The organism is Streptomyces sp. NPDC086989, from assembly GCF_044745505.1.
In the GTDB taxonomy this organism is placed as follows: Bacteria; Actinomycetota; Actinomycetes; order Streptomycetales; family Streptomycetaceae; genus Streptomyces.
This window is the reverse complement of the sequence record NZ_JBIVAL010000006.1, coordinates 350,249-460,742: the sequence shown is the minus strand read 5'-3', so window position 1 is coordinate 460,742 and position 110,494 is coordinate 350,249. Positions and strand designations below refer to the sequence as shown.

Here is a 110,494-nt window from a genome sequence, read left to right as displayed (position 1 = left end):
TGCGCGTTCCTGAACGCGTACGGGGAGCTGGGCACCGGCCCCGCCGGGGTGCTGGACGTCGTACGCCGCCACAAGGCGGAGCTGCGGGGACTGCTGGCCGAGCTCACCGGCCCCGGGCGCGAGGAGCTGGCGGACCAGCTGCTGATCCTGGTCGAGGGCGCGACGGCGGTGGCCGCCCTGACCCCCGGCCCGGAACCGGCCCACCGCGCCCGACAGGCGGCATCAACCCTGCTCTCGGTCACGGACCGACCGAACTAGTCGCGCACCGGGGGCCGTTCGCTCTGGCGGCGCAGTCCCCAGCAACGTAGAGTGCTGCTTCATAATGAAGGAAGTACATAATTCCGGAAGCCTGGCCCGCGACAGCGACGGCTCCCTATACGACCACGGCGTGCGCGCCTCGATGCAGGCATTCGCCGCGGGTGGCGACACGCTCGCCCTGGAGGCGGCAGCGGCCGTCCGCTCGGCCTCACAGGCGGTCGACCGGCTGCGCTCCCAGGGCGCGGGCGGGCGCGGACTCAGCGCGGGGGCACTCGACGTCCTCGCGCGGCTGAGCACCGCCCCTGAGGAGGGGCTCAGCATCGGTGAACTGGCCCGCGCGGCCGGCGTGAGCTCCCGCAACGTCACGGGCCTCGTCGACACCCTGGAGCGCGACGGGCTGGCCCAGCGCGTCCAGGACCGGCACGACCGCCGCTCGGTCCGGGCCCGGATCACCCCGGCCGGCCACGACTGGCTGACGTCCTTCCGCAGACCGACCCAGCGCGCGATGTCCGCCGTGTTCCAGGGCTTCACCGAAGACGACCTCGCCCGGCTCCGGCACCTGTGCCTGCGCCTGGTCGAGAACCAGCAGCGCATCGAGCAGCACCTGGCCACGAACCGGCCCGACCAGCCCGACCGGCCCGCTTCCTGACCCGACGACACGGAGGACCGACCACATGACCACCGGCTCAACCACCCGGCACACGGTCAGGGCGTACCACGACGCCCGGTTCCGCGGCGATGTGCCGACGGCCGCCGCCCAGATCGGTGACGGCTTCACCTTCCGCAGCCCGTTCATCACCTCCGACAGCCCCACCGGCCACCTCGACGGCCTGGACGGGCTGCTCGGGATCGTGACCGGCGTCGATCTGATCAGCGAGCTGTACGGCGAGACCGAGGCCACGCTGGTCTACGACGTCCACACCACCCCGGCCGTCGGCATCACCCAGCGCACGGCGGAGCACTTCCGTCTCCGCGACGGCCGCATCACCGCGATCAGGCTCATCTTCGACTCGGCGCCCTGGCAGGCCATCATGACCGCTGCGGGGCCGACGGGAGGCTGATGACAGGCCCTAGCTGCCGCCGGCGGCGGTGCTGCGGGGGAAGGTGATCTCGACGCGGCGGTTCTTCTTGCGGCCTTCCTCGGTGCTGTTGTCGGCGATCGGGTAGTCCTCGCTGTACCCCCGGACGTCGTAGATGACGCCGGGGGCGGTGACGGTCTTGGCGAGCTCCGCCTGGACGGCGTCGGCGCGCTGCTTGGAGAGTTCCTGGCCGTGCTCGTAACTGCCCTGGTCGTCGGTGAACCCGAAGACCCGGACGCGGGTGGCCTTCTGGGAGTTGATCTCGTTGGCGATGGCCTGGATCCGGGCAGCGGCCTGGGCGTTGAAGACGGCGCTGTTCTCCGGGAAGAGGACCTCGGACTGCAGGGCCATCATCACGGACTGATTGGTCTCCTGCCGCCGCTGCTCACCACCGAGGTCTTCGACGACCTCGGCGATGTCGAGCACCTTGATCGGAGCCAGGGTCCCGCCCTGGGGGATCTTCAGCCCGGGCGCATTGGAGTCGATGGGCACGGGCGCGGCGGCGGAGGGCTCGGTGCCGGGGGGCAGGGACGGCTTGACGTCATCGGCGTGGGCGCTCGTCGCGCCGATGAACTGAGCCCCTGCGATGACGAGACCGGCGACGGCTGTCGCGGCGGAGACGCGGTGGCGTTTATTCATGGGGTCACCCGGAGATTTTGATGGTGGCCGTGGCGAAGGTGGGCAGGTTGAAGTCCACCTCCGTGGTGCCGGCGGGTGGAGCGGGGAATTGCGCGAAGAACGGGATGGTCGCGCCCCCCTTCACGCGGGACACGCCCGTGGTGCACAGACACCTGCCTTCGGTGTCACGCAGGACGTAGTACCGCTTCTTTCCGGCCTTGTCGACGAGCGTGGCACCGGCAACCGACTCGCCACCGGTGGTGAGTTCGCTGCCCCTCCAAGGTGCGGTACCCGTAAAGTCCTTATCCGCCGAGTTCTTGATCTGACCGCTGACAGTGAGGAAGCCGCCCGCGTCACGAGCGGCGGAATTTATCACCATGGTGATGCCGTTCTCTCCACTCACCGTTGCGAGCACCTGGGTCGGCTCCGGCGTCTGCCCTCCGTTGGGTGAAGGCGCGGACGCATTGCCACCGGACGGAGCCGCGGATGTCTTCTGAGGCGTGGTCGACTTGTCGTCGTCACCACCTCCGCAGCCGGTCAGCACGAGGGCCAAGGCCGCCGCAACCACCACGGCCGCTCCCCCACGGGCCTGCACCATGTGCCGCATGCTCATCTACGCCGTTTCCTTGTCTGTCGTTCGCTGTCAGTCGACCAGTTGCACGCTGAAGAGAGCCCTCGCCAGCTGCGACAGCGGGCCTGGTTTCGCGGGGTCCAACGTGAGGGTCTTCCCACTGCACACGAAGGTGACACTGCCCTCCCCAGGAGAGGGTGATGGGCTTGTTGTTGGTGCTGGTGTAGGCGTGGGGGCGGGGGTAGGAGCCGAACGGAGCGAACATCGCGGTTTGATCCGGGCCCTGGCCGTGGCCTTCCCCCGTACGTCCCCTGTCCCCGGTACGACCGAATTCCCGACCGTGCCGTTGGTGGTCACAGCAACCGTGAATTCGGGGAGTGCCGGTTCACACTCCGCAGTTGCGTCGTTCAAGGAGGCGAACTCGACCGCCTTCTCGCAGGCCCCTTCCCGCTTGAGGAGATCGCCGTCGACGACCTCCTCCCAGTCGGCGGGCTTGAGACTGAGCAGGTCGAGGCCCAGGAACACCCTGTCTCTGGCTTCACGCGCGGCTGCCAGGGCTGCCGCGTCGGCGGCACCCTGCGCATCGCTTCGGGTGGCGCCGGCCATGCCGACTACGAAGAACGCCAACGCCGCGAAGAGCAGCCCCGCCACCACAACGATGTAGATGGGGAAGGCCTGACCCCGGTCAGCAAGTCGATGGGTGATCACTTGCCCGCAGTGATGGAGGTGATCTGATCCTTGATCTTGGTCGTGATGTCCTGGCCGATGCCCGTGCCGACGATCGCGCCGATGATCACTACCACCACCAGGATGATGCCCAGGTATTCGAAGGCCGTCTGGCCTCGGTCGGGGGTGGTTCGGGTGGTGTAGCGGTTTCGCATCCTCGCCAGGGTGTTCTGCAACATGGAGGTCCCCTCCCGGGCCGGTGCCGCTGCTGGTTTGCGGACCGTACGGGAGTCACCGGTGATAACCAAGGGTCCCGGGGCCCAATTACGGACCCACTGCGCACTCCGTCTACCCATGGCCGGACACCCCCGGACGGGCCGTTCCCAGCCAGCGGGCTATCGCCTCGCTGCGGCTCGTGCTCTGGAGCTTCGCGAAGATGCGGTTGATGTGGTTCTTGACCGTCTTCTCGCTGATGAAGCAGGTGGCCGCGATCTGCTGGTTGCTCATCCCGGACGCGATCAGATCCATGATCTCCACCTCCCGCGAACTCAGGCCGAAGAGAACCGTGTTGTGCAGTCGCTCAGAAGAGCGTGCCACATTTCGTTGCGGTTGCGAAGAGGTGCGGAGGTCCGCGAGGAGGGCGCTCGCCGCCGTCGTCGTGAACTGGGCCCGGCCCTCGTGGACGTCGCGGACCGCGCGGAGCAGGTCCTCCGGCGTGAATTCGCCGTGGACCAGGTAGCCGCCCGCGCCCAGGAGCAGCGCCTCACGGACGACTTCCGCCTCCTGGCTGTACGTCAGCATCAGTACGGGCGCCAGCTGTACGAGGTGCGGCAGGGCCGAGATGCCGTCGACGCCCGGCATGCGCACGTCCAGCAGGATCACGTCGGGGGCGTGCCGTCGGGTCAGGCTCAGGGCCTCGCGGCCGTCCGCCGCCTGGGCCACGACCGCCATGTCCTGCGCCGTCGCCAGGAGCGACGCCAGGCCGGCCCGTACCACCGGGTTGTCGTCCGCGATCAGGACGCGCAGCGCGGTCACGGGCCGCCCTCCCCCGTGAGGGCCGCCAGCGGGAGGTCCAGGCGGACGAGGGTGCCCGGCCCGGCCGGGCGGGCTCCGAGGTGGAGGCGGGCGCCGATGGCCGTCGCGCGTTCCGTGATGCCGAGCAGCCCGAAGCGGCCGCTGCGGTGCAAGGCGTCCGGGGGGAGGCCCCGGCCGTCGTCCTCGATGCCGAGGGTGAGGTCGGTGCTGTCCACGGCCGCCCAGACCCTGACGCGGGTGGCTCCCGCGTGGCGGCGGGCGTTCTCCAGGGCCTCCGTGGCGACCGCGAGCAGGTGGTGCGCCACCGGGGCGGGGAGCAGCGGGAGCACCCCCGACGTGCGGAGTTCCGCACCCGCCGCCTCCGCGGCACGGCGCAGCTCGCCCAGGAGGGAGACCCCGGGGGCCCCGGCCTCGTTGCGCAGCCCGGTCAGGAGTGCGCGGGATTCCGCCGCCGCCCGGCGGGCCGCGCCGGACAGCAGGTCGGCCTGCCGGCGCAGGGCCGCCGGGTCGGTGGTGCGGGCGAGGGCGTCCGCCGTCAGGGCCAGGCCGTGCAGGGTCTTCGACACCGAGTCGTGCATCTCGCGGGCCAGGTGCTCCCGTTCGGCGCGCACCGCCTCGGCGACCGCCAGCCGGGCCCGGGTCTCGGTCAGGGCCTGGCTGGCCGAGCCGAAGCGGAAGAGGAGGTCCCGCAGCGAGGCTCCGGCCGCGCCCGCCAGGAGACACAGGCCGGGCAGGGCCACCCCGCCGGCGAGGGCGGCGACCGCGACCGCCGCCAGGGCCGCGTAGACCGCCGAGCCGCGCCATCCGTGGACCAGCCCGGCCAGCAGGGGCGAGCAGAGCACGGCGAAGCCGAGGGGTGACCGCGGGGTCGCCGTGACCAGCAGCAGCCCGCAGCAGGCGAGGTCGGGGGCCAGCAGCCAGCGGTGGCGCAGCAGCAGCGGCCCGAAGCGCTCCCAGTCGCGGAAGAGCACGTACGAGAGCATGAAGGTGAGCAGGATCGCGCCGGCCACGAGGTACGTGGGCCCGCCGCGGGCCGTGCGGCCCAGGGCGAGCGGCGCGCCCAGGCCGATCATCACCATCCGGAACGCGAAGACCCGGCGGCACAGGGCCTGGAGGGCGTTGGCCTGGAGGGTGAGGGAGGGGCCGGGCCCCTGGCCGCGTGGGGAGCGTCCCACCGGCGGGGCGGCGGCCCGGACGTGGAGGACGGCCATGGCTCATCCGCCTCCGAGCATCGCGCCGAAGTCGACGTCCGCGCCGTACACGAAGCCGCACACGAGCAGGATCAGCGTGCCCGGCAGCATGAACATCGTGACTGCGAACGTGGCCTTGGGGACGGCCCGGGCGGCTCGCCGCCGGGCGTTCTGGGCGTCGGTGCGGCGCATGTCCTCGGCGATCGCGATCAGCGTCTCGACGATCGGCGAGCCCAGCTCCTCGCCCTGCTGGAGCGCGGTCACGAACTGCGCGACCTGCTCGGAGTCGTTGCGCCGGCGCAGTTCGTCGAAGGCCTGGCGGCGGCTGACGCCCATGTCCATCTGCTGGAGGGTGATGCGGATCTCGTCGGACCAGGGTCCCTCGTACTTGGCGGCGACCCGCTCCAGCGCCTGCCGGAAGCCGAGCCCGGCGCTCACCACGACCGCCAGCACGTCGAGGAAGTCCGGCAGCGTCCGCTCGATGTGGTCGCGGCGGACCCTGATCGCCGACCACAGGCCGACCTCGATCCAGAAGAGGCCGAAGGCGACCATCAGCAGGGCGGGTACGAGCTGCCCGTTGATCAGCATCGAGAAGGCGCCGAGGGCTCCGAGGAATCCGTAGACCGCGCGGCGCGCCGCGTACCGGTCGATGGTCAGGCCGGCCGGGTTGCCCGCCATGTCGATCTGGCGGCGCTTGCGGGCGACCCGGTTCGGGCCCATGAGGCGCAGGACGAGCGGCGCCCATCGGATGCCGAGCCGGTCGACGGCCGAGCCGACGGCGGTCGTACGGGTGGCGCCGACCTCCAGGGCGAGCGCGAGGTCGCTCGGCAGTCTGGTGTCGGCGCGGTAGAGGCGGATGCCGTGGAAGACGCCGAGGACCGACACCCCCAGCAGCAGGGCCAGCAGCAGAGCGGTCATGTCCGTCGCCCCCTCACACGTCGATCTTCGAGAGGCGGCGGATCAGGACGAATCCCAGGGTGAAGAGCCCGATCGCCACCAGTACCGCCGTCTGGCCGATGAACGCGCCGGTCATCCGGTCCAGCGCGCCCGGCATCATCACGTTGACCAGCAGCAGCGAGCCCAGCCCGATGGCCGGTACGAGGTAGGCCGTCACGGTCACCTGGGACAGCTGGGTGCGGATCTCGCGCCGCGTCTCCTTGCGCTGCTCCAGCGTCACGGTCAGGTTGCGCAGGCTGCCGACGATCGCGCCGCCCGCCCGCGCGGACAGGACGAGGGTGGAGACGAGGACGACCAGTTCCCGGGACGGCAGCCGCTGCGCGATCTCGCCGAGCGACTCCTCGATGGAGTGGCCGACGGCGAGGCGGTCGGCGACGCGCGAGAGTTCCTCGCCCGCCGGTGCCTCCAGTTCCTCCGCCGCTATGGCGATGGCCGTGCGCAGGGCCAGTCCGGCCTGGGTGGCGTTGGCGAGGATGCGGGCGAGTTCGGGGAGCTGGTTGATGAAGCGCTCGGTGCGGCGGGCCCGCTGCCAGTTGAGGAAGGCGTCGGCCGCCCACAGGCCGATCAGGCCGGCCACCGGGCCGAAGAACGGCGCCAGGAAGCTGGCCGCGACGAGCCAGACGCCGGCCACCGACATCAGCATGTAGACGAAGAACTCGCCGGGGGTGAGGTCCAGGCCGGTGACGGCCAGCTTCACCTCGATCCGCTTGCCGAGCGCGGTCTTGCGCAGGCGCCGGTCCACGCCGGCGAAGCGGCGCCTGCGGCCCGTCGGCGGCGGTGCTCCGTCCGTGGCGAGGCGTTCGATGAGGGCGGCGCGCTGGGCGCGGCCGGCGGCGTAGGCGTGGGCGCCGGCGATCACGAGGACGCCGGCCAGCAGCGTGGCGCCGAGGGTGAGGAGGATCAATGGGTTCACAGGGCGGTCCGGGTGATGCGGGTGGCGAGCTGGTCGTCGGACAGGGCGACCCCGAAGGCCTGCGGGATCGGCTGGTTGTTCATGTAGAGGCGGTCCGCGATCCGGCGGGGCAGCGGGAAGTACTCGAAGCGGCCGTGGACCCGGCCGTCGGGGCCCATGGGCTGTGCGGCGAACCGGCAGACGGTGGTGATTCGGAAGGGTTCCCGGCCGTGCGAGTCGAGGATGGAGATCTCGGTGACGCGGCGCGAGCCGTCGCCGAAGCGGGTCAGCTGGACGACCACGTTGACCGCGCTGTTGATCTGGTCCTGGAGGGCTTCGAAGGGGACTTCCACCTCGGACATCGAGGCGAGGGTCTGCAGGCGCATCAGGGCGTCCTCGGCGCTGTTCGCGTGGACGGTGGCCAGGGAGCCGTCGTGGCCGGTCGACATCGCCTGGAGCATGTCGAGGGTCTCGCCGCCGCGGACCTCGCCGACGATGATGCGGTCGGGGCGCATGCGCAGGGAGTTGCGTACGAGGTCACGGATGGTGATCCGGCCCTTGCCCTCCACGTTCGCCGGGCGGGATTCGAGGCGGATGACGTGCGCCTGCTGGAGCTGGAGTTCCGCCGAGTCCTCGATGGTGATGATCCGCTCGCCCTCCGGGATCAGTCCGGAGAGGGCGTTGAGGAGGGTGGTCTTCCCGGTGCCGGTGGCGCCCGACACGATGACGTTCATCTTCGCCTGGACCAGCCCGGACAGCAGCAGGAGCATCTGCTCGTCCAGCGAGCCGAGGCCGATCATCTCGTGCAGGGTGAACGCGCGCGGGAAGCGCCGGATCGTGAGGGTGGCCCCGGTCAGGGACAGCGGCGGGATGATCACGTTGACGCGTTCGCCGCTGGGCAGGCGTGCGTCGACCATCGGATTGGCCTCGTCGACGCGGCGGTTGACGGTGGAGACGATGCGCTCGATGGTCTGCATCAGCTGGTCGTGCGAGGCGAAGCGCAGGGGCAGCTGCTCCACCCGGCCGGCGCGTTCGACGAAGATCTGGTCCGGGCCGTTGACCATGATCTCGGAGATCGAGGCGTCTTCGAGGAGCGGTTCGAGCACGCCGAGGCCGAGCGCCTCGTCCACGACCCGGCGGATCAGCTGCGCCCGCTCGACGGTGGACAGGACCGGCCCCTCGCGGCTGATGATGTGCCCGAGGACGCGCTCCAGCCGGGCCCGCCGCTCGGCGGGGGCGAGCGCCGACATCTCGGCGAGGTCGATCTCCTCCAGCAGTTTGGCCCGGTACGCGGAGACCAGCCGGCCGTCCTCGCGGGGACTGTGCCGGTCGTCGGGGGTGTTGACCCGGGAACGCAGGCTCATGGACGGGCTCCGCTCGGGTCGTCGTTGGGCATGACGGCTGTGGCCCTGGCGGCATCGATGGAGAGGCCGGGCACGATGGACTTGACCGGGATCGAGACCCTCGCGGTGACCGCGTCGGGACCCTTGGCGATCTCGACGCTCGGGTCGAGGCCGGAGCTGACGGCTGCCGTCCCCGCCGCCGCCCCGGCGCCCGGGTTGCGGGCCTCCACGCGTGCGGCGGTGCGGGCGGCGGTCTCGGCCTGCTGGTGGACGTAGCCGACCCAGCCGAGCTGGATCCCGCACAGCGCGACGAACAGCAGGACGGGGATGAACCCGATGTACTCCAGGGCCACTTGCCCCCGGTCCCGGAACTGATCCCGGACCCGGAACTGATGCCGGACCCGCTGCCGGGCGTCGGAGCGGATGCGCCGCCGGTGTCCCATGTCAGCCCGCCTCCTCTTCGGTCGCCGCGCCGCCCGTGCCCGTGATCTCGCCGAAGTTCAGGCCGGGGTAGAGGACGGGGATCTTGAGCGTGACCCTCGCCCTGTAGACGTCGCCGGACGCGCCGCACGACGCCGTCATGCCCCACGCTCCGCCGATGTGCCTGCCCGCGGCGCTCTCGCAGGCCGCGCCGCCGTGCACCGCCCCCGCCCGGGCCGCCTCGTCCGCCGCGTTGCCCGCCAGGGAGAACGCGTACCCGATCAGTACGCACTCCCACACCGCCGCCACGAGCAGCAGGATCAGCGGCACCATGCCGACGAACTCGACGGCCACCTGGCCGCGGTCACCCCGGGCCGCGCCCCGGACGGGTCTGCGCGCGGGCATCCGTCAGCCCTCCCGGCCGCGGCGCAGCCAGGGGCCGGCCGCGCGGGCGACCGCTCCGGGGGTCCGTACGGCGAGGGCCGCGCCCGGGGTCCCCGGGGCGGCGGCGCCGGGTTCCGCCGTGGCCGGGGGTGTCAGCAGGCCGAGTTCGCCGGCCAGCGTCCACAGGGCCTGCTTGACGCTGGAGCGGTTGTCCAGGTCCTGCAGCCGGCCCGCGTCGACCACCGCCTGGAGCTCCTTGAAGGCGGCCGGGACCGGGGTCCGGGTGGCCCGCGTCTTGGTGATCCTCTCGATGAGCGCGGGCTGGATCTCCGTGTGCTTGCTCCAGCGGTTGACCACCATGGCGGTGTCCTCCGCCTTGCGGACCTGGAGCCGTTCCCACATCCGGACCAGGCGCTTGGCGGCCCGGACGGAGACCACGTCGGGGGTGGTGACCAGGACGGCCACGTCCGCCGACTCCACCGCCGCCGCGTTCGCGCCGGTGACCTGGGTGCCGCAGTCGACGACGACGAGCTCGTACCGGCCGCGCAGGGCGGCGACGATGTGCCGGGCGGCGCGTTCGTCGACCTCCTCGCCGCGTTCGCCTTCGGCCGGGGCCAGCAGCAGGGCCAGTCCGGTCCGGTCGTCGTAGACGGCGTCCTGCAGCACCCGCGGCGAGATGTCCTGGATGCCGGCGAGGTCGGCGATCGAGCGGCGGAACTGCACGTCGAGGTACGAGCCGACGTCGCCGGCCTGGAGGTCCATGTCGACCAGGGCGGTACGCCGTCCCGAGGCGGCCGCGGCGAGCGCGAACTGCACGGCGGTGAAGGTGGTGCCGACACCGCCCTTGGCTCCGCTCACCGTGACCACCTTGCCGCCGGGGCCGCTGAACACGTCGGCTCCGCGGCCCAGGTGGCGGCGTACGCCCACGGACCACTGCGCGGCGGCCTGGACACGGGCGGCGAGTTCCTCGTACGCGAGCGGCAGCCCGATCAGACCGCGCGCCCCGGAGTCCATGGCGGCCGAGAACAGCGCCGGGCCGGCGTCCGAGGACAGCAGCACCACACCCACCGCCGGGAAGCGGAGCGCGACCTCGCGGATGAGGTCGAGGGCGGGCACCGGACCGATCCGCTCGTGGACGAGGACCACCTCGGGCAGTTCGTCGACGGACTCGGCGGCCAGCCGGCCCAGGGTGTCCAGCAGCGAGGTGGAGTCGGGGACCGGGGCGCCGGGCTCGGCCGCCGGGAGCTGGCTGAGGAGGGTGGAGATGGCGCGGGCGGCGTCCGGGTCGCCGGCCGCGGGGAGGATTCGGGTGGTCATCCGGGCCTCACTTGTCCCCGTCGAGGGTGTACGTGCGGTCGCCCGCTCCGGGCGCGGAGTCGGTGCCGGGGGCCACCAGCGCCAGGCGTACGTGCTCCGCGAAGGACTCGGCGTAGGCGACGCGCTGGGTGTCCTTGGTGTTCAGGGCGAAGGTGATCGGGACCGCCTCGGCGGGGCCCTTCCTGTCGCTGTCCTTGTCGAGTGCGGTGAGCTTGCCGACGTTCAGGACGCGGGCGTTCGCGACGATGATCACCGAGCGCGAGGGCTCGGTGTCCTTGGCGCCCTTGAAGGTGGCGATGATGTTGACCTTGGCGCCGGAGTAGATCTTCCCGGCCACTCCGGTCGCGGCGTCGATCATGATCGCGATCTCCTGCTCCCCGGGCTGGAGCTGCGGCTTGTCGACGAACATGCCCGCCTGGAGCAGCGATCCCTTGCGCAGGGCGGTGAGCGTGATCTTGTCCTTGAGCTGGCCGAGGTCGGTGACGGCGGTGTCGGACAGCCAGCGCCTGGGGATGGAGACCTCCTCGAACTGGCCCGGCGTGAGCGGGCTGTACGGGGCGATGTCGCCCTTGGCCCGGTAGGCGACGACCTCGGCCCCGACCTTGGAATTGACGTCGCCGATCACCACGAGGACCCCGCCGAACGCCGCGAGGGCGCACAGGACCGACAGGAGCAGCAGGATGACGCCGCGGCGCTGGCGTGAGTTCATGTGCCGTACTACCTCGCCGTTCTTCGATCGTTCGGGCGGTCAGTGTCTTGGTCCGGGGGCGCCGGAGAAGGCCGGGGGCGTCGTCCGGCCCCCGTTCCCGGCCGGCGGCGGTGCGGCCAGCGGCGCGGCGCAGAACCCGCACCGGTCGCCGATGAGTTCGAGGCCGCACCAGTGGCACTGCTCGCGCCGGACGGAGGCGACGAGCTGGTAGAGCACGGCGGGGTCGGGGATGGCGGCGGCGAACTCCACGAGCTTCGGCGTGGCCCACCAGACGGGCGAGTCGGCCGGGAGCGGGTTCTCCATCACGCCCTGGACCCGCCAGGCGGGGGCGAGTTCGGCCGCGACCCAGTCGGAGGCCAGCTGGCCGCGTGCGAAGGTGAGGTGGGTGGCGAACGCGGGCCCGGGCGGCAGTCCGGCACGTGCGCCGTGCGCGCCCGCGCCGTGCGAGCCCCCGCCATGGGCCCGGCCACCGTGCGCCCGGCCGCCGTGGCCGCCGCCGGAGCCGGTCAGTTTGACCAGGTGCGGGGTCGGGTGGGCCAGTACGGCGAACTGCGCGTTCGGCGACCACGAGCGGGCGTGCGCCTTGAGGCCGACGGGGACCCGGTCCAGTCTGGCGACGGAGCCCAGCAGGGCCCCGGCGTGGATGTAGTGGGACAGCAGCCGGGCGGCGGAGGCGATGAGCCCGGGGCTGAAGTCGCAGACGCTGAGCTGGCGCAGCTGACGTACCAGCAGGGCCGTGGCCAGCGGCGGCAGATCGATGTCGAGGAGGGCGATCCGGTCCGTCTCGAGGATGGCCCGCACCGTGTGCAGCCGCTGGACGGTCGTCGCCGGAAGCCAGGGCGGCACGACGGCCACGAGGTGGCCGTGGCGCTCCAGCAGGGCGCTCGTCTCGGCGACCGCTCCCGCCAGGTCGAGTTGTCCGGGCGGGTGCAGGACGACGGCCGGCGGCGTGTGCCGGTCAGGGGCCGGCAGCACCAGATCGGCGCTGGTGACGGCAATGGCGGTCGGCACGCGAATCCCCCTGTTCACCCCGTACGCCCCATACGTCGGCGCCGTCGTCGCGTACGCGCACCCTGCGCGACCGCAAACGATCGGTGCCCTTCCCCCGTGCTCCAGCACCATATCCGCGTCGTCCCTGGCAGGGCAGGGCCTTGGTGATTCCCGTCCTGCGGGCCCCTGTCACAGGTGGCGGGAAAACCGGACAACCGGGATCGGACGCCCAATCAATTCAAGCCACATTGCAAAGAGCCTTGACAGGGGGATTGGTCTGGACCAACTTGGGGCCAGCGCGCCGGCACCTGCCGACGGGGCTTCCCCCACCGCCCGGCCCCGGGCATTCGCCCGCGTGTTCCACCACCCCCTTTCACATCCCCTTCTCCCCCCACGGAGACCACGTGAACCACATACGCTCGCTCGCCCTGCTGGGCGCCGCCACCCTGACCGCAGGCGGGCTGACCGCCCTCGCGACCGGCACCGCGCAGGCCGCCGACGTCAACGTCGCCCGCAACGGAGGCTTCGAGTCCGGTCTCGCCGACTGGAGCTGCACCGCCGGCAGCGGGGCCGTCGTCTCCTCTCCCGTCCACGCCGGGGCCGCCGCCCTCAGGGCCACTCCGTCGGGACAGGACAACGCGCAGTGCAGTCAGACCGTCACGGTCAAGCCGAACTCGACGTACACGCTCAGCGAGCAGGTGCAGGGCTCGTACGTCTACCTCGGCGTGACGGGGACCGGCACGCAGGACACGTCCACCTGGACCCCGGGATCGGGCGGCGGCTGGCAGCAGCTGTCGACCACGTTCACGACGGGGGCGAACACCACCAAGGTCACGGTGTGGACGCACGGCTGGTACGGGCAGCCCGCGTACGTCGTCGACGACTTCAGCGTCTTCGGCCCGGACGGGGGCGGCGGCACGGACCCCGGCCCGTCCGTCCCCGGCGCCCCCGCCGGGACCGCCGTTTCCGGCCAGAGCGCGAACGGGCTCACCCTTTCGTGGAACGCGGTCGGCGGGGCCACCGGCTACTACGTCTACCAGGACGGCGTGCGCGTCAAGACCGTGACCGGCTCCCCCGCCCCGATCACCGGACTCGCCTCGGCCACCTCGTACTCCTTCCAGGTGAGCGCGTACAACGCGGCGGGCGAGGGGCCGAAGTCGGCGGCGGTGACCGGCACGACGACCGGCGGCGGGAACCCGGACCCGAACCCCTCGGTCCCCAGGCACGCGCTGACCGGCTACTGGCAGAACTTCAACAACGGCGCGACCGTCCAGAGGATCTCCGACGTCCCGTCCCAGTACGACATCATCGCCGTCTCGTTCGCCGACGCCACGGCCACGCCCGGGGCCATCACCTTCAACCTCGACTCGGCGGGTCTCGGCGGCTACACGGTGGCCCAGTTCAAGGCGGACGTCGCCGCCAGGAAGGCGGCCGGCAAGTCCGTGGTCCTCTCCATCGGCGGCGAGCGGGGCACCATCTCGGTGAACGACTCGGCCTCGGCGAACAACCTGGCGAACTCGGCGTACGCGCTGATGCAGGAGTACGGCTTCAGCGGGATCGACATCGACCTGGAGAACGGCCTCAACCCGACCTACATGACGCAGGCGCTGCGCTCGCTGTCCGCCAAGGCGGGGCCCTCGCTCGTGCTCACCATGGCGCCGCAGACCATCGACATGCAGTCCACGGCGGGCGGCTACTTCAAGACGGCGCTGAACGTCAAGGACATCCTGACCGTCGTCAACATGCAGTACTACAACAGCGGCTCGATGAACGGCTGTGACGGCAAGGTCTACGCGCAGGGCTCGGTGGACTTCCTCACCGCACTGGCCTGCATCCAGCTGGAGGGCGGCCTCGACCCCTCGCAGGTGGGCATCGGCGTGCCGGCCTCGCCGAGCGGCGCGGGCAGCGGGTACGTCTCCCCGACCGTCGTGAACAACGCGCTGGACTGCCTGGCCAGGGGCACGAACTGCGGGTCCTTCAAGCCTTCGAGGACCTACCCGGGGCTGCGCGGCGCGATGACCTGGTCGACCAACTGGGACGCCAAGGCGGGTGGCGCTTGGTCCAACGCGGTGGGTCCGAAGGTTCACAGCCTGCCCTAGGCGGTACGTGTGGGGGTGGCCGTCCCGAGATTTTGGCCGGTTTGCAGTTCTTGACCGGGACATGCCACAAGAGCACGCTGTGCGCGTCCGCACGGCTACCCCCACCCTCCACCCAGGAGAACGCATGCGGCTCCACACCCGACGCAGGGCCGCCGTCACGGCGGCCCTGCTCGCTCTCGCGCTCGGCGCACCCGCCTACGGCATGAGCGCGACGGCGGCCCCGCCACCGACCCCCTCGACCGCCACCCAGGACGAGGCGGTCACCCAGTACGAGATCAAGGGCCCGGCCACGGCGGCCGAGCGAACGGCCCTGCTCCGCACGGGCGTCTCGATCGACGAGGTCGACGCCCGCTCGGTCGTCGTCAGCGCCGACCCCATGCAGGCCCGGCAGCTGCGGGCGCTCGGCTACACGCTGACCGCCCTGCCCGGGCCACCGGACCGCTCGGAGCGGGGCGTCGCGGCGAACCCGATGGACTTCCCGTCCAAGGACTCGATGTACCACAACTACGCCGAGGCGAGCGCGGAGATCGACCAGCGCATCGCCCAGTACCCCTCGATCATGAGCAAGAAGGTGATCGGGAGGTCGTACCAGGGCCGGGACATCGTCGCGATCAAGATCAGCGACAACGTCGCGACCGACGAGAACGAGCCCGAGGTGCTCTTCACGCACCACCAGCACGCCCGCGAGCACCTGACCGTCGAGATGGCGCTGTACCTGATCAAGGAGTTCGGCTCCAAGTACGGCAGCGACGCGCGGATCACCGACATGGTCAACGCCCGCGAGATCTGGATCGTGCCGGACCTCAATCCGGACGGCGGCGAGTACGACATCGCCACCGGCTCCTACCGCTCCTGGCGCAAGAACAGGCAGCCGAACTCCGGCTCCTCGTACGTCGGCACCGACCTGAACCGCAACTGGGACTACAAGTGGGGCTGCTGCGGCGGCTCCAGCGGCAGCAAGAGCTCCGAGACCTACCGCGGCGCGGCCGGCGAGTCGGCCCCCGAGGTGAAGGTGGTCGCGGACTTCGTGCGCAGCCGGGTGGTCGGCGGCAAGCAGCAGATCACCGCCGCCATCGACTTCCACACGTACAGCGAGCTGGTGCTGTGGCCGTTCGGCTGGACGTACAACGACACCGCGCCGGGCATGACGGCCGACGACCTCGCCGTGTACAAGACCATCGGCACCAGCATGGCGCGCAGCAACGGCTACACCCCGGAGCAGTCGAGCGACCTGTACATCACGGACGGGACGATCGACGACTGGCTGTGGGGCAACCAGAAGGTCTTCGCCTACACCTTCGAGATGTACCCGTCCGACACGGGCGGCGGGGGCGGCTTCTACCCGCCGGACGAGGTGATCGACCGCGAGACGGCGCGCAACCGCGACGCCGTCCTGCAACTGCTGGAGAACGCGGACTGCATGTACCGCTCGATCGGGAAGCAGTCGCAGTACTGCGTGTGACGGCTGCCCGGACCGGGGGCGCCCCACCGCCAGGGGGGCGCCCCTTCCGGCGCCCCCCTGGCGGGCCGTCGGCTATCCGAGGACGGCGAGGGCGTCGATCTCGATGAGCAGGCCCGCGGGCAGCCCGACGTAGACCGTGGTGCGGGCGGCCGGGGCCTCCTTCAGGCCCTGCTCCTCGAAGTAGCCGTTGTAGAGGTCGTTCATCTCGGCGAAGTGCCCGGTGTCGGTGAGGTACACCCGGATCATCATCACGTCGTCCCAGCCCGCGCCGCCGGCCTCCAGGACGGAGCGCACGTTCTCCAGGGTCTGGAGGGTCTGCTCGCGCAGCGTCGGCCCGGCGGGGGTGGGCGCCCGCCCGTCCACGTGCGGGAGGAAGCCGACCTGGCCGGCGACCTGGAGGATGTTCCCCTTGCGCACGCCGTGCGAGAACCGCGCGGGCGGGGTGGTGTGGGTAACGGGCGTGATGGCGGTCTTGTCGGTCACGGGGTGTCGTCCTTGCGTACGGAGCCGCAGTACTCGCGGCTGATGGCGTCGGCGGTGCTCAGGACCACGGGCAGCAGTTCGAGCAGCCCCTCGGCGGTGACGACCACGCTCGTCGCGGAGACGGACAGCGCGGCGGCGACCCGCCCGTCCGGCCCGTGCACGGGCGCACCGAGGCAGTTGACGGACTCCTCGTGGCCGCCGAGGTCGGTGGCCCAGCCCTGCTCCCGTACGAGGTCCAGCTCGCGCAGGAAGGCCTGCGCGTCGGGGGTGGACCGCGCGGTGTAGCGGGGGTATTCGATGCGCTCGGCGAGGCTGCGGCGCTCGTCCTCGGGGAGGTCGGCGAGCAGCAGTTTCGCGACGGCGGCGACGGTGAGCGGGACGGGCCTGCCGATGCGGGAGTACATCCGGACCGGGTAGCGGCTCTCGACCTTGTCGATGTAGACGACCTCGTCGTCCTGGTGGAGGGCGAGGTGCACGGTGTGGCCGGTGAGCCGGTTGAGCTCCACGAGGTGCGGGTGGGCCACGGTGCGGACGTCCAGGCTCTCCACGGCCTCCGCGGCGAGCGCGAAGAGCTGGGCGCCGAGGCGGTAGCGGCCGTCGGGCTGGCGGTAGACGAACCCGTGTGCGTGGAGGGTGCGCAGGAGGCGCAGGGCGGTGCTCTTGTGGACGCCGAGCTCCGCGGCGACCTCGCCGAGGGCCGCCGGACCCCGCGCGAGCAGCGGCATGATCCGCAGGGCCCGCTCCACCGACTGACTCACGCCGTGTCCTCTCGGGCCGGTCTGCCGCGGTCCCCCGCGGCAGGGCGGACGTTGACCCGCCGTCACGCGGGATGTTAGACAGCTTGCAGCACCACGCGCAACGACCGTTGCAGCAGTCGCAACACCCTGCGCAAGACCCCGGGAGGCACCGCACATGCCCAGTGACCCCGTACAGGCCCTCGCGGCCGAACCGGTGGACCACCGCTTCAAGGGCCTCCCCCCGGACGCCGCCTCCCTCGGCCTCACCGTCGGCGCGCTGGCCGCCGAGCGCCGGGACCTGTACACCGGCGGGTTCACCACGCCGGTGCTGACCCTCGACGCCGAGGCGCTGGAACACAACCTCACCGCCCTCGGCGCGTACGCCGCCCGCCACGACCTGGCGTTCGCCCCGCACGGCAAGACCTGCATGGCGCCGCAGCTATTCCGCCGCCAGCTCGACCACGGCGCCTGGGGCATCACGGCCGCCGTCCCCCACCAGGTCCGCGTCTACCGCGCCTTCGGCATCGAGCGGATCTTCCTGGCCAACGAGCTCGTCGATCCGGCGGCGCTGCGCTGGGTGGCCGCCGAGCTCGCCGCCGACCCCGCCTTCCGCTTCGTCTGCTACGTCGACTCCGTGCGCGGCGTCCAGCTGATGGACCGGGCCCTGCAGGGGCAGTCCCAGGTCCTCGACGTCGTCGTCGAGCTCGGCGCCGGCGAGGGCGCCCGTACCGGTGCGCGGACCGACGAGGACTGCCGGGCCGTCGCCGACGCCGTGGCCGGGGCCGCCACCCTGCGCCTCGTCGGCCTCGCCGGGTACGAGGCCGAGGTTCCCGGAGCCGACCCGGACTCGGTCCACGCGTACCTGCGCCGGCTCACCGCGCTGGCCGTCGAGTTCGACAAGGCCGGGCGGTTCGCCGACGTCGACGAGATCGTGGTCAGCGCCGGCGGCTCCGCCTGGTTCGACGCCGTCGCCGACGTGTTCGCCGAGCTTCCGGAGCTGTCCCGGCCCGTCCTGCGGCTGCTGCGCTCCGGCGCGTACGTCTCCCACGACCACGGCTGGTACACGCGACTGACCCCCTTCAACCGGATCCCGGAGGAGGGCGGCCTGCGCCCCGCCTTCCGGCTCTGGACGCAGGTCGTCTCCCGGCCCTCTCCCACGCAGGCCTTCGTCAACGCCGGCAAGCGCGACGTCGCCTACGACCTGGGGCTGCCGGAGGCGGAGCTGGTCCGCGACGCCCTCACCGGCGCGGAGCGCCCGGCCGAGGGCGTCCGCGTGGTCAAACTGTCCGATCAGCACGCCTGGCTGGAGACGGACTCGGCCGAGGACGTGCAGGTCGGCGACTGGGTGGCGCTCGGCATGTCCCACCCGTGCACGATCTTCGAGAAGTGGCCGCTGATCCCGGTGGTGGAGGCGGACGGCACGGTCACCGACTACGTGCGCACCTTCTTCTAGCGGAGCCGCGCCGGTGGACCTGGTCATCCGCGGGGCCCGCGTCGTCGACGGCACGGGCGGGCCCTCGTACACCGCCGACGTCGGCGTGCACGAGGGCCGGATCGCCGAGATCGGCCGGATCCGCTCCGGCGGTCTGCGCACCCTCGACGCGCACGGCCTGGCCCTGGCCCCGGGTTTCGTCGACATGCACGCGCACAGCGACCTCGCCCTGCTCCGCGACCCGGACCACAGCGCCAAGGCCGCCCAGGGCGTGACCCTCGAAGTCCTCGGCCAGGACGGTCTGTCGTACGCGCCCGTCGACGACCGCACCCTCGCCGGGGTGCGGGCCGCCATCACCGGCTGGAACGGCGCGGGCGACGACGTCCGGTTCGACTGGCGGGACGTGGGCGGCTACCTGGACCGGCTCGACCGCGCCGGCATCGCCGTCAACGCCGCCTACCTCGTCCCCCAGGGCACCGTCCGCGCGTACGCCCTGGGCTGGGAGGACCGTCCCGCCACGCCCGCCGAGCTCGACCGGATGCGGGGCCTCGTCGCCGAGGGCCTCGCCGAGGGAGCCGTCGGTCTGTCCTCCGGGCTCACCTACACCCCCGGCATGTACGCGTCCGGGGCCGAACTGACCGAGCTGTGCCGGGTGGTGGCCGCGTACGGCGGCTACTACTGCCCCCACCACCGCTCGTACGGGCGCGGCGCGCTCGCCGCGTACGCCGAGATGATCGCGCTGACCCGGGAGGCGGGCTGCGCCCTGCACCTCGCGCACGCCACCATGAACTTCGCGGAGAACGAGGGCCGGGCGGGCGAGCTCCTGGCCCTCCTCGACGAGGCCCTCGCCGCCGGCGCCGACATCACGCTCGACTCCTATCCGTACACCCCCGGCTGCACGACCCTCGTCGCGCTCCTCCCGGGCTGGGCGAACGAGGGCGGCCCCGATGCGGTCCTCGCCCGCCTGCGCGACGACGCCGAGGCCGAGCGGATCCGGTACGCGCTGGAGGTGACGGGGTCGGACGGCTGCCACGGCGTCCCCGTCGACTGGACCACGATCGAGATCTCGGGGACTGCGGACCCCGCGCACGGGGCGTCCGTCGGCACGCGCGTGCGGGACTGGGAGGACGCGCGGCGGCTGCTGCTGGCGGACCGGCTCGGGCCGACCGTCCTCCAGCACGTCGGCCACGAGGAGAACGTCCGAACGGTCATGCGCCACCGGGCCCATACCGGGGGGTCCGACGGCATCCTCCAGGGCGCGAAACCGCATCCGCGGGCGTACGGGACGTTCCCGCACTACCTCGGGCACTACGTGCGCGAGCTCGGCGTGCTCTCGCTGGAGGAGTGCGTGGCCCATCTGGCCGGCCGCCCCGCGGCCCGGCTGAGACTGCCCGACCGGGGCGCGGTCCGCCCCGGGTACCGCGCCGACCTGGTCCTCTTCGACCCGGACACGGTCGCGGCCGGGTCGACGTTCGAGCACCCGCGCGCGCTGCCGGCCGGCATCCCGCACGTGCTGATCGACGGCCGGTTCGTGATGCGCGACGGGCGCAGGACGGACGTGCGGGCCGGCCGTTCGGTCCGCAGGACCCCCTACCGCGGCCGCTGACGTCCTGCGTGCGGCAGGCGTTGCCGGCGCGGGCCCAACGACCGCGGGGGACGGGCCCCTTCGAGGTGCCGGACCGTCCGCCTACGATGGGCGGCATGTTCGCCTTTGTCCCCGCCGCACTGCTTTTCCTCCTCTTCTGCGTGAGTGTGCGGGAGGACCGCCGGCGTTTCCGGAACGCGGTCCTCCTGGGCCTCACCCTCATATGCGCGTCGATCGGGGTGCTGCTGCGGATACCTGAGCTGCCGTCACCCCTGGACGCGCTCGCGGTCCTGGTGGTGCTCACCGTGCCGACCGTCGGCACCCTCGTCCTCGCGGGCTACCTGATCCGCAACGGTCTGACGATGGTCCGCAAGGAGGGCCGCAGGCCGACCAATCTGCTGTCCATGGCGGCGGGGCTGGGGATCCTGGCGCTGATCGCGCTGGTCCTCGGGGTGGCCGGGCGGGGCTCCCGGGTCGCGGACACGTTGGTGGCGGGTCTGGTCCTGCTCGTCGGCTACGTCTCCTTCCTCTTCCTCTGCTTCCTCGTCTACGCCTTCCTCTATGCGCGGATCACGGTGCGCGGCGACGTCGACTACGTGGTGGTGCTGGGCTCCGGTCTGATCTGCGGTGAGCGGGTGTCGCCGCTGCTGGCCTCCCGGCTGGAGAAGGGACGGCAGATCCACGCCGCCCAGGCGGCCCGCGGCGGCCGGGTGCCGCTGCTGCTGGTCTCGGGCGGCCAGGGGACGGACGAGAAGCTCTCGGAGGCGCGGGCGATGGCCGACTGGCTGATCGCGCGGGGCTTCCCGGAGGACGGGATACGGCTGGAGGACCGCTCCCGCACGACGAGGGAGAACCTGGCCTTCAGCCGCACGATCATGGCCGAGGCCGATCCCGGCTACCGCTGCGTGGTCGTCACCAACAACTTCCACGCCTTCCGGGCCGCGATGACCGCCCGCAGGGCCGGGGTCAACGGCCAGGTGCTGGGATCCCCCACCGCCACGTACTTCTGGCCGAGCGCCACCCTGCGCGAGTTCGTCGCGGTGTTCTGGGAGCACCGGACGGTCAACCTCGGCATCTGCGCGGCCATCGCCGCCCTGACCGCGGCGGCGGCCGTCGCCGCCATGTAGCCGACGTGCGTTCATGGCCGTGCCGCCGGAGGATGAGGGGATCGGGGGGCATTCCGAGGAGGTAACCGATGGACAGTGAATCGGACCAGCAGCCCAACCGGCCGGCCAAGCTGTACAGCGGCGGGGAGCGGCCGTACGACCCTGAGGACCTCGTGATGGTGCAGGGGATGGAGCCGACTCCGGAGCGGCTCGAGAAGGCGCGCCAGCTGATCGAGAAGGAGGGTCCGCAGGTCATCGAGCGCTACCTGCCCTAGCGGGGCGGTGGCGCGGGACGAAAGCTGCTGGCGGCCCCGGCCCGGGCATCCCCCGGCCGGGGCCACACGTGTGCCGCCCCTGCCTACGGGGCGCTGCCGGAGGCGGCCGCAGGAGCCTCGGCGGCCCCGGCGGCTTCGGCAGTCCCGGCGGCACCGGCGGCCGCGGCGGCTTCGCGGTGCACGCTCCACAGGACCGAGCCGAGCAGCAGCGCTCCCGGCAGGATCCCCGCGACCACGGCGACGGCCGCCCGGGGCGAGCCGAGGGCGCACAGCACCAGGCCCGCGGCGCCGCACGCCGACATCGCGGCGGCCAGCCGGTTCAGCGCGGGCATCCGCCAGACGGCCGCGAGCCCGAAGAAGTGCACTCCGACCACGAACGCGATCCACGCGACCACGGCGTCCGGAGCGTCCAGCGGCCCGTTGAGGACGAGGATCCCGGCCGCGCCGGCGATCACCTCGGCGCCCACCACGTACCCGTAGCGCCGGCCGAAGTACGACGGCGCCCCGGCGCCCTCGCGCGCGGCCGGCAGGGGCGCGGGGCTGCGGCGCACGCCGCGAAGCACGGCCAGGAAGGCGATCAGCGCCAGCGCCCGCAGGGGTACGGCGGCGGCTGTCGGCAGGGCGGCCGCGTTCACCTGGACGAAGGCGAGCCCGAATGTCGCGCCGATGATGCGGCCCGTCTTTTCCCTTGTCATGTCCATAGTTTCACCGATGATGATCATGGTGCACAACGCGGATACCCGCGGTACGGCGCGCCACTGCGGCCGACCGCATCCAGAATCGGAGAAGGATCGTTAAGCCGCGCGGGGGGTCTGATTCCGGAGGCACCGCCATGCAGACGATCACCATCGACTGGGACCACCCCACCGACCCGAAGCCCGGCCGCGAGCGGGACCACGTACAGGACTACGTGGCGACCGGCGGACTCGACGGCCACCTCTGGCACGGGGTCCCCACGCTCCTGCTCACCACATTCGACCGCGCCACGGGCCGGACCGCCCGGACCCCGCTGATCTACTCGACCGACGCGGACCGGCACATCGTGCTCGCGGCCGACTGGGGCGCCCCGGAGCACCCGGCCTGGTACCGGAACCTGACCGCCCACCCCGAGGTGCGCCTCCAGGTCGGCGGAGCCGTCTTCCAGGCCACGGCCCGCACGGCGTGCCCGGCGGAGCGGGACGTCTACTGGCCGGCGATGGCGGCCCTGTGGCCCCTCTTCGACGACTACCGCAGCGCAGCGGCCCCCCGCGAGATCCCCCTGGTGATCATCACCCGGTAGCGCCCGCCCCGCGCCAGCGGCCCCGCCCGCGCCCGGGCGGGGCCGCCCGGCCGGATTCGCCCGGCCGGATTCGCCCGGGCGGAGCGCTCAGGCGAAGTCGTAGACCGTCACGGCCACGTCCCGGGCACACAGGGCCCCGGTGACCAGCGGCTCGATGCGCGACCACTTGCCGCCGGCCAGGCCGCATCCGATGCGCGGCATGTGGACCGAGGCCCCCCGCTCGAGCGCGTGCCCCGCCAGGGCCGTGAGGCAGCGCTCCACGGCGTCGTAGCGGATCGGGGGGCCGCCGCTGCCCGTGCGTATGCCGCGCTGGCCGACCATGTTGGCCACCCAGACGTCCTCCCGCACCCGGACCAGCTGGACGGCGCCCAGGCCGAAGTCATTGCCGCTGCGGCGGCGGTGCCAGGCCCGGAACTCCTTCTCGGGCTCGGGCCAGCGCTTCGAGAGCGCCACCACGAAGCCCTTGCCCCATCCGCCGATGTCGTTGCACACATGCGCGATGATCTTCGGCCCCTTGGCCTGCGGGCTGGTCGCGTCCCCCGCGATGATCCTCAGCTGCTCCACGTCGTGCCCCCTCTCCCCACTCGCGACCCTACGGGCAGCCACTGACACAACGACGCCGCGGCCCGCACCCCGGGTGACCCCGCGGTGCCCTGAAGTGACCCCGAAGTGACGAGTGCAACACCGCCGCTCGCCCGCACCCCTGCACTCACCCATTCCGCAGGCCGGAGCGCCCGGTGGCCGCCGTTTCCAAGGGTGGACCCCACCAGCACCCTCCCATCGCGCGAAACAGGACATATCCCACCCCCTGTCCCTGCTCGCAATACCCCGGCGGACCGGCCGTCCGGCCCGTAAGCTCCCGTCATGCAGGTGATCCAGTCAACGAAACTCGCCAATGTCTGCTACGAGATCCGCGGCCCCGTCCTCGAAGAGGCGATGCGGCTCGAAGCAGCAGGTCATCGCATCCTCAAGCTGAACACCGGCAACCCCGCGGCCTTCGGCTTCGAGTGCCCGCCGGAGATCCTCGAGGACATGCTCCGCAACCTGGGCGACGCCCACGGGTACGGGGACGCGAAGGGGCTGCTCTCCGCGCGCCGCGCGGTCATGCAGCACTACCAGACCAAGGGCATCGAGCTGGACGTCGAGGACATCTACCTCGGCAACGGCGTCTCCGAGCTGATCCAGATGTCGATGCAGGCGCTGCTCGACGACGGCGACGAGGTCCTCGTCCCCGCGCCGGACTACCCGCTGTGGACCGCCTCCGTCTCACTGGCCGGCGGCACCGCCGTGCACTACCGCTGCGACGAGCAGTCCGACTGGATGCCGGACCTCGCCGACATCGAGCGCAAGGTCACCGACCGCACCCGCGCGATCGTGATCATCAACCCGAACAACCCGACCGGCGCCGTCTACGACGACGAGATGCTGCGCGGGCTCACCGACATCGCGCGCCGCCACAACCTGGTCGTCTGCTCCGACGAGATCTACGACCGGATCCTCTACGACGGAGCCACGCACACCAACACCGCCACGATCGCCCCGGACCTGCTGACCCTCACGTTCAACGGGCTGTCCAAGAACTACCGCGTCGCCGGCTACCGGGCCGGGTGGATGGCGGTCTGCGGCCCCAAGAAGCACGCCTCGTCGTACATCGAGGGCCTGACGATCCTGGCGAACATGCGACTGTGCGCGAACATGCCCTCGCAGCACGCCGTCGCGACGGCCCTCGGCGGCCGGCAGTCGATCAACGACCTGGTACTGCCGGGCGGGCGGCTGCTGGAGCAGCGCGACACGGCCTACGACCTGCTGACCCAGATCCCCGGCATCACCTGCGTGAAGCCCAAGGGCGCGCTGTACCTCTTCCCGAAGCTCGACCCGGCCGTCTACAAGATCAAGGACGACCGCCAGATGGTCCTCGACCTGCTGCGGGCCGAGAAGATCATGGTGGTCCACGGAACCGGCTTCAACTGGACCGAGCCCGACCACTTCCGCATCGTGACGCTGCCGAACGCCAAGGACCTGGCGGATGCGGTGACCCGGATCGGCACGTTCCTGGACGGGTACGGCCAGCACTAGGCCGACAGGGCCTAGGGCCCGCCCCCGCGTACCAGATACCGGACCGAGCACAACTTTAGAACCAATCCAATGTAGGATGGCCTCCTGACCAGACAGGAGGCCTCCTCATGTACGAGCCGATCCGCACCAAGTCGGTCGTCCACCGTGTGGGCGGCCACCACTGCGACCCGCAGGCCGGATACCCGCGGAGCAGCCGCGCCGAAGCGCTGGACACCCAGCTCGCCGGTCATCTCGCCGCCCTGCTCACCGTCACCGACGAGCTCGGCCTCGACGGCGCCGCCGCCCGGATCGCCGCCCAGGTGACGCGGCTGCGCGGCGCCGAGCCCGCCCGCGCACCGCACGCCGACGTCACCGGCGCCGCCGAACTCGCCGCCCTGCACCAGCGGGCCCACGACCTCGCCGGCCGCGCACTGGTCGTCGCCGCGTCCCGCGCCGACACCACCGTCGCGATCCTGGCCGCCGAGCGCATGGACGCCCACGCCGCCGCCCTGGCCCCGCAGCACCTGGCCGGCAGCCTCTGACCGGCCCCGGTCCGGGGCCGCGGAGGCTCCGGACCGGGCGCCATGACCCTGCGGCTACGGCGCCGCCGTGAACTCGGCGGCGGCGACCCCGCACCACGGCACCGTCGCGGCCGGCCACACCGGCCCGACCGCCTCGCCGCGCTCCGTCGCGCCCGGGGCCACCCCGGGGATCCTCACCAGCGCCTGGGCCGCCCGCTCGCCCGGCTCCGCATCGGCCTTCTCGCGGAACTCCACCGTGACGACGTACGCGCCGACCGCACCGGGCCGTCCCGCCACGTCCACCGCCGCGACCACCCGCCGGCTCCCGGCGTCGATCCGGCACCCGGTGACCCGTACGTCCTCCACCGCGGGCCGCGGCGGCGCCGCACCCGGCTCACCGCTGGCCCACACGTACAGGCCCAGCGGGGCGAACACCAGCAGGCCGGCCACGACCGTCAGGCCGACCACCCAGCCCTGCCACTTCAACGCGCTCACGCCCATGGGACGATCCTCCCGGCCTGCCGCCCCGCCTGCCAGCACCGGCCGATCCACACAGCATTTCGAAGTGGGACCGCCTGGACACCTGACGTTCATTCGACTTCGCTCGGAATGTGGGTTTCCGCGAGCACGCTTCCCCTGTGAGACGCATCCTGGGAATCGCCCTGGCGGTCCTCCTCCTCGGCGGCGTGGCAGCCGTCGCGCTCGCCGGAGGAGAGAAGACCCCCACCACGGCAACGAAGACCGTGAAAGGCGTCATCGGGTCCGAGAAGTCCGCATACTTCCGCGACCCCGACGTCGTCAAAGCCCTGGCCGACAAGGGCTACACCGTGAAGACCGAAACGTCCGGCTCCTGGGCAATGGACCAACTCGCGCTCAAGGAGTTCGACTTCGCCTTCCCCGGCAGCAGTGAACCCGCCCCGGCGATCGAGGCCGCGGCCGGCGTCAAGGGCGCCCAGACCACCAAGCCCTTCTTCTCCCCGCTCGTGGTCATCGCCCGCGTCAACGCCGCCGAGGTGCTCGCCGGCAACGGCCTCGCCAAGATGACCGGCAAGAACTCGGGAACCCTCCTCATGGGCCCCTATCTCAAGGCCGCCGACGAGAAGCGCACCTGGCAGCAGCTGTCCGGCTCGGCCGCCCACCCCGAGCTGAGCGGCACCGTGTTCATCAAGACCACCGATCCGGCGACCTCCAACTCCGGGGCCCTGTTCCTCGCCGCCACCTCGAACGTCGCCAACGGCGACGACGTGGTCTCCGACCAGGCCGGAATCGACCGCACCGCGCCGCTGATGCAGAAGCTGATCTCCGTCCAGGGCGCCCTGGAGCCGAGCACCGACGACCCGTTCCGCGCCTTCGTCTCCGGCAGCGGCGAACCGCTGATCCTGGCGTACGAGTCCCAGGTCGCCGCCCTGCTCCAGCAGAAGCAGACCCCGGGCGACATGGTGGTGCTCTACCCGGACACCACCGTCAACTCCCCGCACACCTTCGTGCCGATCAGCGAGAACGCCAAGGAACTCGGCACCCTCCTCGCCGGCGACCCGAAGCTGCGCGAGCTGGCCGTCCGCCACGGGTTCCGGCCCCAGAACGGCGTGCCCGAGTTCACCGCGGCCACCGCCGCGCACGCCGCGTACCTCAACCCGGAGCTGACCGGCATCCGCCAGGTCAGCGCACCGACCGTCAAGATCCTCATGGCGCTGGCCGAGCGCGCGAAGGGGTAGGGGGACCACCGGATGACTCTGACTCCACCCGAGGAGAGCCCGCTCGTCCTCACCGCTCCCGAACCCGTCGCCCCCGTCCGGCGGGAACAGGCCTCCGGCCTCGTCCCGCTCCAGGACGGCGTGCGCGAGGAGATGGCCCGCCGGGCCGGGGAGTACGTCGGCTCGCTCGCCGGGATCGACACCCGCTCCCCAGAGTTCGCGAGCCGCGTCGGCGAGATCTCCGCTCTCGGCTCCGCCGAGATCCGCAGTGCCGCCCAGCAGTCCAACCGGATGCTCGACCGGGCCGTACGGTCACTCGGCTCCGACGGCGCGGACGCCCAGGCCCGGGTCGCGGGCTCCCTGGTCGAACTGCGCCGCACCCTGGAGGACCTCGACCCGCGGGACACGCCCGCCAAGGGCGTCAGGGCTCTGCTGGCCAGGCTGCCCGGCGGCAACAGGTTCCGCGACCACGTGGCCCGGTACGCCTCCTCGCAGACCACCCTCGACAAGATCGTGGGCGCGCTGCGCGGCGGCCAGGACGAGCTGCGCCGCGACAACGCGGCCCTGCACACGGAACGGGCGCGCCTGTGGGAGACCATGGGCAGGCTCCAGGAGTACGCGGTCCTCACCGAGGCCCTCGACGGAGCCGTCGCGCAGCGCATCGCCGAGGCGGAGCACACGGACCCGCAGGCGGCTGACGTGATGCGCGCCGACCTCCTCTTCCCGGTCCGGAACAAGCACCAGGACCTGCTGACCCAGCTGGCGGTGTGCGCGCAGGGCTACCTGGCGATGGACGTGGTCCGCCGCAACAACGACGAGCTGATCAAGGGCGTCGACCGGGCCGCCACCACCACCGTCTCCGCCCTGCGGACCGCCGTGATGCTGGCCTCGGCCCTCGACAGCCAGCGCCGGGTGATCGAGCAGGTCAACGCCCTGAGGGGCACCACCGAGGAGTTGATCCGGGGCAACGCGGACATGCTGTCCACGCAGAGCGGCGAGATCCAGCGGATCGCGGCCGACCCGGCGGTGGGCGCGGAGACGCTGCGTTCGGCCTTCGCCCAGATCTACCAGACCCTGGACGCGATCGACACGTTCAAGGCGCAGGCCACCGAGAACATGGCCGCCACCGTCGAGTCCCTGACCGGCGAGCTCCGGACCGCGTCGGCGTACCTGGCCCGGACCCGCACCTCCGGTGTCCTGGAAGGCGGGGCCCGGTGAGCTTCCGCACCGCATCGGTGCGCAGACGGCTGGCCGCGGCCGTCGCGCTCACCGCGACGCTGCTCGGGGCCTCGGCCTGCACCTCGCAGGGGCCCGCGAAGCCGGCTCGGTCGCAGTACCAGGAGGGCAGGCTGCGGGTGCTGGCCTCCAGCGAACTGGCCGACATGGAGCCGGTGCTGAAGGCCGCGAAGGACGCCACCGGGGTCGGTGTCGAGCTCACCTGGTCCGGCACCCTGGACGCGGCCGAGCAGGTCGCCTCCGGCAAGGCCGACGGCAGGTACGACGCGATCTGGCTGTCCTCCAACGACTATCTCCGGCTGCGCCCCGAGGCCGCCGGCAAGCTCAGCAGCCAGACGCCGGTGATGTCCTCGCCGGTCGCGCTCGGGATACGGGCGGACGCGCTGGCCCGGCTCGGCTGGAACCCGCAGGAGGTCACCTGGTCCGCGGTGCACGAGGCCGTGGCCGCGGGGAGGCTGACGTACGGGATGACCGACCCGGTGCGCTCCAACTCCGGGTTCTCCGCGCTGATCTCGGTGGCCTCCGGGCTGTCGGGCGCGCAGGCGGCGCTGACCGACGCGGACGTGCAGACGGCCCGGCCCCGGCTGAAGGAGTTCTTCGCCGGGCAGAGGCTGACCTCGGGCTCCTCCGGCTGGCTGGCCACCGCGTACACCCGGCGCGGGGACGTGGACGCGCTCGTGAACTACGAGTCGGTGCTGCTGTCCATGAACCGGGACGCGAAGGCGGGCCTGACCGTGATCCGGCCGCGCGACGGCGTGGTCACCGCCCACTACCCGCTGACCCTGCTGACCTCGGCCCCGGCCGGGGCCCGCGAGTCGGGGCGGGCCCTGACCGACTACCTCAGCGGCGCCGCGGCCCAGAAGGCGATCACCGAGAAGACGTTCCGCCGGCCGGTCACGCCCGGGGTGCAGCCCGCCGCCGGGCTGGACGCGGACAAGCGGCGCGAGCTGCCGTTCCCCGGCACCCGGCAGGTCGCCGACGGGCTGCTGGCCTCGTACGAGAACGAGCTGCGCCGACCCTCGCGGACGGTGTACGTGCTGGACACCTCGGGCTCGATGGAGGAGGAGGACCGCATCGGGCGGCTGCGGTCGGCGCTCACCGAGCTGACGGGTACCGGCGATTCGGGGACCGGGCGGCGGTTCCGGGACCGCGAGGAGGTGACGCTCCTGCCGTTCGCCGACAAGGTGAAGAAGGTGCTGACGCACGTCGTCGAGCCGGGCAGTCCCGGGCCCGCGCTGGATGCGATCCGCGCCGATGTGAAATCGCTCCGGCCGCAGGGGGGTACGGCCGTGTACGGCAGCCTGAAGGCCGCGTACGAGCACCTGGGCCGGGGCAACGCGGACGCCTTCACCTCGATCGTGCTGATGACGGACGGGCACAGCGGCGACAAGGTGAAGGACTTCGACACCTTCTACGCCGGGTTGCCGCAGACGCAGAGGCACACACCGGTCTTCGCGGTGTTGTTCGGCGACTCGGACCGCAAGGAGCTCGGCCACATCACCGAACTGACCGGCGGGCGGCTCTTCGACGCCACCGACGGCAACGGTTCACTGGGCGGTGCCTTCGAGGAGATCCGTGGCTACCAGTAGGGGGGCCGGTACGCGCCTCCTGCGCTACCTGGAGTCGAAGAGGAACCTGGCGGGCAGCGCCTGCGGGGTCCTCGGGCTGGGCCTGACCGTCATGGGGGCCGCGGGCGCGTACTGGCCGCTCGTCGTGGCCGGGCTCTACGGCGTGGGCGCGCTGCTCGCCCCGCCGGAGCCACCGGAGCCGCCCCGGCCGGAGGGGCCCACCGAGCAGCTGGACGGTGTACGGGAGCGGTTCGGCCGGCTGCGGGAGTACGTGGCCGGGGTGGAGCTGCCCGATCCGGCCGCGGGGCGGCTGGCGGAGCTGATGGACCGGTACGGGGCGCTGCTGGAGCCGGGGTGGGTGGCCGATGTCCTGGCCGCCGGGCCGGAGTCGGTGCACGCGCTGTCGCGGGCGATCGAGCTGGACGTGCCGGAGTGCGTGGACACGTACAACCGGACCCGCTGGTGGACCCGGCTCACCCCGGGCGGGGAGTCACCGGAACGCCACCTGGAGCGGCAGCTGTCGCTGCTGCACGAGGAGGTGGAACGCCTGACGGCGGACCTCCAGGACAGGGAGGCCCGCCGTCAGCAGACGCACACGGCCTATCTCGAGGAGCGCGGACGCTCCTGAGGCGGCCGACGGCCGGGACAGTGGCCGGTCGGTCAGCGGTGGACGTGTGCTGCGATGGGAAAACCTCGGTCGGGGATTCCCACAGCGGTGGGAGCACCTTGGTCGGGGACTCCCACGTTCGAGTGCCCTGCGGTGGCAGGGCGGGCACGGCTCAGCCCAGGCGCTCGACGAGCGCGTGGTACTGGTCCCACAGCTCCTTGGGGGTGTGGTCGCCGTAGGTGTTCAGGTGCTCGGGGACCAGGGCGGCCTCCTCGCGCCAGACCTCCTTGTCGACGGTGAGGAGGAAGTCCAGGTCCTCGGCCGGGATGTCCAGGCCGTCGGTGTCCAGGGAGTCCACGGTCGGCAGGATGCCGATGGGGGTCTCGACGCCCTCGGCCGTGCCGTCGAGGCGCTCGACGATCCACTTCAGGACGCGGCTGTTCTCGCCGAACCCGGGCCACACGAACTTGCCCGCGTCGTTCTTGCGGAACCAGTTCACGTAGTAGATCTTCGGGAGCTTCGCGGCGTCCGCGGACGCCCCGACCTTGATCCAGTGGGCCATGTAGTCGCCCATGTTGTAACCGCAGAACGGCAGCATGGCGAACGGGTCGCGGCGCAGCTCGCCGACCTTGCCCTCGGCGGCGGCGGTCTTCTCGGAGGCGATGTTCGAACCGATGAAGACGCCGTGGTTCCAGTCGAAGGACTCGGTGACCAGCGGGACCGCGGAGGCGCGGCGGCCGCCGAAGAGGATCGCGGAGATCGGGACGCCCTTGGGGTCCTCCCACTCGGGGGCGATCGTCGGGCACTGGGAGGCCGGGACGGCGAAGCGGGCGTTGGGGTGGGCCGCCGGGCTGGCGGACTCCGGGGTCCAGGCGTTGCCCTTCCAGTCGATGAGGTGCGCGGGCGCCTCCTCGGTCATGCCCTCCCACCACACGTCGCCGCCGTCGGGCGTGAGCGCCACGTTGGTGAAGACGGTGTTCGCGTACATCGTCTTCATGGCGTTGGCGTTGGTGTGCTCGCCGGTGCCGGGCGCGACGCCGAAGAAGCCGGCCTCGGGGTTGATCGCGTACAGGCGACCGTCCTCGCCGAAGCGCATCCAGGCGATGTCGTCGCCGATCGTCTCGACCGTCCAGCCGGGGATCGTGGGCTCCAGCATGGCCAGGTTCGTCTTGCCGCAGGCGCTCGGGAACGCGGCGGCGACGTACTTCGCCTCACCCTGCGGCGGGGTGAGCTTGAGGATCAGCATGTGCTCGGCGAGCCAGCCCTCGTCGCGGGCCATGACGGACGCGATGCGCAGCGCGTAGCACTTCTTGCCGAGCAGGGCGTTGCCGCCGTAGCCCGAGCCGTAGGACCAGATCTCGCGGGTCTCCGGGAAGTGCGAGATGTACTTGGTGGTGTTGCACGGCCACGGCACGTCGGCCTGGCCCTCGGCGAGCGGAGCGCCGAGGGTGTGGACGGCCTTGACGAAGAACCCGTCGGAGCCGAGCTCGTCGAGGACGGGCCGGCCCATGCGGGTCATGGTGCGCATGGCGACCGCGACGTAGGCGGAGTCGGTGATCTCGACGCCGATCGCGGAGAGCTCGGAGCCGAGGGGACCCATGCAGAAGGGGACGACGTACATCGTCCGGCCCTTCATGGAGCCGCGGAAGATGCCCTTCTCTCCCGCGAAGAGCTCCTTCATCTCCGCCGGGGCCTTCCAGTGGTTGGTCGGGCCCGCGTCCTCCTCCTTCTCGGAGCAGATGAAGGTCCGGTCCTCGACGCGCGCGACGTCGGACGGGTCGGAGGCGGCGTAGTACGAGTTGGGGCGCTTGCCCTCGTCCAGCTTCTTGAACGTGCCCTTGGCGACGAGCTCCTCGCACAGGCGCTCGTACTCGGCCTCGGAGCCGTCACACCAGACGACCCGGTCGGGCTCGGTGATCGCTGCGATCTCGTCCACCCAGGAGATCAGTTCCTGGTGGGTCGTCGGGATGGAAGTGGGAGCCGCGTTGTCGCGCGCCACGATTGCTCCTTGTTGAGGGGTGTGTTTGGTGTTTGCCCCGTGGGGGCTGCGACCCGGACGCTTCGCGCTCCGCTCATCCGGTGCCGACCGCACTCATCTGATCATCCGGTGGATGTGCGCATATGTCCAGGGGGCCTCTCACGTGAGCATCGCCACTCCCGTCAATCTTCCGTAAAGCGCACTAACGGAAACCTACGCACCCGTAGGTAGCATGGCGGTCATGACTTCTGACGCCGCCGCCGTGCCGGTCGACGCCGTGCCGGTCGCAACTGAGGCACCCGAGGCACTTGCCGAGGCACCGGAAGCCAAGCCGCTGATGCGCGGCTGGCTGCACACGGGGATGTTCCCCGCAGTGATCGTCGCCGGCCTGGCGCTGCTGGCCTTCACCGAGTCGACCCGGGCCAGGGTCGCGTGCGGCGTGTACATCCTCACGGCCTGCCTGCTGTTCGGCGTCAGCGCGGTGTACCACCGCGGCACCTGGGGCCCCCGGGGCGAGGCGATCCTGCGGCGTCTCGACCACGCCAACATCTTTCTGATCATCGCGGGGACGTATACCCCGCTGACGGTGCTGCTGCTCCCGCCCTCCACCGGACGGACGCTCCTGTGGGCGGTGTGGACCGCGGCCGCGGCCGGCATCGCCTTCCGCGTCTTCTGGGTCGGCGCCCCGCGCTGGCTGTACACCCCCTGCTACATAGCGATGGGCTGGGCGGCGGTCTTCTTCCTGCCCGACTTCATGCGCACCGGCGGTGTCGCGGTCCTGGTCCTGGTGATCGTCGGCGGGCTCCTCTACAGCGCGGGCGGCGTCATCTACGGCATCAAGCGCCCGAACCCCTCCCCCCGCTTCTTCGGCTTCCACGAGGTCTTCCACTCCCTGACCCTGGCCGCGTTCGTGGCCCACTACGTCGGCATCTCCCTGGTGGCCTACCAGCACTGAATCCGCCCGTGTGAGGGGCCAGGCCGACCGGACGGGGTGGACCTGCAAGCTGCACGCGGCGGTTGCGGGCGGCGCGGGAGCGGCCCTCGTCGCGGGGGAACCGAGGCGGAGCCCCGTCGCGGTCGGCGGCGGGGCTCCGTGCGTGCGGGCGGTGAGGGTCAGGTGCAGGCGTAGCCGTCGCCGTCGGGGTCCAGGCGCAGGGGGTCGCTGCCGTTGACCCTCATGCGCTTCGGGTACTGGTGCGAGGCCAGCCAGTCGCAGCGAGCCTTGGTCGTCTCCCTCACCTCCGCCGGGAACCTCGTCGGGACGCACTGGTTGACCGTGCCGTAGTGCCGGTCGCAGCCGGCCACGGCCGGGGCGACGGGCACCGAGTCCCGCTTCGCGGGGTTCTGCTGCGGGGCCGCCTGCGGTGCGTCCGCGAACTCGTGGACGTGCGGGGAGGGGGCCTCCTGCGTGGCCGCGAGAGCCGACGGGCCACCCAGGTGCACCCAGGTCGCCAGGGACGGGACGCCGTTCGCGTCGACGCCGAAGAGCATGTACCAGCCGGGCGGTGCCAGGTTGGGGTTGCTGGTGACGTTGAGGTCGACGGTCGTGTTGTTGACCACGGACATCGGCAGGTCCACGAACCGCTGGTTCGGGTCCGAGGAGTGCGTGACCGCCGCCGGTCGGATCAGCTCCGCCTTGGCGATCGGCCGGTCGACGGTGATGCGCTGCGTGTCCCCGTACAGCCACTGCGTGTCGATCACCGAGGTGAGCTTCGGGCGGGCGCCCTTGAAGAGGTAGGGCGGGGTGTAGATCGACACGTTGTCGTTGTACGTGCCGTTGCCCGGGTTGTCGCCGACCGCCATGACCCGCCCGTCGGGCAGCAGGAACGCCGCCGAGTGGTAGGTCCGCGGGATCGGGTCGGCCGGCAGCCCGGCCCTGTACGTGTTGGTCGCCGGGTCGAAGAACGAGGCCTCGTACACCGGGTCGGCCCGGTCGTGCAGTCCGCCGCCGGTCTCCAGCACCTTGCCGTCAGGCAGCAGTACGGCCGACACGTACATCTTGCCCTCGGCCCCGGTCTGAGCCCGCCTGACGCCTCCCACGTCGACCAGGCCCTGCGGCAGGTCGGGGCCGGCGGTGTAGCCGGGGCTCGCCGCCTTCAGGTCGATCAGTTCGGTGAGCCGGTTCGCCGCCGGGTTGGACTCGTTGTTGCCGCCGCCGACGGTCAGGACCCGCTGGTCCTGCGCGGGCGGCAGCAGCACGCTCGCCGACTCGTCGCGCTCGTCCTTCTTGCGCAGTCCGGGCACGTCCGTGATCGTGTTCGCGTTGTAGTCGTAGATCGACGCGCCGCTGCCCTGGGTGCCGTTGCCGAAGGTGTGGCTGCCCGAGTAGAAGAGCCGCCCGTCCTGCATCAGGATCATCGACGGGTACAGGCCCCAGTAGGACCAGGTCTGGTTGACCTCGTTCAGCGGCAGCCACTTGCCCTGCGCCGCCGAGAACCTCTCCGCGGTCACGTTGCCCGTCGAGTCTTCCTTCAGCCCGCCGAAGGTGATCACGTCACCGTTGCCGAGGACCGTCGCCGACGGGTACCAGTGCCCGCCGTTCAGGTCGTTGGTCTTCGTGTACGTCTCGGTCGCCGGGTCGAAGACGTAACTGTCCCTCAGCCCCTGGTAGCCGGTCTTGCCGTCGGCGGACGGGTACCCCTTGTTCCCGCTCATCACGAGCACCCGGCCGTCCGACAGCTGCACGTGCCCCGAGCAGAACATGTCCACCGGCGTCGGGATCGTCTTGAACGACCCGTTCGCCGGGTCGTACACGGCCGAGGTGAACGTGCCGGCGTTGAACTGGGCGATGTCGTTGCCCGAGCCGGCGATCAGCAGCACCTTGCCTCCCCCAGCGCCTCCGGCCTGGGAGGTGCCCCCACGCAACACCACGGCGTGCATCGAACGCACCGGGTTCTTGGCCGGGATCACCTCCCACCTGCCCTTGGCGCACTCGTCGGGCGTGCCCGTGCAGCCCGGCTGCGGCGGGACCGCACCGACCTCCTCCAGCGCGTAGTCGTCAGAGGTGAGGGTGCCCACCCCGTAGACCGAGAGCCCCCACGTGATCTTGTCGGTGCCGGGCGGGACCGCGGGCGTACGGACCTGTGTGCGCGCCCATCCCGCGCTGACCGGCGGGTTCTGCAGGTCGGTCCAGTACTGCCAGCCCGCGGTCGCGTCGTGGCGGAACACGGTCACCGACACGTCCGGGGTGTTCGACTTGTACCAGGCCGACAGGTCGTACTGCTTGCCCGGGACGACCGTCGGTGCGCAGGCAGTGTTCTCGGTGACCAGGGCCTTGCGGTCGCCGCTGAGGCGGCGGGTGAGCGAGACCTTCATGGCCTTGCTGCCGCTGTGGGCGTCGGCGACGGTGGCGAAGGTGAAGTCGTTGTCGCCCCAGCCGGACTTCTCCCAGCAGGACGGCATGTCGTCGCCGGGGGCGCCCGCGGTCTCGAAACCGGCGTTGGTGAGCAGATTGGGCGGTCCGGCCGTGGCCTGCTGCGGTGCGGTGAACAGCAGGCCCGCGGTCATCGCCCCGACGGCGGCCACGGCGGCGCGCCGCCCGGCCCTCCGCCGGAAGTTCGCTGGCATGGACGGTTCCCTTCTGTGCGGTGCGGCTCAGCTCTTCGTGGTACGGGCGGTACGGGCGGGACGCGGCATGTAGACGAGGGCCTCGGTGGCCGCGAAGCGCAGGACGAAGGTGGTGACCAGGGCGAGTGCGGTGGCGGGCAGCACCTGCATGCCCAGCCGCCCGACGAACAGGGCAATCAACGGGATGCGCAGCAGCAGGTCGGCGTTGGCCAGCAGGGCGAACCGCCCGACCCGGTCCGCCCAGTGCCGGTGGCGGCGCCGGTCGCGGAAGAGCAGGGCTTCGACGAGGGCGAAGTTCCAGAGCACCCCGGCCTGGTTGGCGGCGATCTCGGCCGGCAGGTAGTGCACCCCGGTGTGCGTGAGCAGCCACAGCGCGAACAGGTTCGGGACGAAGCCGGAGAGCCCGATCAGTCCGAAGCCGATCATCCGGGCGGGCGGGGTCGAGGAGCGCAGGAGGGCGAGGTGGGCGAGGAAGCGCAGCCCCTCGCGGGCCCCGGACTTGGACGCTCCGCAGTGGCGGTCCTGGAAGACGAACGGCACCTCGGCGACCCGGTCGGGGCGGCAGCGCACCGCCAGTTCCAGCAGGATCTTGTAGCCGAGGGGGGCGAGGGCGTCGGTGGTGACGAGCGGGCGGCGGATGGCGAAGAAGCCGCTCATCGGGTCGCTGATCTGGCGCAGGGCGCGCGGGAAGAGCCCCTTGGCGAGCCAGGTCGCGGCGCGCGAGACGGCGATGCGGTGGCTCCCGGCGAGTCCGGCGGGGCTTGCGCCGGGCAGGTAGCGGGAGGCGACGACGAGTCCGGCGCCGGTGCGTTCGCCCGCGCCGACGAGCTCGGGCACCAGGTGGGGCGGGTGCTGGAGGTCGGCGTCCATGACGACGATCCAGTCGCCGTCCGCCCGTCTGACGCCCTCGACGACCGCGCCGCCGAGGCCGCCGTCCGCGCTCTCGCGGTGCAGGACGGCGACCGGGAAGGGCAGGTCGAGGGCGGCCTTCTCGATGACGGCCGGGGTGTCGTCCGTGGAGTCGTCCACGAACAGGACCTCGCAGGCCGGGCCGGTGGGGAGGGCGTCGGCGAGCCGGGCCAGCAACTCGCCGATGTTCCCCGCCTCGTTGAAGGTCGGGATGACGAGGGTGACGCTGCCCGCCGCCGGCCCCTCCTCCGCGATGGAGAGTTCCGGATCGCTGAGGGCGCGCGGGGTCCGCAGGTCCTCGCTCATGGCGGATCAGCTCCCACTCTGGCGGTCGGCGGAGCCGGTCCGGCGGATCTCGATGCGGTCCTCGCCGGAGCCGAAGACGGCCACCACGGCCGAATGCTCCAGCGCGGCCTTCACGTTGGGCAGGTCCACCGCGTCCCGGCGGACGGTGGGCGAGGAGACCACGTAGTCGATGGCCCGCCAGCCGCCCGGCAGCGTTCCGGTGACGGCGGGGTCGAGGTCGGCCTTGTAGAACCAGATCGCGCCGAGGCCCGGCTCGAAGCCGTGGTGGACGGCGTCCAGCCAGAGCGCGTCGTCGACCAGGACCCGGGTGCGGGCCGGGTCGGGGACCTCGCGGCCGAGCCAGGCGGCGGCCTGCCGGTACGGGGCGTTCGCGTCGGCCGTGAGCGCGGTGCGGTCGCCGTCGTACCAGCGGGGCAGGACGTACACCGCGGCGGCCGCGGCGAGCACGCCGACCAGCACCCGGCGCCCGTGGGTGAGGGGCCGGCGCTCCCCCGGCGCGCGGCGGCGGCTCAGCACGGCGTGCGTGACGCTCGCCGCGCCCCCGGCGAGGACCAGCGCGAGGAACGGCAGCGCCTGGATCACGTACATCGCGGGCAGGTAGCCGGAGGGCCTCATCGCGACGGCGGCGAGGAGGACGGCGGCGAGCGCCGGGCCGGCGAGCGCGCGGGCGGTGACCGACCACCTGAGGGTGGCGAGCAGCAGGAGCGCCCCGGCCAGCCCGCCGAGCGGCAGGACGGTGTCGTAGTACAGCCAGGACCGGAGCACGCCGTTCGAACCGGAGCCGGGGCTGAGGATGAAGCCCGAGCCCGGCCGGCTCATCTGGTAGGTGATGCCGTCGATCAGCGAGACGTGTCCGGCGCCGGGCAGCAGCTCGTTGTTGAGCAGCGCGTACAGGGGGTACGAGAGCCCGATGAGCAGGCAGGCGGTGATCGCGCCGGTGACGGCGAACTTGCGGGTGTCCCGGTGGCTGTGACGCCACATCGTCACCAGCAGCGCCGGGAGCACCACCAGCATCGTCTCTTTGGTCAGGACTGCGGTGGCGGCCGCGAGTCCCGACCCGAAGTGGTGCCACAGGTGGCGGCTGGGGGACGCGGCCAGGCAGAAGGCCAGCAGCATCCACATCACGGCGAGGTTGTCGAGGAAGATCTCCCGCTGGAGCACCACGGAGAGCGGGGAGAGCCCGAAGAGGGCCATCGCGAGCCCGGACGCCCAGCGCGGCAGCCACAGCCGGCGGGCGAGGACGTAGATCAGCACGGAGCTGACGGCGGAGACGGCGACCATCGACAGGCGCATCGGCGCGACGGTCATCCAGTCGGGTACGAACAGGGACGGCAGGTACGTGAGCCCGGCTATCTGTATCCAGCCCAGCGGCGGGTGGTCGTACCAGTACGTGTAGTGCGCGAGGCCGTCGCCCTGCTGGACGGCCCACGCCTGGGCGAGGTAGGTGCCCTCGTCGTCACTCAGGGTCGGGAACCGTGTGATGTTCCAGCCCTGGACGAGGACGATCGCGAGCAGGACGACCGCGCACAGCAGCAGGTCGGAGCGGGAGGAGCGCAGGCGCAGCAGGGGGTGGGCCGGGGCGGGCGGCCGCACCCCGAGTCCGCCGGGACGGGTCCGCTGCTGCGGGACCAGGGGTGCGGTGGCCGTGGCGGGGCCGGGCCGGGGATCAGTGGCCGTGGGCAGGGTGGCGGTCACTGGTGGCTGTCCTCTCGGATCGCGGTGGACGCGCCGGCGGTGGACACGCCGGCGGTGGCGCCGATCGGAGCGAGGTGGGCGCCGGTGTGGCTGGTCAGCTCCCACTCGTTGCGGCCGCGCTGCTCGCGCCAGACCGCGCGGATCGCCGCGCCCGCGAGCATCACCTGGTAGAACGGGCCGCCGACGACGAGCTTGAGGTAGTGCACGAGGCGGACGCGCAGGCCGTACTGGCGGCCGAAGTCGTGCAGGCCGACGATCTCGAAGACGAACGTCACCATCGCCGTGATCATCGGCAGGAAGGTGACGATCGCTATCCCGACGGGTACGTCGAGGAGGACCGCGACGGCGAAGTTGAGCGGGATGATCACCCCGGAGGCCGCCTGCATGAACGGCGTCATCAGCGTGTAGCGGGCCAGCCAGCGCTGGCCCCGGCCGGGCAGCTGCTGCCAGTCCTTCTTCCGGTAGACCTGGAGGAAGCCCTGGTTCCAGCGGGTGCGCTGTTTGAGCAGGCTCATCAGCGAGCCGGGCGTCTCCTCGCGGGTGACCATGTCGCAGTCGTAGGCGACGACCACCTTCTTGCCGACCGAGGACAGGCGTACGCCCAGGTCGCAGTCCTCGGCCAGGCAGTTCTGGTCCCAGCCGCCTGCCTCGCGGAGCACGTCGGTGCGGACGAAGACGGTGTTGCCGCCGAGCGGGATGAACCCCTTCTCGGCGTGCAGGTGCAGCCGCGAGCGGAACCAGAAGAAGTACTCCAGGCAGTTGCGCAGGCTGTACCAGCTGGAGTGGAAGTTGATGAGCTGGACCCCGCCCTGGACCACGTCGGCCGCGGTGGAGCGGAAGGCGTGGTCGACGTGGGAGAGCAGCTCGGGGTGGACCTGGTCCTCGGCGTCGAAGACCCCGACGATGTCGCCCCGGCAGTGCGGGAGGGCGGTGTTGAGGGCCTTCGGCTTGTTCTTGGTCTCGTTGTGGTCGACGACGACCCGTACGCGCTCGGGCGCCAGCGCGGCGGCGGCTGCGGCGACGGCGGCGGTCTCCGGATCGTCGTGCCCGACGATGACGATGATCTCGTAGTCGCCGTGGCCGGATTCGAGCAGCCGCTCGATCGTGTGCCGAAGGACCGCCTGCTCATGCCGGGCCGGCAGGAGGAGCGAGAAGGCCAGCCGGCCCTCGCCGTCGGGACGGTCGAACCGGGTGGAGGCGAGCGTCTCGGGCGTTCGCCACGCGTGCATCTGCCACCACAGGGTGAACGCGGCCATCCAGAACAGCGCGAACGAAATCAGAACGATGACGACAGAGGTGAGCAAAACGTCCCCCACAGACATGCCGCGACACCCGACGGCGCCCGGCAGACCCCCCAGGGGTCAAGGCGGGCCCCCCGGCCCGCCCGCCCCCGCTTCCCCCTCGGGCGCACCCCCCGGTGCGCCGACTCCGCGGGCTCCCCAGCTGATCCCGCAGGACATGAGACTAGGCAGCGAAAATGAAACTCAGGAGCCGCGCGGATAAAAACCGTGTTTCCGAACTGCCGGACACGCAACCGGAATTGACGGTACTCCGATCGATTCAGGGATGAACCACACCCAACTGGTCCGCAAGTTCGACCGGATCTGTCGTAGGCCGCGCGCAGACGAAATGTCGACACACATACGCCGTCGGAAGGTCGTGTACGAGTGTGCGCTCGGCCAGCAGGGGGAACTCTCCCCCGCTGCCGTCGGACGCCCGCGGCAGACCGACTGCCACGACCGCCCCGGGAGCCGTCCCCAGCAACGCCGTCCGGTGCAGTACGGCCAGCGCCGGATCCTCCGGATGACCCACCACGGCCACCTCGCGCGGACCGTCGGCCAACGCCTCGGCCACCGCGAGCCCGTGCCCGATGAAGCGCGGGACGCGCGGACCCAGCGCGTGCACCACCCCGAGCGCCCGCTCGGCCGCACTGCGGTGCGCCTGCGAACCGGTGTGGGCGGCATACGAGAGCAGCGCGCCGGCCGCGGCCGTCCAGCCGGAGGGGGCCGCGGTGTCCGTCGGGTCCTGGGGCCGCCTGATCAGCTGCTCGGCGTCGTGCGCGGTGTCGTAGAGGGAGCCGTCCTCGGCGGTGAACCGGTCCAGGACCAGGTCGACGAGGAACCCGGCGAACTCCAGCCAGACCCCCTCGCCGGTCACCGACGCCAGCGCGAGGAAGCCCTCGGCCACGTCGCCGTAGTCCTCCAGCACCCCGGCGTTGCCGCCGACCCGCCCGTCCTTGCTCGTCCTGGCCAGCCGGGCCCGCCCGGCGGCCGCGTCGAAGTGGACGCGGACCAGCAGGTCGGCGGCCTCGGTGGCCCGCTCGACCAGGTCCGGCCGGTCGAAGTACGCCCCGCACTCGGCCAGCGCCGCGATCGCCAGACCGTTCCACGCGGCGACGACCTTGTCGTCCCGGCCGGGCGCGGGCCGCGCGGCGCGCGCCGCGAACAGCCGCTCCCGGATGCCGGCGATCACGGCGGCGTCCACGACCGGCCCGTCCTGCGGCAGCTGGAGCACCGAGGTGCCGTGCTCGAAGGTGCCCTCGTCCGTCACCCCGAAGTACGCGGCGGCCAGCGCCCCGTCCGCCTCGCCGAGCACCTCGGCCAGCTGCGCGGGCGTCCAGGCGTAGAAGGCCCCCTCGACGTGCTTGCCGGTCAGCGGGTCCTCGCTGTCCGCGTCGAGCGCGGAGGCGAAACCGCCCTCGGCGGTGCGCAGCTCGCGCACCATGAAGTCGGCGGTCTCCAGCGCGACGCGTCGCGCGAGGTCCGAACCGGTGGTCCGCCACAGGTGGGCGTACACCCGGCACAGCAGCGCGTTGTCGTACAGCATCTTCTCGAAGTGCGGCACCACCCACTCCCGGTCCACGGAGTACCGGGCGAACCCGCCGCCGAGCTGGTCGTAGATCCCGCCGCGGGCCATGGCCTCGCAGGTGTCGGCGGCCATCTGCAGGGCACCCTCGGCGCCGGTGCGGGCGTGGTGGCGCAGCAGGAACTCCAGCACCATGGACGGCGGGAACTTCGGCGCGCCGCCGAACCCTCCGCGGACGGCGTCGTACTCGCGGGTCAGCCCGAGCAGCGCCTGCGCCAGCTCCTCGGGACCGGGCGCGCCGGCCTTCCCGTAGTCCAACTGCCGCCCGGTGAGGTCCCGTACGATCCGCTGCGCGACCTCGGCCACCTCCTCGGGCCGCCCCACCCAGGCGGTCCGCACCCCTTCGAGGACCTGCATGAAGGAGGGCATCCCGTGCCGGGGCTCGGGCGGGAAGTACGTCCCGAAGTAGAAGGGCTCGGCGTCGGCGGTGAGGAAGACGGTCATGGGCCATCCCCCCTGCCCGGTGGCGGCCTGCACGGCTTCCATGTAAACGGCGTCGACATCGGGCCGCTCCTCGCGGTCCACCTTGATGTTGACGAAGTGCTCGTTCATGTAGACGGCGGTGAGTTCGTCCTCGAAGGACTCGTGCGCCATGACATGGCACCAGTGACAAGAGCTATAGCCCACGCTGAGCAGGACCGGCACGCCCCGTTCCCTCGCCTCCTCGAACGCCTCGGGCGACCAGGGCCACCAGTCGACGGGGTTGTCTGCGTGCTGGAGCAGATAGGGCGAGGTCTCGTTCGCGAGGCGGTTCGGCATGAACCCATCCTCGCGCACCCGACCCGAACGCTGCCCGTGCGCCACAGGCAAACGGGGTTGCGGGGTACGCCTCGGCCGTCGTCGCGCGTGCCTACGCCGAGGACGTACCCGCTGCCGTCCGGGCTGCGGACCGGGCCCTCCAGTAGGCGGCGGCGTCCTGTCCGTTCTGCATCGCAGTGAACTCGCCGGTCCTCCGGGCGAGGGCTGCGGCAGGCGCTTCGCCCTCGATGTACGACTCCAGGGCGATGTTGAGCGCGCCACCGCTGAGGAACTCGGCGTACTCGCGCACGGACCCGACGATCGCGAAACCGGCGGGATTGCCGTGCACCAGAGCGTTGCGCACGCGGCTCCGTCGCCCCTCCAAGACGATGCCTTGAGCGGCGTACCGCTCGACCAGGGTCCGGTATCCCGCGTGATCGCTCACGCTGGAGATCATCCGGGTGATCCAGGCGCGCTCGTGCTCAATGCGGCAGAGCGAGAGCAGATCGGCGGAGCGGTCGGCGACGAACAGGATCCATGGGCGCGACGGACTGTTCGCGAACCACTCCCGGGTCAGCTCGTTGACCAGACCACTCCGGTTTCCTCCGCCGAGCAGGCACATCCCGACGGCTCGTCGCACATCCGCGAGCCACCGCGCATGTGGCCAGCGCGCGCCGAGCAGAGCGAACACCTCGGCCGGTGCGAGTGCCGCGTACGCCGCGACGTGTTGCACCACGCGGTCCGTGAGGGGGATGACGCTGCGGATGTCCGCTGCGGAAGGCTCGCGCATCGCCATGTCACGACTGAACGGATGGTCAGCGGTGGTCTGCACTTCGATCGCGGCGGCGAGGAACCGGGGCAGGTCTTCGCGGGCGAGCGCCGAAGCGAGGCGCGGACCGTGCTCTTCGATCGCCTTGGCGGTGACGCCCGCACCATAGTGGTCGTCAGGGAAACCCGTCTCGCGTCCGGGGAGCATGAAACTCTGCGAGCTTGGGCGACCGGAACACAGGAGCCCGTGTTGGACGAGGTACGGGCGGATCCCGCCTGCATTGTGGATGGCGACGTCGATGATCGTCTCGACGGTGCGGACGGCGCGGTCCACGGCCTCGGCTGCCGTGGTGGTACCGAGGTCGACTCGGACCAGGAAGTCCACGTCGGATTCCTCGTCGACCAGCTCCGCGACTTTGAAGAGGTCACCGTGGCGGACGAATTCCCAGAGCTCCGCTTTGTGCTCGAAGTCCTGCCTCCCTGGCTGGGCGTTGGGCACTGCCCAGTGGGCGTCCAGGAAGGACACCCGTCCGGCCGAGAGGTGCAGGAACGTCCGGCCCTGATACCCGAGCCACACTACGACCGGCTCGGCCACGGCACGCCTGCCGACGTACGTCCGGGCACTCGCGATGCGCTCCTGCAGCGGTACCTGCCTCTCACCAGCCCGAGGGTTGTCAGGATCCCGGCCGAACGCCATCACGGAGACAAGCCCCCTGAAGATCCCCTCCGCATTGAGGCCGCGCCTCCGCAACTGGTCGAAGAGCAGGTCGGCGATCGGGCGGTACTCCCGACCCGCCAGAGTGCGGTCCCGCGCCGTGGCCACCAGGTCGTCCCAGCTGACGCAGGCACCTTCGTCGGATTCGAGCGCGGCGAGCAGGTTCTTCCCGGCCGTTGCGAGATCGGTCCAGACCGCATCGGTGCGGGTGCCCGGCGACTGCTTCAAGACAGCTCCGGGACTGCTGACGAGCCGCGCGAAGGCGGCTTGGAAATCGGCGAGCGGTGTGGCGATGTGGGCCCGGAGCGCGGGACCGAGTGCCCGCAAGGACTCCTCCAGATCGCTGCGCAACGATGCACGGTTGGCCGAGTTCTTCCAGGCGTCGACGCCGCTGGCGAGCTCCAGCCATTCAAGGACCTCGTCCACGATCACGGTCAAAGGCAGAACGGTGCTTCCGCCGTGGCGCCGGTAGAGGGACGAGACGAGGGACTTCAACCAGTCCGGCGCGTCCGCGGGCCAATGATCGCTGACGTTGTAGTCGATCATCATGTCGCGGCCACCCCGCCTGCCGTCCTCGAGCCGAGAGGCCTGTCCCATCACTTCACCCTCAGAGTACGGGGAAAGCCCGGTCGGGCTTGCTTCGGAAAACTGTCGACCTCGCGCGATCCGGATCGCGGATGTACTGGCGGCGCCCGCGGATCGGTTCTTCAGCCCGCGGTGTAATAAAGGTTGTCGTACACTCTGGACATGAAGCCGACCCGAGCCGGGAGCACCGAGAACATCTCCGTGTCCATGCCCTCCGAGCTGGTCACTGAGCTCCGTACCCGAACAGGTCGTCGCGGCCTGTCCAGCTACATCACCGAAGCAGTCAGGCACCAGCTCGCCATGGACGGGCTCGCCGAGATCGTGGCGTCCCACGAGGACGTGCACGGCGAGCTCACAGAGCAAGAGATCGAAGCCGCTCGCCGCGAGCTGTTCGAGGACGAGAACGCCCAGGATCTCGATCGGGGCGCTGCGTGAAGGAGCAGCCGGCCCGTTCGCTGGTGCTCGACTCCGAGGCACTCTCTCTGCTCCTGCGCAACGACCGCAAGATGGCGGCGCGCATTGAGGCATCGCGGCAGGCCGGGGTGCCCGTCCTCGTGTCTGCCCTGACCATTGTCGAAGCCGTCTACGGGAAGACCGATCTGACGCGCTTGAAGTGGGTGCTGTCGAGGCTGCGGGTGGAATCGGTCAGCCAGGAGGACTCGCTGACCGCAGTGGCCCTGCTTCAGGACGCGGGCGGGCTGCACGGGCACAAGTACGCGATCGACGCCCTCGTCGCCGCGCTCGCGCTCCGCGCCCCGGCCCCCGTGATCGTCCTGACCTCCGACCGTGACGACTGGTCGAAGCTCTGCGGCAAGCGCGTCATCATCAGAGACGTGTAAGCACAATCGACTACTGGGTCTGTGCCTTCACTGGCACCAGTGACAAGAGCTATAGCCCACGCTGAGCAGGACCGGCACGCCCCGTTCCATCGCCTCCGCGAACGCCTCGGGCGACCAGGGCCACCAGTCGACGGGGTTGTCTGCGTGCTGGAGCAGATAGGGCGAGGTCTCGTTCGCGAGGCGGTTCGGGATGAACCCATCCTCGCGCACGGGGCCACAGGACCTGCCCGTGGCACAACGGGCCAGGCGGCCGAACGAGCCTGCGGGCGGGCCACCCGGCGGCCGTCTCAAGACCGCCGCCGGTCCGGCGATCAGCTGCGCGGAAGTGACCTGTGGCCGGTGAGGTCGGGAAGGCTGCCTGACCACCCGAAGTCGCGGTTGTAATCACGGCCCGCTGACCGAGCAGGAGATCGAAGCGGCTCGTCGCGAGCTGTTCGGGGACGAGAACGCCGGGGACGTCGAGCGGGGTGCTGCGTGAAGGAGCAGCCGGCCCGTTCTCTGGTGCTCGACTCCGAGGCACTGTCCCTGCTTCTGCGCAACGGCCGCAGGATGGCCGCTCGGATCGAGGCGTTCCGGCAGGCCGGAGTCCCCGTTCTCGTGTCCGTGCTGACCATCGTCGAAGCAGCACAGGGGGAGGCTCTGCGGCAGCCGCGTGATCGTCAGAGAGGTGTGAGGACCGCAGACCACTCGGTTCGCGGGTTCACCGGCACCGGTGACGACTGCGGCGTCGACGCCGTTCGTGGCCGCGGCCGACGCGCGCACGCTGTTGCCGGGACGGGCGTACATATATGCGCGGTTGCAGTCGAAGATGTCCCAACTCCCTCTGATCTAGCTCAGATTCGCTCGCGCTCGCGGCAGTCACGGCGGACACTTGGCGAACGTTGCCGGAGCTCTCTTGAGGGGGATGCCGATGCGGGACAGCCATCGCGGTGAGGCCGAGCGGCTGTTGGAGCGGGCCGTGGACGAGGAGGCCCAGCGGGCTGCCGGGGCGGGGCAACCGGTCGACAGGGCGGCGCTGCTGGCGCGCGGCCTGGAGGCACTGGACGCGCTCGCGGCGAGCGCCGCCGAGGAGTACGAGGCGTACGTGCGGGCCCTGGACGAGGCGACGGCCGGGGACGAGTCCCTCGGCGAGGCCTTCCGGCGCGGGAACGCGTCCGCGGCGCTGCTCGTGACGGCGGTCGCGGCGGCTGCCGCCTTCGGGGCCGACCTGTCCTTCGGCGTGTCGGCGGGTACGGCGCTGGCCGCCGGGGCCGTCACCGGTGTCGCCGGGGCGGCGGCCACGGTCGCCAAGGTGACCGCCTCGCACCTGCCGGCGGCGAACCGGCGGGCCGGGGTGCGCGGCCGTCCCGGCGGGCCGGAGCAGCTGAGGCTGCAGTGGCTGAATGCGCTGGAGGTGCGCGGGGTCCGCCCCTTCCTGGAACAGCAGCGCGCGGTGGCGGCCGCGGCCCGGGCGCCACGGGAGACTTCCCGGACGGCCGTCCCCCGGCTGCGCGGGACCGACCGCAGCGCGGAGGCCCGGCGGCGCAGCGTGCTGGAGCAGTCCTTCGCTCAACTCCCGCAGCCCGAGGCCTCCTTCACGGGCCGGCGGGCGGAGCTGACCCGGATCGCGCAGTGGGTGCAGGCGGCCCGGGCCAGTACGGAGACCCGCCCGGTGGTCGTGGTGCTGCACGGCGAGCCGGGCGTGGGCCGCACGGCCCTGGCGCTGCGGGCTGCGGACGCGCTGCGCGACCAGTTCCGCGGGGCCTGTGTGGTGGACCTGCGGGGCGGATCGCTCAGCGGGGAGGCTCCGCTGCCGATCCGGGAGGCGCTGCTGCACCTGCTGAACCGGCTGGGCGCCCCGCGCGAGCAACTGCTGTTCCGCGAGGGCTCCTCGGCGGAGCAGCAGGTCAGGCGCCTCGGGGAGCTGTACCACCAGCACCTCCAGGGGCTGCCGGTGACGGTGCTGCTGGACGACGCGGTGGATGCGGCGCAGGTCCGGATGCTGGTGCCGGAGCGGTCGGAGAGCCTGGTGCTGGTGACGGCGCGGGAGCCCCTGGAGCTGCCGGACCTGGCGGCCTGGGTGCACCAGCTGCCGGTGGAGCGGCTCCCGGAGGCGGAGGGCGCGGAGCTGGTGCGCGCCGGGGCCGAGGCGGCCGGCGGGTCCGGCGGGTCCCCGTACGGGGAGGAGGCCCTGCGGGGGCTGCTCGCGCTCGGCGGGGGGCTCCCGCTGGCCCTGCGCGTCCTGGCCCCGCTCGGCGCCGTCGACGCGGACTCTGCCGGGCCGGCCGCTCCCGGTGGCGCCGGGGCGCTGGAGGACGCCCTCGGCCTGGCCTACGTACGCCTGCCCGAGGAGCGGCGCCGGCTGCTGCGGCGGCTCACGCTGGCCGGCCGGGCCTCGCTCGGCCCGTCGGCGGCGGCGGCGCTGATCGACGCGGACCGGGTGGAGGCGGGGCGGTTACTGCGGGAGCTGGCGCGGGCGGGCCTGCTGGACCACGTCCGCGGGGAGCGGTACCGGATGCACGACGCGGTGCGCTCGTACGCGGCGGCGCGGCTCGCGGCGGACGAGGACCGGGCCGAGTCCTCGGCGGCGCACGGACGGCTGATCCGCAACTACGCGCAGCTCGCGGACGCGGTGATCCGGATGGTCGACGGGAAGATGTCGACGCGGGCCGACCACTTCGGCGGGCACGGCTTCCCCTCGCTGGACGCGGCGCTGCGCTGGCTGGACGACGAGTCGAGCTTCATCACGGCGGCGCTGCGGCACTCGGAGGACGTGGACCAGCAGGCGGTGCTCGACCTGCTGGGCGCGCTGTGCGACTTCTGCCTGCTGCGCGGCGACCTTTACCGGCTCGGTGAGATCAACGAGCTGACGCTGGCGGTGGAGGCCGCGCGCGGGGGCCGGCCCGGCCAGGGGCGGCTGGTCCGCTCCGTGCAGTGGCGTACGGGCATCGCGGCGCGCCAGCTCGGCGAGCTCGACAAGGCCCGGACCACGCTGACCTCGGTGGTGGACCAGTACCGGGAGGCCCAGCAGGACGCGGGCGCGGGCATGGCCCTGATCTCGCTCGGCATCACGCTGCACCACCAGGGGCAGCTCCCGGAGGCCGCGGCCCGCATCCGCGAGGCGCTGGTGCTCCAGGAGCCGGACAAGCTGGCCGGCGACCGGGCGTGGGGGCTGCACGCCCTGGCGGCGGTGGAGCGGGACCGGGCGCACCTGGCGGAGGCGATGCAGCTGCTGGAGCAGTCGCTGGCGCTGCACCGGGAGAGCGAGAGCGTGCACGGGGAGGCGTGGGCGCACTTCCAGCTGGGGCAGGTGTACCTGCGGCTCGGTGACGTGCCGCGGGCGGAGGCGGAGCTGAAGCTGGCCATGGACCTGTACGGGCGCACGCGCGACGAGCGCGGCCAGGCCTGGGCGCTGACGCAGCTGGGCAGGGCCCGGGTCGTGGACGGGGACCCGGGGCCGGCGGCGGAGCGGCTGCGCGAGGCGCTGGCCCGGCACCGGGAGCAGGAGGACGCGCGCGGGGAGGCGTGGACGCTGTACTACCTCGGGCAGGCGCTGGAGGAGGGCGGCGAGCGCGATCAGGCGGTCCGGGAACTGGAGCGGGCCCGGACGATGTTCTCGCGGATGCGGGACGTGTACGGGCTGGCGCACGCCCGGCACCATTCGGGACGGGTGACGCGCGACCAGCGGGCGGCGCAGACGGGGAACCTGAAGAACTCCGGGTTCGCGCGGCAGCTGCTGACGGACGCGCGGGCGGACTTCCGGCGGATCGGGCTGGCGCACGGGGAGGCGTGGACCTGCCTGGAGCTGGCGGTGGTGGACGGGGGCAACGGCAGGGTGTCGCAGGCGCTGGGCCTGTGCGAGGAGGCGGCCCGGCTGTTCATCTCGTACGGGGACCGGCGCGGGGAGGACTGGGCCCGCTTCCTGCGCTGCACGCTGCTGCCGTACGCGCTGCCGGGTGGCGCGGGCGTGGACGAGGCCCGGGCGGAGCTGGCCCGGCTGTCCGCGGCGCCGCATCCGATGCGCGACGGGCGGCTGGAGGACAGCCTGGACACGTACGCGGTGGTGCTGGGGCGCGGGGTGGACCCGGCGGAGGGCTGGCAGGCGTGGCGGCTCGCGCTGGTCCCGAACCTGCACTCCCGGGAGATCATGGGCGTCCCGATGCCACCGTCCTGGCCGGCCGCCTGACCCGCAGGCCCCGGCCCCGCCCGGCCCCCGCCCGGACCGCCCGGCCCCCGGACCGCCCGGCGCGGCAGACCCCGCCCGACCCGGCAGCCCCGACGGGCCGCCGCAGGCCCAAGTGGCGCGGGCGTCGGCTGGCACGGCCGGGCGTCGGCTGGCACGGCCGGGGGCCGCAGGCCCGGCTGGCACGGTCGGCGCCGCAGGCGCGGTCGACGCGGTCGGCGCGGCATGGCGGCCCTCCCCACGTTCCCCGCACGAGGCAGTCCGCCCGGCGCGGCGCAGCTCAGCCCGGCCGGCGCGGTCGGGCGTCGGGTGGCACGGTCAGGGGCCGGCTGGCGCGGCCGGGCGCCGCAGGATCAGCTGGCGCAGGCTGGCCCGACCGGCAGGGTCCGGCGCGGTAGGCCACCCCACACGGCAGTTCTGACGGGCACGGCCCGGCACGGTAGATCGCCCGGGCGCGCCCAGCGCCGCCCCACCGGCACGGCCCGCCGAGGTAGACCGCCCGGCGCAGCCCGACCGGCACCGTCCGGCGGTAGACCGCCCGGCGCAGCCCCACCGGCGCGGTTCGGCGCGGTAGACCGCCCCGCGCGGCCCGGCGCGGTGGGCCGCCCGGTAGCTGGCGTGGCGCGGTGCCGTCGGTCCGGCGCCGCGGGCTGCGCGGCGGGCCGCTCTCGGCCCCGTACCCCGGGCAGGGGAAGCGCGGCGCGGCGCGGAGCGGGACGGTCCGCCGCGGCGGCGTCGCGGCCGGGCTAGGGGGTGCGGTCCGGGGCGGAACCGGTGCCCGCCGCCGCCGGCTCCGGGGCCTCCTTGAAGTCGACCCGGCCCATGTGCCGGCTCATCGACTTCATCAGACCCCACACCGCCAGGGCGAGGGCCGCGAACACGATGAAGCCCAGGACTCCGGGCGTCACCTTGTTCTTGTCGAAGGTGTCACCCGCGAGCGGAAGGAGCTCGGTCAGTGCTGCGTGTGTAGCGCTCATGGCTACGCATTCTCCCGGATGCCCTCGAAGAGGTCGGACTCGGGGAGGGACGTGTCCACGAGCGACTTCGCGAGCTCGTACTCCTCCGTGGGCCAGACCTCCTTCTGGATCTCCATCGGTACGCGGAACCAGCCGCCGTCCGGGTCGATCTGCGTGGCGTGCGCGATGAGCGCCTTGTCACGGATCTCGAAGAAGTCGGCGCACGGCACGTGCGTGGTCAGCGTCCGCTCGCTCCGCTCGAACTCCTTCCAGCGCTCCAGCCACTCCCCGTACGGGGACTCCATGCCACGCGAGAGCAGCGCCTCGTGCAGGGCGACGGTGCGCGGCTTGTTGAAGCCCTGGTTGTAGTAGAGCTTCTGCGGCTGGTACGCCGGGCCGAACTCGGCCTCCGGGTACTTCTCGGTGTCGGCGGCCCCGTCGAACGCCACCATCGAGATCTTGTGGGTCATGATGTGGTCGGGGTGCGGGTAGCCGCCGTTCTCGTCGTACGTGGTGATGACCTGCGGCCGGAAGGCGCGGATCTTCTTCACCAGGCGGCCGGCCGCCTCGTCCACGTCCTCCAGGGCGAAGCAGCCCTCCGGCAGCGGGGGCAGCGGGTCGCCCTCCGGCAGGCCGGAGTCGACGTAGCCGAGCCACTCCTGCTCGATGCCGAGGATCTGGCGCGCCTCGTCCATCTCCTTGGCGCGGACCTCGTGGATGTTCTCCTCGATGTACTTGTCACCCTGGAGCTTGGGGTTGAGGATCGAGCCGCGCTCTCCCCCCGTGCAGGTCACCACCAGCACGGGAACCCCCTCGGACACGTACTTGGCCATGGTGGCCGCGCCCTTGCTCGACTCGTCGTCGGGGTGGGCATGGACGGCCATCAGTCGAAGCTGCTCGGTCAAGACAGGATCCTCTTTGAGTCGTCAGGGCGTACGCCTCCTATAGTGACCGAATCGGGGGGTGGAAAATTCCGGGGCTGCCCCCGGGATTGTGGACTCCGGCCCTCCGAAAGGAACGATCAATGAGCGCGGTGCGCGAGGGGCTCCCCGAGGGCCGGTACGGCCGGTCCGCGGACGAGCGTGCGGACCGGAAACTCAAGATCGTCGGGTCGGTGCTGGGCGTCGGCCTGCTGGGCCTGGTCGGCTGGATCGGCTGGGACTACGTGGCCGGTCAGACCGTCAGCGCCGAGGTGATCAAGTTCCAGGTGGTCTCGGCCTCCGAGGTGAAGGTGCACCTGGAGGTGCGCAAGGACGCCGGGGTCACCGGGGTGTGCACCCTGAGCTCCCAGAACGAGGACCACGCCGAGGTCGGCCGTGCCGACTTCACCTTCGCACAGAAGGGCACGCGCGTGGACGAGATGCTGTCGCTGAAGACCACCGGCCGCGCCACGATGATCGAACTGGTGGGCTGCCGGGCGGCGGGCACCACGCCCGCGCAAAACTGATCTCTTTCCTGCTCACCGGCCCAATGACACACTTCATACACATGGTGTCCTCCCCCTTTTCTTCCCGAATTGTTAGGCTCGTGGTTTCGCCCGCCGCTGGCGGCTTTGTAGTCCCCTGTACCGACGAGGAGCACCCGTGACCCAGACGAGCGAGAGCGTCACCTGGCTGACCCAGGCGGCGTACGACCAGCTGAAGGCCGAGCTGGACTACCTCTCTGGTCCCGCACGCACGGAGATCGCCACCAAGATCGCCGCCGCCCGCGAGGAGGGCGACCTGCGAGAGAACGGCGGTTACCACGCGGCCAAGGAGGAGCAGGGCAAGCAGGAGCTCCGCGTCCGCCAGCTGACGCAGCTCCTGGAGAACGCCAAGGTCGGCACCGCGCCCGCCTCCGACGGCGAGGTCGCGCCCGGCACGGTCGTCACGATCGCCTTCGACGGCGACGAGGACGACACGATGTCGTTCCTGCTCGCCTCGCGCGAGTACGCGTCCTCGGACTTCGAGACCTACTCCCCGCAGTCGCCGCTGGGCACCGGTGTGATGGGCAAGAAGATCGGCGAGGACGCCGAGTACGAGCTGCCGAACGGCAAGAAGGCCTCGGTCAGGATCCTCGACGTCAAGCCCTTCACCGGCTGACCACCCCGGTCCGCCAGGACATCGCGAAGGCCCCCGCCGGATCCCTCCGGCGGGGGCCTTCGCGTGCACGCGCACGCCGCCGCTAGACCGTCGCCGAGCGGTATTTACGGACGGAGAGGGTCCGGAAGACCACGACGATCAGCACGGACCACAGGAGCGACGCGAGCTCCGGATGCTGCATGGGCCAGGCCGCGGGGGCCTCGTACCCCGGCGGGAGGTTGCCGAACAGCTCACGGGCCGCCTGGACGGTGGCGCTGAAGGGGTTCCACTCCGCGAGGGTCCGCAGGAACGTCGGCATGTTGTCGGAGGGGACGAAGGCGTTCGAGATGAACGTCAGCGGGAAGAGCCAGATCAGCCCGCCCGAGGTGGCCGCCTCCGGGGTGCGCACCGACAGGCCGATCAGTGCGCCGATCCAGGAGAAGGCGTAGCCGAGCAGGAGCAGCAGGGCGAAGCCGGCGAGCACCTCGGCGGCGCTCGTGTGGGTGCGCCAGCCGACCAGCAGGGCGACCGCGGCCAGGATGACCAGGGTGAGGCTGGTCTGGACGAGGTCGGCGAGGGTGCGGCCGGTCAGGACCGCGCCGCGGGCCATCGGCAGTGAGCGGAAGCGGTCGATCAGGCCCTTGTGCATGTCGTCCGCGATGCCCGCGCCGGCGCCGGCCGTGGCGAAGGTGACGGTCTGGGCGAAGATGCCGGCCATCAGGAACTCGCGGTAGGCGGCGGGCGAGGTGTTGCCGTCGACGCTGATCGAGCCGCCGAAGACATAGCTGAAGAGCACGACGAACATGACCGGCTGGATGATCCCGAAAATAATCATTTCGGGGATCCGCGACATCCTGATCAGGTTCCGCTTGGCGATGACCAGCGAGTCGTTGACGCCCTGGACGACGCCGCCGCGCGGGCGGGGCGCCGCGAGCTGCGGGGTCGGGGAGGGGGTGGTCACTTCGCCGCCTCCTTCGACGCCGGCGCCGATCCGGATTCCGCTTGGGATTCCGCTTCCGATTCCGATGCCTGATCGGGTGCCTGAGCCGGCGCCTGGGCCTCGGCCGGCGCCTGAGCCTCGGCCGGCGCCTGGGCCTCGGCGGGTGCCTGGGCCCGGGCCGGCGCCTGGGCCTTGCGTCCGCGGCGGGGCTTGCCGGCCTCCGTGCCGGTCTCGCCGCGCTCCTCCTCGGCCAGGGCGGCCGCGTGGCCGGTGAGGGAGATGAACACGTCGTCGAGGGTCGGCCGGCGCAGGCCGATGTCGTCGATCTCGATGCCGCGCGAGTCGAGCTCGCGGATGACCTCGGCGAGCAGCTTGGCGCCTCCGGTGACCGGGACGGTCAGCTTGCGGATGTGCTCCTCGACGGTGGTCTCCCCCTTGCCGAAGCCCGCGAGCACGGCGCGGGCCCCGGCCATGTGGTCGCGCTCGTGGACCACGACCTCGACGCGCTCCCCGCCGGTCCGGGCCTTGAGCTCGTCGGAGGTACCGCGGGCGATGACCTTGCCGTGGTCGACCACGCAGATGTCGTGCGCGAGGTGATCGGCCTCCTCCAGGTACTGGGTGGTGAGCAGCAGGGTGGTGCCGCCGGCCACGAGTTCCTGGATGACGTCCCAGAGCTGCTGGCGGTTGCGCGGGTCGAGGCCGGTGGTCGGCTCGTCCATGAACATCACGGGCGGCCGGACGACGAGTGCGGCCGCGAGGTCCAGGCGCCGGCGCATGCCGCCCGAGTAGGTCTTCGCGGTGCGGTCGGCGGCGTCGGCGAGGTTGAACCGCTCCAGCAGTTCGCCGGCCCGGGCCTTCGCCGCCTTGCCGGACATCTGGTACAGCCGGCCGACCATCTGGAGGTTCTCGCGGCCGGTCAGGTATTCGTCGACGGCGGCGAACTGGCCGGACAGGCCGATCGCGCGGCGGACTTCGTTGGGGTGTCTGAGGACGTCGATCCCGGCGACGACGGCCTTGCCGCTGTCGGGCCGCAGGAGGGTGGTCAGGACGCGCACGGTCGTGGTCTTGCCTGCGCCGTTGGGGCCGAGGAGGCCCAGCACGGTGCCTTCGGGGACATCGAGGTCCACGCCGTCCAGTGCCCGTACCTCGCCGAAGGTCTTGACCAGGCCTTCGGCGTAGATGGCGCCTGGCATAGGGGTTCTCCCTGGGGGAAGCGGGCCGGCTGACCGGACTTTCCTAGGCAAAGCTTATGGGCGCCGGGCGGACGTCGCCCGGTCACCCGATCGGCCGAACGGGGCGGGCCGGGCCGGGGGCGGGGCGGACGGCCGCACCGCCCGGGCGCGCGTCAGCCCGCGCCGAGGTAGGTGACGTTCACGGTGAGCAGGCTCTCGCCCGACTTGAGGGTCGCCGCGGTCGATTGCTTCGTGCTGCCGATGAGCAGCACCCAGTCCGTCTTCTCGTAGCTCTGGGGGGCCGTCTCCCGCCAGCCGAGGTGCTGGAGCTGCTCGCCGAACCGCGGCAGGGCCCAGTCCGCCTGCTGCGTGCTCAGGACCGCGGTCCAGTCGACCAGGCTGGCGTTCTTCGTGCCCTTCGTGTCGCCCGAGCCCTTGCCCTTCTCGGGGTCCAGGCCCGCGGCGCGCAGCGACGATCTGACCTCCTCGTCCACGGCGTCCCGGCTCAGTGGGGCTCCGGTCGCCTTGGCCGTGGGCTTCGCGGAGGGTTTGGCGGGCTGCGACTGGGCGGAGCCGGCCTTGGGCGCCGACGAACCGGAGCCGTCGGCGGACGAGCAGCCCGCGAGGACCAGGGCCGCCGACGCGGCCAGAGTGATGACTGCCGCCGTCTGCGGCCTGACGCGAATGTGCACGGAGAGACTCCCACCCCATGTGAATGTGGCCGGGAGTCTCACACACCCGGCCGGTTTCCGCACACCCGTATCACCGTTTCCGCACACGTGGTCCTCCGGCGGAGGGGACGAACGTGGACGAGAGCTAACTCATCACCAGCTAACTCATCACCGTGTAACCGGCCGCGTGCAGCGACCGCGCGACCTCGGCGCAGTGCTCCGGTCCCTTCGTCTCCAGGCGCAGCTCCACCTCCACCTCCGTGAGCCCCAGCCGCGGGTCGGTCCGTACGTGGCTCACGTCCAGCACGTTCGCGTCCACTGCCGACAGCACCCCCAGGAGTCCGGCCAGCGCCCCCGGCCGGTCGGCCACGCGCAGCCGCAGCGAGAGGTAGCGGCCCGCCGCCGCCATGCCGTGCCGCAGGATCCGCTGGAGCAGCAGCGGGTCGACGTTGCCGCCGGACAGCACCGCCACCACCGGGCCGCCGCCCCCGTACAGCTCGGGCCGGCTCAGCAGGGCGGCCACGGGGCTGCACCCGGCCGGCTCGACGACCAGCTTGGCGCGCTCCAGGCAGAGCAGCAGGGCGCTGGAGAGGGCGTCCTCCGAGACGGTGCGGACGCCGTCGAGCAGCTCCGCGATGATGCGGAAGGGGACGTCGCCGGGCCGGCCCACCTTGATGCCGTCGGCCATCGTGGCCGGCTCGTCGATCGAGACGGGATGCCCGACCCGCAGCGAGGGCGGGTAGGCGGCGGCGCCCTCCGCCTGGACGCCGATCACCTTGACGTCGGGCCGCAGCGCCTTCACCGCGACCGCGATGCCCGCCGCGAGGCCGCCGCCTCCGATGCCGACGAGGATCGTCCTGACCTCCGGGCACTGCTCCAGGATCTCCAGGCCGACCGTGCCCTGGCCGGCGATGACGTCCCGGTGGTCGAACGGGTGGATGAACACCGCCCCGGTGCGGTCCGCGTAGTCCTGGGCCGCGGCCAGGGTCTCGTCGACGACCTGCCCGTACAGGCGGACCTCGGCCCCGTACTCCCGGGTCGCCGCCACCTTCGGCAGCGGCGCCCCGACCGGCATGAACACGGTCGAGCGGACGCCGAGGAGCGAGGAGGCCAGGGCGACGCCCTGCGCGTGGTTGCCGGCGCTGGCCGCGACTACGCCGGCGGCCCGCTGCTCGGGGCGCAGGCCGGAGATGCGCACGTAGGCGCCGCGGAGCTTGAAGGAGCCGGTCCGCTGGAGGTTCTCGCACTTGAAGTGCACCGGGGAGCCGGTGAGGGCGGAGAGGTGCCGGCTGTTCTCCATCGGCGTGACCCGGGCGACGCCCGAGAGCATCTTCTGGGCCCCCCGGACGTCGTCGAGGATGACCTGCGGGACGGGCACGGGCACGCGGTAGTTCATGCCGCCAGTCTCGCAGCCCTCGCGGACCGCGCCAGAGGGGCCCACAGGGGGCGAAATCCCGCCATCCGGGACGGCCCCGGGGACTCGCTCCGCACGGCCCGTATCAGTTCTCGTACGACGCGTACGGGGCGCCCGACGGCCGCGTACTCTGTCCCCCATCCTTGTCGGCCCCACGCGAAGAGAGCTCACGGCCATGCCTTCCACCCCGGCCAATTCCGACCTGCCCACGGCGGCCGAGGCGCCCGCCGAAGCCGGTCTCCTCGACTCGCTCCAGCACCAGGTGGCCGTCTTCGCCCGGCGTGCCGAGCAGACCCGCCTGGGCGGGGTCGGCCAGGCGCGCAACTCGATGGACCGCGCCGCGTACCTGCTGCTGAACCGGCTCGACCTGGAAGGCCCGATGGGCGTCAAGGCGCTCGCCTGCGGCATGGGCATCGACTCCTCGACCGTCACCCGCCAGGTCGCGCCGCTCGTCGACGGCGGCCTGGTCAAGCGGACCTCGCACCCGGAGGACGGGCGGGCCGTGGTCCTCGCGCTCTCCCCGAGCGGCCTCGCCCGGCTGGAGGAGGTCCGCTCCTCGCGGCGCGAGCTGATGGCCCGCGTGACCGACGGCTGGACCGAGGACGAACGCGTGTCCTTCACCTCGCTGCTGACCCGCTTCAACGGCTCGCTGTCGGAGCTCATGGGCGCCGCCTCCGAGGCCGGTCCCGCCTCCTGACGTCCCGGGTGAGCCGGGGCCGTCCGACCTCTTGACCGGGGCGGTCCCGCTGCCCGCACTATGAGGCCTGTGGACGACCACGGGCGGCGCGACTACGCGGAGTTCGAAGCCTTCGTCGCGGGCGCGGCGGGGCGGCTCCTGCACGTCGCCGTCCTGCTGACGGCCGAGCCGGAGGACGAGCCCGTCGCCGCCCGCCGGCTGCTCTCCGGCGCGCTGGCCCGTACGTACGCCGACTGGCGCCGGGTGCGCGGCGACGACCCGTACGACCACACCCGCCAGGAGCTGTGCGCCGCCTTCGCCCGCACCGGCCGGCACCACCACGGCGGTACGGGGCTCCTCGCACGGCTGGGCCCGCTGGAACGGCTCGTCCTGGTCCTGCGCGTGTACGAGGGCGTCGCGGAGGAGGTCACGGCCGCCCAGCTGGGCCTGCCGGTCGACCGGGTCCGGGCGCTGTGCACCAGGGCCGTGTCCGCGCTGCGCTCCCGGGAGGCCGCGTGAGCGCCGCCGACCGCAAGGAGGACCGGGTCAGGCGACTGCTGGAGGGCCCCCACCCGGTGGTCCCGGCCGGGCTCGCGGCGAGCGCCGCGGCCCGCGGGGGCCGGCTGCTGCGCCGCCGCCGGGCCCTGCGCCGCGTCGGCTGGACACTGCTGTGCGCGGCGGCGGTTGCCTTCGCGGTGTGGGCCTGGCTGGTCCGCCCGTGGGAGGTGCCGCCGAGCGGTGTCTCCCCGCCCCTGGAGGGCTGGTAGTCACCGCCCGGCGGCCGTTGCTCCCGTGCGTGGGCGCTGCTAGCCGAGGGCCTGGGTCAGGTCCGCGATCAGGTCGTCGGCGTTCTCGATGCCGACCGAGACGCGGATCAGGTCCGCCGGGACCTCCAGGGCCGAGCCGGCCACCGAGGCGTGGGTCATGCGGCCCGGGTGCTCGATGAGGGACTCGACGCCGCCGAGCGACTCGGCCAGCGTGAAGATCCGGGTGCGGGCGCAGACCGCGACGGCCTCCTCCTCGCCGCCGGTGACCTGGAAGGAGATCATGCCGCCGAAGTTGCGCATCTGCTTGGCGGCGACCTCGTGGCCCGGGTGCTCGGGCAGGCCCGGGTAGAGGACCTTGTGCACCTTGGGGTGGCGGGTCAGCATGTCGGCGACCTTCGTCGCGTTCTCCGCGTGCCGGTCCATGCGGACGGCCAGCGTCTTGATGCCGCGCAGCACGATCCACGAGTCGAAGGGGCCGGCCACGGCGCCCATCGCGTTCTGGTGGTAGGCCAGTTCCTCGCCCAGCGCCGCGTCGGCGGTCACCAGCGCGCCGCCGACGACGTCGGAGTGGCCGCCCATGTACTTGGTCAGCGAGTGCACGACCACGTCCGCGCCGAGCGCGAGGGGCTGCTGGAGGTAGGGGGAGGCAAAGGTGTTGTCCACGACCAGCTTGGCGCCGGCCGAACGCGCGATGTCGGCGACGACGGCGATGTCGGTGATGCCGAGCAGCGGGTTGGACGGGGTCTCGACCCAGATGACCTTCGTCTTCGGGGTCAGTGCGGCCCGGACCGACTCCGGGTCGGAGGTGTCGGCCACCGACCACTCCACGCCCCAGCGGGAGACGACCTTGGCGAAGAGGCGGAAGGTGCCGCCGTACGCGTCGTTCGGGATGACCACGTGGTCGCCCGGGGCGAGGAGCGTGCGCAGCAGGCAGTCCTCCGCGGCGAGCCCGGACGCGAAGGCGAGGCCGCGCCGGCCGCCCTCCAGCGCCGCGAGGTTCTCCTCCAGCGCGGTGCGGGTCGGGTTCGCGCTGCGGCTGTACTCGTAACCGCCGCGCAGTCCGCCGACGCCGTCCTGCTTGTACGTGGACACCTGGTAGATCGGGGGCACGACCGCGCCGGTCTGCGGGTCCGCCTTGTTGCCCGCGTGGATCGCGCGGGTCTCGAAGCTCTGGTGCTCGTGGCTGTCGTCGCTCATGGGCAGAGCCTAAGCCCCGGCCGCCGACGCGCCCACCGCACACCCGCCGGTCCGGCATTGGCCTTTGCGCGGGTGCGTCTGGTTCGCTGGGGGGCATGGAGATTCTGTGGTTCCTGCTCGCGATGGGCCTGCTCGTGGCCGCTTTCAGCCCGTACATACGGCGCCGGCGGGGCGGCGGCGTACGCCTGGTCGCGCCGGGCAGCCCCGACGCGGCCGACCCGGAGAACTACGGATTCGCCCGCCAGGAACACCTCGACCTCCGCGTCCCGGGCCCGGACCAGGACCTGATGGACGCCCTGGAGGCCGTGCAGCGCACCGGCCGGTGGCAGGCCGCGTCCCAGCTGCTGGCCGGCACCCCCAAGGAGGGCGAGCTGCGCTGGCAGCGCGTCCAGGCCTTCGGCGGGGCCGCGGCCCTGGAGCTGGTGGCCGAGCCCGGGGTCGGCGCGCGGTGGCTGAAGGCCTGGCGGCTGGAGGCCGAGAAGGACGCGGGCGGCGCGCAGGTGCACGCCGAACTGCTGGTGCAGCAGGCGTGGCGGCATTCGGGCGGCGTGGGCTCGACGGACCACCGGATCATCCTGGAGGAGGCCCGGGACGCGTGCCGCAAGTCGGCGCTGCTGGCGCCGCGCGACCCCGTCCCGTACATCACGGAGCTGGCGGTCGCTCGGGGGCTCGGGTACGCGGAGGCGGAGTTCGACGCGCTCTGGGCGAAGGTGATCGACGTGGCGCCGGCGCACATGGGCGCGCACCTGGCCGCGCTGCACTACTGGTGCGAGAAGTGGCACGGCTCGCGGGAGAAGGCGGACGCCTTCGCCCACGCGGCGGCGGCCCGCGCCCCGCAGGGCTCGCTGCTGGCCGCGCTGCCGCTGTTCGCGGTGTACGAGCACGTGCCGGAGGTCGTGCTGACGAACTTCTGGCAGGGCGCGGTGGTGACCCGGGCGGTGGAGGGCGCGCTGTACGCGGTGCACACCGCGCGCCCGGACGACCCGATGCTCGCGCACGTACGGCACATGCTGCTGTGGTGCCTGGTGCCGATGGAGCGCTGGGCGGAGGCCATGGAGCAGGTCCGCCACATCGACGGCTGCGTCGGCGCCCTGCCGTGGTCGGCCTCCCCGGACCCGGCGGCGCAGTACGCGGTGTACCGCGCGCTGGCGGTGGCGGGCTACGAGGCCAACGGCGGCTCCCCGGCAACGCTGCCGCACTGACCCGCCGGACCTGCGGGAACGGCGCCGGGAACGGACATAGGAGGACGCACCCGCGCACCCCGCCCCGAGGGCCGGAGCCGGGTGCACCCCTGCCGTCGTCAGACCCGTCCACCCCGCATAAGGTGCGCGTAAACATCGCACCGTCTCCCGGGGGGACCCGTCCTACATGGGCGCTTCACTGCGCGCGCTGCGCGCCCTCGTCCTGCTCGCAGGCTTCTACCTGCTCGGCTTCATCCTGCTGGCCGTGCTCGCCGCCGCCGACTGGGCCACCGTCACCTGGCTGCACGGCGGTGTCGCCGGCAAGATCCTCATCGTCTCGGTGGTCCTCGCCGTCCCGATCGTGCGCGGCATGTTCATGCTCCGCACACCCAAGGGCGACCCACTGCCCGGCGTCCCCGTCACGGAGCAGCAGGAACCCGTCCTGTGGCAGACGGTCCGCGACATCGCCGCCCAGGTCGGCACCCGCGCCCCCGACGAGATCCTGCTGATCGACGAGGTCAACGCGGCCGTCAGCGAGGACGCCCGGCTGCTCGGCCTGCTGCCCGGCACCCGCCGCCTCTACCTCGGCCTGCCCCTGATGACCGGCCTGGACGAGATGCAGCTGCGCGCCGTCCTCGCCCACGAGATGGGCCACTACGCCAACCTCGACACCCGCCTCACCCCGCTGATCGCCCGCGGCCGCGCCCAGCTGATCCGCACCATCGGGCACTTCCACGAACGCGCCGACAGCAAGGTCGCCAAGGAGCGCGCCCGGCAGGAGAAGGCCGCCGAGAAGCGGCTCGCGAAGGGCAAGAAGGCCAAGGAGGTCGACACCTCCGGCCAGGGCGCCATGTACCGGGCCATGGCGAAGATCTACACGGCGTACGGGCACTTCTACATGCGCGCCACCCTCGCCGGCAGCCGCCGCCAGGAACTCGCCGCCGACCTCGCCTCGGTCCGCGTCGCCGGCCGGGACTCGGCCGCCTCCGCGCTGCGCGAGCTCAACGCCCTCGGCCCCGCACACGGCTTCTACATGGACTCCTACGCCACCCTCGGCGTCGGCGCCGGCCTGCTACCGCTCCCCGGCCAGGTCTACGGCGGCCTGCGCCAGCTCCTCGACGCCCGTTCGGAGGAGCTGGAGGACCTGCGCCGGGAGCTGTCCACCGAGCCGGCGTCCCCGTACGACTCCCACCCCGCCCTCGCCGAACGCGTGGCCCGCATCGAGGCCCTGCCGGACGACGGCCGCGGCGGCCAGGCCGCCCGCCCCTCGCTGCAGCTGCTCGCCTCGCCCGAGGCCGCGCTGGCCGCGCTGGAGCAGGCGGTCCTGACCCCGCAGGCACTGGCCCTGACCCGGCTGGACTGGGCGGACCTCGTCCACGAGAGCATGACCCGGTACGTCGCCCAGGGCGCGCAGGAGTTCCACGAGGCCCTCGCCGCCGAAGGCGCGGGCCCCGGCCTCGGCCCCCTGCTCGACGCGATCGACGCGGACCCGGCCGTGCTCTGGCGGATCGGCGACCGCCTCCCGAAGTCCGACGAGGCCGCCGCCGCCACCGGCCGCACCGCCCGCGAGTTCGCCCGCCCGGTGCTGCGCCGTGCCGTGAACCAGCTCGCCGGCATCGAGCTGACCGGGCAGGGCCGGGCCCGCTGGGAGCTGTCCTGGAGCGACTCGGCCGCGCTCCGCTACCCCCACGAGGCGTTCGCCGAGGAACTGGCCGGCGCCCTGGACGCGGCCGTCGCCGACCGCCCCGACACCGAACCGCTGCGAAAGCTGGTGCTCGCCCCGTGACCGACAAGCTGATCTTCGTCCTCGTAGCGCTGGTCATCGGCGGTGCGTACCAGTACTTCACCGGCCGGACCGGGAGGAAGAAGGCCCCCGCCGCCCCCGCCCCGGCCGGCGCACCCGACCGCGAGGAGGCCGCCAAGGCCGAGAAGAAGGCCCGCGAGGCGGCCGCGGTCGTCGCGCTCGGCTTCGTCGCGGAGGAGGACCTCGACACCGAGAACGCACAGCCCGTACCGGCCGGGCGGACCGCCGCCACGGCCGCCGTCGCCGCCGGTGACTGGGAGGCGGGCGCCGCGTACGTGGCGGAGGCCGGCAGCGACTGGGAGGAGCGCTGGCAGCGCGTGCAGGCCCTCTCCGAGGTCGCCGCGCAGGACGACGCCTGGCTGCTGGCCTGGCAGGCGGCCCGCCCGGCGGATCCCACCGCGGCGCTGGTCGAGGCGGACACCGCGGTGCAGGTGGCCTGGAACGTCCGCGGCAGCCAGGCCGGCAGCCGGACCACCCAGGAACAGTTCCGGCTCTTCCACGAGCTGCTGCTCAAGGCGCGCACGGCGGCGCAGGAGGCCCAGCGCCTCGCCGACCCGGCCGACCCGGTCCCGTACGTGGTGGAGCTGCCCATCGGCTACGGCCTCGGCTACCCCCACGAGCAGTACGAGAAGCTCTGGTCGGAGGTGGTGGCGCGGGATCCGAAGCACCTGTCGGCGCACACCTCGGCCCAGCAGTACTGGTCGGCCAAGTGGCGCGGTTCGCACGAGCTGGCCATGGACTTCGCCCGCCGGGCGGCGGCCGGCGGCGCCCCGGGCGAGCTGCTGTCGCTGCTCCCGCTGATCGCGTTCGTGGAGCAGGAGAGCTGGGACGAGGACCTGCGCCCGGAGACGTTCTTCAGGGAGCCGGAGGTCGTCGCCGCCGTCGACGCCGCGCTCGCGGACCTGGCCGCGGCCGACCCGGCCGACCGGCGGGCGGTGCGCCTGCGGCACATCCTGGCGTGGCTGCTGTTCTGGCAGGAGCGGGACGCCGAGGCGGTGGAGCAGTTCCGCCTGATCGACGGGCACATCGGCGCCCTGCCCTGGATCTACGCGGGCTCCCCGCGGGGCCGGTACCTGCACGCCCGGAACTGGGCCGTCCGGGTCACCGAGCTGGAGTCCTGAGCGCCGCGCGGGCAGGACGCGAAAAATGACGCTCCGGTGACGTCACGGGCGGGGGCGGGCACGGGGGAATCCCGGCCCGCCCCCGCCCGTTACACGAGAACCACAAGGAGGGAATCCATGTTCTCGTACCGCCGCACCCCCGAGCTCCCCACCCGCGAGGAGGCCCTGGCCGGCCGCGCGGAGCCGCTCTTCGGCCTGCCCGAGAAGCACACCGTGCTCGGCAACCCGCTGGCCGGCCCCTACCCGGCGCACCTGGAGGTGGCCGACTTCGGCCTGGGCTGCTTCTGGGGCGCGGAGCGCAAGTTCTGGCAGACCCCGGGGGTGTGGACCACGCTGGCCGGCTACCAGGGCGGCTACACCGAGAACCCGACGTACGAAGAGGTCTGCTCGGGCCTGACCGGTCACACCGAGGTCGTCCGCGTGGTCTTCGACCCGGCGCAGGTCTCGTACGCCGAGCTCCTGAAGCTGTTCTGGGAGTCCCACGACCCCACCCAGGGGTTCCGCCAGGGCAACGACGTCGGCACCCAGTACCGCTCGGCGGTGTACACCCACTCCGAGGCCCAGCAGGCGCAGGCCGAGGCCTCCCGCTCGGCGTACCAGCAGGTCCTCACGTCCGCGGGCCACGGCGACATCACGACGGCGGTCCTCCCGGCCGCGGAACGCCCCTTCTGGCCGGCGGAGGCGTACCACCAGCAATACCTCGACAAGAACCCGGACGGATACTGCGGCATCGGCGGGACGGGCGTCTCCTGCCCGATCGGCGTGGCCAGGGCCGACGGCTGAGCCACCCCGGGCCCCGGCGCCGCCCCTCACCCCTGTGGGCGGCGGCGCCGGGGCCGTTCGCGGCGGGTCAGATCGTGGACGCGTCGATGACGAAGCGGTAGCGGACGTCGCTGGCGAGGACGCGTTCGTAGGCGTCGTTGATCTCGTCGGCGCGGATCAGCTCGATCTCCGAGCCCAGTCCGTGCTCGGCGCAGAAGTCCAGCATCTCCTGGGTCTCCGCGATCCCGCCGATCATCGAGCCGGCCAGCGTCCTGCGGCCGGTGATGACCGAGAAGAGGTTCACCTCGACCGGCTCCTCCGGGGCCCCGACGTTCACCAGTGCGCCGTCGACCTTCAGCAGGCCGAGGTACGCGTCCAGGCCCAGCGGGGCCGACACCGTCGAGATGACCAGGTCGAAGCTGCCCGCCAGCTTCTCGAACGTGCTCTCGTCGCTCGTGGCGTAGTAGTGCGAGGCGCCGAGCCGCAGGCCGTCCTCCTGCTTGCGCAGGGACTGCGAGAGGACGGTGACCTCGGCGCCGAGGGCGGCCGCGATCTTCACCCCCATGTGGCCGAGACCGCCGAGACCGACGATCGCGACCTTCTTGCCGGGGCCCGCCTGCCAGTGCCTGAGCGGCGAGTAGAGGGTGATCCCGGCGCACAGCAGCGGCGCGGCGACGTCGAGGGGCAGGCCCTCGGGGATGCGGACGGTGTAGCCCTCGTCGACGACGAGGTGCGTGGAGTAGCCGCCGTACGTGGGCTCGCCCTGCTTGTCGCGGGCGTTGTACGTGCCGGTCATGCCCTGGACGCAGTACTGCTCCTGCCCGCGCAGGCAGTACTCGCACGTGCGGCAGGAGTCGACGAAGCAGCCGACGCCGACGTGGTCGCCGACGGAGAACTTCGTGACGCCCGGCCCGACTTCGGCGACGACACCGGCGATCTCGTGCCCCGGGACCATGGGGTAGATGCCCTCGCCCCAGCCGTCGCGGACCTGGTGGATGTCGGAGTGGCAGATGCCGGAGTACTTGATCTCGATGAGGACGTCGTGCTCGCCGACGGGGCGGCGCGGGACGGTGGTGCGCTCCAGCGGCGCCTTGGCGGCGGGAGCTGCGTAGGCGGCGACCTGGGTGACGGACATGGGTGAAGGCTCCTCGAAACACTGCTGAAGATCCGCTGACGATCTGCGGTGCACTCCACGATGCCGTGCCGGGCGCGCGGCACCCAGACCACTGCTCTGCCTAGGACCGGCGGTCCTACCCCTGACGGGGTCAGGCACAGCGCCGTGCCGGGCCGCCCCGCCCGGCGATACTGGCGTCATGGACCAGCTCGATCAGCGTGCCGAACTCGGCGAGTTCCTGCGTTCCCGCCGTGCGCGGCTGCGCCCCGCGGACGTGGGCCTGCCGGACCACGGGCGCCACCGGCGCGTTCCCGGGCTGCGCCGCGAAGAGCTGGCGCAGCTGGCGGGTGTCTCGGTGGCGTACTACACGCGGCTCGAACAGGGGCACGGTCAGAACGTGTCGGCGGAGGTGCTCGACGCGATCGCGCGGGCGCTGCGTCTGGACGGTACGGAGACGGCCCACCTGACGCACCTGGCCAGCCCCCGGCTGCGCAGGAAGCGCCGGCAGCCCCACCGGCAGGAGCCGGTCCGCCCCGAGCTGCGGACGCTGCTGGACGCGATGGACGGGGTGCCGGCGTACCTGATGGGGCGGCGGCAGGACGTCATCGGGTGGAACCGGCTGGCCGCTGCGGTGTTCGGGGACTTCGGGGCGCTGCCGCCGCAGGAGCGGAACCTGGTGCGGATGGTGTTCCTGGACCCGGCGGCGGCCGAGCTCTACGACGAGTGGGACTGCCTGGCCTGCCGGGTCGTGAGCAGTCTGCGCATGTACGCGGGCGAGCACCCGGACGACGAGCAGCTGTCGGCGCTGGTCGGCGAACTGTCGGTGAAGAACGAGGAGTTCCGCCGGCTGTGGGCGGCGCACACGCTGGCGGACAACAAGACGCACGGGGTGAAGCGGCTGCGGCACCCGCTGGTCGGCGAACTGTCGCTGTCCTTCGAGACTCTGGTGCTGCCGGGCGACTCGGCGCAGGTCCTGGTCACCTACCACGCGGCGCCGGGTTCCCCGTCCGAGGACGCCCTGCGCATGCTGTCGTCCTGGTCGGCTCCCGCCGGGGAGGCGGGGGCCCGCAATGCGCCGCAGGGGCCGCGGGACCGGCAGGGCCCGCGCGACCCCGCCGCTACAGCGTGAGCTGGAAGTACCCCGTGCCGCGCTCCCGGCGGTAGCCGAGGGCCTCGTTCACCGCCAGCATCGGCGTGTTCTCGTCGGCCACGGTCGTGCCGACCGTGCGCAGGGACGGGTGGCGGGCGGCCGCCTCGGCGAGCATGCGGAGCTTCACCGCGCGGCCGAGCCCGCGGCCCCGGTGCGCGGGGACGACCACCGTGTCGTACTGGAGGGCGCGCGGGCCCTGCGGGTCCGGGAGGACCAGTTCCGTGTACGCCGCCACCTCGCCGCCGGGGGTGACCGCGGCGACCGTGGTCAGGTCGCCCCCGCGGTCCAGGACCAGTTGCTGCGCCGCGTGCAGGCGCTGCGCGGTCCAGGACTCGGTGCGCTCGTCGAGTTCGCCGGTCGGTGCGTCCTCCATCGCGGCGTGGGCGCGGGCCGCCGCCGGCGCCCAGGCGTCGGGTACGAGGCCGGGCCAGCACAGCATGTCGTAGCCCGCCGGGACTTCGGGCCGGGGCGGGGCGGCAGCCACTGCGTACCGGGCGGCTCGGACGTCCTGGACGTACCAGGCCATCGGCAGGACGTTCTCGAAGCCCAGGGAGCGGGCGAAGGCCTCGCCCGGGCCGCCGAGGTCCACGAGGGCGGAGACCGAGGTGCGGCCCTCGGAGAGCAGCTCCTCGCGGACCCCCTGCCACAGGGCCGTGCCGAGACCGCGCCGGCGCGCGTCGGGGCGTACCGCCAGCACGTCGAGGAAGGCGGTGTGGCGGTTGGCCTCGTCGGTGAACAGCAGGAGGCCCGCGACGCCTTCGTCCGCCGCCCACAGTGCGGCGCGGCCGCGGGCCGGTGCCACGCGCAGCCGTCCGAGGACCTCCGTCCGGGACGGGGGCGGCAGCTGCGGCAGGTCGACCGCGTGGGCGGCGGTCAGGACCGCGAGCCAGGCTTCCGCCTCGACGGCCGAAGGGGGCGTGGTCAGTGCGCGAATCGTCATGATCACGGACCCTAGCCGGGGTCCGCGCCCCGCACACGTGGGTTTCACGACGGATGGCGGGGAGCCCTCCAGGGGCTCCCCGCCATCCGTCGTGCCGTCGTCGGGCCTGGTCAGGAAGCCGTGCCGGCCTTCCAGTCCGCCCAGCTCATGTTCCAGCCGTTGAGGCCGTTGTCCGGCTTGATGGTCTTGTCCGGCGAGTTGACCACCGTGACGACGTCGCCGATGAGCGAGTTGTCGTAGAACCAGGCCGCGGGCTGGTTGGGGTCGTTGGCACCCTGGGCGTCGTTCAGACCGACGCAGCCGTGGCTGGTGTTCTCACTGCCGAAGATCGAGTCCGATCCCCAGTAGTTGCCGTGGATGAAGGTGCCCGACTGGGACAGCCGCATGGCGTGCGGCACGTCCTTGATGTCGTACTCGCCCTTGCCCTCGCTGTTCTTGAAGCCCACGGTGGAGCCGTCCATCCGGGTCTCCTTGAACTTCTCGGAGATCACCATCTGGCCGTTGTACGTCGGGTTCGCCGGGGAGCCCGCGGAGATCGGGATGGTCTTGAGGACCGCGCCGTCACGGGTGACGGTCATCTTCTTCGTCTTCGCGTCGACCGTGGAGACCTGGCTGCGGCCGATCTTGAAGGTGGCCGTCCGGTTCTGCACGCCCTGGACGCCGGGGGCGCCCTGCACGCCTTCGAGGGCGAGCTTCAGCGTGACGGTGGAGCCCGCCTGCCAGTACTGCTCGGGGCGGAAGTCCAGGCGCTGCGGGCTGAACCAGTGCCCGACGACCTCCTGGCCGCTGCTGGAGGTGACGCTGATCGCCGCCTGGACGGCCTTCATGTCCTTGATCGGCTTGTTGAAGGTGATCGAGACCGGCATGCCCACGCCGACGGTCTGGCCGTCGTCCGGTATGAACGAACCGACGAAGCTGTTCTCCGGGGAGACGGTGGTGAACGAGGTGTTCTCGTGCGCCTCCTTGCCGTTCGCGTCCTTGGCGGTCGCCGACAGCGCGTACTTCGTGGAGCGCTTCAGCGCGGCGTCCGGCTTCCAGCTCTTGCCGTCGGCGGCTATCTTGCCGGCCACGGCCGCGCCCTCGGAGGTCTTCAGCTCGACCGCGGTGAGCGTGCCGTCGCTGACGGCGACGTTCGTCGCGTCGTTCAGGCCGACGTTGGTCGCCCCGTCCTTCGGCGTGATCGTTATCTTGGCCTTGGAGGTGTCCTTGGCCGCGGCCGCGTCCACGTCCGACTGCGACTTGCTGCTCGAGTCCCCGCCGCCCTTGGGCTTGTCGTCGCCACCGCCGCACGCCGAGAGAACCAGCACGCCACCGAGCACGGCGGATATGGCCACCAGGGACCTTCTCCGACGCTTCCTGTCCGTCCTCACACGCCACTCCATCGTTGCCGAACCCCCGGGCTCCCCCCCGGCCCGCAGCCGGGTGGTGCCCCGATCGGGGCAGGGGGACATGCCCCCTGCCTCCCACCAGTCAACGCGTTGCGGGCCCGGATCGGTTCCACATTCCGTTTGAATGTGTGCAACCCCACGGTCAGGCGTTGTCGGTCGTCTCTTCCTCGTAGTCCCCATCTTCCTCGCCCAGGTCCCACTCCATGGACTCGGGGTCGTATTCGACGGGCTCGCTGCTCCAGGAGGCCTGCGCCAGCTCCACGCCGGGAATGTCCACGACCAGGTCGGTGGGGTCGACGAGGTAGGCGAGCGCTTCCGATTCGTCCTCCCGCACGGCCGACTCGGCGTGGCCGCGCTCCTCGTCCGGCATGAACTCGTCGGCCTCGATGTGCGCGAGTGCGGCCCCGGTGAGCGCCTCGGGGTCAGGCACCTCCAGCACCAAATCCACCCGAAGCCGTACGTACCGTGATGTGTCAGAAGGGTTCATACGACGGAGACTAAGCCCGGGGAAGCCCCGACTTTCCCGCGACCCGCCCTTGTCCGTAGCATCACCGCACACGGCCAATTCGCTGCGTCCGCAAGGGGGATCGCACCGTGTCCGCACGTCGACCGCTGCTCACCGCTCTCGGAGCGACCACCCTCCTCGCCGCCCTCTGGTTCGTCCCCTCGGCCAACGCCACCGCACCGGGGTCCTCGGGGTCCGGTTCCACGGCGTCCGGTTCCGCTTCGGCCGACGCGCCGGAGTCCGCGAACGCGGCCGGGCCCGGATCGGTCACCGGCCTGGAGGAGGACCCCGCCGACGGCGCGGCCGCCGGGCCGCAGAGCGCCGGCCAGGTCACCCTCGGGCTCGCCGACACCGGCGGCATCGACACCACCCCGTACCTGCTGGGCGGCACGCTCTGCCTCGGCCTCGGGGCCGGTTTCGTCACGTACTCCGTACACCGCTCACGCGCTTAGCAGAGCGCGCAGGGCGCCCGTACACGCCCGCGCACGCCGAAGGGCCGCCCCCGGGAGACTTCCCGGAGGCGGCCCTTCACGGCGTCACCAGACCTTCAGGCCCGTCAGGCCCGTCAGGCGAGCGGACCCGTCACCGACTCCACTGCGGCGACGAGGCCACCGGCGCGGACGAACGCGTCGGCCGCGGCCAGGTCGGGGGCGAGGAAACGATCCGGCCCGGGACCCTCCACACCGGCCGCCCGCGTCGCGGCGATGGCCGCCAGGCTGGCCGGGGCCGCGGTGAGCCCGTGGCGCAGCTCGATGGCCCGGGTGGCCGCGTACAGCTCGATCGCGATGATCCGGGTCAGGTTGTCGATGGCGGTACGGAGCTTGCGCGCGGCCGACCAGCCCATCGAGACGTGGTCCTCCTGCATGGCGGAGGACGGGATCGAGTCGGCGGAGGCGGGGACGGCCAGCCGCTTCATCTCGCTGACCAGGGCGGCCTGCGTGTACTGGGCGATCATCAGACCGGAGTCGACACCGGCGTCGTCCGCCAGGAACGGCGGCAGGCCGTGCGAGCGGTTCTTGTCGAGCAGCCGGTCGGTGCGGCGCTCGGCGATGGAGCCGAGGTCCGCGGCCGCGATGGCCAGGAAGTCCAGGACGTACGCGACGGGCGCGCCGTGGAAGTTGCCGTTCGACTCCACGCGGCCGTCGGGCAGCACCACCGGGTTGTCGACGGCGGAGGCCAGCTCGCGCGAGGCCACCAGCGCGGCGTGCGCCATGGTGTCGCGGCCGGCGCCGGCGACCTGCGGGGCGCAGCGCACGGAGTACGCGTCCTGCACGCGCGGGGCGGACTCCTCCTGGAAGTGCCGGACCAGCCCGGAGCCCTTGAGGACGGCGGCCATGTTCGCGGCGGAGGCGCCCTGGCCCGGGTGCGGGCGGATGGCGTGCAGCTCGGGCGCGAGCACCTTCTCGGTGCCGAGCAGCGCCTCAAGGGTCAGCGCGGCGGTGATGTCGGCGGACTTGTACAGCTTGTCGAGGTCGGCGAGGGCCATGACCAGCATGCCGAGCATGCCGTCGGTGCCGTTGAGGAGGGCCAGGCCCTCCTTCTCCTTCAGCTCGACCGGCTTGATCCCGGCCTCGGCGAGGAGCTCCCCGGCGGGGCGCACGACCCCGTCCGGACCCTCGGCGTCGCCTTCGCCCATCAGGGTGAGCGCGCAGTGCGAGAGCGGTGCGAGGTCACCCGAGCAGCCGAGCGAGCCGTACTCGTGGACGACGGGCGTGATGCCCGCGTTGAGCACGTCGGCCATCGTCTGCGCGACGGACGGCCGGACGCCGGTGTGCCCGGAGGCCACGGTCTTCAGGCGCAGGAACATCAGGGCGCGCACGACCTCCCGCTCGACGCGCGGGCCCATGCCGGCGGCGTGCGAGCGGACGATGTTGCGCTGGAGCTGGGCGCGCAGCTCGGGGCTGATGTGACGGGAGGCGAGGGCGCCGAAGCCGGTGGACACCCCGTAGACGGGTTCGGGCTTGGCGGCGAGGGCGTCGACGATCTCGCGGGCACGGGCGAGGGCGTCGAGCGCCTCGCCGGACAGCTCGATCCGCGCGTTGCCGCGGGCGACGGCGATGACGTCCTCGGCGGTGGTCCCGGACGTCCCCACCACGACAGTGTGCATATCCATATTCAGCAGCCTACGGACTGAATCGCTTCATGTCACTAGCAAGTTTCACAAGGGCCCCTTACGCCGCTGCGCACACCACGGCCTTCCTTCACGTCGCCCGGCCCCGGAAACGGCGGCGCTCACCGGCCGCCTCCTGCTGGGCGGCATCGGCCATCCGGACCACGCCGGTGTCCCGGCCCGCGACGACCGGCTTCGCCGAGCGCGCCGCCTTGGCCTTGTACTGGGCGGCGTCGGCCAGCCGGAACAGCCGCCGGGAGGACTTCACCGGCCCGATCGGATCCCCCGTGGACGCCACCCCGCAGGCCACCCCCTCGCCCAGCTCCAGCTCGGCGGCGCGCAGGCACAGCTCCTCCGTCACCCGCACCACCTCGTCGGCCGCGGGCCCCACGCTCACCAGGCAGAACTCGTCACCCCCGAGCCGGGCGGCGAGCGCGCCGGGCAGCATGGCCCCGCACAGGCTGAGCACCGACCCGAACCGCTCCAGCAGCCGGTCCCCCATGGCGTGCCCGAGGGTGTCGTTGACCTTCTTGAGGCCGTTCAGGTCACACACCACCAGGCTGACCACGGCCGCGCTGCGCCGGTGCTCCTCAAGGGCCTCGTCGAGCCGCATGTCGACGGCCCGCCGGTTGGCCAGCCCGGTCAGCGGATCGGTGAACGCGAGCCGCCGCGCCTCTTCGAGCCGCTCGTTCTGCGCGAGGCCGGCCGCGACGACGGCCGCCAGGACGGTGGCGAACTCGGCGTCGTCCTCGTCAAAGCCGGCCAGGCCCTCGTCGCGGGCGACGTAGAGCTCGCCCCAGGCGCGGCCGCTGAGCACGATGGGCGCGACGACGCAGCTCCCGCGGCCGCGGCGGCGCAGCGCCTCGCCGCGCCGGCCGGGGCGGCCGCCGCCGGCGCTCTCCACCCAGGCGTGGGGGCCGCCGCCGCCGACCCACCGCTCGTGCAGGAACTCGGTGATCTCGGGGAAGTCGTGGACGGGATAGGACTCGTCCTCGGGAAACTCCTCCTCCCCGTCCCGTCGCCCGCCCTCGTTGACGAGGACCCGCAGGCGGCCGCGCTCCCGCTCCCAGGCGGAGATCGCGGCGAACGAGCCGTCCATCGCGAGCCGGGCCCCGCGGGCGGCCGCCCGGACGCTGTCCCGCGGTGCGCATGCGGCGGCCATGGCCTGCGCCAGGCCCACGACGGCTCGCAGCCGCCCGTCGACTCCCATCACCCCAGGTTAGGGAGTTTCCCCCCCACCGCCACCGCTCCCCGAACGCCCCGCCCGGCCCCGCAAACACCCGACGGAAACCGGCCCCACGGGACCGGCGGACCGGCGGATCAGCAGCCCGGCGGCCGACGGGGGTGGGGATGGGGGTGGGGTGGGGCCGGGGTCAGTGGCCCGGCCAGTTCGGGCGGCGCTTTTCGTTGAAGGCCGCCACGCCCTCCGCGCGGTCGCCGGAGAACGCCACCGTCCGCCAGGCCGCGTCCTCGATCTCCAGGCCGGCCGTCAGGTCCATCCCGTGGCCCAGGCGCAGGGCGCGCTTCGCCGCCCGCAGGCCCACCGGGGAGTTGGCCGCCATCCGGGCCGCCAGGGCCAGCGCCTCGGCACGGTCCGTGCCCGCCGGCACCACCGAGTCGACCAGGCCCAGCGCCAGCGCCTCCGCCGCCTCGACCCGCCGCGCCGTGAAGATCAGTTCCGCCGCCCGCGCCGCACCCACGCGCCGCGGCAGCAGCTGCGTGCCGCCGCCGCCCGGGATCACGCCCACGGAGACCTCCGGCAGGCCGACGACCGCGGTCTCGTCGGCCACGATGACGTCACACGCCAGCGCCAGCTCGAAGCCGCCGCCCAGCGCGAACCCGTGCACCGCCGCGACCGTCGGCATCGGGAGCTCCAGTACGCCCCCGTACGCGCCCCGCGTGGTCGGCCGCTGCCGCACCAGCTCGGCGTCCGTCAGGGAGTTGCGCTCCTTGAGGTCGGCCCCGACGCAAAACGCCCGCTCCGCCGTCGAGGAGAGCACGACCACCCGTACCGAGGCATCGGCGGCGAGCGCGGCACAGGTGTCACCGATGGCCCGCGCCATCTCCGTCGAGACGGCGTTCATCGCCTTGGGCCGGTCCAGGACCAGCTCCGCGACCCCGTCGTCATGCCGGCGCACAGCCACGAACTCAGACACAGAGACCCTCCCGGTTAACGAACGTTACCCGGGGATCTTAGGCTTCCGCCGCGTCAGCGACCAGGGCTCCACGACGCCCAGCCCGCGCACCGGCCGCTGCCACATCGGCTGGAGCGCGAAGCGGTACGTCCCGCCGCCCTCCTCGGCCTCGGCCTCCTTCTCGGAAACCGGCGCCGCGCCCGTGCGCCCCAGCTCCTCGGCCATCGCCCCGTCGACGAGCACGGCGTCCTTCGGCGCTATCGACGTCAGCCGCGAGGCCAGGTTCACGGTGGTCCCGAAGACGTCGCCCATCCGGGTCGTGACCGTCCCGAACGCTATGCCGACGCGCAGCTCCGGCATCTGGGCGTCGGCCTCCATCGTCTCGATGAGCCGCAGTGCGATCTCCGCCGCCGTCGCCGCGTCGTCGGCGCAGTACAGCACCTCGTCGCCGAGCGTCTTGATCAGCCGGCCGCCGTGCGCGGCCACCAGGTCCGCCGACGTCGTCTCGAAGGACTCGACGAGCTCGCCGAGCTCCTCCTCCTCCAGCCGCCGGGTCAGCCGGGTGAAGCCGACCAGGTCCGCGAAGCCCACCGCGAGCCGCCGGTCGACCATCTCCTCGTCGTCGGCCACCTGCACCACGCGTCCGGTGGCCGCCGCCAGCTGGCGCCGCCACACGTAGACGAGGAACTCCTCCAGCTCCGGCAGCAGCAGCTCGACCAGCGGGTACGTGACCTCCGTACGGGTCATTCCCGGTTCCGGCGGCTCCGTCAGGCCCTCCAGGAAGGAATCGATCTGCCATTCGGCCAGCCGGGCGGTGGTCTGCCCGGTGGACCGCGCGACCTGCACGGCCATGGGTTCGCTCAGCAGCCCGGCCTCGACGAGGCCGGCGAGCCGGCGCAGCGCCAGTACGTCGGCCTCCGTGAGGGCCTTGGCCTGCCCGATGTCCGCGAAGCCCATGGCCCGCCAGAAGCGGGAGGCGAGCTCCATCGAGACACCGGCGCTGCGGGCCGCCTGGAACGGGGTGTACCGGCGCTCCGCTCCGAGGATCAGCTGCTCCAGCCGGATGGCGAGCGGGTCCGCCGTCGGCTGTGCGGTGTGGTCGACCTCGTGGTGGGGAGTGTGCTGGTCTCGTCCGATGGGCGTTCCCGGACCGGGCCCGGGAGTGGACGCGCCGGACGTAGGGTCGTCGACGGTCAAGGGCCGCCTCCTGTCCATTACGTGCGCACTGCCCTGCCGAACCGGGTGATCACCGGGAGGACCGGGATCGCCTAAACCATACGGCAGGTGTGCCGTAGCTCACTCCCCACTCCCCGCAGCCGCGGCCGTGCTAGCGCACCGACCTCAGATGGACGACGTCCCCGGCGCCCACGGCCTCGTGCCGGTCCTCGGCGCTGCGGACGACCAGCCGTCCGTCCGCGTCGACCGCTTCGGCCGTACCGGTGAGTGTGCGGCCGCCGGGCAGGTCGGCCCGTACGTGCCGGCCGAGGGTGACGCAGTTCGCCGCGTACGCCTCCTGGAGGCCGCTGGCGGCGGGATCGCCGCCGGCCGCCCGCCAGTCCCCGTACCAGCGCTCCAGGGAGCGCAGTACGGCCTTCAGCAGGGGCTCCCGGTCCGTGACGGCGGCCTTGGCCAGGAGCAGGGACCCGGCCTCCGGCACCGGCAGCTCGTCCTCGGTCAGGGTGACGTTGAGCCCGATGCCGATGACGACGCCTCCCCCAGGGCCTCCGGCCCCGGAGGGACCCCCGGGGACCCGCTCGGCGAGGATGCCGCCGGTCTTGCGCTCCTCCCCGTCCACGGTGATCAGCAGGTCGTTGGGCCACTTGAGGGAGGTGTCCACGCCGGCGGCCCGGGACAGCCCGGTCACGGCGGCCACGCCGGCGAGCAGGGTCAGCCAGCCCCACCGCTCCTGCGGCACGCCGTCGCCCGGCTTGAGCAGGACGGAGAAGAACAGTCCGGACCGGGCCGGCGCGACCCAGCTCCGGTCGAGCCGGCCGCGCCCGGCGGTCTGCTCCTCGGCGACGAGCACGGCCCCCTCGGGCAGCTGCGCGGCGCGGGCCGCGAGATCGATGTTGGTGGACCCGGTGGCGGCGACCACCTCGACGGAGGACCACAGCCCCCCGTCGACGACGAGGGCCCGCTCCAGTGCGGCGGCGTTCAACGGCGGCCGCTCAAGGCTCGACCAGCGGCTGTCCCCGGCTCCGGACGGAGCTCCTCCTGATGCATCTGATGGCGTCATGCAACCCACAGTAGGTGTGTCAAACGCCGCACTGCCGAGCGCCATGCCCGCCGATACGCTACGCACCAGTAGCCAGCAGTAGTCAATCAATTGACCAGGCAGTTGACACCACACAGGGAGCCGCGACCCCGATGTCACAACCCTCAGAGCCGATCGACATGCACACGACCGCGGGCAAGATCGCGGACCTGCAGCGCCGGATCGACGAAGCCACTCACGCCGGGTCCGCGCGCGCGGTGGAGAAGCAGCACGCCAAGGGGAAGCTGACGGCGCGTGAGCGGGTCGCGCTCCTGCTGGACGAGGGGTCCTTCGTCGAGCTCGACGAGTTCGCCCGGCACCGGTCGACCGCTTTCGGGCTGGAGAGGACCCGGCCGTACGGCGACGGCGTCGTCACCGGTTACGGCACGGTGGACGGCCGTCCGGTGGCGGTGTTCTCGCAGGACTTCACCGTCTTCGGCGGAGCCCTCGGCGAGGTCTACGGCCAGAAGATCATGAAGGTCATGGACTTCGCGCTGAAGACCGGCTGCCCGCTCGTCGGCATCAACGACTCCGGCGGCGCCCGCATCCAGGAGGGCGTCAGCGCGCTCGGCATGTACGGCGAGATCTTCCGCCGCAACGTGCACGCGTCGGGCGTCATCCCGCAGATCAGCCTGATCGTCGGGCCCTGCGCCGGCGGCGCCGTGTACTCCCCCGCCATCACCGACTTCACCGTGATGGTCGACCAGACCTCGCACATGTTCATCACCGGCCCGGACGTCATCAAGACGGTCACCGGCGAGGACGTGGGCTTCGAGGAGCTGGGCGGCGCCCGCACCCACAACGCCACCTCGGGCGTGGCCCACCACATGGCCGGGGACGAGAAGGACGCCATCGAGTACGTCAAGTCCCTGCTGGCGTACCTGCCGTCGAACAACCTGTCCGAGCCGCCCGCCTTCCCGGAGGAGGCGGACACCGAGGTCTCCGACTCCGACCGCGAGCTCGACGTCCTGATCCCGGACAGCGCGAACCAGCCGTACGACATGCACACCGTGATCGAGCACGTGCTCGACGACGCGGAGTTCCTGGAGACGCAGTCGCTGTTCGCGCCGAACATCCTCACCGGCTTCGGCCGCGTCGAGGGGCACCCGGTGGGCATCGTCGCCAACCAGCCGATGCAGTTCGCCGGCTGCCTGGACATCGACGCCTCCGAGAAGGCCGCCCGCTTCGTGCGGACCTGCGACGCCTTCAACATCCCGGTGCTGACGTTCGTCGACGTCCCGGGCTTCCTCCCGGGCACCGACCAGGAGTACAACGGAATCATCCGGCGCGGCGCCAAGCTCATCTACGCGTACGCCGAGGCCACCGTCCCCCTGATCACCGTCATCACCCGCAAGGCCTTCGGCGGCGCGTACGACGTCATGGGCTCCAAGCACCTCGGCGCGGACCTGAACCTGGCCTGGCCGACCGCCCAGATCGCCGTCATGGGCGCTCAGGGCGCGGTCAACATCCTGCACCGCCGCGCCATCGCGGAGGCGGAGGAGGCGGGCACCGCCGAGGAGACCCGGGCCCGGCTCATCGCCGAGTACGAGGACACGCTGCTGAACCCGTACACGGCCGCCGAGCGGGGGTACATCGACGCGGTGACCATGCCGTCGGAGACCCGGGCGCACGTGGTCAAGGGGCTGCGCCAGCTGCGCACCAAGCGCGAGTCGCTGCCCCCGAAGAAGCACGGCAACATCCCCCTGTAGGAGGTCAGTCCTGTGGTGATCAAGGTCGTCAAGGGGAATCCGACGCCGGAGGAGCTGGCCGCCGCACTGGCGGTGGTCCAAGCGCGCGCGGCGGCGCTGGCATCGGCACCGCCGGGCGCACCGCGGGTGGCGGACGCGTGGTCGGCTCCGGCCCGGGTGGCGCGGCGGACGCTGCCGCAGCCGGGGCCGCGCGCGTGGGCCCGTACGTACTGGCCGGGCTAGTCCTTCCGGTCGTGAAGATGGCGTGAACGGACCGTGGCGCCTGAGTACCCGTACTCAGGCGCCACACCGGTCTGCGGGGCCAGGATCGGTGCATGCTCTGGTCAGACCCGAAGGACGAGCCGCCCCAGGACATGCGGGACGTGCAGGCGATGGTGCGGCGGATGACCGTGGTGGTCGTCCTCGCGATGCTGGTCGTCGTGTACGTGCTGGGCGTGGGCTTCTAGGGCGCGGGCCTGGCTCGGACTTCCAGGGCGCGGGCCTCCCCCGGGCGCGGGCTTCTGTGCCGCGGGCCTCCCCCGGGCGCGGGCGTTCGGAGCGCCCCTACGATGTCGGGCATGACTGCTGCTGCCCACGCCCTCGTCCTGGCCTCCGCCTCACCCGCCCGGCTCAACCTCCTGCGACAGGCGGGCCTGGCCCCGCACGTGATCGTCAGTCACTTCGACGAGGACGCGCTCAGCGCCGACACCCCGGCCGAGCTGGCGCTGGCGCTGGCCGAGGCCAAGGCGGACGTCGTGGCGGCCCTGGACGAGGCCGCGGGCGCGCTGGTGATCGGCTGCGACTCGGTGCTGGAGCTGGACGGCGAGGCGCTCGGCAAGCCGGCGGACGCCGAGGAGGCCACCGCGCGCTGGAAGTCGATGCGCGGGCGGGCGGGCGTACTGCGCACCGGGCACTGCGTGATCGACACGGCGACCGGCCGGCGCGTTTCGGCCACGGCGTCCACGACGGTCCGGTTCGGCGAGCCGTCGGACGCCGAGGTGGCCGCGTACGTGGCCAGCGGCGAGCCGCTGCACGTGGCCGGGGCCTTCACCCTGGACGGGCTGTCGGCGCCGTTCATCGAGGGCATCGACGGCGACCCCGGCAACGTGATCGGACTGTCGCTGCCGCTGCTGCGCTCCCTGCTGGCCGAATTGGGCGTGGCCATCACGGATTTGTGGGCTTGAGCTCCCCGTGCGGCGGGAGCGGGGCGTCCTGGACGCCCGGGGCGCCCGCCGGGGCTCCCCCAGGGCCTCCCGGGGCTCCGGGGGCTGCGGTGACCCCCGGGGCCGCTGTGCCCTCGTCCTGGGCCGCGTAGAGCGTCAGGGTCAGGACGAGCAGGCACAGGATCACCATCGTCACGGCGAAGGCGCCCCAGCCGACCAGGCCGGCGGCGACGGCGCCGAGCAGCCCGTGGGTGACGGCGGCGGTGACGAGCACGACGCGCGCGAGGGTTCCCGGGGCCCGGTCCCGTACGCAGACCACGGCGAGGAGCACGGCGCACAGGAGCAGGAACGCGCCGATGCCCGCCCCCATCACATACGTTGCCGTGGACATGACATCCGGATCCATGCCCGCGATCGACATCGACTGGTTGCGGGTGGTGCGGCCCAGGACCAGGTGGACCAGAACGAGGACCGCCGCCTCGGCGACGAGCACGATCGCGGCCAGCCCGGCCACGAGTCTGCGCAGCACGACGCCCACGGCGAACCCACCCCTCCCACCGCTCCCCGGCCACAAGCCTGTTCGACGCCCTGGAGGCTACTAACGGGTAAACGTACGGACAAGGGGGCCGGGCCGCTTCGTTATGCAACGGGCCCCGCCCGGGGATCACGCAAAGAATGTGTGGGCCGTTCGTAGGGACTCAACAAAGAATCACAGGGGCCCGCTGACCCGCCGAACAGAGACCTCGGATGCGTGACGGGGTTACTGTGCAGTTGGGGATCCCCCTGACCTGGGGCGCCACAAGGGATTTCCTCGCTTGAGGCAGACTCGAATCACACTCCGTGTGGGCAAGGTCACCTCTAGGGAAGGGTCGAAACGCCGTGTGGGCTGTCCCTAAACTCAGCTTGTTTCAAGGAGGGAGCCATCGTGCGCAAGGTGCTCATCGCCAACCGTGGCGAAATCGCTGTCCGCGTTGCTCGGGCCTGCCGGGATGCCGGAATCGCAAGCGTAGCCGTCTACGCCGATCCGGACCGGGACGCTCTGCACGTCCGCGCGGCCGACGAAGCTTTCGCGTTGGGCGGTGACACCCCGGCCGCCAGCTACCTGGACATCTCCAAGGTCCTGCAGGCCGCAGCCGATTCCGGCGCGGACGCCATCCATCCCGGATACGGCTTCCTCTCCGAGAACGCCGACTTCGCGCAGGCCGTCATCGACGCGGGCCTGACCTGGATCGGCCCGCCCCCGCAGGCCATCCGCGACCTCGGCGACAAGGTCGCCGCCCGGCACATCGCCCAGCGCGCCGGCGCCCCGCTCGTGGCCGGCACCCCGGACCCGGTTTCCGGTGCCGACGAGGTCGTCGAGTTCGCCAAGGAGCACGGCCTGCCCATCGCGATCAAGGCCGCCTTCGGCGGTGGCGGTCGCGGCCTGAAGGTCGCCCGCACCCTCGAAGAGGTGCCGGAGCTCTACGAATCGGCCGTCCGTGAGGCCGTCGCCGCGTTCGGCCGCGGCGAGTGCTTCGTCGAGCGCTACCTCGACAAGCCGCGGCACGTCGAGACCCAGTGCCTGGCCGACTCCCACGGCAACGTGGTCGTCGTCTCGACCCGTGACTGCTCGCTGCAGCGCCGCCACCAGAAGCTGGTGGAGGAGGCTCCCGCGCCGTTCCTGTCCGAGGCGCAGAACGCCGAGCTGTACGCCGCCTCGAAGGCGATCCTGAAGGAGGCCGGCTACGTCGGCGCCGGCACGGTCGAGTTCCTGGTCTCCGCCGACGGCCTGATCTCCTTCCTGGAGGTCAACACCCGCCTGCAGGTCGAGCACCCGGTCACCGAGGAGGTCTCCGGCATCGACCTCGTGCGCGAGATGTTCCGCATCGCCGACGGCGAGGAGCTCGGCTACGGCGACCCGGTGCTGCGCGGTCACTCGTTCGAGTTCCGCATCAACGGCGAGGACCCGGGCCGCGGCTTCCTGCCGGCCCCGGGCACCGTCACCAAGTTCGCCCCGCCGTCGGGTCCGGGCGTCCGCCTCGACACCGGCGTCGAGTCCGGCTCGGTCATCGGCCCGGCCTGGGACTCGCTGCTCGCCAAGCTGATCGTCACGGGCGCCACCCGCGAGCAGGCCCTGCAGCGCGCCGCGCGTGCGCTGGCCGAGTTCGAGGTGGAGGGCATGGCCACGGCCATCCCGTTCCACCGCGCGGTCGTCACGGACCCCGCCTTCGCCCCGGCGGACGGCAGCCCGTTCACGGTCTTCACCCGCTGGATCGAGACCGAGTTCGTCAACGAGATCCCGGCGTTCACCGCTCCCGCGGCCGAGGACGCCGACGACGAGCCGGGCCGCGAGACGGTGGTCGTCGAGGTCGGCGGCAAGCGCCTGGAGGTCTCGCTGCCGTCCTCGCTGGGCATGACCCTGGCCCGCACGGCCGCCGCGGGCGGCGCCAAGCCCAAGCGCCGGGCGGCGAAGAAGTCCGGTCCGGCGGCTTCCGGCGACACCCTCGCGTCCCCGATGCAGGGCACGATCGTCAAGGTCGCCGTCGAGGAGGGCCAGCAGGTCAACGAGGGCGACCTGATCGTCGTCCTGGAGGCCATGAAGATGGAGCAGCCGCTGAACGCGCACCGCTCCGGCACGATCGTCGGCCTCACCGCCGAGGTGGGCGCGAGCCTCACCTCCGGGGCCACCATCTGCGAGATCAAGGACTGACGTCCTCGACCCCGTGAGGCCCGGCACCCCGAGGGGTGCCGGGCCTCCGGCGTTCCCGGGGAACCCCCGCGCCCCGCAGCCGACGGCCGCCTTCGAGCAGCCACCGACCCACGGCCGACGACCACCGGGCGGCGCCGCACAGCCGGCGGCGAACCCGCAGCGGCCTGCAGCGGCCCACGGCGAGACTGCAGCGGCCCACGGCTGCGGCGCGAAAGCAGCGACCCGCGGCCGACGGCCGGCAGACGCCGACCCGCGGCCGTCGGTCAGCGGCCGTCGGTCAGCGGCGCCGCATGTCGGCGACGCGGGGCCGGTCGCCCGCGGCCTGCTGCTCCAGCATGGAGGCGGGCGCGCTGCGCAGCTGGGCCGAGGGCCCGCCGCGGCGCTGGACCGGGAGGGGGGATTCCCGGCGCGGGCGGCGTCCGACCATTCCCTCGCCGCCGGAGGCCACGGCTCCGGCCACGGTGATCTGCACTCCCTGGTCGGCGAGCGCCTGGAGCTCCGTCGCCGCCCGGTCGTCGTGCGGCGGCGGCTCGTCCGTGACCAGTCGGGTCATCACGTCCGTCGGCACCGTCTGGAACATGGTGTCGGTGCCGAGCTTCGTGTGGTCGGCCAGGACCACCACCTCCGCGGCGGCCTGCACCAGCGCCCGGTCCACGCTCGCGCTGAGCATGTTGGACGTGGACAGTCCGCGCTCGGCGGTCAGGCCGCTCCCGGAGAGGAAGGCCCGCGACACCCGCAGCCCCTGGAGGGACTGCTCGGCACCGCTGCCGACCAGCGCGTAGTTGGACCCCCGCAGGGTCCCGCCGGTCATGACCACCTCCACCCGGTTCGCGTGGGCCAGGGCCTGCGCGACCAGCAGCGAGTTGGTGACGACGGTCAGTCCGGGCACCCGGGCGAGCCGGCGGGCCAGCTCCTGGGTCGTGGTGCCCGCGCCGACGACGACGGCCTCGCCCTCTTCCACGAGGCCGGCCGCAACATCGGCAATGGCGGTCTTTTCCGCCGTCGCGAGATGGGACTTTTGCGGAAACCCGGACTCCCGCGTGAAACCGCCCGGCAAAACCGCACCGCCGTGTCGGCGGTCGAGGAGTCCTTCTGCCTCCAGCGCCCGCACGTCCCGCCGTACGGTCACTTCGGAGGTCTGGACGACGCGGGCGAGCTCCCGGAGCGATACCGCTCCGTTGGCCCGCACCATTTCGAGAATCAATTGGCGACGTTCTGCAGCGAACACGAAACTGACAGTAACCCCAACGACCGTCTTGTTTCAGCTCCTTGCGCCGGAATACCGAAGTTGTCCGTAAAACCGGGTGACGAGTGGTATACGCGGCGGGGCGGCTGAGTGAACGTCACTCCACGCTCCGACGGACCGCCCCAAGTCCCCTTGTGACGTGGGGCGGTTGCCTCGGCTACGCCTCGCCGGCGGCCTTCCGCGTGTGCAGCTGGCGCGCCACCTCGGCGATCGAACCCGACAGCGAGGGGTACACCGTGAACGCGTTTGCGATCTGCTCGACCGTCAGATTGTTGTCGACGGCGATCGAGATGGGGTGGATCAGCTCGCTGGCGCGCGGCGACACGACCACGCCGCCCACGACGATCCCGGTGCCGGGACGGCAGAACATCTTCACGAAACCGTCCCGGATGCCCTGCATCTTGGCGCGCGGGTTGCGCAGCAGCGGCAGCTTCACGACACGGGCGTCGATCTTGCCGGCGTCCACGTCGGCCTGCGTGTAACCGACGGTGGCGATCTCGGGGTCGGTGAACACGTTCGACGAGACCGTCTTGAGGTTCAGCGGGGCCACCGCGTCGCCGAGGAAGTGGTACATCGCGATACGGCCCTGCATGGCGGCGACGGAGGCCAGCGCGAAGATGCCGGTCACGTCTCCCGCCGCGTACACGCCGGGAGCGGACGTACGGGAGACCTTGTCGGTCCAGATGTGCCCGGAGTCCTTGAGGCGGACCCCGGACTCCTCCAGGTTCATGTTCTTGGTGTTCGGGATCGCGCCGACCGCCATCAGGCAGTGCGTGCCGCTGATGACCCGGCCGTCGGAGAGGGTGACCTCGACGCGGTCGCCGACACGCTTGGCGGACTCGGCGCGCGAGCGGCCGATGACGTTCATGCCGCGGCGGCGGAAGACGTCCTCCAGGACGGCGGCGGCGTCCGGGTCCTCGCCGGGCAGCACGCGGTCGCGGGAGGAGACCAGGGTCACGCGGGAGCCGAGGGCCTGGTACGCGCCGGCGAACTCGGCGCCGGTGACGCCCGAGCCGACCACGATGAGCTCCTCGGGGAGCTCGTCCAGGTCGTAGACCTGGGTCCAGTTCAGGATGCGCTCGCCGTCGGGCATCGCGTCGGGGATCTCGCGGGGGTGGCCGCCGGTCGCGATCAGCACGGCGTCGGCCGTCAGGATCGTCTCGGTGCCGTCGGCCGCGGTGACGATGACGTCGCGCGTGCCGTCGATGCCCTGCGGGCCGCCGAGCTTGCCGCGGCCCCGTACGACGCGGGCGCCGGCCCGGGTGACGGAGGCGGTGATGTCGTGCGACTGGGCGAGCGCGAGGCGCTTGACGCGCCGGTTCACCTTGCCGAGGTCCACGCCGACGACGCGCGCCGCCTGCTCCAGGGGCGGGGTGTCGTCGGCCACGACGATGCCCAGCTCCTCGTACGACGAGTCGAAGGTCGTCATGACCTCGGCGGTCGCGATGAGGGTCTTGGAGGGCACGCAGTCGGTCAGCACCGACGCGCCGCCCAGGCCGTCGCAGTCGACGACGGTCACCTCCGCGCCGAGCTGGGCCCCCACGAGGGCCGCCTCATACCCACCTGGTCCGCCGCCGATGATCACGATCCGGGTCACGAAAACTCCGCCTCACGTCTACCCGGCCGGCTGCCGCCCCGGCCGGGGCTTCCGGGGGTTCTCCCCGGGGGATGCATTCCGTGCCCCATTGTCCCGCACGCTTCAAGGTGCTTCTCCCCCGGACCGGCCATCCGTGCGGTACGGCCGGGCACGCGGCCCGACCCGCCCCTCCCGTACCCTCGACCCCATGTCGCTCTACGCCGCGTACGCCGGCAACCTCGACCCGCGGCTGATGACGCGCCGCGCTCCGCATTCGCCGCTGCGCGGCACGGGCTGGATCAACGACTGGCGGCTGACCTTCGGCGGTGAGCAGATGGGGTGGGAGGGCGCCCTCGCCACGATCGTCGAGGCCCCCCGCCACCAGGTCTTCGTCGCCCTGTACGACATCGCACCGCTGGACGAGGACTCCATGGACCGGTGGGAGGGCGTCGGGCTCGACATCTACCGCCGGATGCGGATCCGCGTCCACACGCTGGACGGCGAGGAGGCGGCGTGGTGCTACGTGCTGAACGGCTACGAGGGCGGGCTGCCCTCGGCGCGCTACCTCGGTGAGATCGCCGACGCGGCCGAATCGGCGGGCGCCCCGCACGACTACGTGATGGAACTGCGCAAGCGCCCCTGCTGAGGTCTGTCGGGCGGGTCCGGCGTTCGAGACGTCACGGACGATTCGGCGGAAACGACAAGGCAACGATCCGAACACCGTGAGCTGCGCCATCTACGCGCGTAGGCAATCAGCGGCTACGCTCGTCTGCGTGAACGCATCTGTTACCGACCCCTTCGCCGACGCCACCGCCGCAGCCGCCCGCCTGCGTGAGCTGACCGGCGCCGAAACCCACGATGTCGCCCTCGTCATGGGCTCCGGCTGGGCCCCCGCCGCAGAGGCGCTGGGCGCCCCCGAGGCCGAGTTCCCCGTCACCGAGCTGCCCGGCTTCCCGCCGCCCGCGGTCGAGGGCCACGGCGGCAAGATCCGCTCGTACAAGATCGGCGACAAGCGTGCGCTGCTCTTCCTCGGCCGGACCCACTACTACGAGGGCCGCGGCGTCGCCGCCGTCGCCCACGGAGTGCGCACCGCCGTCGCCGCCGGCTGCAAGACCGTCGTCCTGACCAACGGCTGCGGCGGCCTGCGCGAGGGCATGAAGCCCGGCCAGCCCGTCCTGATCAGCGACCACCTCAACCTGACGGCCGCCTCGCCGATCGTCGGCGCGAACTTCGTGGACCTGACCGACCTCTACTCGCCGCGCCTGCGCGCGATGTGCAAGGAGATCGACGAGACCCTCGAAGAGGGCGTCTACGTCCAGTTCCCCGGCCCGCACTACGAGACCCCGGCCGAGATCAACATGATCCGCGTCATGGGCGCCGACCTGGTCGGCATGTCCACCGTGCTGGAGGCCATCGCCGCCCGCGAGGCCGGCGCCGAGGTGCTCGGCATCTCCCTGGTCACCAACCTGGCGGCGGGCCTGTCCGGCGAGCCGCTGAACCACGAAGAGGTGCTCCAGGCCGGCCGTGACTCGGCCGCGCGCATGGGCAAGCTGCTGACCCAGGTCCTCGCCCGCATCTGAGGCACCGGGCGCCGTACGAGAGCCACGAGAGACAAGGCGGAAGTAGTGCAGCAACAGGGACAGGACGACCTGATCACCCGGGCCCGGGCCTGGCTGGCCGAGGACCCCGACCCGGAGACGGCGGCCGAGCTCGGGGAGCTCATCGACGCCGGGGACACCGCGGAGCTGGCGGACCGGTTCTCCGGCACCCTCCAGTTCGGCACGGCCGGGCTGCGCGGCGAGATCGGCGCGGGCCCGATGCGGATGAACCGCTCGGTGGTCATCCGTGCCGCGGCGGGCCTCGCGGCCTATCTGAAGGCCCAGGGCCACGCCGGCGGCCTGGTCGTCATCGGCTACGACGCCCGGTACAAGTCCGCGGACTTCGCCCGTGACACCGCCGCCGTGATGACCGGCGCGGGCCTGCGCGCGGCCGTCCTGCCCCGCCCGCTGCCGACCCCCGTCCTCGCGTACGCCATACGGCACCTGGGTGCCGTCGCCGGCGTCGAGGTGACCGCGAGCCACAACCCGCCCCGGGACAACGGCTACAAGGTCTACCTCGGCGACGGCTCGCAGATCGTGTCCCCCGCGGACACGGAGATCGCGGCGGAGATCGGGCGCGTGGACACCCTCGCCTCGGTCCCCCGCCCGGAATCCGGCTGGGAGGACCTCGGCGACGAGGTTCTGGAGGCCTACCTGGCCCGTACCGACGCCGTCCTGACCCCCGGATCGCCCCGGGGCGTGCGGACCGTCTACACGGCCATGCACGGCGTCGGCAAGGACGTCGTGCTGGCGGCCTTCGCCCGGCACGGCTTCCCGGCGCCGGTGCTCGTCGCCGAGCAGGCCGAGCCGGACCCGGCGTTCCCGACGGTGGCCTTCCCCAACCCGGAGGAGCCGGGCGCGATGGACCTGTCCTTCGCGAAGGCGGCGGAGGTCAACCCGGACATCGTGATCGCGAACGACCCGGACGCGGACCGCTGCGCGGTCGCCGTCCCCACCCTCGACGGCTGGCGCATGCTCCGCGGCGACGAGGTCGGCGCGCTGCTGGCGGCCCACCTGGTCCACAAGGGCGCGACCGGCGTCTTCGCCGAGTCCATCGTGTCCTCGTCCCTCCTGGGCCGGATCGCGGAGGCGGCGGGCGTCGGCTACGAGGAGACCCTCACGGGCTTCAAGTGGATCGCCCGCGTCGAGGGCCTGCGCTACGGCTACGAGGAGGCGCTCGGCTACTGCGTGGACCCCGAGGGCGTCCGGGACAAGGACGGCGTCACCGCCGCCCTGCTCGTCGCGGAGCTGGCCTCGGAGCTCAAGGAGCAGGGCCGCACGCTGACCGACCTGCTGGACGACCTGGCGATCGAGCACGGCCTGCACCACACGGACCAGCTGTCGGTCCGCGTGTCGGACCTGTCGGTCATCGCCGACGCGATGGCCGCGCTGCGCGCCCACCCGCCGGTGTCGCTGGCGGGCCTGCGGGTCTCCTCGGCGGAGGACCTGACGCAGGGCACGGCGACGCTGCCGCCCACGGACGGCCTGCGCTACCACCTGGAGGGCGACTACAAGGCCCGGGTGATCGTGCGGCCCTCGGGGACGGAGCCGAAGCTGAAGTGCTACCTGGAGGTCGTGGTGCCGGTGGCCGACGCCCCGGACCTCGTCCCGGCCCGGGCCCGTGGCCAGGAGATCCTGGACGCGATCAAGAAGGACCTCTCCGCAGCCGCCGGCATCTGATCCACTCCGCGCCGGGGCCCCAGGGCCCCGGCTCCACGCCGCTGCGCCGACGCCGTCCGTCGGGTGCAGCGCACCACGCCCCGACCCCCGTCCCGTCCGGCGGGGGCCGGGGCCACTTCGGCCCCCCGGGATCCTCCCGGGGGGCCGCTGCCGTTCCCGCGGCCGCTGCCTCAGGCGGCGGGCGACGCCCTGCCGAGGCCGGGCGGCGCGCACGGCGGGTTCCCTCCGGCCGAAGGTCCGGCGGCCGCGGGGAGGAGAGGCGGGCCGCCTGGGACGGGTCGGGCGGGCGGGGCGTCAGGAAGGGGACGGCGAGGGGCGGACCAGTTCTCCGAGGGTGGGCACCGATTCGGGGCGGCTGCGGACCGCCTCCGTGCACTCCCACTCCCGCGGCGGGTCCGCGTCCGGCCCGCCCAGGACCACCGGGCCCGGCCCCGCCGACACGGCCTCGCTGCCCGCCAGCGTGCACACCACCTGCGCCAGCGCGACCGGCGACAGGTCCTCCGGCTTGCGGCTGATGCGTATCGTCCCCGCGGGGTCGTTCGTCCGCGCCGGGGCGACCGTCAGCCCTTCCGGGACACCGGTGGTGAAGCCCGCGTCGCGCTCCTCCTCCGACGGGTTCCGTTCCAGCGCCTCCAGCAGTGCCTCGGCGACCAGCACCACGGGATCCTTCACCGGCTTCTTCTCCGGTACCGGCACCACCCGCTCCACACCGACCAGCTGCGATCCGCACACCAGTTCCACCGTGGCGCGGAACCCCTGCACCCCGGTCTGCGGCACCGGCGTGTCGCACGACACCCGTGACGGCGCCGCACCGACGTCCACCGGGACCGTCGTCGCCCTGATCCCGCACCCGGACACCAGGCCCGCCACGGCCAGCAGCACCAGCGCCCTACGCGTCCGCGTCACCGGCAATCACCTTCCCCACGTCCACCGGCAGCCTCAGCGTGAACAGCGCGCCGCCCCCGGGCCCGTTGGCCGCGGTGATGTCACCGCCGTGGATGTGCGCGTTCTCCACCGCGATCGACAGGCCGAGCCCGCTGCCGTCCGACTTCGGACGCGACGCGCTCGCCTTGTAGAACCGGTCGAAGACGTGCGGCAGCACTTCCTCCGGGATGCCCGGCCCGTTGTCCTGGACCGCGATCGACAGCCAGTCGTCCTCGACGACCACCGACACCCGCACCGGCGAGCCGCCGTGCTTGAGCGCGTTGCCGATCAGGTTGGCGAGGATGACGTCGAGCCGGCGCGGGTCGAGGCGCGCCACGATGCCCCGCTCGGCGTCCAGTTCGACCGCGTCGAGCCAGGCCCGCGCGTCGATGCACGCCGTCACCTGGTCGGCGACGTCCACGTCGTCCAGCACCAGGCGCGCCGTCCCCGCGTCGAAGCGGGTGACCTCCATCAGGTTCTCGACCAGGATGTTCAGCCGCCGCGTCTCGCTGACCACCAGGCCGACCGCCGGTGCGATCATCGGATCGAGGTCCTCGACCTCCTCCTCCAGCACCTCGGCGACCGCCGTCAGCGCCGTCAGCGGCGTGCGCAGTTCGTGCGACATGTCCGCGACGAAGCGCCGGCTGGCCTCCTCGCGGGCGCTCATGTCGGCGACCTTCTTCTCCAGCGCTTCCGCCGTCTTGTTGAACGTGTGCGACAGGTCGGCGAGTTCGTCGGTCCCCGACACGTCGAGCCGGTGGTCCAGCTCGCCCTCGCCCAGGCGCCGCGCCGCGTCCCCCAGCCGCTGCACGGGCTTGAGCACCGTCCGGGCCGCCGCCTGCGCCAGCAGCGCCGACCCGAGCAGCGCGAGGCCCGTGGCGATGGTCAGCGACCAGCCGAGCGCGTTCAGGTCGTCGCGCTCCTGCGCCAGGGACTTGTACATGTAGCCGGTCGGCCCGCCGCCCACGATCCGCGTCCCGCCGACCAGGTACGGGTTGCCGCGCGGCTTCGTGCGCTGCCAGTACATGTGGTACTCGGAGTCGTTGGCGGCCGTGGCCTTCTGCCGGTCGTTCACCGCGCGCTGGAGCGAGCCCGGTACGTCGTCCAGGCCGAAGGAGTCGGGACCGGCCGCGCCGAACACCTTGCGGCCGTCCTTGCGCTCGTCGACCAGCAGCACGCTGTAGCCGGGGCTGCTGCCCGCCATCAGCTCGGCGGTGCGCTGCATCTCCTCGGGCGTCGGGTCGGCGGGCAGCGCCGCGGCCCGGTTCTGCATCTCCTGGCGGAAGTCGCCGAGCGCCGCGTCCTGGGTACGGGTGAGGACGGCCTCGCGGTTGAGCCAGTACGCGATGCCGGAGGCGGAGACGGCGGCGACCAGCGCGACCAGCGAGAACACCATGAGGAGCCGCAGCCGCAGGCTGGTCCAGCGCCGGCCCGCGAACAGGGCTCTGATCACTGTGGCGAGTCCAGCCGGTAGCCGACACCCCGCACGGTGCGGATGAGGGTGGGCGAGGACGGTACCTCCTCGACCTTGGCGCGCAGCCGCTGTACGCAGGCGTCCACGAGCCGGGAGTCGCCGAGGTAGTCGTGCTCCCAGACCAGCCGCAGCAACTGCTGGCGGGACAGGGCCTGCCCGGGCCGGCGGCTGAGTTCCAGCAGCAGCCGCAGTTCGGTCGGCGTCAGCTGGAGGTCCTCGCCGTTCTTCGTGACCGTCATCGCGGCCCGGTCGATGACCAGGGACCCGAAGACCGCCGAGTCGCTGGCCTCCCGCTCCCCGCGGCGCAGGACGGCCCGGATGCGGGCGTCGAGCACGCGGCCCTGGACGGGCTTGACGACGTAGTCGTCGGCGCCCGACTCCAGGCCGACGACGACATCGATGTCGTCGCTGCGGGCGGTCAGCAGGATGATCGGCAGCTGGTCGGTGCGGCGGATCCGCCGGCACACCTCGAAGCCGTCGATCCCGGGCAGCATGACGTCCAGCACGATCAGGTCCGGCCGCTGCTCGCGCAGCAGTTTCAGGCCGTCCTCGCCCGTCGCCGCAGTGGCCACACGGTGGCCCTGGCGGGACAGGGAGAGTTCGAGGGCCGTGCGGATGGCGTCGTCGTCCTCGATCAGCAACAGGAAAGGCACGGGCTCATTCTGTCCCATCGACCGTCGGGAGTTCGACCGTCGGGTCGCAGGGATCGCACGGGGGCCGCTGTGACAGGCCTGTGACAGTCGGCGGACACCCCGGTTAAGTCGGCCGGGCAGTCTTCTACCAACGCAACAGAGCGGGATCCGAAGCAGACAGACTCCACGACGGGGGGCGCGAGATGAACACGCTGCACAGCACCAGCACCAGCGCGGTTGTCACGCGGCTGCACGATGTGAACCGCCGGGCAGGTGTCCGCTCGGCGACGGTCGCCCGTCCGCGGCCGGCGCACACGGTGGCCATCGACGCGAACACGTACCGGTCCTCCGTTCCGGCGCAGCCCGTTCCCGAGCTGTCCGCCACCTCGGAGGCCGAGTTCACGGCGTACGTCCGGGAGCGGCGGGCCGCCCTGTACGCGACGGCCTTCCACCTGACCGGTGACCGTTACGAGGCCGAGGACCTGCTCCAGAGCGCCCTGTTCTCCACGTACCGCGCCTGGGACCGCATCAGCGACAAGGCGGCCGTCGGCGGCTACCTGCGGCGCACGATGACGAACCTGCACATCAGCGCGTGGCGCCGGCGGAAGCTGAACGAGTACCCGACGGAGGAGCTGCCGGAGACGGCCTCCGACACGGACGCGATGCGGGGCACGGAACTGCGCGCGGTGCTGTGGCAGGCGCTGGCCCGCATCCCGGAGCCGCAGCGCACGATGCTGGTGCTGCGCTACTACGAGGGCCGCACGGACCCGGAGATCGCCGAGATCCTGGGGATCAGCGTCGGCACCGTGAAGTCGAGCATCTGGCGGTCGCTGCGGCGGCTGCGGGACGACGAGGTGCTGAGCTTCGGCCGCGACGAGTCGGAGTCCTTCGAGGAGCTCGTCGCGTAGCGCGGCACACCACAGACCATGGGCCAGGGGGCCCGTCCTACGGGGGTGGGACGGGAGGCCGATGGGGGGGACGGGAAGGCGGGATCAAGCGGCCGGGGGTCCGCGGGGTCCCGCCTTTCCTCATGTCCGGGCCGGGGCCGCGGTCCGGTGGCGGCCGGCCGCGCAGGCGGCCAGGCGGCCGAGGGCCTCGTCACGGGCGCAGGCGTGCGCGCCGAGGGCGGTGTGCCGGGCCACGATGCCGCGCTCCGCCCGCATCAGCCGCCAGCCCCTGCGCAGCAGGAACGGCAGCGACTTGCGGCCCTCGCGCAGGTCGCGGGCGAGCCGTCGCCGGAACGTCGTCGAAGGGCGCCCGCGCAGGCAGATGGCGTCCGCGAGCAGTCCCGCCTCCTGGCACCGGGCCACGATGTCGGCCGCGAAGATGCCCTCGGCGATGAACAGCGGGGTGCGCGCGATGTCCAGCGTCTCCGTACCCGTACGGGAGGACGAGGCGATGGAGTACACCGGCACCTCGGTACGGCCCGCCGCGCAGAGTTCCACGATGGCGGCGACCGCCGCGTCCGCGTCCCAGGACAGCGGGGAGTCCCAGTCGATGTCGGAACTGCCTTCGACCAGGGGGAGCGACGGGTCGTCGGCCTCCTTGTAGAAGTCGTCCAGGCGCAGCACCGGCAGCCCGGAACGGGCGGCCAGCCGGGACTTCCCGGAACCCGAGGGCCCGGTCAACAGGACGACACGCGTAGGCAGAGGAGAGGAGGAGCTCACGGGACACCAGTGTGAACCATTCCCCCGCGCAGGGGATGCCTCCGGTGGCCGGTTGGTATCCAGGATCACACCTCAACTACGCTGCGTGCGCACGCGACTACGACCTCAGGCGGGAACCCCATGGCACGTCACGCAGCCCCCGGCAGCTCCACGCTGCGCTCCGCAGGCATCACGCTCTCCATGGCCGGTGCGGCCCTGGCCATGGCCGCGGGCGGCGCCCAGGCCGGTGAGCTCTCCGTTCCGGCGGCCCTCGCCGGTGTCACCGACCCGATCGCGAACCTCAAGGTGAATCCGCTGGCCCACACCGGCGTGGACCCGCTCGACAACGGCGTGGCCACCAGGGTCGCGGACTTCCCGGCGGTCGGGACCACCATGGTCACGGGGATCCTGACGCAGGGCCCGTCCGTCGGGGAGCTGCCCGACGCGGCGGCGTCCTCGCTGCTCGGGCCGCTGCTGCCGAGGTAGCGGGGCGGGGAACGCGAAGGCCCCGGCGGCGTGCCAAGACGCTGCCGGGGCCTCTGCGTGCGGGTGACCTGCTAGTACGAGGATCCGCCCGAGCCGAGCGAACCCGTCGGGTGCCAGACCGTCTTGGTCTCCAGGAACGCCGTCATGCGCGACGTGCCCGGGTCGGCGCTCCAGTCGTCCACAGGCTGTGGACGCAGGACGCGCTTGAGGTTGTCGGCCGCCGCGATCTCCAGCTCCTTGGCCAGCGCCGCGTCGGCACCCGCCAGGTCGATCGCGTTGACGTCCTGGTGGGAGGCCAGGTGCGGGCCCATCTCGGCGGCCTTGCCGGACAGAATGTTGACGACACCGCCGGGCAGGTCGGAGGTGGCCAGCACCTCGCCCAGGGAAAGGGCCGGGAGCGGCGCCCTCTCCGACGTGATCACGACCGCCGTGTTGCCGGTCGCGATCACCGGGGCGATCACCGAGACCAGGCCCAGGAACGAGGACTCCTGGGGGGCGATGACGGTGACGACGCCGGTCGGCTCGGGGGTGGAGAGGTTGAAGAACGGCCCGGCGACGGGGTTGGCCCCGCCCACGATCTGGGCGATCTTGTCGGTCCAGCCCGCGTACCAGACCCAGCGGTCGATGGCCGCGTCGACGACCGCGCCGGCCTTCGACTTGGACAGGCCCTCCGCCTCGCCGACCTCGCGGACGAACTGCTCGCGGCGGCCCTCCAGCATCTCGGCGATGCGGTAGAGGATCTGTCCGCGGTTGTAGGCGGTCGCGCCGGACCAGCCGCCGAAGGCCTTGCGGGCCGCGACGACCGCGTCACGGGCGTCCTTGCGGGAGGACAGGGGCGCGTTGGCCAGCCACTTGCCCTTCGAGTCGCTCACCTCGTACACCCGGCCGCTCTCGGAGCGGGGGAACTTGCCCCCGACGTACAGCTTGTAGGTCTTGAAGACGTTCAGACGCAGAGAGGTCTCAGACATCGAGGTAGGCCTCCAGACCGTGGCGGCCGCCCTCGCGGCCGAAGCCCGACTCCTTGTAGCCGCCGAAGGGCGAGGTCGGGTCGAACTTGTTGAACGTGTTGGCCCACACCACACCCGCGCGGAGCTTGTTGGCCACCGCGAGGATGCGGCTGCCCTTCTCCGTCCAGATGCCGGCGGACAGGCCGTACTGGCTGTTGTTGGCCTTGGCGACGGCCTCGTCGGGCGTGCGGAACGTCAGCACGGACAGCACCGGGCCGAAGATCTCGTCGCGGGCGACGGTGTGCGCCTGGGTGACGTTCGTGAAGAGCGTCGGGGCGAACCAGTAGCCGGCGGACGGCAGCTCGCACGCCGGGGACCAGCGCTCGGCGCCCTCGGCCTCGCCGGTCTCGGCGAGCGCGGTGATCCGGGCCAGCTGCTCGGCGGAGTTGATCGCGCCGATGTCGGTGTTCTTGTCGAGCGGGTCGCCCAGGCGCAGGGTGCTCAGGCGGCGCTTGAGGGAGTCCAGCAGCTCGTCGTGGATCGACTCCTGGACCAGCAGGCGCGAGCCGGCGCAGCAGACCTGGCCCTGGTTGAAGAAGATGCCGGTGACGATGCCCTCGACGGCCTGGTCGATCGGGGCGTCGTCGAAGACGATGTTGGCGCCCTTGCCGCCCAGCTCCAGGGTGACCTTCTTGTCCGTACCGGCGATCTGGCGGGCGATGGCCTTGCCGACCGCGGTCGAGCCGGTGAAGGCGACCTTGTTGACGTCCGGGTGCTCGACGAGGGCCGCGCCCGCGTCGCCGTAGCCCGTGAGGATGTTGACGACGCCCTTGGGCAGGCCCGCCTGGCGGCAGATGTCCGCGAAGAACAGCGCGGAGAGCGGAGTGGTCTCGGCGGGCTTGAGGACGACCGTGTTGCCGGCCGCGAGCGCCGGGGCGATCTTCCACGCGAGCATCAGCAGCGGGAAGTTCCACGGGATGACCTGGCCGGCGACGCCGAGCGGGCGCGGGTTCGGGCCGTAGCCCGCGTGGTCGAGCTTGTCGGCCCAGCCCGCGTAGTAGAAGAAGTGCGCGGCGACGAGGGGGAGGTCCGCGTCGCGGGTCTCCTTGATCGGCTTGCCGTTGTCCAGGGTCTCCAGGACGGCGAGCTCGCGGCTGCGCTCCTGGATGATCCGGGCGATGCGGAAGAGGTACTTGGCGCGCTCGGAGCCCGGCAGCGCGGACCACGTCGCGAAGGCCTTGCGGGCGGCCCGGACGGCGCGGTCGACATCGGCGGCGCCGGCCTGGGCCACCTCGGAGAGGACCTCCTCGGAGGAGGGCGAGACGGTCTTGAAGACCTTGCCGTCGGCGGCGTCGGTGAACTCGCCGTCGATGAAGAGCCCGTAGGAGGGGGCGATGTCGACGACGGAACGCGACTCGGGGGCCGGTGCGTACTCGAAAAGGGATGCCATGGTGATCAGTCCACCGTCACGTAGTCGGGACCGGAGTAACGGCCGGTGCTCAGCTTCTGGCGCTGCATCAGCAGGTCGTTGAGCAGGCTGGAGGCGCCGAAGCGGAACCAGTGGTTGGACAGCCAGTCCTCGCCCACCGTCTCGTTGACCAGGACCAGGAACTTGACGGCGTCCTTCGTGGTCCGGATGCCGCCGGCCGGCTTCACGCCGATCTGGATTCCAGTCTGCGCCTTGAAGTCGCGGACGGCTTCGAGCATCAGCAGCGTGTTCGCGGGGGTGGCGTTGACGCCGACCTTGCCGGTGGAGGTCTTGATGAAGTCGGCGCCCGCGAGCATGCCGATCCAGGAGGCCCGGCGGATGTTGTCGTACGTCGACAGCTCGCCGGTCTCGAAGATGACCTTGAGGCGGGCGGCGGTCCCGTCAGGGCGCACACACGCCTCCCTGACGGCCTTGATCAGCTCGTACGTCTCCAGGTAGCGGCCTGCGAGGAAGGCGCCACGGTCGATGACCATGTCGATCTCGTCGGCGCCGGCGGCGACGGCGTCACGGGTGTCCGCGAGCTTGACGGGCAGCGCGGCGCGGCCGGCCGGGAAGGCGGTCGCGACGGAGGCCACCTTGACGTCGGCGCCGTTCAGGGCGGCCTTGGCGGTGGCCACCATGTCGGGGTAGACGCAGACCGCGGCGGTCATGGGGGTCGTACGGTCGGTCGGGTCGGGGTTGACGGCCTTGGCGGAGAGCGCTCGGACCTTGCCCGGGGTGTCCGCACCCTCAAGCGTGGTCAGGTCGATCATGGAAATGGCCAGGTCAATGGCGTACGCCTTGGCCGTGGTCTTGATCGAACGGGTACCGAGCGCGGCCGCGCGGGCCTCCAGGCCGACGGCGTCTACGCCGGGCAGCCCGTGCAGGAAGCGGCGCAGCGCGCTGTCGGACGTCGTCACGTCAGCGAATGCGGAGAGGGTGGTGGGCATGGTCACCAGATGAGCATATCTACGCGCGTAGCTGCCTGTCACCCCCCGCGGGTGCACATCTGTGCGGGACCGGCCACATCCGGGCACGGCGGGCATCCGGTCGGACCCCGAGGCGCGGACCGCTGACCTCCGCTTTTGCTGTTACACGGCGAAGACGGGAACCCGATCGTCCGGTCGAACAGGATCCGTAAATTTCTTTTCAGCAGCCCGCCAGACCTCACCGGATGAAAGCCCGACAGAGAAAACGCGGCATGCGACTCTCCCCCTTATCCTCGAAACAGCTTCAGGAGTCGTTATGCGTTCCGCCCTCCGCACCTCGATCGTCACCGCCGCCCTCGCCGGGGCCCTGCTCGCGCCGGCGGCCACGACCGCGTTCGCCGCGCCGCCCGTGCAGAGCGCGACGGCTTCGGGGTACGGAACCGTCTCGGACGACGACCGCTACGCGGGCGAGCCGGTCTACATCGGCGAGGGTCTGGTCGCGGTGCTGCGCAACGGCCCCGAGGGCCCGGAGGCCTGGATCCGCGCCGTGGGCGAGCAGTGGAAGCCGGGCGACACCTACATGGTCCGGGTCCTGACCCTGCTGGACCGCTCGCACTCCGGTGACACGGTCCACGGGCTCAGCCTGAAGCTCACCCGGCTGGACACCTCCGCCCCGGTGCTGACGGTCACCGAGGGGGGCGCCACCAAGTCCTTCCCGCTGCCGAAGGCGTCGTCCCCGAAGGCGTCGTCCCCGAGGACCCCGGACGTCCGGGTCGAGCCCGCCCCGGAGGAGCCGAAGACCCCCGCCGCCGCGAAGACCCCGGTCACCGCCGGCAAGGGCCGCTACGACGGTGAGGCCGTCCTCGTCGGCAAGGGCCGCATCGCGGTGCTGCGCAACGGCGCCGAGGGCCCCGAGGTCTGGATCCGCGCCGTCTCCGCCGACTGGAAGCCGGGCGACAGCTGGGCGGGCCGCGTGCTGGCCGCACTGGACCCGTCCGGCCCCCGCGCGGTCGTCGACGGCACCGCGTACGAGCTCGCCGAGGCGGACAACGGCCGCTACGGCCTGACCGTCCGGGCGCAGGGCGGGGGCGCCCCGGCCCTCTACCTGCTGCCGAAGGCCGAGCCCGCCGCCGCCAAGCCCGCCGCCGTCGTGCAGTCGGCCGTCTCCGTGCAGCCGGCCGCCGACGTGAAGCCGCAGGGCGGGGCGCAGACCGTGGTCGTGCCCCGGGGCGGGGTCGCCGCCGGCGCGGAGTTCGCCGCCGAGGACACCGGCAACAGCACCACCGCGGCCGCCGGCGCCGGTCTCGTCGCGATCTTCGCCGGGGTCGGTGTGGCCCTGATGGCCCGCGCCCGCCGCGCCACCCGCGGCCGGGGCTGACCCACCCGGCCTCCCGGCCGGCCTCCCTCCCGTTCCTGCCTCCGGTTCCTGCCTCCCGTTCCTGCCTCCCGTTCCTGCCTCCGGCGGGCCGCCCTCTGCGGCGGCCCGCCGGGCCCGTTTTCCCCCGGGAGCGTCCCCGTGGCCCGCCGTCTCCGCGCCCCGCTCGCCGCCGCCCTGCTCGGTCCGCTCGCCCTCACCGCCCTGACCGGCTGCGGCGGTGCCCCGGCCGCGCCCACGCCGCCGCACGTCGCCGCGACCACCGCACCCGCGCAGGCCGCGCCACCGCCCGCCCCGGCCGCGGCGCCGGTCACCCCGTTGCCCGCCGCGGAGCCGCACGCCGATCTCGTGGGCTGGTCCGCCGCTGCGGCGCAGTGAGGCAGAATCGGGCGCATGAGCAGCCAGCAGCCCACTGACGAGCCGGTGTACGACGACCGGGTCTACCGCTCCTCCATGGCCGTCGTCACCGGAGTCCTGCTGCTCGCGCTCGTCGCGTGGCTGTGCGGTGACGCCCTCGTGCGGGGTCCGGGGAGCTCCCGGTGGTTCGCGGCGGCGGTCGCCCTGCTGGCCGTACCGCTGATCGTCGCGTTCACGATCCGCCCGGCCGTCTTCGCCAACGCCGACCGGCTGCGCGTACGGAACCCCTTCCGGGTCATCGAGCTGCCCTGGGGCGCCGTGGACGCGGTGCGCGCCGGATATTCGGCGGAGGTGCTGGCCGAGGGTTCGAAGTACCAGCTGTGGTCCGTCCCGGTCTCGCTGCGCGAGCGGAAGAAGGCGAACCGGCAGCTCGGCCGCAGCGGCGCGGTCAACGGCACGGTCCCGGGTGCGCCCGGACGGGCCGATGCGGGCGCCGCCACCGGGCCGCAGCCGGCCCAGGCGGACCGGGTGGTGCACGAGCTGCGCGAGCTGGCCGAGCGCGGTGCCTCGCGGGAGGGCGCCCAGGGCAGCGTGCGCGTGCGGTGGTCCTACGAGATCATCGCGCCCGCCGTCGTGGGCGCCGTGCTCCTGATCGTGCTGTTCGCCGTCCGCTGACCCGGGTGCCCTGAGGGCCGTCCCGGGTTCCCCTGCGGCCACGGGTCGCGGGGCCGGCCCTCAGTTCCTGGGGATGCCCAGGCCGGCGAGTGCCGCGGTCAGGGCCCTCGCGCAGGCCCCCGCGACGATCGTGCGCAAGGGCCGTCGTGCGCCGGCCCCTCTGGTTCTGCCGCGCGGTGCGCTGCGTCCTGCCGGCATGGCTGTTCTCCCTCGGTCGTCCCGGGTGGGCCGCGCCCACTGTGCGCCTCGTCGGGGGCGGGCGGGGCGGGCCGGGAGCCGACCCGCCGCACTTTCATCCGATCGGATCGTCACATGCCGTCCGCTCACCGGATCCGGCCGGAACCGCGGCCACCGGGGGCTGCGTCCTCGCATGTGTGCAGCGCAACGAGGTCGGCCGCAGTGCCGCCACCGCCATTCACTTCCGGCTCCGGCTCCTGGGCGGGGGTCTGCTGGTCGCGCACCTCCTCCTCGTCGGCTGGCTCACTCTGCGACCCCTGGACGTGCCGTGGGCGGCTGCGGCCAATCTGAGCCCGCTGGAGGGGATCCGGGCGGACCTCGGGTACGGGCCGCTGGAGGCGGCCCGGCGGATCGGGGAGGGGCTGGCGCTGCTGGCCCCGCTCGGGGTGTTGCTGCCGCTCGTCAACGGGAGCCTGGCGCCTTCGCCGCTGGCCGCGTGGTCCTCGCTGGGCCGGACCGCCGCCGCGGGCGTGCTGGTCTCGCTCAGCATCGAGATGCTGCAGAGCGCCGTCCCCGGGCGGGTGGTCGACGTGGACTCGGTGCTGCTGAACGCCTTGGGCGTGGTGCTCGCGCACGTGGCCGTCGTACCTGCGCTGCGGGCGCGGATGCGGCGTTCCCGGCGGTCGCAGCCAGCTTCTCAGGGGTCCACCCCGAGAATTACCAGGGTCGGGCTGGGACCCTGGACCGAGGTTTTGTCGGCGGTGCCGCGGGAGTATTGAGGCATCGGGGAAAAACCCCGCCGGATGCCACAGAGGAGAACCCATGAGCGCCATTGCCCGCCCCCGTGACGGCCGCTGGATCGGCGGCGTCTGCGCCGGACTGGCGCGCCGCTTCGGAATTTCCGCGAACACGATGCGCCTGATATTCGTCGTCTCGTGCCTGCTGCCCGGCCCGCAGTTCCTGATCTACCTGGCGCTGTGGGTGCTCCTGCCGAACGAGAAGTCCCCGTCCGGCGCCTGGTAGACGGCTCAGCCCGCGCCGCGGACCTTCTCCAGCTGCTTGTCGGTCACCTCGTGCGGGACCAGGACCTTCTGCCGGGCTCCCGCGACGTTGAGCGCCATCAGGCGTACGACGGTGTCGCCCTGGCGTACGACGACCACGTGGACCTGCGCCGAGACGCCCTGGGCGGCCGCGGTGGTGGTCCAGCTGACGGTCTCGTCGCCGGTGGTCCGGTACTCGGCGGGCCGCACTTCGCGGTAGGTGCCGCTCTGCTTCTCGACGGTGGCGGTGAAGCCCGTGGCGCAGGCGGCGACAGCGGACCGCAGACGGGCCGTCAGCGCCTTGGCGTCGCTCTCGGCGTAGGAGCTGACGGAGGCGGAGACGGCCAGTCCGACCTGCTTCTGGGAGCCGATCCCGCGGTTGACCGTCTCGCGGGCGGCCGGGTCGGGCTTGTCGCCCATGATGTCGGCCAGGGGCTGGCAGGCCTTGCGGTCGGCCTGTGGCTGCCCGTCGGGGGCGTTCGGGTTCTTGCCCTGTGCGGAGACCTGGTAGTCGGCCAGATCGCCCTGTTCGAGTGCGGACCGCTCCAGCTTGCTCGCGGCGGCCTTCGGAGCGGCCGGACCGCTCGGGGCGCCGCCGGGGGGCGCGGTGGAAGAGCCCGCGGGGGCGGAGCCCTTGGGGTCGGGGGTCCTGCCGGGCGCGGGGGCGTCCTTGCTGCTGCACCCGGTGACCCCCAGGAGGAGGGCGGGGAGCAGGGCGGCCGTGGCCGCTCCGACCGTGACTCGTGCCTTCAAGCGCATGACCGAAACCTCACACCCCTGTGGGTCGGCGGGCAGTTGGTGGTGATCGTGGCACACGGCACGACGTGGCACACACCCGATCGAACCGGTGTGCGCCACGTGCGCGCGCGTACGAATCCGCGTACGGATCCGGCGGGGTCAGCTTCCGCCGAGGGCGCCGCCGATGGGCAGGCCGCCGAGGGTCGGGCCGACGGCGTTGGTGAGGTCGTTGAGCGGCGCGGTCGGGTCGCTGGACTGCCGGCCGTCCTCGGCGTTGACGTGCTGCTGGCTCGTGAGTCCCTGGGCGGCGCCGGTCACGGTGCCCAGCGCGTCGGAGAGGCCGATCGCGGGCACGGCGGCCGAGGCGGAGCCGGCGGCGGCGGCGACGAAGGCGGCGCCGATCGCAGCGACACCGAGGGTCTTGGCAGCTGACTTCTTCATGAAGATGAGTCCTTGCGACGGGGAAATGAGCGGCTCCGCAAACTAGTCACTTCAAACCGCCGCCCGCAAACATACGTAAATACGAGAAGGCGCCCGGGAATTGTTCTTCCCGGGCGCCTCCTCTTTGTCATGCCCTCGCCTAGGCCGACACGGAACCGCTGGTCGAAGCGGTCTGCTGGAACAGCCATTCCGACTTCAGCTCCGCATAACCGGGCTTGATGACCTCATTGATCATGGCCAGTCGTTCATCGAAAGGAATGAACGCGGACTTCATCGCATTGACGGTGAACCACTGCATGTCGTCGAGCGTGTAGCCGAAGGCGTCGACCAGGTGCTCGAACTCGCGGCTCATGCTGGTGCCGCTCATCAGGCGGTTGTCGGTGTTGACCGTCAGCCTGAAGTGCAGCTTGCGCAGCAGACCGATCGGGTGCTCGGCGTACGAGGCGGCCGCGGCGGTCTGCAGGTTCGAGGTGGGGCACATCTCCAGGGGGATGCGCTTGTCCCGGACGTACGAGGCCAGCCGGCCCAGCTTCACCGAACCGTCGGCGGCGACCTCGATGTCATCGATGATCTTCACGCCGTGCCCCAGGCGGTCGGCGCCGCACCACTGCAGGGCCTGCCAGATCGACGGCAGGCCGAAGGCCTCGCCCGCGTGGATGGTGAAGTGGTTGTTCTCGCGCTTGAGGTACTCGAACGCGTCCAGGTGGCGGGTGGGGGGGAACCCGGCCTCGGCGCCGGCGATGTCGAAGCCGACCACGCCGTTGTCCCGATAGCGGTTGGCCAGCTCGGCGATCTCCAGCGCACGGGCGGCGTGGCGCATCGCGGTGAGCAGGGCGCCGACGCGGATGCGGTGGCCGTTGGCCCTGGCACGGCGCTCGCCCTCGCGGAAGCCCTCGTTCACTGCCTCGACGACCTCTTCGAGGGTCAGGCCGGCTTCCAGGTGCTGCTCGGGGGCGTAGCGGATCTCGGCGTACACGACGCCGTCCTCGGCCAGGTCCTCGGCACACTCGGCGGCGACCCGGAACAGGGCCGCCTTCGTCTGCATGACGGCGCACGTGTGCGCGAACGTCTCCAGGTAGCGCGGCAGGGAGCCGGAGTCGGCGGCTTCCAGGAACCAGATCCCGAGCTTGTCCGCGTCGGTCTCGGGGAGGTTCTCGTAACCGACCTCGCGGGCCAGCTCGATGATGGTCCCGGGCCGCAGGCCGCCGTCGAGGTGGTCGTGGAGCAGCACCTTCGGGGAGCGGCGGATCTGGTCCGGGGTCGGCAGGTTGGGAGTCTCGCTCGTCATCCGGGCACTCTACTCCTACGCGCGTAGAGCCGCGCGGTGACGACGGGCGTCGATACGTAACAGAGACCGTACGGACGGGTCGCGTACACCTGTCAGTCTGAGACTGTTCCGCCATGGCACAGCATGCGCCGCCGGCGCGCGGGACCCGCCTGGGGCGGGCGGCCGGCGCGAACGGCTCTCAGTCGACGGGCAGCACGGTCACGGTCAACGGAGTGGTCCTCCTGCTTCCCGGGGCGTCCAGATGGTCCCCCGGTCCGGTGCGCCCGCTCGCGCGGGCACTGGTCCGGGCGGGCGGGGCGGACGGCCTGGTGGCGCACACGGTGCTGCACGGCAGGGGGGCCTGCCGCGAGGACGACGCCCGGTGGGCCGCCGACGAGGTGCTGCGCAGGTACGGGGACGTGCCGGTGTGCCTGGCCGGGTACGACGCGGGCGGCCGGGCCGCGCTGCGGGCGGCGGGCCACGACGCCGTCAACTCGGTGCTGGCCCTTGCCCCTTCCTTAGGCGAGGTGACCGCGCCGGACTCCCCGGAACCGGTGAAACAGCTGTCGGGGCGGCAGGTGCTGATCGTGCACGGGACGAACGACGCGAGCAGCGATCCGGAAGCATCGTTTCGGCTGGCGGCGCGGGCGAAGAAGGCGAACCGTTCCACGTGCCGGTTCGAGGTTCACTCGGACGGGCACCGGCTGCGCGGGTTCCAGGCGGAAGTCGTGGCGCTGTCCGTGGACTTCGTCCTGGGTGCGATGTTCTCGGGCCGGTACTCGCGGCCGGTGACGGACGCGCTGGCGGCGCCGCCGCCACTGGGGCTGCGGATGCCGCTCGCCTCCGGTTTCGGGCGTTCGCTGCGGGGTTGAGCGGCAGGTCCCGCGGCGCTGTCACGGGCTCTGCGCGGGGATGATGGCCGGTGCGCCCGAGCGTAGAGTGGGGAGTGCACTCGGGGCTCTTTCTCCGCGGGAGGCGATGCGGGATGGCCGGGATCGTGCGCAAGAGCTTCGACCAGGCGGACGAGACCCGTCCGTTCCAGGACGGCAAGGGCAGGCTCGACGTCATCGAGACCACGGGCGGCGCCGTGGGCCGCGCGGTGTTCGAGCCGGGCTGGCGCTGGTCGGAGCACATCAAGCCGCTGGCCGGCACGGACAGCTGCGAGGCGGCGCACACGGGATACGTGGTGAGCGGCCGCATCAAGGTCGTCATGAACGACGGGGCCAGCGAGGAGTACGGCCCCGGTGACTTCATGCAGATCGATCCCGGGCACGACGCCTGGGTCGTGGGCGACGAGCCGTGCGTCGCCCTCGACTGGACCGGCTACGGCACGTACGCGAAGCCGGCCTCCTGAGCCCCTCGCCCTCCCCCTCCCCGCCGACTCAGCCGGTGGGCAGCCACACCGGGTTAGTGAAGGCCGCCAGGGCGCCCGGGAGCGGCGGGGACGTGGCGGGGTGGCGGACCTCGGCCCGGACGTAGGCCGAGCGGGCGGGCGTGGTGTGCCACTCCAGAGTGGCACCGGCCGGCGCCGTGACGGCCGGTCCCTGGTCGGTGATCAGCCGCAGTTCCGCGTCCGGTGCGCCCGTGACGGTGAGCCGGATCAGCACGTCCGCGTCGGGGGCGGCCCGCAGGCACTCGCCGATGCCGGCGTGTTCCCCGCGCCCGCCGACCGCCTCGAAGGCGACCGTGACCCGCGCGGATTCCGCCCCGTAGGCCCGGCCGGCGCGTATCCCGGCGAGGACGGCCCGGCGGGTGAGGTCCTCGGCGAGGACCACGGTCTGGGGGCCGCCGATGCGGTCCGGGTCCCGGTGGAAGTCGCTGTTCGCCACGGCCGGCAGCCAGCGCGCGCCGTCCGCGCCGCTCAGGGTGGCGTCCCAGGAGGCCAGGGAGACCTCGTCGTCCGGGGTCCAGGGGCCGTTCCACACCTCCACGGCGTCGGCCTCGCCGAAGCCGGACTTCCAGGCGCAGCCGATGCAGGTGGCGTGCGGGTGGGCGGGTACGACGAGGCCGCCCGCGCTGCGGATCGTACGCGCGAACCGGCCGAAGCGGCCCTCGCGCGCCCGGTAGCGCCAGTCGACGAAGGTGCCCGGGTCGGTGCCGACGGCCAGGACGTGCCCGGTGCGGGTGGTGATCTCCTCGCCGGTCAGGACCAGCAGGTCCGGCGGGACCGCGTCGGCCCAGGCGGCGTGCGCGCTGTGGGTGTTGTGCTCGGAGGAGTTGATGAAGTCCAGGCCTGCCTCGCGGGCCAGGACCGCTATCTCCGCCGGGGTGCGCCGCCCGTCGGAGTGGGTGGAGTGGATGTGGCAGTCGCCTCGGTACCAGGCCCGGCCGCGGCCCCGGGCCCGCTGGGGCGGGTACGCGGGGCGGGGTGCCGGGGCCGGCGTCCCGAAGGTGAAGCGTGCGGTGATCTCGTACGGGAGTCCCTGCGGGGCCACGGTGTAGGGGCCCAGCAGCAGGTGCCAGCGGCCGGCGCCGATCGGGCCGGGCAGGTAGCCGGGGGTGGCGTCGTCGGAGCGCAGGAAGAACTCGCTGCGGGCGCCGCCGGACCAGCCGCGGAAGCCGCGGCCGCCGAGGGCGGTGCCGTGCTGGTCGAAGATGCCGATGTCGAGGGCGTTGCCCGGGGTGCCGGGCGGTACGGGCGGTTTCCCGTACGTGTAGGACACCCGTAACTCGCGGACGCCGGACGGCACGTCGAGCGGTACCTCGACGAAGTCCGGGGCGCCCGGCGGGATGGTGCCGCGCAGGACGCGGGTGTCCGGGGTGGGGGCGCTGACGTGCGGGGCGGTGGCTGCGGCGGCGGTGCTCGCACCGCTCGCCAGGAGTTCACGTCGTGTGAGGGCCATCCCTCCACGGTGGCCTCGGTACGTGAATCCCGTGTGAATCGGGGGTGAGGGGTCCTGCTCGCCCGAGCAGTGCCGCGGCCCGGTCCAGGATGCGGGTCAGGGAGGCGGCCGTCGGGGCGGCGGCGAGGACGTGGGCGTGGTGCAGCGAACCGGTCGGGGTCCGGCGCACCGTCGTGCCCGGCGGGACCTCCAGCCGCACCCGGACCACGCCGGGCACGGCGCGGGCGGCGGCCGGCCCCGGGTGGGCCCGCTCGATGCGGGTGCCGGGCGCGAAGTCCACGTACCGCAGCCCGGCGTGGGCGGTGCGCGGGTGGTGCACCGGTTCGGGCAGGCCGAGCCCGGCGGCGAGGGCGAGGGCGAGGACGTCGGTGCCGTGGGCGAGGCGGAGCAGCTGGACGAGCTCCTCGGCCCCGGGGTGCGCGTGGGCCTCGATGAGGCGGGGGCCGTCCGGGGTGAGGACGACCTCGGTGTGGGAGGGGCCGTCGCGGTGGCCGGCGAGGTCGAGGACGCCGCGTACGAGGGCGCGTACGGCCTCGGCGGTGCCCGCGGGCAGCGCGACGGGCAGGGCGTGCCCGGTGGCGGTGGTGGCGGCCGTCCCCGGTGCGGGGATCCGGCGGGTCCAGCCGAGGATGCGGTGGCGGCCCTCCCGGGAGAGGGCTTCGACGGCGAGTTCGGGGCCTTCGAGGTACTCCTCGACGAGGAGGTCGGTGACCTCGGGGTAGTCGCGGACGGCGGCCTGCGCGTCGGCCGGGCCGGCTAACAGGCGCACGCCCTCGCCGAGGGCGCCCGCGCGGGGTTTGACCACGCAGGGGAAGCCGATCAGGCCGGCGAGGAAGGGGAGCAGCGCGGCGCGGCCGCAGCGGACGAACGAGACGGGCCGCGCGGCGTGCAGGGCGTTGGAGCGGGCGCGCAGGGCGGCTTTGTCCATGAGCGCGGTGACGGCCGCTGCGGGGGTGCCGGGCAGGCCGAGGGCCTCGTTGGCGCGGGCGGCGGCGAGTGCGGCGGCGGGGTCGCAGCCGAAGACGCGGGCGTGCCCGCGCCGGACCGCGTCCAGCCGGCCGAGGGCCTCGATCAGGCGGCGGTGGTCGCGCCAGTCCGCCGGTACCCGCCGCTCCGCCCCCTCACGGTCGGACGGCACCGGCGGACGTCCCCAGGCCACGGCCGGGGGCGCCCCCGGCGCGACCACCACGGTGTGGGCGCCGGCCCGTCGGGCGGCGGCCACCATGGCGGGGCGCGGGCTCAGCAGGACCGCCGTGGGCCCCCGCCCGGTCCCGCTCACCCGCTCCCGCTCCCCCGTCACCGCGTCTCCCCCTTCACCCGGTGTGGCCACTGTGCCCTTTCGGCATATGCCTGAGGGGCCCTTTCGGGCGTCGTCTTGCCGCCTTGCGGGAACACGAGGGGTTTATAAACATCAGCAATCCGGGACGAATACGCATATGCCAGCCGACGAAGCCGAACCGCCGTCCGGGGGCGACCTGAGCCGCGCCGCCCGGCGGCTGTACGCGTACGCCGTCGAGCGGCACTCGTTCGCCGAGGCCGAGGCGACCGGGGCCCTCGGGGCGCGGGCGGCCGCGGCGATCACCGAGCTGGCCGCCGCGCACCTGCTCCAGCGGGCCCCCGGCGGCGGCCCGGACCGGTGGAGCGCCGTCGCACCCCGGGCGGCGGCGGCCCGGGCGCTGGCCCCGCTGGCGCTGCTCGTACGGGAGACCCACGACGAGATGGACCGGCTGCGCGGGCGGCTGGAGACGCTGGTGCCGGCGTACGAGGCGGGGGCGGCGCACCTGGAGCGGAACGGGGCGGGGCGGGCGGAGCTGGAGCTGGTCACCGACCTGGGGGCGGTGCGCGCGCTGATCGCGGAGCTCGTCGCGGCGTGCGAGAAGGAGCTGCTGACCTCGCAGCCGGGCGGGGGACGGCCGCTGGAGACGCTGGAGGAGGCGATCGGCCGGGACGAGTCGCTGCTGGCGCGCGGGGTGCGGATGCGCACGATCTACCAGCACACGGCGCGCTACTCGCGGCCGACCGCGGCGTACGTGGAGCGGGTGACGGCGCTGGGCGCGCAGGTGCGGACGCTGGGCGACGGGCTGATGCGGATGCTGGTCTTCGACGGCCACACGGGCCTGATGTCGGTGCCGGACCGCAGTGGTGCGGCGCTCGTCGTGCGGGAGCCGGCGGTGGTGCACTTCATGACGTCGGCGTTCGAAAGGGCGTGGGTGGCGGCGGAGCCGTTCCCGACGACGGTGGGCCCGGACGCGGCGCGCTCGCTCTCGGACGAGCTGCGGCAGACGATCGTCCGGCTGCTGTCCGAGGGGCTGGAGGACAAGGTGATCGCGCGCCGGCTGGGCATGTCGGAGCGGACCTGCCAGCGCCACATCGCGGAGATCATGCGAGCTGTGGGCGCCAAGTCCCGTTTCCAGGCGGGCTACTTGCTCTCACCGGCGGCGCCTCCCCGCGCCTCGGCCGTGCCCGGTGACGCCGCCGGGGCGGCCGGCGGCGCATCCTGAGCCGGCTGCGCGGGGCCGCCGTGCAGCTCCGGGATGAGCCGGCCGCGCCGGGACAGCAGGAACCGCTTGAACTCGGCGACCGGCGGGGTGTCGGGGTGGCCGTCGAGCCAGGCGACGCCGATCTCGCGGACCGCACGCGGGGCCGTCACCGTCAGCTCGACCACGCCGGGGCGGGCCACCGCCGGCGGCGGCAGCAGGGCCACGCCGAGTCCCGCCGCGACCAGGCCGCGCAGGGTCTCGGCCTCCTCGCCCTCGAAGGCCACCCGGGGGGTGAACCCGGCCTCCGCACAGAGGTCGTCGGTGATGCGGCGCAGCCCGTAGCCGGCCTCCAGGGTCACGAAGGTCTCCTCGGCGGCTTCGGCGAGGCGGATCCGCTTGCGGCCGGCCAGCCGGTGGTCGTCGGGGACGACGAGCCGCAGCCGCTGCTCGTCGAGGCGGCGGGCGACCAGGTCGGGGGCGTCGGGGAGCGGTGAGGTCAGGCAGAGGTCGAGTTCGCCGGCCCGCAGCTTCTCCAGCATGGCCTCGCCGTAGTTCTGCACGAGGGAGAAGCGCACGCGCGGGTGGTCGGCGCGGAAGGCGCGGATCAGGCCGGGTACGGTCTCGGGGCCGAGGGTGTGCAGGAAGCCGAACGCCACCTTCCCGCAGGCCGGGTCGGCGTCCTGCTGCACCGACTCGGCGGCGCGGGCGATTTCGGCGAGGGCGCGCTCGGCCGAGGCGTGGAAGGTGCGCCCGGCCGTGGTGAGGGCGACGGTGCGGCCCTTGCGGGCGAACAGCGTGACGCCTAGGTCCTGTTCGAGGCGGACCATGGCCCGGGACAGGGTGGACTGCGGGACGCCCAGCTCGTGCGCGGCGCGGGTGACGTGCTCGTGCCGGGCGACGGCGGCGAAGTACGCCAGCCTAGGGGCGAGCAACCCTGTCACTTCCGTGTCTTCTACGTAACGGTTCATCGACAGGCACCCTTCTGAGCTGTGCTGATGCGCCAGTGGATCGATTATCGCGATTCTGTGCATTGGACGCATGAAACGAGGCGGGTCTACGGTCGTTGCATGCCTTCCGCTCATACCGGGGCGCCCGTCATCACGGGTGCCTCCACCCCGTCGTCCCCCGCCACACCGGAACCGCACTCCCCCGGCCGCCCCGGCTACCGCCGCATGAGCCTCGCGCTCTTCGCCGCCGGACTCGCGACGTTCGCCCTCCTCTACTCCACCCAGGCGCTGCTGCCCGCGATCTCCGAGGGCTTCGGGGTGACGGCGGGTCAGGCCAGTTGGACGGTGTCCGCGGCCACCGGCGCCCTCGCCCTGTTCGTGCTGCCGCTCAGCGCGCTCTCCGAGCGCTTCGGGCGGACCCGGATGATGACGGTCTCCATGCTGGTCGCGGTCGGCGTCGGGCTGCTCGTGCCGTTCGCGCCGAACCTGGAGTGGCTGGTGGCGCTGCGCGCCGTGCAGGGTGCGGCGATCGCCGGCATCCCGGCCTCCGCGATGGCGTACCTGGCGGAGGAGGTCAAGCCGAAGGCGCTGGTGGGTGCGATCGGCCTGTTCGTGGCGGGCAATTCCATCGGCGGCATGAGCGGCCGCCTCGTCACCGGCTGGGCGGCGCAGGCCTGGGGCTGGCGCGGCGGGCTGCTGGCGGTCGGCGTCATGGCGCTGGCCTGCGCGGGCGCCTTCCTGGTCATGCTCCCCCGGGCCCGGTTCTTCCGGCCGGCCTCGCTGAACCCGCGCGCGGTCGGCCGTACCGTCGCCGGCCACCTGCGCGATCCGCTGCTGCTGCGGCTGTACGGGATCGGCGCGCTGTTCATGACCGTGTTCGGCGCCGTGTACACCGTCATCGGCTACCGGCTCGCCGAGAAGCCGTTCTCCCTGGGCCAGGGCGTGATCGGGTCGGTCTTCCTCGTCTACCTGGTCGGCACGGTCTCCTCGGCCGCCGCCGGGCAGCTGGTGGCCCGCGCGGGGCGGCGCGGGGCGCTGTACCTGGCGGTGACCACGACCGCGCTCGGGCTGCTGCTGTCCCTGTCGGACTCGCTCGCGGCGATCCTGGCCGGGCTGGTCCTGATCACCGCCGGCTTCTTCGCGGGCCACGCCGTGGCGTCCGCGGCGGTGAGCCGGACGGCGACGTCGGGGCGCGCGCAGGCCTCGGCGCTGTACCAGTCGGCGTACTACCTGGGGTCGAGCGCGGGCGGCACGCTCGGCGCGCTCGCCTACCACTCGGCGGGCTGGGCGGCCACGGTGGGCATCGCGCTGCTGGCGGTGCTCGGCGTCGTGTCGATCACCCTGTACGGCTCGCACGCGGCGCGGGCGCAGCGCCGCCCGGGTGTGCTGGCAGCCGCTCGCTGAAGCGGTCCGGTACGCCGCTCGCGGATCCGTCCGTACGGCATCGGTACGAGGTGATTTACGGAGCCCGGAGGCGCAAGCCGCCCCGGGCTCCGGCGCGTTGGCCCTCTCCGCCGGGCAGGAATGGCGGGAGTGGGAGGGAGTACGGCATGCGGATGCCTACGAGGCGACGTGCGGCGGCGGTGTGCGGGGCGGTGGCGCTCGCGGCTTCACTGGTGGCCGGCGGGGGCGGGACGGCGCAGGCCGCCGGCTCGTGCAACACGACCACGGGGCCGTACCAGCGGCAGGTGGAGCAGTTCCTGGGGCGGCCGGTGGACGGGGCGCAGTCCGCGGCCGACTGCCAGGCGATCAGGGCGTTCCAGGCGCAGCACGGCATCACCCCGACCGCGGGGTACGCCGGGCCGCTGACCTGGCAGGCGATGAGCGTCATGCTGGCGCAGCGGGCGGCGGACAGCACGCCGAACCGGGACGGGAAGTGCCCGGTGGACCTGGGCCGGATCGCGTGCGTCGACCTGACGCGCCAGCTCAGCTGGGTCCAGGACGGCGCCGTGCTGAAGTACGGGCCCGTCCCGGTCCGCACCGGGAAGGACGGCAC

The 110,494-nt window shown here is 72.5% G+C and carries 107 protein-coding genes and 4 pseudogenes (2 of these 111 cut by a window edge); 52 read left to right on the top strand and 59 right to left on the bottom strand.

The genetic code is table 11. The features are described from left to right. The 3 genes from ACIPK4_RS17730 to ACIPK4_RS17720 all read left to right on the top strand — a co-directional run. Nucleotides 1–258 carry the 3' end of a TetR/AcrR family transcriptional regulator gene (locus tag ACIPK4_RS17730; protein ID WP_402313548.1) on the top strand. 300 nt of this gene lie to the left of the window's left edge, so only the last 258 of its 558 coding nucleotides appear in the window; its start codon lies beyond the left edge, outside the window; its stop codon occupies nucleotides 256–258. Nucleotides 259–322: 64 nt separating this feature from the next. Then, the gene (locus ACIPK4_RS17725; protein ID WP_402313547.1) at nucleotides 323–907 is read left to right on the top strand and encodes a MarR family winged helix-turn-helix transcriptional regulator; all 585 of its coding nucleotides are present in this window, start codon (nucleotides 323–325) and stop codon (nucleotides 905–907) included. Between the two features lie 25 nt (nucleotides 908–932). Then, on the top strand, nucleotides 933–1,319 hold the full coding sequence (locus ACIPK4_RS17720; protein WP_402313545.1) for a nuclear transport factor 2 family protein: 387 nt from the start codon (nucleotides 933–935) through the stop codon (nucleotides 1,317–1,319). Nucleotides 1,320–1,328: 9 nt separating this feature from the next. Here the strand turns inward: ACIPK4_RS17720 and ACIPK4_RS17715 are convergent, their stop codons facing one another. The 14 genes from ACIPK4_RS17715 to ACIPK4_RS17650 all read right to left on the bottom strand — a co-directional run bounded on the left by ACIPK4_RS17715 (nucleotide 1,329) and on the right by ACIPK4_RS17650 (nucleotide 12,450). After that, nucleotides 1,329–1,976 (bottom strand): OmpA family protein, encoded by a 648-nt coding sequence (locus tag ACIPK4_RS17715; protein WP_054224141.1) that lies wholly within the window; start codon nucleotides 1,974–1,976, stop codon nucleotides 1,329–1,331. Between the two features lie 4 nt (nucleotides 1,977–1,980). Further along, entirely contained in the window at nucleotides 1,981–2,568 is a 588-nt protein-coding gene (locus ACIPK4_RS17710) for a hypothetical protein (RefSeq protein ID WP_402313543.1), read from the bottom strand. A 30-nt stretch (nucleotides 2,569–2,598) separates the two neighbouring features. Continuing rightward, a complete protein-coding gene (locus ACIPK4_RS17705; RefSeq protein WP_402313542.1) occupies nucleotides 2,599–3,234 on the bottom strand; it encodes a pilus assembly protein TadG-related protein in 636 nt (211 codons plus the stop codon). After that, the gene (locus ACIPK4_RS17700; RefSeq protein WP_376200720.1) at nucleotides 3,231–3,431 is read right to left on the bottom strand and encodes a hypothetical protein; all 201 of its coding nucleotides are present in this window, start codon (nucleotides 3,429–3,431) and stop codon (nucleotides 3,231–3,233) included. Before ACIPK4_RS17700 ends, ACIPK4_RS17705 begins: the two co-directional genes overlap by 4 nt. A gap of 109 nt (nucleotides 3,432–3,540) precedes the next feature. Continuing rightward, nucleotides 3,541–4,227 (bottom strand): response regulator, encoded by a 687-nt coding sequence (locus tag ACIPK4_RS17695; protein ID WP_402313541.1) that lies wholly within the window; start codon nucleotides 4,225–4,227, stop codon nucleotides 3,541–3,543. Further along, entirely contained in the window at nucleotides 4,224–5,438 is a 1,215-nt protein-coding gene (locus ACIPK4_RS17690) for a sensor histidine kinase (RefSeq protein ID WP_402313540.1), read from the bottom strand. The genes ACIPK4_RS17695 and ACIPK4_RS17690 overlap by 4 nt, the downstream gene beginning before the upstream one ends. A 3-nt stretch (nucleotides 5,439–5,441) precedes the next feature. Further along, nucleotides 5,442–6,335 (bottom strand): DUF5936 domain-containing protein, encoded by an 894-nt coding sequence (locus ACIPK4_RS17685; RefSeq protein WP_402313539.1) that lies wholly within the window; start codon nucleotides 6,333–6,335, stop codon nucleotides 5,442–5,444. Between the two features lie 13 nt (nucleotides 6,336–6,348). Beyond that, a complete protein-coding gene (locus ACIPK4_RS17680; protein WP_402313537.1) occupies nucleotides 6,349–7,287 on the bottom strand; it encodes a type II secretion system F family protein in 939 nt (312 codons plus the stop codon). Further along, nucleotides 7,284–8,630 carry a CpaF family protein gene (locus ACIPK4_RS17675; RefSeq protein ID WP_402313535.1) on the bottom strand — a complete coding sequence of 449 codons (1,347 nt, stop codon included), beginning with the start codon at nucleotides 8,628–8,630 and terminating at the stop codon, nucleotides 7,284–7,286. Before ACIPK4_RS17675 ends, ACIPK4_RS17680 begins: the two co-directional genes overlap by 4 nt. After that, a complete protein-coding gene (locus ACIPK4_RS17670) occupies nucleotides 8,627–9,052 on the bottom strand; it encodes a TadE/TadG family type IV pilus assembly protein (RefSeq protein WP_402313533.1) in 426 nt (141 codons plus the stop codon). The genes ACIPK4_RS17675 and ACIPK4_RS17670 overlap by 4 nt, the downstream gene beginning before the upstream one ends. 1 nt (nucleotide 9,053) lies before the next feature. Next, complete coding sequence (locus tag ACIPK4_RS17665) at nucleotides 9,054–9,434, bottom strand: TadE/TadG family type IV pilus assembly protein (protein ID WP_402313532.1); 381 nt, start codon at nucleotides 9,432–9,434, stop codon at nucleotides 9,054–9,056. Nucleotides 9,435–9,437: 3 nt separating this feature from the next. Continuing rightward, nucleotides 9,438–10,730 carry a CpaE family protein gene (locus tag ACIPK4_RS17660; RefSeq protein ID WP_402313531.1) on the bottom strand — a complete coding sequence of 431 codons (1,293 nt, stop codon included), beginning with the start codon at nucleotides 10,728–10,730 and terminating at the stop codon, nucleotides 9,438–9,440. Nucleotides 10,731–10,737: 7 nt separating this feature from the next. Next, nucleotides 10,738–11,439, bottom strand: a complete 702-nt coding sequence (gene cpaB, locus ACIPK4_RS17655) for a Flp pilus assembly protein CpaB (RefSeq protein WP_402313529.1) — start codon at nucleotides 11,437–11,439, stop codon at nucleotides 10,738–10,740. A 39-nt stretch (nucleotides 11,440–11,478) separates the two neighbouring features. Beyond that, nucleotides 11,479–12,450 (bottom strand): hypothetical protein, encoded by a 972-nt coding sequence (locus ACIPK4_RS17650; protein ID WP_402313527.1) that lies wholly within the window; start codon nucleotides 12,448–12,450, stop codon nucleotides 11,479–11,481. A gap of 383 nt (nucleotides 12,451–12,833) precedes the next feature. Between ACIPK4_RS17650 and ACIPK4_RS17645 the strand changes: the two genes are divergently transcribed. Continuing rightward, entirely contained in the window at nucleotides 12,834–14,528 is a 1,695-nt protein-coding gene (locus tag ACIPK4_RS17645; protein WP_402313526.1) for a chitinase, read from the top strand. Between the two features lie 124 nt (nucleotides 14,529–14,652). Beyond that, nucleotides 14,653–15,990, top strand: a complete 1,338-nt coding sequence (locus ACIPK4_RS17640; protein ID WP_402313524.1) for a M14 family metallopeptidase — start codon at nucleotides 14,653–14,655, stop codon at nucleotides 15,988–15,990. Nucleotides 15,991–16,062: 72 nt separating this feature from the next. On the opposite strand, the gene ACIPK4_RS17635 is transcribed toward ACIPK4_RS17640, so the two are convergent. Together ACIPK4_RS17635 and ACIPK4_RS17630 are read right to left on the bottom strand one after the other, a co-directional pair. Continuing rightward, nucleotides 16,063–16,473 carry a RidA family protein gene (locus ACIPK4_RS17635; protein ID WP_402313522.1) on the bottom strand — a complete coding sequence of 137 codons (411 nt, stop codon included), beginning with the start codon at nucleotides 16,471–16,473 and terminating at the stop codon, nucleotides 16,063–16,065. Next, entirely contained in the window at nucleotides 16,470–17,231 is a 762-nt protein-coding gene (locus ACIPK4_RS17630; protein ID WP_402313520.1) for an IclR family transcriptional regulator, read from the bottom strand. Before ACIPK4_RS17630 ends, ACIPK4_RS17635 begins: the two co-directional genes overlap by 4 nt. 154 nt (nucleotides 17,232–17,385) lie before the next feature. Here ACIPK4_RS17630 and ACIPK4_RS17625 point away from each other — a divergent pair, with 154 nt between their 5' ends. The 4 genes from ACIPK4_RS17625 (at nucleotide 17,386) to ACIPK4_RS17610 (ending at nucleotide 21,608) form a co-directional block, all read left to right on the top strand. Continuing rightward, on the top strand, nucleotides 17,386–18,663 hold the full coding sequence (locus tag ACIPK4_RS17625; protein ID WP_402313519.1) for an amino acid deaminase: 1,278 nt from the start codon (nucleotides 17,386–17,388) through the stop codon (nucleotides 18,661–18,663). A gap of 13 nt (nucleotides 18,664–18,676) precedes the next feature. Further along, on the top strand, nucleotides 18,677–20,248 hold the full coding sequence (locus ACIPK4_RS17620; protein ID WP_402313517.1) for an amidohydrolase family protein: 1,572 nt from the start codon (nucleotides 18,677–18,679) through the stop codon (nucleotides 20,246–20,248). Between the two features lie 95 nt (nucleotides 20,249–20,343). Beyond that, nucleotides 20,344–21,354: a YdcF family protein gene (locus ACIPK4_RS17615; RefSeq protein WP_402313515.1), complete on the top strand. Its 1,011-nt coding sequence runs from the start codon at nucleotides 20,344–20,346 to the stop codon at nucleotides 21,352–21,354. Nucleotides 21,355–21,422: 68 nt separating this feature from the next. Continuing rightward, nucleotides 21,423–21,608, top strand: coding sequence for a hypothetical protein (locus tag ACIPK4_RS17610; protein WP_054224160.1), 186 nt, complete (start codon nucleotides 21,423–21,425; stop codon nucleotides 21,606–21,608). 83 nt (nucleotides 21,609–21,691) lie between these two features. On the opposite strand, the gene ACIPK4_RS17605 is transcribed toward ACIPK4_RS17610, so the two are convergent. Next, on the bottom strand, nucleotides 21,692–22,303 hold the full coding sequence (locus ACIPK4_RS17605) for a hypothetical protein (protein WP_402313513.1): 612 nt from the start codon (nucleotides 22,301–22,303) through the stop codon (nucleotides 21,692–21,694). Between the two features lie 137 nt (nucleotides 22,304–22,440). On the opposite strand from ACIPK4_RS17605, the gene ACIPK4_RS17600 reads away from it, so the two are divergent. Then, nucleotides 22,441–22,887, top strand: coding sequence for a nitroreductase/quinone reductase family protein (locus ACIPK4_RS17600; protein WP_054224161.1), 447 nt, complete (start codon nucleotides 22,441–22,443; stop codon nucleotides 22,885–22,887). Between the two features lie 87 nt (nucleotides 22,888–22,974). Here ACIPK4_RS17600 and ACIPK4_RS17595 read toward each other — a convergent pair whose 3' ends face one another. After that, nucleotides 22,975–23,451, bottom strand: coding sequence for a macro domain-containing protein (locus ACIPK4_RS17595; RefSeq protein WP_402313511.1), 477 nt, complete (start codon nucleotides 23,449–23,451; stop codon nucleotides 22,975–22,977). Nucleotides 23,452–23,751: 300 nt separating this feature from the next. Here ACIPK4_RS17595 and ACIPK4_RS17590 point away from each other — a divergent pair, with 300 nt between their 5' ends. Next, the gene (locus tag ACIPK4_RS17590) at nucleotides 23,752–24,963 is read left to right on the top strand and encodes a pyridoxal phosphate-dependent aminotransferase (RefSeq protein WP_402313509.1); all 1,212 of its coding nucleotides are present in this window, start codon (nucleotides 23,752–23,754) and stop codon (nucleotides 24,961–24,963) included. 107 nt (nucleotides 24,964–25,070) lie between these two features. Then, nucleotides 25,071–25,484, top strand: a complete 414-nt coding sequence (locus tag ACIPK4_RS17585; RefSeq protein WP_402313507.1) for a hypothetical protein — start codon at nucleotides 25,071–25,073, stop codon at nucleotides 25,482–25,484. A gap of 54 nt (nucleotides 25,485–25,538) precedes the next feature. On the opposite strand, the gene ACIPK4_RS17580 is transcribed toward ACIPK4_RS17585, so the two are convergent. Next, nucleotides 25,539–25,958, bottom strand: a complete 420-nt coding sequence (locus ACIPK4_RS17580; protein ID WP_159044302.1) for a hypothetical protein — start codon at nucleotides 25,956–25,958, stop codon at nucleotides 25,539–25,541. 143 nt (nucleotides 25,959–26,101) lie between these two features. Between ACIPK4_RS17580 and ACIPK4_RS17575 the strand changes: the two genes are divergently transcribed. The 4 genes from ACIPK4_RS17575 to ACIPK4_RS17560 are packed head-to-tail and all read left to right on the top strand — an operon-like array spanning nucleotide 26,102 to nucleotide 30,589. Further along, the gene (locus ACIPK4_RS17575) at nucleotides 26,102–27,178 is read left to right on the top strand and encodes a hypothetical protein (protein ID WP_402313505.1); all 1,077 of its coding nucleotides are present in this window, start codon (nucleotides 26,102–26,104) and stop codon (nucleotides 27,176–27,178) included. A gap of 12 nt (nucleotides 27,179–27,190) precedes the next feature. Continuing rightward, nucleotides 27,191–28,375 carry a toxic anion resistance protein gene (locus ACIPK4_RS17570; protein ID WP_402313503.1) on the top strand — a complete coding sequence of 395 codons (1,185 nt, stop codon included), beginning with the start codon at nucleotides 27,191–27,193 and terminating at the stop codon, nucleotides 28,373–28,375. Beyond that, the gene (locus tag ACIPK4_RS17565) at nucleotides 28,372–29,982 is read left to right on the top strand and encodes a substrate-binding domain-containing protein (RefSeq protein WP_402313501.1); all 1,611 of its coding nucleotides are present in this window, start codon (nucleotides 28,372–28,374) and stop codon (nucleotides 29,980–29,982) included. The genes ACIPK4_RS17570 and ACIPK4_RS17565 overlap by 4 nt, the downstream gene beginning before the upstream one ends. Then, complete coding sequence (locus ACIPK4_RS17560) at nucleotides 29,969–30,589, top strand: hypothetical protein (RefSeq protein ID WP_402313499.1); 621 nt, start codon at nucleotides 29,969–29,971, stop codon at nucleotides 30,587–30,589. The genes ACIPK4_RS17565 and ACIPK4_RS17560 overlap by 14 nt, the downstream gene beginning before the upstream one ends. A 151-nt stretch (nucleotides 30,590–30,740) precedes the next feature. Here the strand turns inward: ACIPK4_RS17560 and ACIPK4_RS17555 are convergent, their stop codons facing one another. Next, the gene (locus ACIPK4_RS17555; RefSeq protein WP_402313497.1) at nucleotides 30,741–32,567 is read right to left on the bottom strand and encodes a phosphoenolpyruvate carboxykinase (GTP); all 1,827 of its coding nucleotides are present in this window, start codon (nucleotides 32,565–32,567) and stop codon (nucleotides 30,741–30,743) included. Between the two features lie 211 nt (nucleotides 32,568–32,778). Here ACIPK4_RS17555 and ACIPK4_RS17550 point away from each other — a divergent pair, with 211 nt between their 5' ends. Further along, nucleotides 32,779–33,501 (top strand): hemolysin III family protein, encoded by a 723-nt coding sequence (locus tag ACIPK4_RS17550; protein WP_402313495.1) that lies wholly within the window; start codon nucleotides 32,779–32,781, stop codon nucleotides 33,499–33,501. Between the two features lie 158 nt (nucleotides 33,502–33,659). On the opposite strand, the gene ACIPK4_RS17545 is transcribed toward ACIPK4_RS17550, so the two are convergent. The 6 genes from ACIPK4_RS17545 to ACIPK4_RS17520 form a co-directional block, all read right to left on the bottom strand. After that, complete coding sequence (locus ACIPK4_RS17545) at nucleotides 33,660–36,113, bottom strand: galactose oxidase-like domain-containing protein (RefSeq protein ID WP_402313493.1); 2,454 nt, start codon at nucleotides 36,111–36,113, stop codon at nucleotides 33,660–33,662. 27 nt (nucleotides 36,114–36,140) lie between these two features. After that, a complete protein-coding gene (locus tag ACIPK4_RS17540) occupies nucleotides 36,141–37,328 on the bottom strand; it encodes a glycosyltransferase (RefSeq protein ID WP_402313491.1) in 1,188 nt (395 codons plus the stop codon). A 6-nt stretch (nucleotides 37,329–37,334) separates the two neighbouring features. Then, nucleotides 37,335–39,023, bottom strand: a complete 1,689-nt coding sequence (locus ACIPK4_RS17535) for an ArnT family glycosyltransferase (protein ID WP_402313490.1) — start codon at nucleotides 39,021–39,023, stop codon at nucleotides 37,335–37,337. Next, nucleotides 39,020–40,345 carry a glycosyltransferase gene (locus tag ACIPK4_RS17530; protein WP_402313488.1) on the bottom strand — a complete coding sequence of 442 codons (1,326 nt, stop codon included), beginning with the start codon at nucleotides 40,343–40,345 and terminating at the stop codon, nucleotides 39,020–39,022. Before ACIPK4_RS17530 ends, ACIPK4_RS17535 begins: the two co-directional genes overlap by 4 nt. A 238-nt stretch (nucleotides 40,346–40,583) precedes the next feature. Then, nucleotides 40,584–42,647: a thioredoxin domain-containing protein gene (locus ACIPK4_RS17525; RefSeq protein ID WP_402313486.1), complete on the bottom strand. Its 2,064-nt coding sequence runs from the start codon at nucleotides 42,645–42,647 to the stop codon at nucleotides 40,584–40,586. A 91-nt stretch (nucleotides 42,648–42,738) separates the two neighbouring features. Beyond that, the gene (locus ACIPK4_RS17520; RefSeq protein WP_402313484.1) at nucleotides 42,739–44,658 is read right to left on the bottom strand and encodes a hypothetical protein; all 1,920 of its coding nucleotides are present in this window, start codon (nucleotides 44,656–44,658) and stop codon (nucleotides 42,739–42,741) included. Nucleotides 44,659–44,856: 198 nt separating this feature from the next. Here ACIPK4_RS17520 and ACIPK4_RS17515 point away from each other — a divergent pair, with 198 nt between their 5' ends. Next, nucleotides 44,857–45,129 carry a hypothetical protein gene (locus tag ACIPK4_RS17515; RefSeq protein WP_402313482.1) on the top strand — a complete coding sequence of 91 codons (273 nt, stop codon included), beginning with the start codon at nucleotides 44,857–44,859 and terminating at the stop codon, nucleotides 45,127–45,129. Then, complete coding sequence (locus ACIPK4_RS17510) at nucleotides 45,126–45,533, top strand: PIN domain-containing protein (RefSeq protein WP_402313481.1); 408 nt, start codon at nucleotides 45,126–45,128, stop codon at nucleotides 45,531–45,533. The genes ACIPK4_RS17515 and ACIPK4_RS17510 overlap by 4 nt, the downstream gene beginning before the upstream one ends. 33 nt (nucleotides 45,534–45,566) lie before the next feature. Here ACIPK4_RS17510 and ACIPK4_RS17505 read toward each other — a convergent pair. Then, nucleotides 45,567–45,725, bottom strand: a pseudogene (locus tag ACIPK4_RS17505) (DUF255 domain-containing protein); the annotation flags it as partial. A 282-nt stretch (nucleotides 45,726–46,007) separates the two neighbouring features. Here ACIPK4_RS17505 and ACIPK4_RS17500 point away from each other — a divergent pair. After that, nucleotides 46,008–46,169 (top strand): annotated as a pseudogene (locus ACIPK4_RS17500) (DNA-binding protein); the annotation flags it as partial. Nucleotides 46,170–46,443: 274 nt separating this feature from the next. Further along, nucleotides 46,444–49,698 carry a tetratricopeptide repeat protein gene (locus ACIPK4_RS17495; RefSeq protein ID WP_402313479.1) on the top strand — a complete coding sequence of 1,085 codons (3,255 nt, stop codon included), beginning with the start codon at nucleotides 46,444–46,446 and terminating at the stop codon, nucleotides 49,696–49,698. A 743-nt stretch (nucleotides 49,699–50,441) separates the two neighbouring features. On the opposite strand, the gene ACIPK4_RS17490 is transcribed toward ACIPK4_RS17495, so the two are convergent. Further along, a complete protein-coding gene (locus tag ACIPK4_RS17490; RefSeq protein ID WP_376199887.1) occupies nucleotides 50,442–50,672 on the bottom strand; it encodes a hypothetical protein in 231 nt (76 codons plus the stop codon). A gap of 2 nt (nucleotides 50,673–50,674) precedes the next feature. Then, on the bottom strand, nucleotides 50,675–51,556 hold the full coding sequence (mca, locus tag ACIPK4_RS17485) for a mycothiol conjugate amidase Mca (RefSeq protein ID WP_376199890.1): 882 nt from the start codon (nucleotides 51,554–51,556) through the stop codon (nucleotides 50,675–50,677). A 119-nt stretch (nucleotides 51,557–51,675) separates the two neighbouring features. Here mca and ACIPK4_RS17480 point away from each other — a divergent pair, with 119 nt between their 5' ends. Together ACIPK4_RS17480 and greA are read left to right on the top strand one after the other, a co-directional pair. Beyond that, entirely contained in the window at nucleotides 51,676–52,098 is a 423-nt protein-coding gene (locus tag ACIPK4_RS17480) for a DUF4307 domain-containing protein (RefSeq protein ID WP_402313477.1), read from the top strand. Nucleotides 52,099–52,234: 136 nt separating this feature from the next. Next, nucleotides 52,235–52,732: a transcription elongation factor GreA gene (greA, locus tag ACIPK4_RS17475; RefSeq protein WP_376199894.1), complete on the top strand. Its 498-nt coding sequence runs from the start codon at nucleotides 52,235–52,237 to the stop codon at nucleotides 52,730–52,732. Nucleotides 52,733–52,814: 82 nt separating this feature from the next. Here the strand turns inward: greA and ACIPK4_RS17470 are convergent, their stop codons facing one another. The 4 genes and pseudogenes from ACIPK4_RS17470 to ilvA form a co-directional block, all read right to left on the bottom strand. Next, nucleotides 52,815–53,672 (bottom strand): ABC transporter permease, encoded by an 858-nt coding sequence (locus ACIPK4_RS17470; RefSeq protein ID WP_402313475.1) that lies wholly within the window; start codon nucleotides 53,670–53,672, stop codon nucleotides 52,815–52,817. A gap of 161 nt (nucleotides 53,673–53,833) precedes the next feature. Next, nucleotides 53,834–54,844: pseudogene (locus ACIPK4_RS17465) on the bottom strand (ATP-binding cassette domain-containing protein); the annotation flags it as partial. A gap of 152 nt (nucleotides 54,845–54,996) precedes the next feature. After that, nucleotides 54,997–55,515 carry a hypothetical protein gene (locus ACIPK4_RS17460; RefSeq protein ID WP_402313473.1) on the bottom strand — a complete coding sequence of 173 codons (519 nt, stop codon included), beginning with the start codon at nucleotides 55,513–55,515 and terminating at the stop codon, nucleotides 54,997–54,999. 139 nt (nucleotides 55,516–55,654) lie between these two features. Continuing rightward, the gene (gene ilvA / locus ACIPK4_RS17455; protein ID WP_402313471.1) at nucleotides 55,655–56,890 is read right to left on the bottom strand and encodes a threonine ammonia-lyase; all 1,236 of its coding nucleotides are present in this window, start codon (nucleotides 56,888–56,890) and stop codon (nucleotides 55,655–55,657) included. Nucleotides 56,891–57,083: 193 nt separating this feature from the next. On the opposite strand from ilvA, the gene ACIPK4_RS17450 reads away from it, so the two are divergent. The 3 genes from ACIPK4_RS17450 to ACIPK4_RS17440 are packed head-to-tail and all read left to right on the top strand — an operon-like array spanning nucleotide 57,084 to nucleotide 58,351. After that, nucleotides 57,084–57,605 carry a MarR family winged helix-turn-helix transcriptional regulator gene (locus tag ACIPK4_RS17450; protein WP_402313469.1) on the top strand — a complete coding sequence of 174 codons (522 nt, stop codon included), beginning with the start codon at nucleotides 57,084–57,086 and terminating at the stop codon, nucleotides 57,603–57,605. Between the two features lie 60 nt (nucleotides 57,606–57,665). Next, on the top strand, nucleotides 57,666–58,103 hold the full coding sequence (locus tag ACIPK4_RS17445) for a sigma factor-like helix-turn-helix DNA-binding protein (protein ID WP_402313467.1): 438 nt from the start codon (nucleotides 57,666–57,668) through the stop codon (nucleotides 58,101–58,103). After that, on the top strand, nucleotides 58,100–58,351 hold the full coding sequence (locus ACIPK4_RS17440) for a hypothetical protein (RefSeq protein ID WP_402313465.1): 252 nt from the start codon (nucleotides 58,100–58,102) through the stop codon (nucleotides 58,349–58,351). The genes ACIPK4_RS17445 and ACIPK4_RS17440 overlap by 4 nt, the downstream gene beginning before the upstream one ends. 39 nt (nucleotides 58,352–58,390) lie before the next feature. On the opposite strand, the gene ACIPK4_RS17435 is transcribed toward ACIPK4_RS17440, so the two are convergent. Then, on the bottom strand, nucleotides 58,391–59,548 hold the full coding sequence (locus ACIPK4_RS17435; RefSeq protein WP_402313463.1) for a cystathionine gamma-synthase: 1,158 nt from the start codon (nucleotides 59,546–59,548) through the stop codon (nucleotides 58,391–58,393). A gap of 95 nt (nucleotides 59,549–59,643) precedes the next feature. Between ACIPK4_RS17435 and ACIPK4_RS17430 the strand changes: the two genes are divergently transcribed. From ACIPK4_RS17430 to msrA, 4 genes are all read left to right on the top strand, one after another. Next, entirely contained in the window at nucleotides 59,644–60,750 is a 1,107-nt protein-coding gene (locus tag ACIPK4_RS17430) for a hypothetical protein (protein ID WP_402313461.1), read from the top strand. Between the two features lie 166 nt (nucleotides 60,751–60,916). After that, nucleotides 60,917–62,515 carry a M48 family metalloprotease gene (locus ACIPK4_RS17425; protein ID WP_402313459.1) on the top strand — a complete coding sequence of 533 codons (1,599 nt, stop codon included), beginning with the start codon at nucleotides 60,917–60,919 and terminating at the stop codon, nucleotides 62,513–62,515. Next, the gene (locus tag ACIPK4_RS17420; protein WP_402313457.1) at nucleotides 62,512–63,654 is read left to right on the top strand and encodes a hypothetical protein; all 1,143 of its coding nucleotides are present in this window, start codon (nucleotides 62,512–62,514) and stop codon (nucleotides 63,652–63,654) included. Before ACIPK4_RS17425 ends, ACIPK4_RS17420 begins: the two co-directional genes overlap by 4 nt. Nucleotides 63,655–63,771: 117 nt before the next feature. Continuing rightward, complete coding sequence (gene msrA / locus ACIPK4_RS17415; protein WP_402313455.1) at nucleotides 63,772–64,437, top strand: peptide-methionine (S)-S-oxide reductase MsrA; 666 nt, start codon at nucleotides 63,772–63,774, stop codon at nucleotides 64,435–64,437. A 67-nt stretch (nucleotides 64,438–64,504) separates the two neighbouring features. Here the strand turns inward: msrA and ACIPK4_RS17410 are convergent, their stop codons facing one another. Next, nucleotides 64,505–65,551 (bottom strand): NAD(P)-dependent alcohol dehydrogenase, encoded by a 1,047-nt coding sequence (locus ACIPK4_RS17410; RefSeq protein ID WP_402313453.1) that lies wholly within the window; start codon nucleotides 65,549–65,551, stop codon nucleotides 64,505–64,507. Nucleotides 65,552–65,729: 178 nt separating this feature from the next. On the opposite strand from ACIPK4_RS17410, the gene ACIPK4_RS17405 reads away from it, so the two are divergent. Further along, a complete protein-coding gene (locus ACIPK4_RS17405) occupies nucleotides 65,730–66,659 on the top strand; it encodes a helix-turn-helix transcriptional regulator (protein WP_402313451.1) in 930 nt (309 codons plus the stop codon). Here ACIPK4_RS17405 and ACIPK4_RS17400 read toward each other — a convergent pair. The 3 genes from ACIPK4_RS17400 to ACIPK4_RS17390 form a co-directional block, all read right to left on the bottom strand. Next, on the bottom strand, nucleotides 66,649–67,620 hold the full coding sequence (locus tag ACIPK4_RS17400) for a GNAT family N-acetyltransferase (RefSeq protein ID WP_402313449.1): 972 nt from the start codon (nucleotides 67,618–67,620) through the stop codon (nucleotides 66,649–66,651). The two genes, ACIPK4_RS17405 and ACIPK4_RS17400, sit on opposite strands and share 11 nt — an antisense overlap. Before the next feature lie 110 nt (nucleotides 67,621–67,730). After that, complete coding sequence (locus tag ACIPK4_RS17395) at nucleotides 67,731–69,002, bottom strand: Ig-like domain-containing protein (protein ID WP_402313448.1); 1,272 nt, start codon at nucleotides 69,000–69,002, stop codon at nucleotides 67,731–67,733. 148 nt (nucleotides 69,003–69,150) lie between these two features. Continuing rightward, the gene (locus ACIPK4_RS17390; protein WP_054222674.1) at nucleotides 69,151–69,495 is read right to left on the bottom strand and encodes a hypothetical protein; all 345 of its coding nucleotides are present in this window, start codon (nucleotides 69,493–69,495) and stop codon (nucleotides 69,151–69,153) included. A gap of 107 nt (nucleotides 69,496–69,602) precedes the next feature. On the opposite strand from ACIPK4_RS17390, the gene ACIPK4_RS17385 reads away from it, so the two are divergent. Further along, the gene (locus tag ACIPK4_RS17385; RefSeq protein WP_376204196.1) at nucleotides 69,603–69,965 is read left to right on the top strand and encodes a hypothetical protein; all 363 of its coding nucleotides are present in this window, start codon (nucleotides 69,603–69,605) and stop codon (nucleotides 69,963–69,965) included. Nucleotides 69,966–70,078: 113 nt separating this feature from the next. Here the strand turns inward: ACIPK4_RS17385 and hutH are convergent, their stop codons facing one another. From hutH to ACIPK4_RS17360, 5 genes are all read right to left on the bottom strand, one after another. Beyond that, entirely contained in the window at nucleotides 70,079–71,620 is a 1,542-nt protein-coding gene (hutH, locus tag ACIPK4_RS17380; RefSeq protein ID WP_402313677.1) for a histidine ammonia-lyase, read from the bottom strand. Between the two features lie 94 nt (nucleotides 71,621–71,714). Further along, on the bottom strand, nucleotides 71,715–72,833 hold the full coding sequence (locus ACIPK4_RS17375) for a diguanylate cyclase domain-containing protein (protein WP_402313445.1): 1,119 nt from the start codon (nucleotides 72,831–72,833) through the stop codon (nucleotides 71,715–71,717). A 163-nt stretch (nucleotides 72,834–72,996) separates the two neighbouring features. Next, nucleotides 72,997–73,779 (bottom strand): enoyl-CoA hydratase/isomerase family protein, encoded by a 783-nt coding sequence (locus ACIPK4_RS17370; protein WP_402313443.1) that lies wholly within the window; start codon nucleotides 73,777–73,779, stop codon nucleotides 72,997–72,999. A gap of 24 nt (nucleotides 73,780–73,803) precedes the next feature. After that, a complete protein-coding gene (locus ACIPK4_RS17365; protein WP_054221244.1) occupies nucleotides 73,804–74,955 on the bottom strand; it encodes an adenylate/guanylate cyclase domain-containing protein in 1,152 nt (383 codons plus the stop codon). Between the two features lie 130 nt (nucleotides 74,956–75,085). Next, nucleotides 75,086–75,994: a biotin--[acetyl-CoA-carboxylase] ligase gene (locus tag ACIPK4_RS17360; RefSeq protein ID WP_402313441.1), complete on the bottom strand. Its 909-nt coding sequence runs from the start codon at nucleotides 75,992–75,994 to the stop codon at nucleotides 75,086–75,088. A gap of 131 nt (nucleotides 75,995–76,125) precedes the next feature. Here ACIPK4_RS17360 and ACIPK4_RS17355 point away from each other — a divergent pair, with 131 nt between their 5' ends. The 4 genes from ACIPK4_RS17355 (at nucleotide 76,126) to ACIPK4_RS17340 (ending at nucleotide 78,884) form a co-directional block, all read left to right on the top strand. Beyond that, nucleotides 76,126–77,721 (top strand): acyl-CoA carboxylase subunit beta, encoded by a 1,596-nt coding sequence (locus ACIPK4_RS17355; RefSeq protein WP_054221242.1) that lies wholly within the window; start codon nucleotides 76,126–76,128, stop codon nucleotides 77,719–77,721. Nucleotides 77,722–77,733: 12 nt separating this feature from the next. Further along, entirely contained in the window at nucleotides 77,734–77,943 is a 210-nt protein-coding gene (locus ACIPK4_RS17350) for an acyl-CoA carboxylase epsilon subunit (protein WP_054221241.1), read from the top strand. Nucleotides 77,944–78,035: 92 nt separating this feature from the next. Next, the gene (gene mmpB / locus ACIPK4_RS17345) at nucleotides 78,036–78,167 is read left to right on the top strand and encodes a morphogenic membrane protein MmpB (RefSeq protein WP_376200998.1); all 132 of its coding nucleotides are present in this window, start codon (nucleotides 78,036–78,038) and stop codon (nucleotides 78,165–78,167) included. Nucleotides 78,168–78,269: 102 nt separating this feature from the next. Beyond that, nucleotides 78,270–78,884 (top strand): nucleoside triphosphate pyrophosphatase, encoded by a 615-nt coding sequence (locus ACIPK4_RS17340; protein ID WP_376201001.1) that lies wholly within the window; start codon nucleotides 78,270–78,272, stop codon nucleotides 78,882–78,884. On the opposite strand, the gene ACIPK4_RS17335 is transcribed toward ACIPK4_RS17340, so the two are convergent. Continuing rightward, nucleotides 78,865–79,401: a hypothetical protein gene (locus tag ACIPK4_RS17335; RefSeq protein WP_402313439.1), complete on the bottom strand. Its 537-nt coding sequence runs from the start codon at nucleotides 79,399–79,401 to the stop codon at nucleotides 78,865–78,867. The two genes, ACIPK4_RS17340 and ACIPK4_RS17335, sit on opposite strands and share 20 nt — an antisense overlap. Nucleotides 79,402–79,788: 387 nt before the next feature. On the opposite strand from ACIPK4_RS17335, the gene ACIPK4_RS17330 reads away from it, so the two are divergent. Then, on the top strand, nucleotides 79,789–81,552 hold the full coding sequence (locus ACIPK4_RS17330; RefSeq protein WP_376201004.1) for an acetyl/propionyl/methylcrotonyl-CoA carboxylase subunit alpha: 1,764 nt from the start codon (nucleotides 79,789–79,791) through the stop codon (nucleotides 81,550–81,552). A gap of 277 nt (nucleotides 81,553–81,829) precedes the next feature. On the opposite strand, the gene ACIPK4_RS17325 is transcribed toward ACIPK4_RS17330, so the two are convergent. After that, nucleotides 81,830–82,744: a DeoR/GlpR family DNA-binding transcription regulator gene (locus tag ACIPK4_RS17325; RefSeq protein ID WP_054221238.1), complete on the bottom strand. Its 915-nt coding sequence runs from the start codon at nucleotides 82,742–82,744 to the stop codon at nucleotides 81,830–81,832. A 211-nt stretch (nucleotides 82,745–82,955) separates the two neighbouring features. Continuing rightward, complete coding sequence (locus tag ACIPK4_RS17320; RefSeq protein WP_402313436.1) at nucleotides 82,956–84,395, bottom strand: NAD(P)H-quinone dehydrogenase; 1,440 nt, start codon at nucleotides 84,393–84,395, stop codon at nucleotides 82,956–82,958. Nucleotides 84,396–84,582: 187 nt separating this feature from the next. On the opposite strand from ACIPK4_RS17320, the gene ACIPK4_RS17315 reads away from it, so the two are divergent. The 3 genes from ACIPK4_RS17315 to ACIPK4_RS17305 all read left to right on the top strand — a co-directional run bounded on the left by ACIPK4_RS17315 (nucleotide 84,583) and on the right by ACIPK4_RS17305 (nucleotide 87,652). Then, the gene (locus ACIPK4_RS17315; protein ID WP_053786320.1) at nucleotides 84,583–85,020 is read left to right on the top strand and encodes a gamma-glutamylcyclotransferase; all 438 of its coding nucleotides are present in this window, start codon (nucleotides 84,583–84,585) and stop codon (nucleotides 85,018–85,020) included. A 127-nt stretch (nucleotides 85,021–85,147) separates the two neighbouring features. After that, the gene (locus ACIPK4_RS17310; protein WP_053786321.1) at nucleotides 85,148–85,954 is read left to right on the top strand and encodes a purine-nucleoside phosphorylase; all 807 of its coding nucleotides are present in this window, start codon (nucleotides 85,148–85,150) and stop codon (nucleotides 85,952–85,954) included. 45 nt (nucleotides 85,955–85,999) lie between these two features. Beyond that, nucleotides 86,000–87,652, top strand: coding sequence for a phospho-sugar mutase (locus ACIPK4_RS17305; protein ID WP_402313434.1), 1,653 nt, complete (start codon nucleotides 86,000–86,002; stop codon nucleotides 87,650–87,652). 294 nt (nucleotides 87,653–87,946) lie between these two features. Here the strand turns inward: ACIPK4_RS17305 and ACIPK4_RS17300 are convergent, their stop codons facing one another. Genes ACIPK4_RS17300 through afsQ1 form a run of 3 tightly spaced genes read right to left on the bottom strand, consistent with a single transcriptional unit; the run spans nucleotide 87,947 to nucleotide 90,703 of the window. After that, nucleotides 87,947–88,558 carry a hypothetical protein gene (locus ACIPK4_RS17300; RefSeq protein ID WP_376201008.1) on the bottom strand — a complete coding sequence of 204 codons (612 nt, stop codon included), beginning with the start codon at nucleotides 88,556–88,558 and terminating at the stop codon, nucleotides 87,947–87,949. Then, nucleotides 88,542–89,972, bottom strand: coding sequence for an ATP-binding protein (locus ACIPK4_RS17295; protein ID WP_402313675.1), 1,431 nt, complete (start codon nucleotides 89,970–89,972; stop codon nucleotides 88,542–88,544). Before ACIPK4_RS17295 ends, ACIPK4_RS17300 begins: the two co-directional genes overlap by 17 nt. Before the next feature lie 53 nt (nucleotides 89,973–90,025). Then, nucleotides 90,026–90,703, bottom strand: coding sequence for a two-component system response regulator AfsQ1 (gene afsQ1, locus ACIPK4_RS17290; protein WP_180291024.1), 678 nt, complete (start codon nucleotides 90,701–90,703; stop codon nucleotides 90,026–90,028). A gap of 182 nt (nucleotides 90,704–90,885) precedes the next feature. Here afsQ1 and ACIPK4_RS17285 point away from each other — a divergent pair, with 182 nt between their 5' ends. Further along, nucleotides 90,886–91,590 carry a SigE family RNA polymerase sigma factor gene (locus tag ACIPK4_RS17285; protein WP_402313431.1) on the top strand — a complete coding sequence of 235 codons (705 nt, stop codon included), beginning with the start codon at nucleotides 90,886–90,888 and terminating at the stop codon, nucleotides 91,588–91,590. A 120-nt stretch (nucleotides 91,591–91,710) separates the two neighbouring features. On the opposite strand, the gene ACIPK4_RS17280 is transcribed toward ACIPK4_RS17285, so the two are convergent. Beyond that, nucleotides 91,711–92,415: a uridine kinase gene (locus ACIPK4_RS17280; RefSeq protein WP_082410188.1), complete on the bottom strand. Its 705-nt coding sequence runs from the start codon at nucleotides 92,413–92,415 to the stop codon at nucleotides 91,711–91,713. Between the two features lie 54 nt (nucleotides 92,416–92,469). Here ACIPK4_RS17280 and ACIPK4_RS17275 point away from each other — a divergent pair, with 54 nt between their 5' ends. Beyond that, a complete protein-coding gene (locus ACIPK4_RS17275) occupies nucleotides 92,470–92,814 on the top strand; it encodes a hypothetical protein (protein WP_402313429.1) in 345 nt (114 codons plus the stop codon). A gap of 71 nt (nucleotides 92,815–92,885) precedes the next feature. Here the strand turns inward: ACIPK4_RS17275 and ACIPK4_RS17270 are convergent, their stop codons facing one another. From ACIPK4_RS17270 to deoC, 3 genes are read right to left on the bottom strand one after another with little or no spacing between them, the layout of a single operon-like run. Beyond that, nucleotides 92,886–93,782 (bottom strand): aldehyde dehydrogenase family protein, encoded by an 897-nt coding sequence (locus ACIPK4_RS17270; RefSeq protein WP_054221230.1) that lies wholly within the window; start codon nucleotides 93,780–93,782, stop codon nucleotides 92,886–92,888. Then, nucleotides 93,775–95,211 (bottom strand): aldehyde dehydrogenase family protein, encoded by a 1,437-nt coding sequence (locus tag ACIPK4_RS17265; RefSeq protein ID WP_402313427.1) that lies wholly within the window; start codon nucleotides 95,209–95,211, stop codon nucleotides 93,775–93,777. Before ACIPK4_RS17265 ends, ACIPK4_RS17270 begins: the two co-directional genes overlap by 8 nt. A 5-nt stretch (nucleotides 95,212–95,216) precedes the next feature. Continuing rightward, nucleotides 95,217–96,179 carry a deoxyribose-phosphate aldolase gene (gene deoC, locus ACIPK4_RS17260; RefSeq protein ID WP_402313672.1) on the bottom strand — a complete coding sequence of 321 codons (963 nt, stop codon included), beginning with the start codon at nucleotides 96,177–96,179 and terminating at the stop codon, nucleotides 95,217–95,219. Nucleotides 96,180–96,474: 295 nt separating this feature from the next. On the opposite strand from deoC, the gene ACIPK4_RS17255 reads away from it, so the two are divergent. The 5 genes from ACIPK4_RS17255 (at nucleotide 96,475) to ACIPK4_RS17235 (ending at nucleotide 99,765) form a co-directional block, all read left to right on the top strand. Then, nucleotides 96,475–97,536 (top strand): hypothetical protein, encoded by a 1,062-nt coding sequence (locus ACIPK4_RS17255; protein WP_402313425.1) that lies wholly within the window; start codon nucleotides 96,475–96,477, stop codon nucleotides 97,534–97,536. 138 nt (nucleotides 97,537–97,674) lie between these two features. Then, a complete protein-coding gene (locus tag ACIPK4_RS17250) occupies nucleotides 97,675–97,911 on the top strand; it encodes a hypothetical protein (protein ID WP_402313423.1) in 237 nt (78 codons plus the stop codon). Nucleotides 97,912–97,926: 15 nt separating this feature from the next. After that, a complete protein-coding gene (locus ACIPK4_RS17245) occupies nucleotides 97,927–98,565 on the top strand; it encodes a PH domain-containing protein (RefSeq protein ID WP_402313421.1) in 639 nt (212 codons plus the stop codon). Nucleotides 98,566–98,939: 374 nt separating this feature from the next. Then, a complete protein-coding gene (locus ACIPK4_RS17240; protein WP_082410182.1) occupies nucleotides 98,940–99,521 on the top strand; it encodes a VanZ family protein in 582 nt (193 codons plus the stop codon). A gap of 43 nt (nucleotides 99,522–99,564) precedes the next feature. Beyond that, nucleotides 99,565–99,765, top strand: a complete 201-nt coding sequence (locus tag ACIPK4_RS17235) for a PspC domain-containing protein (RefSeq protein WP_054221186.1) — start codon at nucleotides 99,565–99,567, stop codon at nucleotides 99,763–99,765. A gap of 5 nt (nucleotides 99,766–99,770) precedes the next feature. Here ACIPK4_RS17235 and ACIPK4_RS17230 read toward each other — a convergent pair whose 3' ends face one another. The 3 genes from ACIPK4_RS17230 to ACIPK4_RS17220 form a co-directional block, all read right to left on the bottom strand. Beyond that, nucleotides 99,771–100,541, bottom strand: coding sequence for a hypothetical protein (locus tag ACIPK4_RS17230; protein WP_402313419.1), 771 nt, complete (start codon nucleotides 100,539–100,541; stop codon nucleotides 99,771–99,773). Nucleotides 100,542–100,679: 138 nt separating this feature from the next. Next, nucleotides 100,680–100,961 (bottom strand): hypothetical protein, encoded by a 282-nt coding sequence (locus tag ACIPK4_RS17225; protein WP_402313417.1) that lies wholly within the window; start codon nucleotides 100,959–100,961, stop codon nucleotides 100,680–100,682. Between the two features lie 139 nt (nucleotides 100,962–101,100). Next, nucleotides 101,101–102,249 carry an adenosine deaminase gene (locus ACIPK4_RS17220; protein WP_054221189.1) on the bottom strand — a complete coding sequence of 383 codons (1,149 nt, stop codon included), beginning with the start codon at nucleotides 102,247–102,249 and terminating at the stop codon, nucleotides 101,101–101,103. Between the two features lie 113 nt (nucleotides 102,250–102,362). Here ACIPK4_RS17220 and ACIPK4_RS17215 point away from each other — a divergent pair, with 113 nt between their 5' ends. Both ACIPK4_RS17215 and ACIPK4_RS17210 read left to right on the top strand, forming a co-directional pair. After that, the gene (locus tag ACIPK4_RS17215) at nucleotides 102,363–103,100 is read left to right on the top strand and encodes an alpha/beta hydrolase (RefSeq protein WP_402313415.1); all 738 of its coding nucleotides are present in this window, start codon (nucleotides 102,363–102,365) and stop codon (nucleotides 103,098–103,100) included. Nucleotides 103,101–103,213: 113 nt separating this feature from the next. Next, on the top strand, nucleotides 103,214–103,582 hold the full coding sequence (locus ACIPK4_RS17210) for a cupin domain-containing protein (protein WP_402313413.1): 369 nt from the start codon (nucleotides 103,214–103,216) through the stop codon (nucleotides 103,580–103,582). Nucleotides 103,583–103,610: 28 nt separating this feature from the next. On the opposite strand, the gene ACIPK4_RS17205 is transcribed toward ACIPK4_RS17210, so the two are convergent. Next, on the bottom strand, nucleotides 103,611–105,071 hold the full coding sequence (locus ACIPK4_RS17205; RefSeq protein ID WP_402313411.1) for a CehA/McbA family metallohydrolase: 1,461 nt from the start codon (nucleotides 105,069–105,071) through the stop codon (nucleotides 103,611–103,613). Then, the gene (locus ACIPK4_RS17200; RefSeq protein WP_402313410.1) at nucleotides 105,052–106,371 is read right to left on the bottom strand and encodes an ATP-grasp domain-containing protein; all 1,320 of its coding nucleotides are present in this window, start codon (nucleotides 106,369–106,371) and stop codon (nucleotides 105,052–105,054) included. Before ACIPK4_RS17200 ends, ACIPK4_RS17205 begins: the two co-directional genes overlap by 20 nt. A gap of 136 nt (nucleotides 106,372–106,507) precedes the next feature. Here ACIPK4_RS17200 and ACIPK4_RS17195 point away from each other — a divergent pair, with 136 nt between their 5' ends. Next, nucleotides 106,508–107,572 carry a LuxR C-terminal-related transcriptional regulator gene (locus ACIPK4_RS17195; RefSeq protein ID WP_402313408.1) on the top strand — a complete coding sequence of 355 codons (1,065 nt, stop codon included), beginning with the start codon at nucleotides 106,508–106,510 and terminating at the stop codon, nucleotides 107,570–107,572. 26 nt (nucleotides 107,573–107,598) lie between these two features. Here ACIPK4_RS17195 and ACIPK4_RS17190 read toward each other — a convergent pair. Beyond that, nucleotides 107,599–108,555, bottom strand: a pseudogene (locus tag ACIPK4_RS17190) (LysR family transcriptional regulator); the annotation flags it as partial. Between the two features lie 63 nt (nucleotides 108,556–108,618). Between ACIPK4_RS17190 and ACIPK4_RS17185 the strand changes: the two are divergent. Both ACIPK4_RS17185 and ACIPK4_RS17180 read left to right on the top strand, forming a co-directional pair. Next, a complete protein-coding gene (locus ACIPK4_RS17185) occupies nucleotides 108,619–109,902 on the top strand; it encodes an MFS transporter (RefSeq protein ID WP_402313406.1) in 1,284 nt (427 codons plus the stop codon). Nucleotides 109,903–110,048: 146 nt separating this feature from the next. Continuing rightward, a protein-coding gene (locus ACIPK4_RS17180) for a L,D-transpeptidase family protein (protein WP_402313404.1) crosses the window boundary here: on the top strand, nucleotides 110,049–110,494 show its 5' portion. 253 nt of this gene lie beyond the right edge of the window; 446 of the gene's 699 nt are visible here — the first part of the coding sequence; its start codon is at nucleotides 110,049–110,051; its stop codon lies off the right edge, out of view.

Excerpts from the sequence above, each read along its gene's own strand:
- ACIPK4_RS17725 (WP_402313547.1), top strand. The coding sequence starts at position 323 with ATGAAGGAAGTACATAATTCCGGAAGCCTGGCCCGCGACAGCGACGGC.
- ACIPK4_RS17720 (WP_402313545.1), top strand. The coding sequence starts at position 933 with ATGACCACCGGCTCAACCACCCGGCACACGGTCAGGGCGTACCACGAC.
- ACIPK4_RS17715 (WP_054224141.1), bottom strand. The coding sequence starts at position 1,976 with ATGAATAAACGCCACCGCGTCTCCGCCGCGACAGCCGTCGCCGGTCTC.
- ACIPK4_RS17710 (WP_402313543.1), bottom strand. The coding sequence starts at position 2,568 with ATGAGCATGCGGCACATGGTGCAGGCCCGTGGGGGAGCGGCCGTGGTG.
- ACIPK4_RS17700 (WP_376200720.1), bottom strand. The coding sequence starts at position 3,431 with ATGTTGCAGAACACCCTGGCGAGGATGCGAAACCGCTACACCACCCGA.
- ACIPK4_RS17690 (WP_402313540.1), bottom strand. The coding sequence starts at position 5,438 with ATGGCCGTCCTCCACGTCCGGGCCGCCGCCCCGCCGGTGGGACGCTCC.
- ACIPK4_RS17685 (WP_402313539.1), bottom strand. The coding sequence starts at position 6,335 with ATGACCGCTCTGCTGCTGGCCCTGCTGCTGGGGGTGTCGGTCCTCGGC.
- ACIPK4_RS17675 (WP_402313535.1), bottom strand. The coding sequence starts at position 8,630 with ATGAGCCTGCGTTCCCGGGTCAACACCCCCGACGACCGGCACAGTCCC.
- ACIPK4_RS17670 (WP_402313533.1), bottom strand. The coding sequence starts at position 9,052 with ATGGGACACCGGCGGCGCATCCGCTCCGACGCCCGGCAGCGGGTCCGG.
- ACIPK4_RS17665 (WP_402313532.1), bottom strand. The coding sequence starts at position 9,434 with ATGCCCGCGCGCAGACCCGTCCGGGGCGCGGCCCGGGGTGACCGCGGC.
- ACIPK4_RS17660 (WP_402313531.1), bottom strand. The coding sequence starts at position 10,730 with ATGACCACCCGAATCCTCCCCGCGGCCGGCGACCCGGACGCCGCCCGC.
- cpaB (WP_402313529.1), bottom strand. The coding sequence starts at position 11,439 with ATGAACTCACGCCAGCGCCGCGGCGTCATCCTGCTGCTCCTGTCGGTC.
- ACIPK4_RS17640 (WP_402313524.1), top strand. The coding sequence starts at position 14,653 with ATGCGGCTCCACACCCGACGCAGGGCCGCCGTCACGGCGGCCCTGCTC.
- ACIPK4_RS17625 (WP_402313519.1), top strand. The coding sequence starts at position 17,386 with ATGCCCAGTGACCCCGTACAGGCCCTCGCGGCCGAACCGGTGGACCAC.
- ACIPK4_RS17615 (WP_402313515.1), top strand. The coding sequence starts at position 20,344 with ATGTTCGCCTTTGTCCCCGCCGCACTGCTTTTCCTCCTCTTCTGCGTG.
- ACIPK4_RS17610 (WP_054224160.1), top strand. The coding sequence starts at position 21,423 with ATGGACAGTGAATCGGACCAGCAGCCCAACCGGCCGGCCAAGCTGTAC.
- ACIPK4_RS17605 (WP_402313513.1), bottom strand. The coding sequence starts at position 22,303 with ATGACAAGGGAAAAGACGGGCCGCATCATCGGCGCGACATTCGGGCTC.
- ACIPK4_RS17600 (WP_054224161.1), top strand. The coding sequence starts at position 22,441 with ATGCAGACGATCACCATCGACTGGGACCACCCCACCGACCCGAAGCCC.
- ACIPK4_RS17590 (WP_402313509.1), top strand. The coding sequence starts at position 23,752 with ATGCAGGTGATCCAGTCAACGAAACTCGCCAATGTCTGCTACGAGATC.
- ACIPK4_RS17585 (WP_402313507.1), top strand. The coding sequence starts at position 25,071 with ATGTACGAGCCGATCCGCACCAAGTCGGTCGTCCACCGTGTGGGCGGC.
- ACIPK4_RS17570 (WP_402313503.1), top strand. The coding sequence starts at position 27,191 with ATGACTCTGACTCCACCCGAGGAGAGCCCGCTCGTCCTCACCGCTCCC.
- ACIPK4_RS17550 (WP_402313495.1), top strand. The coding sequence starts at position 32,779 with ATGGCGGTCATGACTTCTGACGCCGCCGCCGTGCCGGTCGACGCCGTG.
- ACIPK4_RS17545 (WP_402313493.1), bottom strand. The coding sequence starts at position 36,113 with ATGCCAGCGAACTTCCGGCGGAGGGCCGGGCGGCGCGCCGCCGTGGCC.
- ACIPK4_RS17540 (WP_402313491.1), bottom strand. The coding sequence starts at position 37,328 with ATGAGCGAGGACCTGCGGACCCCGCGCGCCCTCAGCGATCCGGAACTC.
- ACIPK4_RS17530 (WP_402313488.1), bottom strand. The coding sequence starts at position 40,345 with ATGTCTGTGGGGGACGTTTTGCTCACCTCTGTCGTCATCGTTCTGATT.
- ACIPK4_RS17525 (WP_402313486.1), bottom strand. The coding sequence starts at position 42,647 with ATGCCGAACCGCCTCGCGAACGAGACCTCGCCCTATCTGCTCCAGCAC.
- ACIPK4_RS17520 (WP_402313484.1), bottom strand. The coding sequence starts at position 44,658 with ATGATGATCGACTACAACGTCAGCGATCATTGGCCCGCGGACGCGCCG.
- ACIPK4_RS17515 (WP_402313482.1), top strand. The coding sequence starts at position 44,857 with ATGAAGCCGACCCGAGCCGGGAGCACCGAGAACATCTCCGTGTCCATG.
- ACIPK4_RS17495 (WP_402313479.1), top strand. The coding sequence starts at position 46,444 with ATGCGGGACAGCCATCGCGGTGAGGCCGAGCGGCTGTTGGAGCGGGCC.
- ACIPK4_RS17490 (WP_376199887.1), bottom strand. The coding sequence starts at position 50,672 with ATGAGCGCTACACACGCAGCACTGACCGAGCTCCTTCCGCTCGCGGGT.
- ACIPK4_RS17480 (WP_402313477.1), top strand. The coding sequence starts at position 51,676 with ATGAGCGCGGTGCGCGAGGGGCTCCCCGAGGGCCGGTACGGCCGGTCC.
- ilvA (WP_402313471.1), bottom strand. The coding sequence starts at position 56,890 with ATGAACTACCGCGTGCCCGTGCCCGTCCCGCAGGTCATCCTCGACGAC.
- ACIPK4_RS17450 (WP_402313469.1), top strand. The coding sequence starts at position 57,084 with ATGCCTTCCACCCCGGCCAATTCCGACCTGCCCACGGCGGCCGAGGCG.
- ACIPK4_RS17445 (WP_402313467.1), top strand. The coding sequence starts at position 57,666 with ATGAGGCCTGTGGACGACCACGGGCGGCGCGACTACGCGGAGTTCGAA.
- ACIPK4_RS17435 (WP_402313463.1), bottom strand. The coding sequence starts at position 59,548 with ATGAGCGACGACAGCCACGAGCACCAGAGCTTCGAGACCCGCGCGATC.
- ACIPK4_RS17430 (WP_402313461.1), top strand. The coding sequence starts at position 59,644 with ATGGAGATTCTGTGGTTCCTGCTCGCGATGGGCCTGCTCGTGGCCGCT.
- ACIPK4_RS17425 (WP_402313459.1), top strand. The coding sequence starts at position 60,917 with ATGGGCGCTTCACTGCGCGCGCTGCGCGCCCTCGTCCTGCTCGCAGGC.
- msrA (WP_402313455.1), top strand. The coding sequence starts at position 63,772 with ATGTTCTCGTACCGCCGCACCCCCGAGCTCCCCACCCGCGAGGAGGCC.
- ACIPK4_RS17410 (WP_402313453.1), bottom strand. The coding sequence starts at position 65,551 with ATGTCCGTCACCCAGGTCGCCGCCTACGCAGCTCCCGCCGCCAAGGCG.
- ACIPK4_RS17405 (WP_402313451.1), top strand. The coding sequence starts at position 65,730 with ATGGACCAGCTCGATCAGCGTGCCGAACTCGGCGAGTTCCTGCGTTCC.
- ACIPK4_RS17400 (WP_402313449.1), bottom strand. The coding sequence starts at position 67,620 with ATGACGATTCGCGCACTGACCACGCCCCCTTCGGCCGTCGAGGCGGAA.
- ACIPK4_RS17395 (WP_402313448.1), bottom strand. The coding sequence starts at position 69,002 with ATGGAGTGGCGTGTGAGGACGGACAGGAAGCGTCGGAGAAGGTCCCTG.
- ACIPK4_RS17390 (WP_054222674.1), bottom strand. The coding sequence starts at position 69,495 with ATGAACCCTTCTGACACATCACGGTACGTACGGCTTCGGGTGGATTTG.
- hutH (WP_402313677.1), bottom strand. The coding sequence starts at position 71,620 with ATGCACACTGTCGTGGTGGGGACGTCCGGGACCACCGCCGAGGACGTC.
- ACIPK4_RS17375 (WP_402313445.1), bottom strand. The coding sequence starts at position 72,833 with ATGGGAGTCGACGGGCGGCTGCGAGCCGTCGTGGGCCTGGCGCAGGCC.
- ACIPK4_RS17360 (WP_402313441.1), bottom strand. The coding sequence starts at position 75,994 with ATGACGCCATCAGATGCATCAGGAGGAGCTCCGTCCGGAGCCGGGGAC.
- ACIPK4_RS17355 (WP_054221242.1), top strand. The coding sequence starts at position 76,126 with ATGTCACAACCCTCAGAGCCGATCGACATGCACACGACCGCGGGCAAG.
- mmpB (WP_376200998.1), top strand. The coding sequence starts at position 78,036 with ATGCTCTGGTCAGACCCGAAGGACGAGCCGCCCCAGGACATGCGGGAC.
- ACIPK4_RS17340 (WP_376201001.1), top strand. The coding sequence starts at position 78,270 with ATGTCGGGCATGACTGCTGCTGCCCACGCCCTCGTCCTGGCCTCCGCC.
- ACIPK4_RS17325 (WP_054221238.1), bottom strand. The coding sequence starts at position 82,744 with ATGGTGCGGGCCAACGGAGCGGTATCGCTCCGGGAGCTCGCCCGCGTC.
- ACIPK4_RS17315 (WP_053786320.1), top strand. The coding sequence starts at position 84,583 with ATGTCGCTCTACGCCGCGTACGCCGGCAACCTCGACCCGCGGCTGATG.
- ACIPK4_RS17295 (WP_402313675.1), bottom strand. The coding sequence starts at position 89,972 with ATGGTGTTCTCGCTGGTCGCGCTGGTCGCCGCCGTCTCCGCCTCCGGC.
- ACIPK4_RS17285 (WP_402313431.1), top strand. The coding sequence starts at position 90,886 with ATGAACACGCTGCACAGCACCAGCACCAGCGCGGTTGTCACGCGGCTG.
- ACIPK4_RS17275 (WP_402313429.1), top strand. The coding sequence starts at position 92,470 with ATGGCACGTCACGCAGCCCCCGGCAGCTCCACGCTGCGCTCCGCAGGC.
- ACIPK4_RS17270 (WP_054221230.1), bottom strand. The coding sequence starts at position 93,782 with ATGTCTGAGACCTCTCTGCGTCTGAACGTCTTCAAGACCTACAAGCTG.
- ACIPK4_RS17265 (WP_402313427.1), bottom strand. The coding sequence starts at position 95,211 with ATGGCATCCCTTTTCGAGTACGCACCGGCCCCCGAGTCGCGTTCCGTC.
- deoC (WP_402313672.1), bottom strand. The coding sequence starts at position 96,179 with ATGCCCACCACCCTCTCCGCATTCGCTGACGTGACGACGTCCGACAGC.
- ACIPK4_RS17255 (WP_402313425.1), top strand. The coding sequence starts at position 96,475 with ATGCGTTCCGCCCTCCGCACCTCGATCGTCACCGCCGCCCTCGCCGGG.
- ACIPK4_RS17245 (WP_402313421.1), top strand. The coding sequence starts at position 97,927 with ATGAGCAGCCAGCAGCCCACTGACGAGCCGGTGTACGACGACCGGGTC.
- ACIPK4_RS17235 (WP_054221186.1), top strand. The coding sequence starts at position 99,565 with ATGAGCGCCATTGCCCGCCCCCGTGACGGCCGCTGGATCGGCGGCGTC.
- ACIPK4_RS17230 (WP_402313419.1), bottom strand. The coding sequence starts at position 100,541 with ATGCGCTTGAAGGCACGAGTCACGGTCGGAGCGGCCACGGCCGCCCTG.
- ACIPK4_RS17225 (WP_402313417.1), bottom strand. The coding sequence starts at position 100,961 with ATGAAGAAGTCAGCTGCCAAGACCCTCGGTGTCGCTGCGATCGGCGCC.
- ACIPK4_RS17220 (WP_054221189.1), bottom strand. The coding sequence starts at position 102,249 with ATGACGAGCGAGACTCCCAACCTGCCGACCCCGGACCAGATCCGCCGC.
- ACIPK4_RS17215 (WP_402313415.1), top strand. The coding sequence starts at position 102,363 with ATGGCACAGCATGCGCCGCCGGCGCGCGGGACCCGCCTGGGGCGGGCG.
- ACIPK4_RS17210 (WP_402313413.1), top strand. The coding sequence starts at position 103,214 with ATGGCCGGGATCGTGCGCAAGAGCTTCGACCAGGCGGACGAGACCCGT.
- ACIPK4_RS17205 (WP_402313411.1), bottom strand. The coding sequence starts at position 105,071 with ATGGCCCTCACACGACGTGAACTCCTGGCGAGCGGTGCGAGCACCGCC.
- ACIPK4_RS17195 (WP_402313408.1), top strand. The coding sequence starts at position 106,508 with ATGCCAGCCGACGAAGCCGAACCGCCGTCCGGGGGCGACCTGAGCCGC.
- ACIPK4_RS17185 (WP_402313406.1), top strand. The coding sequence starts at position 108,619 with ATGCCTTCCGCTCATACCGGGGCGCCCGTCATCACGGGTGCCTCCACC.